The 113382-nt window shown below is 68.6% G+C and carries 106 protein-coding genes and 1 tRNA gene (1 of these 107 only partly in view); 50 read left to right on the top strand and 57 right to left on the bottom strand.

Annotation, left to right across the window (positions count from 1 at the left end; translation table 11 throughout):
- The 4 genes in view from GF068_RS00530 to GF068_RS00515 are tightly spaced (at most 58 nt apart) and all read left to right on the top strand, a layout consistent with a single transcriptional unit that may run on beyond the window.
- Nucleotides 1-217, top strand: partial view of a polysaccharide deacetylase family protein gene (locus GF068_RS00530; RefSeq protein ID WP_153817336.1) — the 3' end only. Its footprint begins 485 nt before the window's first position; 217 of the gene's 702 nt are visible here — the last part of the coding sequence; the start codon falls outside the window, past its left edge; the stop codon is at nt 215-217.
- Nucleotides 214-1371, top strand: a complete 1158-nt coding sequence (locus tag GF068_RS00525) for a glycosyltransferase family 4 protein (protein WP_153817335.1) — start codon at nt 214-216, stop codon at nt 1369-1371. Before GF068_RS00530 ends, GF068_RS00525 begins: the two co-directional genes overlap by 4 nt.
- A gap of 58 nt (nt 1372-1429) precedes the next feature.
- Nucleotides 1430-3145 carry a DUF3943 domain-containing protein gene (locus GF068_RS00520; protein WP_153817334.1) on the top strand — a complete coding sequence of 572 codons (1716 nt, stop codon included), beginning with the start codon at nt 1430-1432 and terminating at the stop codon, nt 3143-3145.
- A gap of 46 nt (nt 3146-3191) precedes the next feature.
- Nucleotides 3192-4622, top strand: coding sequence for an RCC1 domain-containing protein (locus GF068_RS00515; protein WP_153817333.1), 1431 nt, complete (start codon nt 3192-3194; stop codon nt 4620-4622).
- Between the two features lie 90 nt (nt 4623-4712).
- Here GF068_RS00515 and GF068_RS00510 read toward each other — a convergent pair whose 3' ends face one another.
- The gene (locus GF068_RS00510) at nt 4713-5111 is read right to left on the bottom strand and encodes a hypothetical protein (protein WP_153817332.1); all 399 of its coding nucleotides are present in this window, start codon (nt 5109-5111) and stop codon (nt 4713-4715) included.
- 143 nt (nt 5112-5254) lie between these two features.
- On the opposite strand from GF068_RS00510, the gene GF068_RS00505 reads away from it, so the two are divergent.
- The 3 genes from GF068_RS00505 to GF068_RS00495 all read left to right on the top strand — a co-directional run bounded on the left by GF068_RS00505 (nt 5255) and on the right by GF068_RS00495 (nt 8247).
- Nucleotides 5255-5788: a hypothetical protein gene (locus GF068_RS00505; protein WP_153817331.1), complete on the top strand. Its 534-nt coding sequence runs from the start codon at nt 5255-5257 to the stop codon at nt 5786-5788.
- Nucleotides 5789-6184: 396 nt separating this feature from the next.
- Nucleotides 6185-7483 (top strand): glycosyltransferase, encoded by a 1299-nt coding sequence (locus GF068_RS00500; RefSeq protein ID WP_153817330.1) that lies wholly within the window; start codon nt 6185-6187, stop codon nt 7481-7483.
- Between the two features lie 38 nt (nt 7484-7521).
- A complete protein-coding gene (locus GF068_RS00495; protein WP_206079370.1) occupies nt 7522-8247 on the top strand; it encodes a methyltransferase domain-containing protein in 726 nt (241 codons plus the stop codon).
- Nucleotides 8248-8256: 9 nt separating this feature from the next.
- On the opposite strand, the gene GF068_RS00490 is transcribed toward GF068_RS00495, so the two are convergent.
- Both GF068_RS00490 and GF068_RS00485 read right to left on the bottom strand, forming a co-directional pair.
- Nucleotides 8257-9015 (bottom strand): class I SAM-dependent methyltransferase, encoded by a 759-nt coding sequence (locus GF068_RS00490; protein ID WP_153817329.1) that lies wholly within the window; start codon nt 9013-9015, stop codon nt 8257-8259.
- 13 nt (nt 9016-9028) lie between these two features.
- A complete protein-coding gene (locus tag GF068_RS00485; protein ID WP_153817328.1) occupies nt 9029-9625 on the bottom strand; it encodes a hypothetical protein in 597 nt (198 codons plus the stop codon).
- A 45-nt stretch (nt 9626-9670) separates the two neighbouring features.
- Here GF068_RS00485 and GF068_RS43275 point away from each other — a divergent pair, with 45 nt between their 5' ends.
- Entirely contained in the window at nt 9671-9877 is a 207-nt protein-coding gene (locus GF068_RS43275; RefSeq protein ID WP_170319232.1) for a hypothetical protein, read from the top strand.
- A 24-nt stretch (nt 9878-9901) separates the two neighbouring features.
- Here GF068_RS43275 and GF068_RS00480 read toward each other — a convergent pair whose 3' ends face one another.
- From GF068_RS00480 to GF068_RS00450, 7 genes are all read right to left on the bottom strand, one after another.
- A complete protein-coding gene (locus tag GF068_RS00480; protein ID WP_153817327.1) occupies nt 9902-11080 on the bottom strand; it encodes a lipid-transfer protein in 1179 nt (392 codons plus the stop codon).
- A gap of 30 nt (nt 11081-11110) precedes the next feature.
- Nucleotides 11111-14158, bottom strand: coding sequence for a peroxisomal multifunctional enzyme type 2 (locus tag GF068_RS00475; protein ID WP_153817326.1), 3048 nt, complete (start codon nt 14156-14158; stop codon nt 11111-11113).
- Between the two features lie 122 nt (nt 14159-14280).
- Entirely contained in the window at nt 14281-15321 is a 1041-nt protein-coding gene (locus GF068_RS00470; RefSeq protein WP_153817325.1) for a ferritin-like domain-containing protein, read from the bottom strand.
- Between the two features lie 51 nt (nt 15322-15372).
- The gene (locus GF068_RS00465; RefSeq protein ID WP_153817324.1) at nt 15373-15792 is read right to left on the bottom strand and encodes a DUF302 domain-containing protein; all 420 of its coding nucleotides are present in this window, start codon (nt 15790-15792) and stop codon (nt 15373-15375) included.
- A gap of 60 nt (nt 15793-15852) precedes the next feature.
- A complete protein-coding gene (locus GF068_RS00460; protein WP_153817323.1) occupies nt 15853-16548 on the bottom strand; it encodes a hypothetical protein in 696 nt (231 codons plus the stop codon).
- A complete protein-coding gene (locus GF068_RS00455; RefSeq protein WP_153817322.1) occupies nt 16545-17291 on the bottom strand; it encodes a DUF5995 family protein in 747 nt (248 codons plus the stop codon). Before GF068_RS00455 ends, GF068_RS00460 begins: the two co-directional genes overlap by 4 nt.
- Nucleotides 17292-17325: 34 nt before the next feature.
- A complete protein-coding gene (locus GF068_RS00450) occupies nt 17326-19416 on the bottom strand; it encodes a potassium transporter Kup (RefSeq protein ID WP_153817321.1) in 2091 nt (696 codons plus the stop codon).
- Nucleotides 19417-19508: 92 nt separating this feature from the next.
- Here GF068_RS00450 and GF068_RS00445 point away from each other — a divergent pair, with 92 nt between their 5' ends.
- From GF068_RS00445 to GF068_RS00415, 7 genes are all read left to right on the top strand, one after another.
- The gene (locus GF068_RS00445) at nt 19509-20042 is read left to right on the top strand and encodes a hypothetical protein (protein ID WP_153817320.1); all 534 of its coding nucleotides are present in this window, start codon (nt 19509-19511) and stop codon (nt 20040-20042) included.
- Nucleotides 20043-20135: 93 nt separating this feature from the next.
- On the top strand, nt 20136-22448 hold the full coding sequence (locus GF068_RS00440) for a type VI secretion system Vgr family protein (RefSeq protein ID WP_153817319.1): 2313 nt from the start codon (nt 20136-20138) through the stop codon (nt 22446-22448).
- Between the two features lie 11 nt (nt 22449-22459).
- Entirely contained in the window at nt 22460-25111 is a 2652-nt protein-coding gene (locus tag GF068_RS00435) for a DUF2169 domain-containing protein (protein WP_153817318.1), read from the top strand.
- Entirely contained in the window at nt 25098-26147 is a 1050-nt protein-coding gene (locus tag GF068_RS00430; RefSeq protein ID WP_153817317.1) for a pentapeptide repeat-containing protein, read from the top strand. The genes GF068_RS00435 and GF068_RS00430 overlap by 14 nt, the downstream gene beginning before the upstream one ends.
- A 31-nt stretch (nt 26148-26178) precedes the next feature.
- Entirely contained in the window at nt 26179-26829 is a 651-nt protein-coding gene (locus GF068_RS00425) for a DUF3540 domain-containing protein (RefSeq protein WP_153817316.1), read from the top strand.
- Between the two features lie 11 nt (nt 26830-26840).
- Complete coding sequence (locus tag GF068_RS00420; protein ID WP_153817315.1) at nt 26841-27230, top strand: DUF4150 domain-containing protein; 390 nt, start codon at nt 26841-26843, stop codon at nt 27228-27230.
- 166 nt (nt 27231-27396) lie between these two features.
- Complete coding sequence (locus tag GF068_RS00415) at nt 27397-29472, top strand: MopE-related protein (RefSeq protein WP_153817314.1); 2076 nt, start codon at nt 27397-27399, stop codon at nt 29470-29472.
- Nucleotides 29473-29479: 7 nt separating this feature from the next.
- Here the strand turns inward: GF068_RS00415 and GF068_RS00410 are convergent, their stop codons facing one another.
- From GF068_RS00410 to GF068_RS00395, 4 genes are all read right to left on the bottom strand, one after another.
- Nucleotides 29480-30232: a hypothetical protein gene (locus tag GF068_RS00410; RefSeq protein WP_153817313.1), complete on the bottom strand. Its 753-nt coding sequence runs from the start codon at nt 30230-30232 to the stop codon at nt 29480-29482.
- A 5-nt stretch (nt 30233-30237) separates the two neighbouring features.
- A complete protein-coding gene (locus GF068_RS00405; RefSeq protein WP_153817312.1) occupies nt 30238-30444 on the bottom strand; it encodes a hypothetical protein in 207 nt (68 codons plus the stop codon).
- Nucleotides 30445-30467: 23 nt separating this feature from the next.
- A complete protein-coding gene (locus tag GF068_RS00400; protein WP_153817311.1) occupies nt 30468-31382 on the bottom strand; it encodes a diiron oxygenase in 915 nt (304 codons plus the stop codon).
- An 81-nt stretch (nt 31383-31463) separates the two neighbouring features.
- A complete protein-coding gene (locus GF068_RS00395) occupies nt 31464-32771 on the bottom strand; it encodes a cytochrome P450 (protein ID WP_170319231.1) in 1308 nt (435 codons plus the stop codon).
- A gap of 469 nt (nt 32772-33240) precedes the next feature.
- On the opposite strand from GF068_RS00395, the gene GF068_RS00390 reads away from it, so the two are divergent.
- The 6 genes from GF068_RS00390 to GF068_RS00365 all read left to right on the top strand — a co-directional run bounded on the left by GF068_RS00390 (nt 33241) and on the right by GF068_RS00365 (nt 36028).
- Nucleotides 33241-34026, top strand: coding sequence for a HipA family kinase (locus GF068_RS00390; RefSeq protein WP_153817309.1), 786 nt, complete (start codon nt 33241-33243; stop codon nt 34024-34026).
- Nucleotides 34007-34402, top strand: a complete 396-nt coding sequence (locus GF068_RS00385) for a DUF3037 domain-containing protein (RefSeq protein ID WP_338046140.1) — start codon at nt 34007-34009, stop codon at nt 34400-34402. Before GF068_RS00390 ends, GF068_RS00385 begins: the two co-directional genes overlap by 20 nt.
- 17 nt (nt 34403-34419) lie before the next feature.
- On the top strand, nt 34420-34815 hold the full coding sequence (locus tag GF068_RS00380) for a hypothetical protein (RefSeq protein WP_153817307.1): 396 nt from the start codon (nt 34420-34422) through the stop codon (nt 34813-34815).
- Nucleotides 34816-34829: 14 nt separating this feature from the next.
- A complete protein-coding gene (locus GF068_RS00375) occupies nt 34830-35189 on the top strand; it encodes a hypothetical protein (protein ID WP_153817306.1) in 360 nt (119 codons plus the stop codon).
- Between the two features lie 70 nt (nt 35190-35259).
- Nucleotides 35260-35658, top strand: coding sequence for a hypothetical protein (locus GF068_RS00370; RefSeq protein ID WP_153817305.1), 399 nt, complete (start codon nt 35260-35262; stop codon nt 35656-35658).
- A 13-nt stretch (nt 35659-35671) separates the two neighbouring features.
- Nucleotides 35672-36028 (top strand): hypothetical protein, encoded by a 357-nt coding sequence (locus GF068_RS00365; protein WP_153817304.1) that lies wholly within the window; start codon nt 35672-35674, stop codon nt 36026-36028.
- A gap of 18 nt (nt 36029-36046) precedes the next feature.
- Here the strand turns inward: GF068_RS00365 and GF068_RS00360 are convergent, their stop codons facing one another.
- Complete coding sequence (locus GF068_RS00360) at nt 36047-37579, bottom strand: sigma-54 interaction domain-containing protein (RefSeq protein WP_338046139.1); 1533 nt, start codon at nt 37577-37579, stop codon at nt 36047-36049.
- A 163-nt stretch (nt 37580-37742) separates the two neighbouring features.
- Between GF068_RS00360 and GF068_RS00355 the strand changes: the two genes are divergently transcribed.
- From GF068_RS00355 to GF068_RS00335, 5 genes are all read left to right on the top strand, one after another.
- Nucleotides 37743-38981 carry an RtcB family protein gene (locus GF068_RS00355; RefSeq protein ID WP_153817302.1) on the top strand — a complete coding sequence of 413 codons (1239 nt, stop codon included), beginning with the start codon at nt 37743-37745 and terminating at the stop codon, nt 38979-38981.
- Nucleotides 38978-39616, top strand: a complete 639-nt coding sequence (locus GF068_RS00350; RefSeq protein ID WP_338046138.1) for a peptide chain release factor-like protein — start codon at nt 38978-38980, stop codon at nt 39614-39616. Before GF068_RS00355 ends, GF068_RS00350 begins: the two co-directional genes overlap by 4 nt.
- Before the next feature lie 19 nt (nt 39617-39635).
- Nucleotides 39636-40130: a hypothetical protein gene (locus GF068_RS00345; RefSeq protein WP_153817301.1), complete on the top strand. Its 495-nt coding sequence runs from the start codon at nt 39636-39638 to the stop codon at nt 40128-40130.
- A gap of 124 nt (nt 40131-40254) precedes the next feature.
- A complete protein-coding gene (locus tag GF068_RS00340; protein ID WP_153817300.1) occupies nt 40255-41664 on the top strand; it encodes a TolB family protein in 1410 nt (469 codons plus the stop codon).
- A gap of 29 nt (nt 41665-41693) precedes the next feature.
- Nucleotides 41694-42725, top strand: a complete 1032-nt coding sequence (locus GF068_RS00335; RefSeq protein ID WP_153817299.1) for a synaptic vesicle VAT-1 family membrane protein — start codon at nt 41694-41696, stop codon at nt 42723-42725.
- Nucleotides 42726-42728: 3 nt separating this feature from the next.
- On the opposite strand, the gene GF068_RS00330 is transcribed toward GF068_RS00335, so the two are convergent.
- Nucleotides 42729-43205, bottom strand: coding sequence for a glutathione peroxidase (locus GF068_RS00330; RefSeq protein ID WP_153818291.1), 477 nt, complete (start codon nt 43203-43205; stop codon nt 42729-42731).
- 207 nt (nt 43206-43412) lie between these two features.
- Here GF068_RS00330 and GF068_RS00325 point away from each other — a divergent pair, with 207 nt between their 5' ends.
- Complete coding sequence (locus GF068_RS00325) at nt 43413-45362, top strand: AMP-dependent synthetase/ligase (protein ID WP_153817298.1); 1950 nt, start codon at nt 43413-43415, stop codon at nt 45360-45362.
- A gap of 217 nt (nt 45363-45579) precedes the next feature.
- A complete protein-coding gene (gene fabG, locus GF068_RS00320) occupies nt 45580-46317 on the top strand; it encodes a 3-oxoacyl-ACP reductase FabG (RefSeq protein WP_153817297.1) in 738 nt (245 codons plus the stop codon).
- Between the two features lie 3 nt (nt 46318-46320).
- Here fabG and GF068_RS00315 read toward each other — a convergent pair whose 3' ends face one another.
- The gene (locus GF068_RS00315; protein WP_153817296.1) at nt 46321-46830 is read right to left on the bottom strand and encodes a hypothetical protein; all 510 of its coding nucleotides are present in this window, start codon (nt 46828-46830) and stop codon (nt 46321-46323) included.
- A gap of 143 nt (nt 46831-46973) precedes the next feature.
- On the bottom strand, nt 46974-47801 hold the full coding sequence (locus GF068_RS00310; protein WP_338046137.1) for an N-acetylmuramoyl-L-alanine amidase: 828 nt from the start codon (nt 47799-47801) through the stop codon (nt 46974-46976).
- Between the two features lie 105 nt (nt 47802-47906).
- Here GF068_RS00310 and GF068_RS00305 point away from each other — a divergent pair, with 105 nt between their 5' ends.
- Nucleotides 47907-48824: an alpha/beta fold hydrolase gene (locus GF068_RS00305; RefSeq protein WP_153817294.1), complete on the top strand. Its 918-nt coding sequence runs from the start codon at nt 47907-47909 to the stop codon at nt 48822-48824.
- Nucleotides 48825-48877: 53 nt separating this feature from the next.
- Nucleotides 48878-51199 carry a glutamine--tRNA ligase/YqeY domain fusion protein gene (locus GF068_RS00300; RefSeq protein WP_338046136.1) on the top strand — a complete coding sequence of 774 codons (2322 nt, stop codon included), beginning with the start codon at nt 48878-48880 and terminating at the stop codon, nt 51197-51199.
- A gap of 21 nt (nt 51200-51220) precedes the next feature.
- Here GF068_RS00300 and GF068_RS00295 read toward each other — a convergent pair whose 3' ends face one another.
- On the bottom strand, nt 51221-52069 hold the full coding sequence (locus GF068_RS00295) for a class I SAM-dependent methyltransferase (RefSeq protein WP_153817293.1): 849 nt from the start codon (nt 52067-52069) through the stop codon (nt 51221-51223).
- A gap of 48 nt (nt 52070-52117) precedes the next feature.
- Between GF068_RS00295 and GF068_RS00290 the strand changes: the two genes are divergently transcribed.
- The 3 genes from GF068_RS00290 (at nt 52118) to GF068_RS00280 (ending at nt 54996) form a co-directional block, all read left to right on the top strand.
- A complete protein-coding gene (locus GF068_RS00290; RefSeq protein WP_170319230.1) occupies nt 52118-52897 on the top strand; it encodes a DUF3025 domain-containing protein in 780 nt (259 codons plus the stop codon).
- A gap of 301 nt (nt 52898-53198) precedes the next feature.
- On the top strand, nt 53199-53723 hold the full coding sequence (locus GF068_RS00285; RefSeq protein ID WP_170319229.1) for a nuclear transport factor 2 family protein: 525 nt from the start codon (nt 53199-53201) through the stop codon (nt 53721-53723).
- A gap of 79 nt (nt 53724-53802) precedes the next feature.
- Entirely contained in the window at nt 53803-54996 is a 1194-nt protein-coding gene (locus tag GF068_RS00280; protein ID WP_153817291.1) for an STAS domain-containing protein, read from the top strand.
- Here the strand turns inward: GF068_RS00280 and GF068_RS00275 are convergent.
- The gene (locus GF068_RS00275) at nt 54956-55825 is read right to left on the bottom strand and encodes a helix-turn-helix domain-containing protein (RefSeq protein ID WP_153817290.1); all 870 of its coding nucleotides are present in this window, start codon (nt 55823-55825) and stop codon (nt 54956-54958) included. The genes GF068_RS00280 and GF068_RS00275 overlap by 41 nt on opposite strands.
- A gap of 46 nt (nt 55826-55871) precedes the next feature.
- Between GF068_RS00275 and GF068_RS00270 the strand changes: the two genes are divergently transcribed.
- Nucleotides 55872-56690, top strand: coding sequence for an HmuY family protein (locus tag GF068_RS00270; RefSeq protein ID WP_153817289.1), 819 nt, complete (start codon nt 55872-55874; stop codon nt 56688-56690).
- Nucleotides 56687-58273 carry an MXAN_6640 family putative metalloprotease gene (locus GF068_RS44080; RefSeq protein ID WP_206079369.1) on the top strand — a complete coding sequence of 529 codons (1587 nt, stop codon included), beginning with the start codon at nt 56687-56689 and terminating at the stop codon, nt 58271-58273. The genes GF068_RS00270 and GF068_RS44080 overlap by 4 nt, the downstream gene beginning before the upstream one ends.
- Here the strand turns inward: GF068_RS44080 and GF068_RS00260 are convergent.
- On the bottom strand, nt 58222-59781 hold the full coding sequence (locus tag GF068_RS00260) for a S8 family serine peptidase (protein ID WP_153817288.1): 1560 nt from the start codon (nt 59779-59781) through the stop codon (nt 58222-58224). The two genes, GF068_RS44080 and GF068_RS00260, sit on opposite strands and share 52 nt — an antisense overlap.
- 81 nt (nt 59782-59862) lie before the next feature.
- Between GF068_RS00260 and GF068_RS00255 the strand changes: the two genes are divergently transcribed.
- Entirely contained in the window at nt 59863-61134 is a 1272-nt protein-coding gene (locus GF068_RS00255) for a tetratricopeptide repeat protein (RefSeq protein WP_153817287.1), read from the top strand.
- Between the two features lie 3 nt (nt 61135-61137).
- Here GF068_RS00255 and GF068_RS00250 read toward each other — a convergent pair whose 3' ends face one another.
- From GF068_RS00250 to GF068_RS00240, 3 genes are all read right to left on the bottom strand, one after another.
- Nucleotides 61138-62061, bottom strand: a complete 924-nt coding sequence (locus GF068_RS00250; RefSeq protein WP_153817286.1) for a hypothetical protein — start codon at nt 62059-62061, stop codon at nt 61138-61140.
- 110 nt (nt 62062-62171) lie between these two features.
- Nucleotides 62172-62648, bottom strand: a complete 477-nt coding sequence (locus GF068_RS00245) for a YchJ family protein (protein ID WP_153817285.1) — start codon at nt 62646-62648, stop codon at nt 62172-62174.
- A 39-nt stretch (nt 62649-62687) separates the two neighbouring features.
- Entirely contained in the window at nt 62688-65216 is a 2529-nt protein-coding gene (locus GF068_RS00240) for a hypothetical protein (RefSeq protein ID WP_153817284.1), read from the bottom strand.
- Between the two features lie 52 nt (nt 65217-65268).
- Here GF068_RS00240 and GF068_RS00235 point away from each other — a divergent pair, with 52 nt between their 5' ends.
- Complete coding sequence (locus tag GF068_RS00235) at nt 65269-66210, top strand: alpha/beta hydrolase (RefSeq protein ID WP_153817283.1); 942 nt, start codon at nt 65269-65271, stop codon at nt 66208-66210.
- A gap of 26 nt (nt 66211-66236) precedes the next feature.
- Here the strand turns inward: GF068_RS00235 and GF068_RS00230 are convergent, their stop codons facing one another.
- Together GF068_RS00230 and GF068_RS00225 are read right to left on the bottom strand one after the other, a co-directional pair.
- Nucleotides 66237-66743 carry a methylated-DNA--[protein]-cysteine S-methyltransferase gene (locus GF068_RS00230; protein ID WP_275939044.1) on the bottom strand — a complete coding sequence of 169 codons (507 nt, stop codon included), beginning with the start codon at nt 66741-66743 and terminating at the stop codon, nt 66237-66239.
- A complete protein-coding gene (locus GF068_RS00225) occupies nt 66740-68197 on the bottom strand; it encodes an AlkA N-terminal domain-containing protein (protein ID WP_153817282.1) in 1458 nt (485 codons plus the stop codon). Before GF068_RS00225 ends, GF068_RS00230 begins: the two co-directional genes overlap by 4 nt.
- 532 nt (nt 68198-68729) lie before the next feature.
- On the opposite strand from GF068_RS00225, the gene GF068_RS00220 reads away from it, so the two are divergent.
- A tRNA-Glu gene (locus GF068_RS00220) sits at nt 68730-68804 on the top strand.
- On the opposite strand, the gene GF068_RS00215 is transcribed toward GF068_RS00220, so the two are convergent.
- Nucleotides 68776-70440 carry a recombinase family protein gene (locus tag GF068_RS00215; protein ID WP_170319228.1) on the bottom strand — a complete coding sequence of 555 codons (1665 nt, stop codon included), beginning with the start codon at nt 70438-70440 and terminating at the stop codon, nt 68776-68778. The two genes, GF068_RS00220 and GF068_RS00215, sit on opposite strands and share 29 nt — an antisense overlap.
- 552 nt (nt 70441-70992) lie before the next feature.
- Here GF068_RS00215 and GF068_RS00210 point away from each other — a divergent pair.
- The 5 genes from GF068_RS00210 to GF068_RS00185 all read left to right on the top strand — a co-directional run bounded on the left by GF068_RS00210 (nt 70993) and on the right by GF068_RS00185 (nt 75610).
- A complete protein-coding gene (locus tag GF068_RS00210) occupies nt 70993-72054 on the top strand; it encodes a hypothetical protein (RefSeq protein WP_153817280.1) in 1062 nt (353 codons plus the stop codon).
- Between the two features lie 630 nt (nt 72055-72684).
- A complete protein-coding gene (locus GF068_RS00205; RefSeq protein ID WP_153817279.1) occupies nt 72685-73188 on the top strand; it encodes a hypothetical protein in 504 nt (167 codons plus the stop codon).
- Nucleotides 73189-73227: 39 nt separating this feature from the next.
- Nucleotides 73228-74268, top strand: a complete 1041-nt coding sequence (locus tag GF068_RS00200; protein WP_153817278.1) for a sigma-70 family RNA polymerase sigma factor — start codon at nt 73228-73230, stop codon at nt 74266-74268.
- 566 nt (nt 74269-74834) lie between these two features.
- Complete coding sequence (locus tag GF068_RS43270) at nt 74835-75263, top strand: hypothetical protein (RefSeq protein ID WP_170319227.1); 429 nt, start codon at nt 74835-74837, stop codon at nt 75261-75263.
- 26 nt (nt 75264-75289) lie between these two features.
- Complete coding sequence (locus tag GF068_RS00185; RefSeq protein WP_153817275.1) at nt 75290-75610, top strand: hypothetical protein; 321 nt, start codon at nt 75290-75292, stop codon at nt 75608-75610.
- On the opposite strand, the gene GF068_RS00180 is transcribed toward GF068_RS00185, so the two are convergent.
- From GF068_RS00180 to GF068_RS00070, 24 genes are all read right to left on the bottom strand, one after another.
- A complete protein-coding gene (locus GF068_RS00180; protein ID WP_153817274.1) occupies nt 75570-76613 on the bottom strand; it encodes a hypothetical protein in 1044 nt (347 codons plus the stop codon). The two genes, GF068_RS00185 and GF068_RS00180, sit on opposite strands and share 41 nt — an antisense overlap.
- The gene (locus tag GF068_RS00175) at nt 76603-77364 is read right to left on the bottom strand and encodes a phage tail protein (protein ID WP_153817273.1); all 762 of its coding nucleotides are present in this window, start codon (nt 77362-77364) and stop codon (nt 76603-76605) included. The genes GF068_RS00180 and GF068_RS00175 overlap by 11 nt, the downstream gene beginning before the upstream one ends.
- A gap of 14 nt (nt 77365-77378) precedes the next feature.
- Complete coding sequence (locus GF068_RS00170; RefSeq protein ID WP_153817272.1) at nt 77379-78524, bottom strand: baseplate J/gp47 family protein; 1146 nt, start codon at nt 78522-78524, stop codon at nt 77379-77381.
- Nucleotides 78524-78931 (bottom strand): hypothetical protein, encoded by a 408-nt coding sequence (locus tag GF068_RS00165; RefSeq protein ID WP_153817271.1) that lies wholly within the window; start codon nt 78929-78931, stop codon nt 78524-78526. The genes GF068_RS00170 and GF068_RS00165 overlap by 1 nt, the downstream gene beginning before the upstream one ends.
- Before the next feature lie 4 nt (nt 78932-78935).
- Nucleotides 78936-79475, bottom strand: a complete 540-nt coding sequence (locus GF068_RS00160) for a hypothetical protein (RefSeq protein WP_153817270.1) — start codon at nt 79473-79475, stop codon at nt 78936-78938.
- Entirely contained in the window at nt 79472-80143 is a 672-nt protein-coding gene (locus GF068_RS00155) for a hypothetical protein (protein ID WP_153817269.1), read from the bottom strand. The genes GF068_RS00160 and GF068_RS00155 overlap by 4 nt, the downstream gene beginning before the upstream one ends.
- A complete protein-coding gene (locus GF068_RS00150) occupies nt 80140-80727 on the bottom strand; it encodes a hypothetical protein (RefSeq protein WP_153817268.1) in 588 nt (195 codons plus the stop codon). The genes GF068_RS00155 and GF068_RS00150 overlap by 4 nt, the downstream gene beginning before the upstream one ends.
- Nucleotides 80727-82883 (bottom strand): tape measure protein, encoded by a 2157-nt coding sequence (locus GF068_RS44690; protein WP_153817267.1) that lies wholly within the window; start codon nt 82881-82883, stop codon nt 80727-80729. The genes GF068_RS00150 and GF068_RS44690 overlap by 1 nt, the downstream gene beginning before the upstream one ends.
- Before the next feature lie 616 nt (nt 82884-83499).
- The gene (locus GF068_RS00140; RefSeq protein WP_153817266.1) at nt 83500-84189 is read right to left on the bottom strand and encodes a hypothetical protein; all 690 of its coding nucleotides are present in this window, start codon (nt 84187-84189) and stop codon (nt 83500-83502) included.
- Between the two features lie 5 nt (nt 84190-84194).
- Nucleotides 84195-84641, bottom strand: coding sequence for a hypothetical protein (locus tag GF068_RS00135; protein WP_153817265.1), 447 nt, complete (start codon nt 84639-84641; stop codon nt 84195-84197).
- A 13-nt stretch (nt 84642-84654) separates the two neighbouring features.
- Nucleotides 84655-86703 (bottom strand): DUF2586 family protein, encoded by a 2049-nt coding sequence (locus GF068_RS00130; RefSeq protein ID WP_153817264.1) that lies wholly within the window; start codon nt 86701-86703, stop codon nt 84655-84657.
- Entirely contained in the window at nt 86703-87209 is a 507-nt protein-coding gene (locus tag GF068_RS00125) for a hypothetical protein (RefSeq protein ID WP_170319226.1), read from the bottom strand. The genes GF068_RS00130 and GF068_RS00125 overlap by 1 nt, the downstream gene beginning before the upstream one ends.
- The gene (locus GF068_RS00120; protein WP_153817262.1) at nt 87209-87664 is read right to left on the bottom strand and encodes a hypothetical protein; all 456 of its coding nucleotides are present in this window, start codon (nt 87662-87664) and stop codon (nt 87209-87211) included. The genes GF068_RS00125 and GF068_RS00120 overlap by 1 nt, the downstream gene beginning before the upstream one ends.
- Nucleotides 87661-88086, bottom strand: a complete 426-nt coding sequence (locus GF068_RS00115) for a phage protein Gp36 family protein (RefSeq protein ID WP_153817261.1) — start codon at nt 88084-88086, stop codon at nt 87661-87663. The genes GF068_RS00120 and GF068_RS00115 overlap by 4 nt, the downstream gene beginning before the upstream one ends.
- Entirely contained in the window at nt 88083-88406 is a 324-nt protein-coding gene (locus GF068_RS00110) for a hypothetical protein (protein ID WP_153817260.1), read from the bottom strand. The genes GF068_RS00115 and GF068_RS00110 overlap by 4 nt, the downstream gene beginning before the upstream one ends.
- A gap of 18 nt (nt 88407-88424) precedes the next feature.
- Nucleotides 88425-89372, bottom strand: coding sequence for a Mu-like prophage major head subunit gpT family protein (locus tag GF068_RS00105; protein ID WP_153817259.1), 948 nt, complete (start codon nt 89370-89372; stop codon nt 88425-88427).
- Between the two features lie 18 nt (nt 89373-89390).
- Nucleotides 89391-89804, bottom strand: coding sequence for a hypothetical protein (locus tag GF068_RS00100; protein WP_153817258.1), 414 nt, complete (start codon nt 89802-89804; stop codon nt 89391-89393).
- A 16-nt stretch (nt 89805-89820) separates the two neighbouring features.
- Nucleotides 89821-90813 (bottom strand): phage protease, encoded by a 993-nt coding sequence (locus GF068_RS00095; RefSeq protein ID WP_170319225.1) that lies wholly within the window; start codon nt 90811-90813, stop codon nt 89821-89823.
- Between the two features lie 182 nt (nt 90814-90995).
- Nucleotides 90996-93263, bottom strand: a complete 2268-nt coding sequence (locus GF068_RS46020) for a phage portal protein family protein (protein WP_153817256.1) — start codon at nt 93261-93263, stop codon at nt 90996-90998.
- A complete protein-coding gene (locus GF068_RS00085; protein WP_170319224.1) occupies nt 93260-94669 on the bottom strand; it encodes a terminase large subunit domain-containing protein in 1410 nt (469 codons plus the stop codon). Before GF068_RS00085 ends, GF068_RS46020 begins: the two co-directional genes overlap by 4 nt.
- Before the next feature lie 4 nt (nt 94670-94673).
- Entirely contained in the window at nt 94674-95198 is a 525-nt protein-coding gene (locus tag GF068_RS43265) for a hypothetical protein (protein WP_170319223.1), read from the bottom strand.
- A 3-nt stretch (nt 95199-95201) separates the two neighbouring features.
- Nucleotides 95202-95591, bottom strand: coding sequence for a hypothetical protein (locus tag GF068_RS00080; protein WP_153817254.1), 390 nt, complete (start codon nt 95589-95591; stop codon nt 95202-95204).
- Entirely contained in the window at nt 95546-95827 is a 282-nt protein-coding gene (locus tag GF068_RS00075) for an HNH endonuclease signature motif containing protein (RefSeq protein WP_153817253.1), read from the bottom strand. Before GF068_RS00075 ends, GF068_RS00080 begins: the two co-directional genes overlap by 46 nt.
- Nucleotides 95828-95850: 23 nt before the next feature.
- On the bottom strand, nt 95851-96261 hold the full coding sequence (locus GF068_RS00070; protein ID WP_153817252.1) for a hypothetical protein: 411 nt from the start codon (nt 96259-96261) through the stop codon (nt 95851-95853).
- Between the two features lie 1063 nt (nt 96262-97324).
- Between GF068_RS00070 and GF068_RS00065 the strand changes: the two genes are divergently transcribed.
- The 3 genes from GF068_RS00065 to GF068_RS00055 all read left to right on the top strand — a co-directional run bounded on the left by GF068_RS00065 (nt 97325) and on the right by GF068_RS00055 (nt 100411).
- Entirely contained in the window at nt 97325-98335 is a 1011-nt protein-coding gene (locus tag GF068_RS00065) for an AAA family ATPase (RefSeq protein ID WP_153817251.1), read from the top strand.
- Between the two features lie 189 nt (nt 98336-98524).
- Nucleotides 98525-99013: a gas vesicle accessory protein GvpU gene (gvpU, locus tag GF068_RS00060; protein WP_206079368.1), complete on the top strand. Its 489-nt coding sequence runs from the start codon at nt 98525-98527 to the stop codon at nt 99011-99013.
- Nucleotides 99014-99256: 243 nt separating this feature from the next.
- On the top strand, nt 99257-100411 hold the full coding sequence (locus tag GF068_RS00055) for a DUF4236 domain-containing protein (RefSeq protein WP_153817250.1): 1155 nt from the start codon (nt 99257-99259) through the stop codon (nt 100409-100411).
- On the opposite strand, the gene GF068_RS00050 is transcribed toward GF068_RS00055, so the two are convergent.
- The 4 genes from GF068_RS00050 to GF068_RS00035 all read right to left on the bottom strand — a co-directional run bounded on the left by GF068_RS00050 (nt 100377) and on the right by GF068_RS00035 (nt 106430).
- Nucleotides 100377-100589, bottom strand: a complete 213-nt coding sequence (locus GF068_RS00050; RefSeq protein ID WP_153817249.1) for a hypothetical protein — start codon at nt 100587-100589, stop codon at nt 100377-100379. The genes GF068_RS00055 and GF068_RS00050 overlap by 35 nt on opposite strands.
- A gap of 291 nt (nt 100590-100880) precedes the next feature.
- A complete protein-coding gene (locus tag GF068_RS00045) occupies nt 100881-103526 on the bottom strand; it encodes a phage/plasmid primase, P4 family (RefSeq protein WP_240806613.1) in 2646 nt (881 codons plus the stop codon).
- 97 nt (nt 103527-103623) lie between these two features.
- Nucleotides 103624-104463 (bottom strand): DNA-methyltransferase, encoded by an 840-nt coding sequence (locus tag GF068_RS00040; protein ID WP_153817247.1) that lies wholly within the window; start codon nt 104461-104463, stop codon nt 103624-103626.
- Between the two features lie 251 nt (nt 104464-104714).
- On the bottom strand, nt 104715-106430 hold the full coding sequence (locus GF068_RS00035) for a recombinase family protein (RefSeq protein ID WP_240806612.1): 1716 nt from the start codon (nt 106428-106430) through the stop codon (nt 104715-104717).
- Between the two features lie 657 nt (nt 106431-107087).
- On the opposite strand from GF068_RS00035, the gene GF068_RS00030 reads away from it, so the two are divergent.
- From GF068_RS00030 to GF068_RS00015, 4 genes are all read left to right on the top strand, one after another.
- Nucleotides 107088-107885 carry a DNA-methyltransferase gene (locus tag GF068_RS00030; protein ID WP_170319221.1) on the top strand — a complete coding sequence of 266 codons (798 nt, stop codon included), beginning with the start codon at nt 107088-107090 and terminating at the stop codon, nt 107883-107885.
- An 877-nt stretch (nt 107886-108762) separates the two neighbouring features.
- A complete protein-coding gene (locus tag GF068_RS00025; RefSeq protein WP_153817244.1) occupies nt 108763-109092 on the top strand; it encodes a hypothetical protein in 330 nt (109 codons plus the stop codon).
- Nucleotides 109093-109112: 20 nt separating this feature from the next.
- Nucleotides 109113-109940, top strand: coding sequence for a P-loop NTPase family protein (locus GF068_RS00020; protein WP_153817243.1), 828 nt, complete (start codon nt 109113-109115; stop codon nt 109938-109940).
- Nucleotides 109937-110155: a hypothetical protein gene (locus GF068_RS00015; protein WP_153817242.1), complete on the top strand. Its 219-nt coding sequence runs from the start codon at nt 109937-109939 to the stop codon at nt 110153-110155. The genes GF068_RS00020 and GF068_RS00015 overlap by 4 nt, the downstream gene beginning before the upstream one ends.
- Here the strand turns inward: GF068_RS00015 and GF068_RS00010 are convergent.
- Entirely contained in the window at nt 110147-110983 is an 837-nt protein-coding gene (locus GF068_RS00010) for a TIR domain-containing protein (RefSeq protein ID WP_240806611.1), read from the bottom strand. The genes GF068_RS00015 and GF068_RS00010 overlap by 9 nt on opposite strands.
- A 1167-nt stretch (nt 110984-112150) precedes the next feature.
- On the bottom strand, nt 112151-112855 hold the full coding sequence (locus tag GF068_RS00005; protein WP_153817240.1) for a DUF4145 domain-containing protein: 705 nt from the start codon (nt 112853-112855) through the stop codon (nt 112151-112153).
- Between the last annotated feature and the right edge of the window lie 527 nt (nt 112856-113382).

Below are 113382 nucleotides of genomic sequence, written 5' to 3'. Positions count from 1 at the left end.
CGACGATCGCTCCGACGCCCCCGCCATCGTCCGGCACATCGAAGACGCGCTCGAGCCCGGCGCCATCCTCCTCCTCCACGACGGCTGCGCGCCCGGCTCCGTCTACCCCGGCTCCCGCGACCCCACCGTCCGCGCCTTGCCCGGCGTGCTCGACGCCATCGAAGCCCGCGGCCTCCGCACCGTCACCCTCGCCGAGCTCCTCGCTGGATCCTCATGACCCGAAAGGTGCCTCCTCGCGTCGTCCTCGACGCCCGCGTCCTGCGCGGCGCGCCCGGCGGCGTCGCCACCGTCGTCGCCGCGCTCGTCGACCACCTCCCCGCCGTCGCGCCCGACGTCCCGTTTGTCTTCCTCCGCCACCCCGACGCCCGCGGACCGCTCTCGCGTGCCCCCAACGTCACCGAGTGGCTCGTCTCCGGCGACCCGAACCACCCCGACTCCCTCCTCCGCCTCGGCGCCTGGCTCGGCGGGCGCCTCGGCCCCGACGACCTCTTCCACGCCCCCTACCGCGTCCTGCCGCTCGGGGCGCCCGCGAAGAGCGTGCTCACCATGCACGACGTCATGCAGATCGCCTGCCCCGAGCTCGTCTTCCCGAACCCGCTGCTCCGCGTGCTCCTCGCGCCGTACTGGGGCGCGGCCATCCGCTCCTCGATCCGCCGCGCCGGCCGCATCCTCGCCGTCAGCCAGCACAGCGCCGACGACACGATCCGCGTCGACCCCACCTCCGCGCCGCGCGTCCGCGTCACGCCCCTCGGCGTCGACCCCGTCTTCACGACCTTGCCCGAAGCCGAGGCCCTCGCGCGGACGAACGATCTCGTTCCCGACGGGCGCCGGTTTTTCCTGGTCCTCGGCGGCGGTTACCCCAACAAGAACCACGCCGCCGCCGTCCGCGCCTTTGCCCGCGCCTTCACCGCGGCTGACGACCTCCACCTCGTCATCATCCAGCGCGAGCGCACCTTCCCCGAAGAGCTCGCCCGCGCCCTCCAGGCGACCGGCCTCCTCTCCCGCGTCCACGTCCAGAGCCGCGTCGGTTTGCCCGCGCTCGTCGGCCTGTACGCGCGCGCCGAGGCGCTGATCTTCCCTTCGCTTTACGAGGGGTTTGGTCTGCCCGTGCTCGAGGCCATGGCTTGTGGTTGCCCCGTCGTCTGCTCCAGCCTCACGTCCGTACCCGAGGTCGCCGGCGACGCCGCGCTGATCCGCGATCCGCGTGATACCGACGCGCTCGCCGGCGCGCTGCGCGCCGTGGCGCGTGACGAGGCCCTCCGCCGCGATCTCCGCGCCCGCGGCCTCGCCCGCGCCGCCCGCTTCCGCTGGGAGGACACGGCCCGGCGGACGATCGACGCTTATCGCGAGCTCGCGCCCTGGATCCCCTGACGAGCGGGCTCCTCCACCGGCCCGCCTCTTGCAAACCCCCTCCAGCGAGAGGGGTTCCTTGCCGACCGACGCGCCGCGGGACCAGACGAGCAAGCAAACAAGCGCCGGTCGCGCCCGCCGCCTCTTCGCGCACGGGCTTGCTTCCCTGGTGTTGCTCGGCCTCGCCCCGGCTGCGCAGGCGGCCGACCCCGAGCCTCCGCCGCCCGTCCTTTTTGATCCGATCCCGGATCCCGTGCTCGATCCCTTCGACGCTCCCTTTGGCCCCCGCGTCTTTCCGGGCCCCTCGAACTTCCCGCCGCTCGTCCTCGCCGGCGCGGGTTTTTCCTGGGACCTCGGCCCTCGTCCGTGGCGGGCGCTCCGCGAGCCTCGTTATCGTCATCGCCTCACGGCCGGCGCCACGATCCTCGCCCTGATGAGCTCCGGCTTCGTCGATTACTGGATCCACGTCGACGACAACCGCACCGACTGGGAGCTCTCCTGGTCGACGCCGAGCTTCTACCGCAAGCTCTGGACCTTCGAGGCCGTGCGGCTCGACGCGAACCATTTCGAGACGAACACCTATTCGCACCCCGCCGCCGGCACCGTCACCTACCTCGGCGCGCGTGGCAGCGGGCTCAGCGCCGGCGAGGCGTTCCTGTTCACGGCCGCGGGCTCGGTCTTGTGGGAGTTCGTCGGCGAATACCGCGAGAAGGTCAGCTTGAACGACCTCGTCTTCACGCCGCAGGGTGGCTTCGCCTTCGGCGAGGCCCTGCACCAGCTCGGCCTCTTCTTCGAGCGTGGCGAGGACAGCACCACGACGGACCTCCTCTCGCTCGCCTTCTCGCCCTTCCGCTTCCTGCACCACAAGCTCGAGGGCACCCATGTCCCGCGCGCCCCGGTCGTCGACGACCTCGGCTTCCCTGCGGACGTCTGGCATCGCTTCGACGTCTCCGTCGGCGCGGCCGCGGAGGCGTCCTCCCGCGGCCTCGGCCCCGCGGAGCGCCGCATCGGCGTCACGACCGAGATCATCAACGTCCCCACGTACGACCGGCCCGGCGAAATCACGCGCTCGCTCGACACGGGCGCGGTCACGGGCATCCGGCTCGTCGGCTCGTTCGGGCAGGGTGGCCTGGAGCAGGTCGATTTCGTGACGCGTGTCCTCCTCGGCGGCGTCTACGACCAGAACATCGTCTCGGATCGGCGCGGCGGGCGTTACGGGTATTCGTTTTTCGTGGGCCCCTCGACGGCGTTCAACTATGCCAAGCACCTCCAATCGGGCAAACGCCAGGACAAGCTCGGCATCGCGAGCCCGCTCGGCGTCCACCTGGACTTGACGCTCCACCACGGAAAGGCACGGGCCCGCGCCGGGCTCGAGCTGTATGGCGATTTCGCGGCCGTGCAGTCGATGGCGCTCGACGAGTACACGGCGAAACACGGCAAGGAGGGCATGCGGCTCGTCCTCGCCGAAAAAGGGTACTATTTCGGGCTCGGTGCCACGGCGCGGCCGACGTTGAACCTGTCCTACGGCCCCGTGGAGCTCGGCGGGCAACTGACGTACGACGTGTTCGAGTCCATCGAGGGGCTCGATCGTTTCCAGGAGCGGCTCACGAACGACATTCACCTCGCGGATCGGCGCTCGGGAAAGCGGGCGTGGTTGTCGTACAGGTTGCCCATGGCGGAGCCGCGGCTCGCGTGGATCGAGGTGGAGCACCTCGAACGGGTGGGCAACATCGGGCGGACGTCCGCGCGGCACGAGAGCACGGACGTGCGGGCGGGGATCACGTTTCGGTTTTGAAGGGATTTGTGCGACGACCCGCCGGGAACACGATATACCGGCGACCATGATGAACGGAAATCTCGCGCGGGTGATCGCGACGTCTTCACTTCTCCTCGGCCTCGCGGCGTGCGGGGCGCGGAGCACGCTCGCCGACCTCGACGGCTCCAGCGGGGCAGGAGGATCCGCGGCGGCGTCGAGCGGGAGCGTGAGCGCGTCCTCCGGCGCGGGAGGCGACGCGCCGCCGCCGGTGGGCCCCCTCGAGCCCGCCCAGCTCGCGCTGGGCCACAACCACGGCTGCGCGCTCTTCGGAAATGGAACGGTCAAATGCTGGGGCAAGAACGATCGCGGGCAGCTCGGGCTCGAGGACACGCTCGATCGCGGCGCGGCGCCGGGGACGATGGGCGCGGCGCTGCCCACGGTGGATCTGGGGCAGGGACGGACCGCAGTCGCGATCGCCGCCGGCTCCCATAGCACATGCGCGATCCTCGATACCGACGAGCTGAAATGCTGGGGGGCCAATTTCCAGGGGAAGCTCGGACAAGGCGACACCACGAACCGAGGGGACAAAAGCGGGACGATGGGGGACGCGCTCGCCGTCGTTGATCTCGGCGCGGGGGCCCGGGTGGGCGCGGTCGCCGTCGGCAATTACCACGCATGCGCGCTCTTGCAGGACGGATCGGTCCGTTGCTGGGGTGACGCGACGGCGTCGGGCGTCTCGGCGAGCCACGGCGCGGAGCCGGGCACGATGGGAGACGCCCTGCCCGCCGTGCGGCTCGGCGCCGGGAAGACGGCGCGCGAGATAGCGGCGGGCTTCAACACGTCGTGCGCGCTCCTCGACGATCAATCCACGAAATGCTGGGGGGTCAACTCCAGTGGAAATCTCGGATTGGGGGATCTGGAGCCCCGCGGCGACTCGCCGGAGACCATGGGCGACGCGTTACCCGCGATCGACTTCGGCGCGCCTCGGGTGGTCATCCAGATGGCGCCGTCGTCGTCCAGCTCCTGCGCTCTGCTCGACGATGCCTCCGTGCGGTGCTGGGGCAACGGCGTCGATCTCGGCCTCGGCGGCGAGGAGAACCGAGGCGACAAACCCGGCACGATGGGCGTGAATCTCCCCGCCGTCGACCTCGGGCCGGGGCGCGCCGCGCTCTCCTTGTCCGCGGGCGCGCGCAGGGCGTGCGCGCTCCTCGAGGACCGTCAGATCAAGTGCTGGGGATACAACCCGGAGGGGCAGCTCGGGCAAGGAGACACGAACAATCGTGGGGACGAGCCGGGTGAAATGGGAGACGCCTTGGCGACCGTCGATCTCGGGACAGGGCGCTCGGCGCTCGCCGTCGAGGCCGGCGGCTTTTTTACCTGCGCCATCCTCGACACGCGCGAGGTGAAATGCTGGGGGCTCAACACGAGCGGGGAGCTCGGGCTCGGCGACACCTCGGCGCGCGGGGCGGAGCCTGGCACGATGGGGGACAATCTCCCGGTCGTCGTGTTGTGGTGATGAGGACGCCCCCCTCTCCTGCCCCCGCGGAGCAGGGCAAGCTCGGCATCACGAGCCCGCTCGGCGTCCACATGGACCTCACGCTTCCCGTCAGCGCGCTGCGCCTGGGGGCACGTCTTCGCAATGGTAGCCGTGATCCGCCAGCTTGTGATCGACGACGCGCCCATAACCCGGCTCGCCGGGGCGCGCCCGGATGCCGACGAGCGGCTGCTCGTCGTCCCGGTTCTCGTGGACCTTCACGTCGATCTCCCCCTGCGCGAGCAGCTTGTCCCAGAGGGCCTTGAATGCGTCCGCGTCGGCCCCTTGCACTTCGAGCGCGAGCGCCGGAGCGCCGCCCTTGGGGAATCGCAGCGTCCCCAGGCGTTTGCCCCCCTTCGAGCACGCGAGCGCCTCCACGGGACGATCGTTCGTGTCTTCCGGGGAGACCGTGGCGCTCGGCGTGGAGTCGCAGGCAAGGAGGAGGAGCATCAGCGGCGCACAGAGACGCATGGAGGCAGGGTAACACGGGGCTCTTTTCGAAGGCGAGCAGGCGGCCCGCTTTTCCGGCCCCGCGTCATCGAACCGCGATACCATGGGCGCCGGCCGGCGGCCTTTTTGGTCGCCGTCACGACACGATTCCAACAGGAGCCGACATGAGAACGTCTCGCCTGGGTGCCGCCGCCTTCTCCCTGGTCTTGCTCGCGGCGGGCACCGTCCTCACGGCATGCCCCGCGAAGGAGACCCCTGCGCCTGTGCACGAGGCCAAACCGGGCCGGCTCGAGGTCAGCACCACCGGCGCGACGGGCGTTACGGCCGGGGAGCCGACCTCCACGGCGGGCTCCGCGCCTGCCCCTGCGCCAGCCGAGGGCGCAAAGGCGGTGCGAATCGAGGTGAAAAAAGGCGGCGACGTCCTCGGATTCGTGCGCGTCACCCCGGGCGCACCCGGCAAGCTCGAGCTCAGCAATGACTCCGACGCGGCCAAGGCGTTGGAGGCGCTGTGGAACAAGGAAAAGTGCAGCGAATCGGTGGCCGTCCCCGCCGAGAGGGCGACGAAGGAGGGGGGATTCGAACACGATACGAGGGTCGTTCGTTCGACGAGCCCGGAGTATGGGTCGGCCGTCCGAGGGTTTCTGCTCGGCAGGGGATATGACGTGCGAGCGCTCGAAGCGCCGGCCGTCGGGCCGTGAGCGCCGGCAGGCCCCGCGGGGGTGGACCGGACGCGATGATCCGACGCTCTCCCCCGACCTCCGCCCCGCGCGCAGCTCCCATCTCCACCCGTCAGATCTTCCAACGCGCCGATCGACGAGCGACGAGTCGTCCGTCAGCTCTGACGACGCGCCGATCGACGAGCGACGAGTCGTCCGTCAGCTCTGACGGGTGGGCGATCGACGAGCGACGAGGCGTCCGTCAGCTCTGACGGGTGGGCGATCGACGAGCGACGAGGCGTCCGTCAGCTCTGACGGGTGGGTCATCAACCGTCGATCGGCGCGTCGTCAGCTCTGACAGGTGGGCAGTGACACATTTCTCGCCACCGACCACCCTCTTGTCTTCGCCCCGGCCCCCCGGCTACCGTCCCCACCTCCTTGCACACCTTCCTCCTCATCGCCCCCTACTTCGCGCCCCAGGCGGCCGTCGGCGCCTACCGCTGGGTCAAGCTCGCCCGGCACCTCGTCCCGCTCGGCTTCCGCCCCGCCGTCCTCTGCGCGACCTTCCCCCAGGACGCCCGTGATCCCGAGCTCCTCCGCGCCCTGCCCCCCGCGGTCGTCCCCCACGACGCCTACCTCGACCCCCGCATCCTCGCCGCGCAGGGCGCCCTCACCGCCCTCTCCACGCGCCTCCGCCGCCCCGCCCCGCCTGCGCGCCCCAGCCGCCCCATCGAGGGCCTGAGCCCCTTCCGTAGCCTCGGCGATCGTTGCTTGATCCACGGCCCCCACGCCGCCCGCGAGGCCGTCCGGCTCGGCCGGCGCGAGGGCGCGCGCGCCGTCGTCGCCAGCGTCGGGCCCTTCTCCGCGCTCCCCGTCGCGCTCCACGCGGCCCGCGCCCTCGATGTGCCGCTCGTCCTCGATTTCCGCGACCCCTGGGGCCTGCACGAGACCGGCGCCGAGCCGCCCCGCGACGCCGCCGAGCGCGCCCGACACCACCTCCTCCCCGTCCTCGAGCGCCACGCCCTCACCCGCGCCGCCCACGTCGTCCTCAATACCCGCCGCGCCCTCGCCGCGTACCACGAGCGTTATCCCTTCCTCGACGGCAAATCGTCCTTCATTCGTAACCATTTCGACGCCTCCCTCTACGACCCCGCCCCCGCGTCGCCCGAGCCGCCCTCGCGCTTCACCCTCCTGCACACGGGTACCTTGCGCGCCGAGACCCGCATAGACGACATCGGCCGGGCGCTGCGCCTGCTCATCGATCGGGAACACCTCACGCCTCGGGACCTCGTCCTCCGCCAGATCGGCCGCGCCACGGACTACGAGCGCGCCGAGGTCGAGGCGCTCGGGCTCTCGGGTTTCGTCGAATTCGTCCCCCCGATCCCCCAGCGCGCCCTGCTCGGCGAGCTCCGCCGCGCGCACGTCCTGCTGTCGATGTTCGATCCACGCGTCGTCTTGCGGATCGCCGCCAAGACCTACGATTACATCGCCTCCGGCATGCCGATCGTCTCGATCACGGAGAACCCCGAGGTCGACGAGCTGCTCGCGCACAGGCCCGATAACACGCGCGTCCGCCCCGGCGACGTCGCCGCCCTCGCCGCGTCGCTCTCCTCGCACCTCGAGCGGTTCCGCGCGACGCGCGCCTTGCCCGCGCCCGCGACCGCGCCGGCCGAGTTCTCCTCCGAGACCGCCGCGTCGCGCTTCGCCGACATCCTCGGCCGCGTGATGCGTGGTTGATGCTTGTCAGCCAGGGCGCGCGCTTGTAGGAAGGATCGATGATCACCCGCCTTCAGCTCGGTACGTCGCGGTTCGAGTACTTCGAGCCGCACGTGCTCGAGCGGTTCCTCGACAAGTCGTGGATGCATTACGGCGAGGCCCCGTCCACGCGCCCCACGCCGGTCGTCGAGTATCTGCTCGAGAACACCCCGCGGCAGATCGTGCTGAGGAACTATCGCAAGCTCTGGCGCCGCGTGACGAGGCCGGGCGAGCCCGCGTCCGCGCTCTACGAGCGGACGAACTTCGTGCCCTGGAACTTCGACAAGGCGAGCCGCCTCGGATTCGAGGACGGGGCGCTCCACTTCATCTTCTCCGAGCACTTCTTCGAGCACCTCTTCTTCGACGAGGCCATGGCGCTCTTCAGCGAGTGCCACCGGGTGCTCGCGCCGGGCGGGGTGATCCGCACCGTGGTGCCCGACGCGGATCTACGAAGGGACGAGGACCCGGAGCCGCTCGGCTTCCCGAGCCGGCTCTTGCCCTGGGATCACCCGGCCAAACACAAGACGCGGTGGTCCGTGTACCTGCTCTGCGAAGCATTACGCCTCGCCGGCTTCGAGCCCGTGCCGCTCCGTTACTGGGACAGCGCCGGACGGCTCACGGAAAAGGAGCCGTCTTCGCTGCGCGACACGTACGCCGGCACGCCCGAGCCCGAGCTCTGGCGCGACCTCTCCTTCCTGCGCCGCCCGAAATCGCTCATCGTCGACGGGATCAAGCGGGCGGGTTGAGCCTCTCCCTCAGATCTTGCGCGCCTCCGCCAGCAGCGTCAGCCCGCTGTCCGGCCGCCGGGCGTGATCCTCGGCGAAATCGGCGATCACCTTGCCCACCGTCCCCAGCACCGCATACCCGAGCCCGTGGAGCGGCGCGAGGAGCGGCGGCAGATCGTCGAGCTTCCACGAGAGCCGCGCCAGCGCGAGCGTGATCGGCGTCGTCAAGATGTAATGGTACCGCTCGAGCTCGAGCCCCGCCCGCGCGAGCTTCTCGCGCAGGTGGTCCACGGTGTAAAAGTTGTTCACCGCGTACCTCTTCCGATGCGCCTCGCGCTCCTCGTGCGTGACCTCGGGGTTCGACAGGCTGTCGGCCGAGAGGAAGATCCGGCCGCCGGGCCGGAGCACGCGGTTCACGTGCTCGAGGACGCGGTCCTCGTTCTGGAAATGCTCGATCACGCAGAACGAGATCACCTTGTCGAACGTGGCGGGCTCGAAGCCGAGCTCCTCCGCGTCCATGTAATGGTAGTCCGTCCGCTCGCTCCGGTGCTTGCGTTGCGCCTTGGCCAGGCGCTTCTCGTGGATGTCCACGCCGACGACGTGCGCGCCCCGCGACGCGATGCGCGCGTCGTAATAACCGTCGCCGCAGCCGATGTCGAGGATGCGCTCCCCGGGCCGCGGGTCGAGCCATTGCAGGAGCGTCGAGCACTCCTCGATGCGGCGGAAATGCCAGTGGGCGAGCGTCTCCATCATCGAGACCGGGGTGTTCGTCGTGCCACTTGTGTTCATCTCGAAGCTCCTTTCAAAATCGTCCGCCGAGGCGCACGCCCGGGCCAAAGACCGGCGCGTGCCTGCCCATGAACAGGTTGGTCGTCCCGTACGCGCCGACGACGACGGGCCCCGCGTGAATGTCGAAGCCGAGGGAGCCGACGAGCATGCCCTCGACGGTCAGGGGATCGAAATCGAGCTGATCGTATTGCGAGCCCATGAAGGCGAGGCCGAACCCGACGCGCGCCCAGGGATCGAAGATCGAATTGGGGAGGGCGTGCGCCTCCACGAATCCGAGCGGGGCGACGTAGTTGAAGGCGCAATCGGGCGACAGCCCCACGTCCGTCTCCCAGCAATACTCGCGCGACGACGCGCCGAACGGCAGGCTCAGCGCCGCGCCGAGCCTCACGTGTGTGTTCGCCAGGTAGGAGTATTCGATGCCGTGAACGGCGCTCTCGGCCCTGATGAGGCTGAAGCGATACTCGAAGAAGCCATTGATCTGATAGGGCCGCGGCGGCGGCTCCGGTTCGGGGTCGTCCGGCGCGTACGGATCCGTGGGATCCTTCGCGCTCGCTGCATTCGTCAGGGTCCCGAGCGCGAGGATGATCACGAGCACGCGGCTCCGCTTCATGGTTGCCTCCGTGCGAGGCTTCCTGAGCAAGACGAATGCCGAGCGATGAAATTGCGCAAAAATGCGCGAATCGAGGGGCTCGTCGCCCCGGCGCGCAGGCCGGGTCCCGCTCGGGTGTCGCGGGCGCGCCACGGCGCGTCTGTCGTGGTGTCGTCGTTTCTCTACACGGGCGCTCGTGTCCGGGTGTCGTCGCTTTGCCACAACGGGCTTCGAAACGACGAAGGCCGCGCCCTCTCGAGCGCGGCCTCCTGAGCGTCCCGGCTGTGCCTCGGCGCGTCAGTCCTTGCGGTACATCGTCACGACGCACGCCCCGCCGAGGCCGAGGTTGTGCTGCAGGGCGACCTTCGCCCCCGGGACCTGGCGCGCCTCGGCCGCGCCGCGGAGCTGCCAGACGAGCTCGGTGCATTGCGCGAGGCCCGTCGCCCCGAGCGGATGACCCTTCGAGAGCAGGCCGCCCGACGGGTTCGTCACGTACTTGCCGCCGTACGTGTTGTTCCCTTCCTCGATGAACTTCTCGGCCTCGCCCTCCTTGCAGAGACCGAGCGCCTCGTACGTCACGACCTCGTTCGCCGTGAAGCAATCGTGCAGCTCCACCACCTGCACGTCCTCGGGCCCGAGCCCCGATTTCGTGTAGACCTGGTCCGCGGCGGCCTTCGCCATGTCGTAGCCGATCATCTTGATCATGCTGTCGCCGAAGCTCGACGCATAATCGGTCGTCATCGACTGCGCAGCGATGTAGACCGAGCCGGAAATCCCCTTCTTCCGGGCGAAATCGTCCGAGCAGAGGATCGCCGCCGCCGCGCCGCAGGTCGGCGGGCAGCACTGGAAACGCGTGAGCGGGTCGAAGACCTCGGGCGAGGCCATGATCTGCTCGAGGGACAGGACCTCGTTGAAGAGCGCGTACGGGTTCTTGCTCGCGTGCTTGCGCGCCTTCTCCGCGACCTTGCCGAACATCTCGCGCTTCGCCCCGTACTTCCAGCGATACTCGCGCCCCGCGCCGCCGAACATCTGCGCCGTCGGCGGCGCCTGGTTGAAGCCCTGCACGCGGTTCATCACGTCCGCGTGTTTGTCGATCGGGCTCGTCCGGTCGCTCCATTTCGAGCCGAGCGCGCCCTTCTCCATCTGCTCGAACCCGACCGCGAGCACGCACTCGGCGAGGCCGCCCTCGATGGCCTGCCGGGCGAGGTAAAGCGCCGTCGAGCCCGTCGAGCAGTTGTTGTTCACGTTGATGACGGGGATGCCCGTCAGGCCGACCTCGTAGACGGCCCGCTGCCCGCACGTGCTGTCGCCGAAGACGTACCCCGCGTACGCCTGCTCGACATCGTTGTAATCGACGCCCGCGTCCGCGAGGGCCGTGCGCGCCGCCTTCGCGGCCATCACGTTGTACTCTTCACTGGCGCCGGGCTTCTGGAACTTCACCATCCCGACGCCGATGACGTTGACTCGCCTGCCCATGTTGAGCCTCCTTCTGCGAACGCGTCGCGTTTAACCCAAGAGCCCCTTCAAGAAATGCAGCCGGTTCGAGGCGATCCGCACGTCGCCGTCGACCCGCATCCGGCCCGTCTGGAAGAGCCGCGCCTCGTGCTCCGCGCCCTTCACGAGCGCCACGAGGTCCTCCGTCGACATCGTGATGACCGTCGTCGCTTCCATCGTCCGGCCCGCCGAGACGGTCGTCTTGCCACCCACGAGGTCCACGTGCCAGTCGCTCTCCGGCCCCGTGAGGTGGAACTCGACCACCGCGTCGACCTCCTTCGCGATCTCGGGCGTCTTGTTCAGCCGCTCCTTGAGCGCCTCGAAAATGGCCGCCGCGCCCGGACCCTCCTGCTTCGCTGCCACCTGCGGAGCCGCCTCGGCCTTCACCTCGCCGCTCGCGGCCTTCGCCTTGTGCGCCGCGATGGCCGCCTTGGCCTGCTCGGGATCGATCTTCTTCATGAACGAGAGCTTCTGCGAGGCCATCACGTTGCCCGTGATCTTGAGCTTCCCGCCGAAGTAGAGCTGCTGCGGATCGGCCTGACCCGTGGCCATCGCGAGCCAATCCGCGGCCGAGATCTCCAGCACGGTATCGGCCTTGTCCGCGCCCGTGCCCTGGAAGACCGCGCCCTTGCCGTTCTTCAGATCAACCGTCCACGTCGCGTCCGGCCCCTTCAGGTCGAACTGGAAGATCGTCTTGATCTTCTCCACGAGCGCCGGGTTTTTCTCGACGTAATCGCGGATCCCGATGAACACGTCGCCGCTCGGATCCTCGGCCGCCTTCGCGGGCGCCGCCGCCGCCGCCGGGGCCGCCGCGCCGCCGCCCTGCTTCGCCTTGTGCGCCGCGATGGCCGCCTTGGCTTGCTCGGGATCGATCTTCTTCATGAACCCGAGCTTCTGCGAGGCCATCACGTTGCCCGAGATCTTGAGCTTGCCCTCGAAGTAGAGCTTCTGCGGATCGGCCTGGCCCGTGGCCATCGCGAGCCAGTCACTCGACGCGATCTCCAGCGCCGTATCGGCCTTCTCCGCGCCCTTGCCCTCGAAGACCGAGCCCTTGCCGTTTTTCAGATCGATCGTCCACGTCGCGTCCGGGCCCTTCAGATCGAACTGGAAGACCGTCTTCACCTTCTCCACGAGCGCCGGGTTCTTCTCGACGTAATCGCGGATCCCGATGAACACGTCGCCGGCCGGGTTTTCGGCCGCCTTCGCGGGCGCCGCCGCAGGAGCCGCCGCCGGGGCTTTCGCCTTCGCGACCGGGATCTCCTTCCAGAGGCCGATCGCCGCGTTTGAGATGACGACCTTGTCACGCTCCTTGACCTTGCAGCGGAACACGACGCGCTCGTCGCTCTCCTTCCACATCTCGGTCACCACGGTCTCGCCCGGGAACACGCTGTCCGCGAAGCGCACCTTGATGCTCTTGAACTTGCGCGCGTCGCCGCCCGCGAACGCGTGGATCACGTGCCGCGCGGCATAACCGAAGGTGCAGAGCCCGTGCAGGATCGGCTTCGAGAAGCCAAACGCCGTGGCGAAGCTCGGGTCGGCGTGCAGCGGGTTCCAGTCGCCGGAGAGGCGATACAAAAGCGCCTGGTTCTCGGGGATCTTCTGCTCGATCGTGGCGTCGGGCGCGCGCTCGGGCGGCACGTTCACGTCCGCCGAAGGCCCACGATCGCCGCCCCAGCCGCCCGCGCCGCGGATGAGGGCCGTGCTCTCGTTGCGGATGAGCTCCTCGCCCGACTCGTCCACGCTGCGGATCTCCGTGACGATCAGCGCGTTCTTGCCCTTGTCCCAGATCTCCTTGACCTTGGCCTTGTGCGTGAGCTTCGCCTTGGGCGGCAGCGGACGCGAAAGCTCCAGGTATTGCTCGCCATGTAGCAGCCGATCGAGCCCGTAGTTCATGCCCGGCGCGGTCTTGCCGGCCTTCGCGAGATCCATCAGCGCCGAGAGCGCCGGCACGACGCCGTACGTCGGCAGCGGGACGAAGCCCTGCCCGTGCATCTCGTAGACGTAACGCAGCTCCTTGTCGTCGAGCGGGTTCTCCGCGGCGCCCACGCCGAGCGCGTAGATCGACAGATCCCGCTCGTCGTAGCTCGAATGCACCGGCGGATACTCGTACCCGAGCGCCTGATCCACGTCGATGAACTCGTTGCCGCCCTTCGCCGGCCCTGCCTGCACGTTGGCCATGACCGGGCCCATCGACTGGTTGATCTCGGCCGGATGCGTGGTCGTGTCGAAGCCGGCGACCTTGTTCCAGTCCTTCTGGAGGTCCTCGACCTTGATCCCGCGCCCGAGCCGGACCGTCTTGCCCTCGGCCCGCTCCCAGCGCAGCTTCGCGAAGAAGCCGCCGCCCACCTCGAAGAGCCCGCCGGTCTCGCTCGAGCTCTCGTGGCAGAGGTACGCCACGAGCGGGCTCACGTACTCGGGCTTGAGCGCGTCGATGAGCTCCTTCGGCAGCACCGTCTCCGTCAGGCGCGAGCCCGCGAGCGGCGCGATCGTGTTCACGAGGACGTTTTTCTTCTTGCCCTCGAGCGCGAGCGTGTTCGAAAGCCCGACGATGCCGAGCTTGGCCATCGAATAGTTCGCCTGGCCGAAATTGCCGTAGATGCCCGCCGCCGACGACGTGAAGATGATGCGGCCGTAGCCCTGGTCGCGCATGTGCGGCCACGCCGCGTGCGTGACGCGGAAGCTGCCGAGCACGTGCACGCGGTAGATGAGCTCCCAGTCCTCCTCGGTCATCTTGTGGAACGTCACGTCCCGCAGGATGCCGGCGTTGTTCACCACGATGTCGATGCGGCCGAACGCGTCGAGCGCGCTCTGCACGATGCGGCTGCCCTGCTCGACCGAATCGTAGTTCGCGACGGCCTCGCCGCCGGCCGCCTTGATCTCGGCGACGACCTTGTCCGCCGCCTCGGAGCTCGTGCCCCCGCCGTGCCGGCCGCCGCCGAGATCGTTGACCACGACCTTGGCCCCGCGGCTCGCGAGCAGGAGCGCATGCGCACGCCCGAGCCCGTTGCCCGCACCGGTGACGATCGCCACTCTTCCATCAAAACGAAGCTCGTTCGCCATGAGCTGGATCCCTCGCGCGGTAAAGTTTCGCGTGCGAAGTATCCCACTCTGCGCGCGGCGTCAATGATTCGCGTGGAGAGGAACGTGCTGGAGGCTTTGGTGGCGGGGACGGGAGCGCTCGGTCAGAGAGCGCTGGAGGCGTCGAGCGCCTGGAAGGCAGGGACGCCCCCGGCGGCCCAGACGGAGACGATCTTGCCGGGCAGAGCCCACATCGGGCCGAGGCCGTCGTCGATGGACATCTCGCCGGCGAAGCTCTTCTCGAGCATGGAGAGCAGCCTCGTGTAGGTGACGTTCAGCGATCGTTGCGCGTCATCGAGCCCCGCGCTCCCGCTCTGCGGGTAGGTGAGGAGCGGCCCGCCGAGCTTCAGCATCGCCTGCACCGCGCGAAAACGAGCGTAATGGCTGAACCGGTCCTCGAGGTCCGCGTCGTCCGCCGGCCGCTCGTCCTTGTTGATGAAGGGCCCGCGGCTCCCCTCGCCCTGGTCGACGATGGCCCGGATCGCCTTGTCCGCCTGGGCCCGCGCCGTCTGGCTGTCGCCGCCGATCGTCGCCGAGAAGCCCGTGTAGTCGTCGGTCGGGTACTGCGGATTGGCGAATGCGCTCGCCTGCCTGTGATCCACGCTCGGGTCGTAGAGGCTCTCCCAGAGCTGATCCACGCCCTGCTCGATGGCCTTGTAGAATTGCCCGATCGAATCGTAGACCTCCTGCGGGCCGTCCGGGGGCGGATCCGATTTCGGCTCGGGGGTCTCGATGGTCGACATGAGCAGGAGCTGCGCCTCGTTCACCGGCCCGAGCTCGACCGGCACCTTCGCGCCGATCCAGGGCGGGAACCCCTTGTCGTACCGCGGCGCCCACGGGCCCGTGAACTTCGGCGAAGAGCCCTTGGCGAACAGGGCATTGTAGAGGTTGCAGGCGATCTCGAGGTGCAACATCTCCTGCACCACGACCGAATAGATGTTGTTGAACGCGAGCTGCTCGCGGCTGCGGTTCGGGTTCTTCGGGCTGCGCACGGGCGTGAGCGTCGGCGGATTCACCGCGGAGCTGCCCGGCACCTGCAGCGAATACGCTGCGGTCAGGTAGATGGGTATGGTCCAGATCTCCAGGTAGACGGCCTTCTGGAGGTGATCCCGGAGAGCGGCCTCGGTCCAGGCGTTGCTTTTCATGGCAAGGAAGCTCCTTTCGCGGCCGAGACTACGGCCACGAGGGAGCGAGCGTCAAGCCGCGTGTTTCGCCGCGCTCGTCGACAGGCAATAGAGGAAGTGCTGGAGCTTCGTCCGCGCCTCGGCCGCGACCTCCCGGAGCGCCGCGTCCTCGGCGTCGGCGAGGGTTTCGAGCGGATCCATGATGGCCACGACCGTGCGCCCGGCGCCATCGTCCTCGTACACGGCGACGTTACAAGGCAGGAGAATGCCGACGTCCGGATCGGCCGAGAGCGCCCGGTGCGCGAGGACGGGGTTGCAGGCCCCGAGGATCGTGTAACGCCGGAACGCCACGCCGAGCCGCGCCCGCAAGGTCTCGTCGACGTCGATACGCGTGAGCACGCCGAAGCCGTTGTCGCGGAGGAGCTGGGGGATCTTCCCCAGCGCCTCGTCGTACGAGAGGTCGAGCGATGCGCGGAGATTCGTCCTGGCCATGGGGGTCCTCACCCGGGAACGTGGCGCGCCGAGGTGAAGATCGAAAGGGGACGAAATCGATCAGGCCCGCCGCGCCCGCTCGATCGTCTGCCGAGCGGCCGCGACGAACCGCTCCGGAAAGACGCTCCGATCGAGGAAAAATGCCTCGAGGCTCGGCACCGCATTCGGCATCCCCGCGCGCTCGTCGGCCACCGCCGCGACGAGGAGGTGCCCCGTCCCGCGGGCGAGCCGCGTGCTCGGCAGACCCGCGGCCTCCGGGAAGGCCTCGCCGATGGGCCGCCCCGCGCTCTCCGGCAGGAGCCCCGTCCGCCGCGCCCGCAGGCCGTCCGACGCCACGAAGAGCGCCCGGTAAAACGCGCGCTTCTCCGGCACGGCGCGCGAGAGCTCGCGCCCGAGCACCCGCAGGTGTTGTTCGAGCAGGAGGCTCGGCATCCCGCGGTTCGCGAGCACCCCGGCGAGCCACTCGATCTGCCGCTTGATCGTGGCCTCTGCATGATCGGGCAGCGTCGCCAAAAACGCGCTGTCGCTCTGCGTGAACCGCGCGCCCCGCTCGCCGTACCGGAAGCCGTAATATGGCGTCAGCCGCAGCGAGATCCGCCCGGCGCGCATGGCTGCCTCGACCTCGCGCGGGTCGCTCGGCATCGGCGTCATCCCGGCCTCGGGGTTCAACGGATGCGACCAGGTGGTCTCGGCGGCCTCCCGCTTGCTCCCGCGGCCCTTGTCCGCCCCACGCGAGCCCGTTTTTTCGGTGTTCACGTCCTCGGCTCCCCCCCGAAACCCCTCGGCAAGAGCAACCCGCGGCCGGCGAACCCGGCCATACGGTCGATCGTCCCGAGGAACGTCTCGTATAGCAGATCATTGCCTCGGAGGGCCCAGAGCACCTCGGCGTTCGCCCACGCGGCGTCCCGCGCGCGCTTCACGCTCCACACGGCCATCACGTTGTCCACGCGGCCGAGCGCCTCCTCGACCTCGCGCAGCACGCCCGTCACGAGCCGCTTCGTCGCGGTCTTCTCCGCCTCCTCCAGGATCTCGTTGATGATCAAGTAATCGTCGTAAAACGCCGTCCCCCGCCGCGGCTCGATGCCCTTCTTGACGCACGTCTCGACCACGGCGATGGCGAGATCGTGGTTGATGTGCGCGTTCATGCCCGAGAGCGCGTGCTGGAGCCGCGAAATGGTCCTGTCGCTCCGCGTCTCGAAGAGCGGCTGCCACGCGCGCGGGGCCGAGCCCTCTTCGCGGATCTCGGCGACGAACGCGTCGAAGTAGAGGCCCGCGAAGACCACGTCGAGCTCCTCGAGCAGCACCGGCGCGCCGAAGCGCCCGCGGTCGATCTCGCGGCGGATGTTGTCGGTGACGAAGGTGTAGAGCTGGTTGAAGGCGTGCACGCCGTCGGCGCTCGGCAGGGCGCCGTCGATGAGGTCCATCACGGCGAGGACGTCGTGGATGGAGCGCCGCGGATGCGCCTGGATCCGCTCGGCGAGGTGCTCGTTCGGGCTCATGGGCCCCGAGCGTACCCCATCGACGGCGCGTGTATCAAAGATCGAGCTGCATCCCGAGCTCGACGACGCGCTCCGGCGGCAAGTTGAAGAAGGCCGTGGCCCCCGTCGCATTTCGCGACAGGAAGCCGAAGAGGGTCTCGGACACCTTGTCCATCTTGCCCTTGCCCGTGGCGAGGATCGTCTCGCGGCCGAGGTAATACGTGGTCTCGTCGGGCTCGATGCGCAGGCCGAGCTTGGCCTTGGCCACGGCGAGCAGCACGGGGACGTTGGTGTCCTCCATGAAGCCCGAGCGGAAGATGATGCGGTAGAAATCGTCCGCGATGAGCGAGGCCTCGACCCGCTTCTCCGGCGGCACGCGCGGGATCCGCTCGGGAATGACGGTCACGAGCAGCACGACCTTTTGCAGGGCCTTGCTGCGGCTGACGTGGTGCAAGAGGACGGGCGGCGCCTCCTCGGCGCTCGACGTGAGGAAGACGGCGGCGCCGTCCACGCGCGCGGCGGTTTTTCCGTCGCGCAGCTCCGTGAGGACCTCGGCGAGCGGCCGCGTGCGCTTCTTGAACTCCTGGCCGAGCAAGGTTCGCCCCTTCCGCCAGATGGCCATGGAGACGAAGATCGTCGCGGCGATCAGGAAGGGCACGTAGCCGCCGTCGAAGAACTTGAGCAGGTTCGCGCCGAGGAACGCGAGGTCGAACGTGAGGAAGAGCAGGAGCAGGGGCAAGGCCTTCGCGAGGGACCAGCCCCAGCGCTCGCGCACGACGACGAAGAAGACGATCGAGGTGATGGTCATCGAGCCCGTGACGGCGAGGCCGTACGCCGAGGCGAGCTTCGACGACTCGCGGAAGGCGAACACGAGCACCATACAAGCGGCGAAGAGGGCCCAGTTGACCTCGGGGATGTAGATCTGTCCTTCGGTCTCCGAGGAGGTGTGCTTGACCTGGACGCGCGGCAAGAAGCCGAGCTGGACGCCCTGGCGCGTGAGCGAATAAGCGCCGGAGATCATGGCCTGCGAGGCGATGACGGCCGCCGCGGTGGCGAGCGCGACGAGGGCGTAGGTGGCCGGCCCCTTGGGGACGAGCGAGAAGAAGGGGTTCGCCGCGGCCTCGGGGTGCTGGAGGAGGAGGGCGCCCTGGCCGAAGTAATTGAGGGCCAAGGAGGGCATGACCATCCCGTACCAGGCGAGGGCGATCGGGCGGCGGCCGAAATGCCCCATGTCGGCATAAAGGGCCTCGCCGCCGGTCACGCAGAGGACGACGGAGCCGAGGAGGACGAACGCGTGCCACTTGTTGGTCAGGAAAAACGTGACCGCGAGCCTGGGGTCGACCGCCGCGAGGACGGCGGGGTGCTGGACGATGAAATAGGCCCCGAGCCCTCCGAGCGTGAGGAACCAGAGGATCATGATGGGGCCGAAGACCTTGCCAATGCCGGCCGTGCCGCGCTTCTGGATCCAGAAGAGGCCGATCAGAATGAGGCAGGTGATCGGGAGGATGGCGGGCTTCATGGATTCGGCGCCGACGGCGAGGCCCTCCACGGCGCTGAGGACGCTGATGGCAGGGGTGATGACGCCGTCCCCATAAAGGAGGGAGGCGCCAAAGAGGACGAGGGCCGCGATCCAGCCGATACGCGTCTTGTTTTTGGGCCGCAGGCTCTCGGGCACGAGCGCCAGCAGCGCCATGGTGCCGCCCTCCCCCTCGTTGTCCGCTTTGAGGACGAACGTGAGATACTTCACGGCGACGACCATGGTGAGAGACCAGAACATGAGGGACAGGAGCCCCAGGATGTTCTCGGGCGTGGGCTTGACGCCGTGGGGCGAGGACACGCACTCCTTGACGGCGTAGAGGGGGCTCGTGCCGATGTCGCCGAAGACGACGCCGAGGGCCGCGAGGACGAGGGGCGGCAGGGCGCCGGGGGCGTGGCCGTGACCGTGGCCGTGGGGAGCGGGAGCGGGAGCGGCGGCGGCTGCCGCGTCGGCCGCGGCGTCGGCGGCGGCAGCTTCGGCGGCTGCGGCGGCCGCGGCGGCCTGGACCTGGAAGGCGCCCACGATGCTCGGCTCGTCGGCGATGGCGTGGGACGGCTGAGGAGGGCGCGGCGCGGATGGTTCAGCGCCCGGGTGCTGGTCGTCGTTCATCGCGGAGCGCGACGCTACACCGATCGGGGCGGATGCGGAAGCGGCGGCGCGCGCCTTGGCAAGCGGCCGTGGGGTGGGTGATACTGCGGCGCATGGATGGGTCTTCGAGCACGACGGCGGGCGGCGGAATCGGGTGCGGGGCAGGCGTGCTGCTCGGTCTCATTTTTCTCGGGGCTGCAATCGCGCTCTTCATCATGGGCGTCAACCGCGGCGGAAGCGCGGCGTTCCTGGGCGGCGCCGCCGCGTGCGTGATCCTCGCCATCGCCATCCCCGTCAGCGTGGCCGTGCGGCAAGGCAAGGCCGACGAGGACGCCATTGCCGCGGTCGCCGCGTCGGGCGCCCGCGTCGAGGCACAGATCGTCGACGTGCGCAACAGCACCTCGAACAGAGCCGCCCTGTACCGGATCATCGCGCAAGGCAAGAACCCCGTCACAGGCGAGCTGCAATATTTCGTCGGTCCCTCCATCCGCCGCGATCCTTCGTGGCACCTGCGCGAGCGCAAGACGGTCTTCGTCGCCGTCGATCGCAGCGACCCCAGCCGCGGCGTCATGGACTTCTCGTTCATGCCCGGGGAGAAGCCCGCGGGCTGGACCTCGTGCACGCAGGCCCTGCCGACGTTCCACTAGCAATGGGGGCGACGGGGCCCCACCTCCTGACTTACGTCTTGCCGCCGTCTCGGCGCCCGGATAGGATCGCGCCCTCGCCCATGGAGGCCTTCCTTGCGTGACTTTTTTACGTTCAGCTCGAGCGTCCTTCCCGATACCACGCGGGTCCTCGGATTCCGGGGGACCGAGGCGCTCTCTCGCCCCTACGTGTTCGAGATTTACCTCTCGATCCCCAGCGAAGAGAGCGGGGACGTCGACCTCGACGACGCCGTCGGCGCGAAGGGGACGCTGCGCGCGCAGCGCGAGGACGACGGCGAGCAGTACGTGATCCACGGCCTGCTCTCCGGCATCGAGCTGGTCCAGCAGGCGGGCAGCGCCGCCTTGTTCCGCGCGACGCTCGTGCCGCGGCTCTGGGAGCTCACGCAGACGCTCCACAGCCGCATGTTCACGAAGAAGAGCGTCCGCGAGATCATCGAGTTCATCCTCGACGACAGCGGCTTCAGCGGCGACGACTACGAGTTCAAGCTCTACGGCGATTACGAGCCGGAAGAGCACGTCTGCCAGTACCAGGAGAGCAACCTCGACTTCATCTCCCGCTGGATGGAGCGCGAGGGCCTCTACTATTACTTCGAGCAAGGCGAGGACGCCGAGAAGCTCGTCATCACCGACAACAAATCGTTCCACGAGCCGCTGCGGAAGGCCCCGGTCCCCTACCATCCCCAGGCCGGCGGCGACATGAACCAGGGCGAGGCGTTCGACAGCTTCACGCGCCGGCACCAGCACCTCCCGTCCGCGGTGAAGCTGCACGATTACGATTACACCAACCCCACGCTCGACGTCTCAGGCCATGCGTCGGTCTCCCAGTCGGGCTTCGGGGAGATCACGATGCACGGCGCGCGTTTCTTCAACCCGACGCAGGGCAAGCGGCTCGCGGGCATCCGCGCCGAGGAGCTGCTCGCGCGCAAGGTCCTGTTCCACGCGACGGGCACGGCGTATCACCTCCGGCCGGGGTACCTCTTCGAGCTCGAGGAGCACCCGCGCACGGCGTTCAACGGCGAATACCTCACCACGGAGCTCGTGCACATCTGCTGCCACGCCGTGTCCGCGCCGCAGATCAAGAAGCTCCTCGGGGCGGAGGCGAACGACGTGTACCGCGTGGAGGTCGCGGGCATCCCCGCGTCGGTCCAGTTCCGCGCCGAGCGCAGGACGCCGTGGCCTCGCATTTATGGCTACGAGAATGCGGTGATCGACGGGGACGCGGAGAGCGAATACGCGCAGATCGACGAGCACGGCCGCTACAACGTCAAGTTCATGTTCGACGAGACCAGCCTGAAGGGCAGCAATGCGTCGACGTGGGTGCGCATGGCGCAGCCGCACGGCGGCTCGATCGAGGGGTGGCATTTCCCGCTGCGCAAGGGCACGGAGGTCGTGATCAGCTTCATGGGCGGCGACCCTGACAGGCCCGTGATCATGGGCGTCGTCCCGAACGCGCACACGCCGAGCCCGGTCACGCAGGGCAACAACACGAAGAACGTGATCCAGACGGGCGGCCGCAATCGCCTGGAGCTCGAGGACAAGGCGGGCCAGCAGCGGATCACGATGTCGACGCCCACGGAGAACACGTACCTGCGCATGGGCTCGCTGAACGACGAGCACAACTTCATCGGCCGCACCGACGGCAGCGCGCTCATCTACACCGGCACGCATTTCGACATCGAGGTGGTGGACTTCAAGACGGAGAGCGTGGGCAATTACGTCGACCACGTGTACAAGGGGCCGTACACGTGCGAGGTCGAGAAGGACGTGACCCTGACGTACAAGGCGAACCGGACCGAGAAGGTCGAGTCCGGCCACGTGCAGGAGCTCTACCAGTCGCAGAACACCGAGGTCCAGGGCCTCATGCAGGTGTACGCGAAGGCGGGCCAGCAGGAGCTCTTCGACGACATGCATTATACCGTCGTCTCCGCGGGCGGCCGCACGCAGGAGGTCACGGGGCTGCTCAACGTGAAGGCGAAATCGGGCTACACGGTCGAGGTCACGGGCGACGCGAAGGAGACCGCGACGGGCGACTGGTCGATCGAGGCGAACGCGGTCGACACGAAGAGCCGCGGCGAATGGAAATGGAGCTGCCTCGGCGACAAGGTCTCGCTCACCATCGGCGCCACGTCCGAGACGCTGATCGGCCTCAAGAACGAGAACCTGATCGGCGGCAAGCTCGAGATCCTCGGCCCGTTCAAGATGGAGACGGTGCTCGGCATCAAGGTCGACTCTCACATCGGCGTCGCGATCGAGGCGAACGCGGCCATCGCCCTGAAATTCGCGCCGACGTGGTTCGAGAACCTCGCGGGGAAGATCGAGATGCTGCCGTACAAGCTCATCAATCGGGGCATCGACATCGAGGTCGGCGGCCTCAAGCTGATCGGCTAGGACGTCCTTTCGTGAACACGATCAAGCCGCAGAGGATCGGGCTCCTCACGAGGGCGTTCGAGAACGAGAACGTCTGCCATTTCTCCATCGCGCTGCTCGTCTTCTTCCCGTTCGAATCACCCCGGCGTATCCTTTCCGAGGTCGATCTCTGGAAGTTCGTCGCGGCCGAGCTCGGCAAGGACGGGATCCTCGACGAGTGCATGCCCAAGCCGAACGGCGAGATCGTCGTGAACGGGCGCTGCTTCGCGCCCGGCGGGGTCCCGCGCGCGGCGAGCTCCGTGCGCGTGAAGCTCGGCGCCGTCGACAAGACGCTCTACGTGGTCGGCGATCGGGTATGGAAGCGCGGCGTGCCCTCCGAGCCGCAGCCGTTCACGGAGATGCCCATCACCTGGGAGACGGCCTTCGGCGGCCCCGATTTTCCCGACAACCCGCTTGGCAAGGGCGCGTCGCCCGTGCGCACCGAGGCCGGCGAGGTGCACCCGATGCCAAACGTCGAGTACCCGGGCAAGCTCCTCCAATCGCCGCGGGAGAGGCCCGCGCCGGCCAGCTTCGGGCCCATCGACCTCACCTGGCCGCAGCGATTCTCCAAGGTGGGGACGTACGACGAGGCGTGGCTGAAGGAGTTGTTCCCGGGGTTCGCGGAGGACCTCGAGCCGGGCTTCTTCAGCACCGCGCCGGCCGATCAGCAAATCGAGGGGTTCTTCCGCGGCGACGAGGCGTTCGTCATCGAGAACATGCACCCCTCGAAGCCGCGCATCGAATCGGCCCTGCCGGGCGTCGCGGCCCGCTGCTTCGTCCGGCGCGAGACGCCGAGCGGCGAGGTTTTTCGCGAAATACCAATGCGCATCGACACCGTCCGCCTCTTCCCGCACGCCGAGCGCGGGGTGGTCGTGTTCCGGGGCATCACGCGGGTCCGCGAGGATGACGCCGCGGACGTCAAGCAGATCTGCTGCGCGCTCGAGGCCATGGGCGCGCCGAAGCCCGTCTCGTATTACGAGGCCGTCATCGCGAAGCGGAGCGACAAGAAGAAGGGCCACCTCTTCGCCCTGCGCGACGCTGATCTGATGCCCGAGCCCGGCCCGGACGAGGGCGCGCCGAAGGCCGAGCCGAGCGACGACGACGAGCTCACGGGGGGCGAGGGGCTCCTGCTCGCGAACCTGCGCAAGAAGGCCGAGGCGGAGCTCGAGAAGGCCAAGGAGCAGATGCGCGCGGCCGGCATCGATCCGGAGGGCAGGCTGCCCGCGATACCGCCCGCGACGCCGCCGCCGAAGCCGGAGGAGCTGCCCGAGGTGATCGAGGCGGCGATGGAGATCGCCGAGAAACAAATGGCCGCCGAAAAGGAGCGGCGGGCCGCGGCCGAGGCCGAGGCGAGGAAGGCGTGCGAGGAGGCCGGCGTCGATTACGAGGCGATGCTGAAGAAGGCGCAGGCGGACGCCGCCGGGCCGCCGAAGTTCTCGGCGAAGCGGGAGCTCGCGCGCCTCCAGGACCTCGCCCAGCTCTACCGGAACGCGGGGATGCCCGACGTGGGGCTCGAGCAGAAGATCGCCGATCCGGAGCTCGAGAAGAAGCTCCTCGCGGCAGAGGAGAACCTGCGCGACAATTACCGGAAGTTCGCCCATCACATGCCCGCGGCCGCGGCGATGCCGGGGGACGGATCCGCGGCGGCGCGGGAGGCCCTTCGCGAGGGGCGAGCGAAGGGCGAGGGCTTCGCGGGCCGCGACCTGACGGGGGCCGACCTCTCGGGCCTCGACCTCGCCGGGCTCGATTTCCGCGGCGCGATGCTCGAATGCGCCAACCTCTCGGGCTCGCGGCTCGAAGGCGCCGACCTCTCGGGGGCCGTGCTCGCCCGGGCCAACCTCACGGACGCGCGCCTCGGCGGCGCGAAGCTCGTCGGGACGAACCTTGGCGGGGCAAACCTCACGCGCGTCGAGGCGAGCGGCGTGGATTTCACGGGGGCGGTGCTCGCTTGCGCCGACCTGCGAGGCGCGCGATTGCGGGGGGCGAACCTCACGAAGGCGGACCTCTCCGAGGCGATCTACGGCGACACGGATACGCGCGAGATCCAGGCGGCGGGCACGAATTTCATCAAGTCGGACCTCCGCGGCGCCGGGTTCGCGGGCGCCGTGCTCGAGCGCTGCGTCTTCATCGAGTCGAACGTGTCGGGCGTCGATTTCAGCGGGGCGAAGCTCGTGTCGGCGGTGTTCGTCGAGGCCAAGGGCGAGGGCGCCGTGCTCCGCGGGGCGAACCTCGAGAACCTCCGGGTGGTGAAGGACTCCTCGTTCGTCGGGGCCGATTTTCGTGGCGCGTCGCTCCCGCGGGCGAATTTTCGCGGGGCGCTCCTCGAGGGCGCCGATTTCACGGAGGCGGACCTCACGGGCGCCGATTTCAGCGGGGCGGACCTCCGGGGCGGCAGGCTCGAGCGGGTCCTCGCCAAGGAGTCGATGTGGATCCGCACGGATCTCACGGGCGCGGACCTCCGCCGGGGCAATTTCATGTTCGCGGTCCTGCAGAAGGCGCGTATCGCCGGCGCCGACCTCCGCGGGGCGAACCTCTTCCGCTCCGACATGGCCAAGGTCCACCTCGACGGGGCCACGAACGTCAAGGGCGCGCACGTCGTCGAGGCGCGCGTCGTGAAGAACAGGGCGACCGATGATCCGGGATGAGCTCATTCGCCAGATCGCGGGCGGCGAGGTCGTCTCCGGCGAGGATCTCTCCGGGAGAGACCTCTCGGGGGCGAAGCTCTCCGGGGGCATCCTGGAGAACGTCTCTTTTGCCGGGGCAAACCTCGCCGGGGCGGACCTCACGGAGTCGGTCTTCACGCGGTGCCATTTCGCGGGCGCGAAATTCGACGGGGCGCGGATGCGCCACGCCGTCCTCGAGCGGAGCCTCTTCACGGAGGCGACGTTCGTGGGGGCCGACATGGGCGCGCTCCGCTTCATCCAGGCGGACCTCTCGTCGGCGGACCTGTCCGGCGCCAGCCTGAAGATGGGCGCGGTGCTGCAATCGAACCTCACGGGCGCGCGGCTCGTGAAGGCGAACCTCGAGCGGACCTCGTTCCTCGATTCTGTCGTGGCGAAGGCGAGCTTCGCGGGCGCCTCGCTCAAGCAGACGGTGCTGCTCGACGCGGACCTGACGAGCGCCGAGCTGACGGGCGCCATCTTCGAGATCGCGGTGCTGATCGGCTGCAAGCTCGCGGGCATGGATCTGCGGGGGATGAAGTTCGACCTCACCCAGCTCATGCGCGCCGACCTCTCGGGGGCGGATCTCTCGGGCGCGTCGCTCGTGCAATGCAACTTCAAGGACGCGAACCTGGAGGGCGCGAACCTGAACAAGGCCGCCGTGGGCCGCGCGTTGTTCGTGCAGGCAAAACTCGCGCGGGTCGACCTGCGCGGCGCGAAGCTCGGGCAATCGATCCTGGTGGACGCCGACCTCTCCGGCGCGGACGCGTCCGGCGCGGACATGCAGCAATGCATCCTCAAGGGCGCGAAATGCGCGGGGGCGCGCTTCGTGGGCGCGGACCTGACGTACGCCGATTTCACGCACGCCGACGCCACGGCGGCCGATTTCTCGAGGGCGACGCTCTTTCGCGCGAGGTTTCATCGCACGAAGGAGGAGGGGGCCGTGTTCACGAGCCGCGTGACGGCGCTCGGCGACGACGAGCGCCTCGCCGAGGCGGAAGATTTCACACCGACGGCATGAACCGCGCGGACGCGCGTTGCGTGAGGACGACATGGATAATCTCGCGAGGAAGCTCGAGCACAGGCAGGTGAGTCAGGACGTCGGCGAGGTCGTGCGCGTCGAGGGGGATGTCTTCGTCGTCCGGACGGACGGGGGGAATTACCGGGCGCGCCGCGCGAAGAGCTGCCTGCTCGCGCCCGAGGTGGACGACACCGTGTTGCTCGTGGTGATCGAGGGCCAGGCGGCGTACGTGCTCGCGGTGCTCGAGCGGGAGGACGGCGCCACCTCGCGTATCGTGCTCGACGGCGACGTCGAGCTGAAGGCCCCGAGCGGCCGCATTGGAATGGCGGCGCAGGAGGGGATCGGCCTCGTGTCGGGCAAGGAGGTCAGCGTGGTCTCCGGCTCGGTCGAGATCCGCAGCGTGTCCGGGAACGTGGTGCTCGAGCGGCTCTCTTTGCTCGGCACGCTCGTGTCGGCCGAGCTCGGCAAGGTGAAGCTCTTCGCGGGCGTGGTCGATTCGGCGCTCGAGCGGCTCTCGCAGAAGGTGAAGCGATCGTACCGCACGGTCGAGGAGGTCGATCAGGTCCGAGCGGAGCGGATCGATTATGCGGCGCAGAAGAACATGAGCTTGCGCGGGGACAACACGTTGATCACCGCGGAGCAGCTCGTGAAGGTCGACGGCGAGCAGATCCACCTCGGCTGAAAGGGGCGACGATGTTCGCGAATTCGCAGATGATGGGCGTCGACATGGGGTTCCCGGACGTCTGCCTGACGCCGACGCCCGCGCCGGTGCCGATTCCTTATCCGAACATCGCGGCGGGCCCGATGGGCGTGCCCGCCGCCTACAACGTGCTGTTCATGTGCACCCCTGCGCATAACATGAGCACGACCATTCCGATGACGAACGGGGACAACACCGGCGTGAACATGGGCGTCGCGTCGGGCATGGTCATGGGCCCGTCCCGCCCGGTGCTCCCGGCGCTGAAGACGCTCGTCGGCGGAATGCCCGCCACGCGGCTCACGAGCATGAACATCCAGAACTCGACGAACTGCCCCGGCGTGCGGCTCGTCCCGAGCCAGCTCAAGGTCCTCCTGCTGACCTGACAGGCGCCGGCGTCACCGAATACGCCGCGCCGTCCTCGACACGAACCCACGACCCGCGACGGAATCGACTCCAGGAAACTCCGGATTCTCCGGTCCTCCCGCGGTTGTCTGTTGCGCAGCCGACCTCTGCCATTCATACGCATCCCCAATCGCTGGGGAGGGTGCAATGGCTGGAGATCGATCGTGGACGGCCCGCAAGAGGGTCGGCGTCTTCTGGTTGTCGAGCCTCGCCGGGCTCGCCTTGCCGGCGGCGGCCTGGGCGCAGGCGTATCCTTCGAGTGACGCGGCTTGGGTCCCGCTCGTGCGCACGGATCCCGTCACCAACGTGACCTCGCCGCTCGGCGATCCCGCCGGGGACGCGCCCGGGCCGCGGGACATCGTCGGCAATGAAATGTCCCCCGTCGCCTACGTCCAGAGCGACGCCGACCATCTTTATTTTCGCCTCCGTATCAACCAGAATGCTCGCCAGAATGCGTCCTCGTTCTGGCCTTACGGCTGGGGCTGCCTCATCGACACGGACGGCGACTCGTCCGATTACGAGCTCATCGCCATCGTGGACGGCGTCTCCAACCCGGACTCGGTGAACCTCTGGCACAACACGAACCAGGTGATCCCGAACGATCCCTCGGACGACGCCGAGGTGCTCCTCCGCGCATACCTGGATCCGCTCGTCGCTGGCAAGCCCGGCCATGGGTATGCGCGCGAGGCGCCGGCGGGGGAAGATTTCCCCGCCGAGAACCCCGATCCCGATTTTTTCGTCGACTGGGCCGTCGAGCGCAGCGCGCTCGCGCTCGCCGGCGTCACACCCCTCACGCCGCTGCGTTTCGCCTGCGGCACGTCTGCGATGGGCAAGGTCCTCGGGACCGACCTCGCGGGGCCGCCTTCCCTGCCGCCCCTGTTCGGAGATCCCGTCCTTTGCGGCGACGAAGGGTGCATCGAGCAGAGTTGCCCCGGAGCCGGCGATATCTGCGAGGCGGGCGTCGGCGGCTGCGCGACGACGGGCACGATCGTGTGTGACGCGTCGGGGCAGCCCTCCTGCAATGCCGTCCCCGGCGCGTCCTCGGCCGAGGTCTGCGACGACGTCGACAACGATTGCGACGGCGCGATCGACGAGGACAACCCCGGCGCCGGGGTGGATTGCACGTCCTCCGACCCCGGGCTCTGCGCGGCCGGCCTCACGGCCTGCGTGGGGGGCGCCCTCTCGTGTATCCCCACGATCGGCAAGGGAGAGTTCCCCGAGACGTGCAACGGGATCGACGATGACTGCAATGGAATCCCCGACGACGGCCCCGCCGGCGCCGGGGAGCCTTGCGCGACGGGCCTCATGGGCGCCTGCGCGACGGGCTTCACCACGTGCGGAGGCGGCGTCACCGCCTGCGCCCCGGTCGCCGAGCCCGGCGCGGCGGTCGAGACCTGCAATGGCGTGGACGACGATTGCGACGGCGAGGCCGACGAGGGCTTCGCCCTGGGCGAGGCCTGCTCCGTGGGCGTCGGCGCGTGCCTTGCCGAGGGCGTGTTCGAATGCGACGCAGCGGGCGCCGCCTCGTGCAGCGCGACGGCCGGCGCGCCGGGCGTCGAGGCCTGCGGGGACGCCGTGGACAGCGATTGCGACGGCAACCCCGACAATGACTGCCCCGACAAGGACGACGACGGGCTCGAGGATCACGAGGAGGAGGTGATCGGCTCCGACCCGGAGGATCCGGACACCGACGACGACGGCGTGCGCGACGGACTCGAGCCTGATTACGACAAGGACACGGACGGCGACGGGACCGTGAACGTGCTCGACCCCGACAGCGACGACGACGGCCTCTTCGACGGCACGGAGCTCGGCTTCGATTGCACCGGCCCCGGCACGGACCCCGAGGCGGGCCATTGTATCGCCGACGCCGACAGCGGGACGACGACGACGAACCCGCTCGACTGGGACACCGACGACGGCAGCGTGTCCGACGGCGACGAGGACACGAACAAGGACGGCGTGGTGGACGCGGGCGAGCGGGATCCTCTCGACCCGAGCGACGACGTGATCTCGACCGCCGCGTGCTCCGTCGACGCGGATTGCCCGACCGGTCAGGTCTGCGCCGAGGGCGCGTGCAGGGATCTCGTCGCGCCGCAGGAGTCTGTCGAGCTGACGGGTGGCTGCGCCTGCACCACCGAACCCGCCGAGGGCACGACGGGGCGATGGATCGCGGCGCTCGTGATGCTCGGAGCGCTCACCTTCCGCAGGCGCCGTCGCTGAAGTCGCCCTATCCCTTCTTGGGCCGACGATAGCGGATGATCACCACGTGCTTGTGGGAATCCTCCTCCAGCCTGGAGGTGTGGATCGACACGGCCCCCTCCTTCTTCAATTTCTGGAAGTCCGCCGCGGTGATGGTCAGCGCGTGCGCGTGCCCGGCGAGGCCTTGCACGTCGTACGTCCTGTCCGCCCCCGCGTCCATGTCGGCGGCCGTGATGATGAGCTCGTGCTCGTCTTGCCCGGTGAACTCCGCCGAGCAGACGGTCACCCATTCCGGCGGATCCTCGGCCGGCGCGCACCGCACGTGCACCCGGTGGGTATGCGTCAACCCCTGGGTGCTCTTGGCCCGCAAGAGCTCCCCCCGGAGCAGGGTCTTCATGTCCTCCGCCGTGAGCGTCACCTCGTGTTTGTGCTTCGACGAGCCCGCGATTTGATACGTCCTCGCCGCCCCGGCCAGCACGTCGGCGAGCGTCACCTCGAAGACGTGCCCGTGGTTCTTCCCCACCCTGCAAAGGACCCTCGAATAGGAGGGCTCGGGCGGCTTCTCCGGCTCCGGCGGCGGCTCCGGCGCCGGCTCCGGCGGGGCCTCGGCGGTGGCGGGCGTGGTCGCGCTCGGCGGCGCGGCCGGCTCCGGGGGGGCGGCGGCGGAGGGCAAGGGCTGCGTGGTGGGCTCCACCCGAGGCTCGGGAGGAGCGCCGCCGCAGCCCGTCCACGGGAGCGCCGCGGCGGCTGCGGTGATCTGGAGGGCCTGTCGGCGACGCATCGGGCCTATCCGTCGTCCCTCGCCCCGTGCAACATCGCCTGCGTCTTGATGGCGGTGCCGAGGGCTTCGAGGAGCCCTCCTCGCGACATCAATGCTTTTCCGAGCTTCAACCTGTCACGGGGCGTCTTCACCTCCTTGATGTCGAGGGTGGGCAGGACCTCGGCCAGGAGCAAGCGTGCACGCTCTGGGCCGAGCATGTGCCGGAGCTTCATGACTGCAGGATCGTCGGCCATAATCAACTCAGGAGCTCTGCCTTTTGCTTGATTCGCGCGGCTGCGCTGGGAGAGATCAGGGTCATGAGCTCGAGGAACGTCTTGTTCAGCATCCCCGAGACGAGGAACGTATACCGGTACGACCGATGCTGCGAGGCGACGATCGCGCCCGCCTCCGCGTCCGAGAACGTCCGCTCGAGGGCCCCGGAGAGCGTCTGGACGTCGAGCTTCGCCTGCGCCGCGAGCAGCCCGTCGAACGCGTCGATGAGCTCGAGGTAATCGTCGAAGCACGTCTTGATCGCCTCTTCGTCGGCCCCCTCGAGCAGCTTGTCGAGCTCGAGCGCGTCGATGCGCGCGTGTTGCGACTCCTCCATCCAGTGGTGCCTCAGCAAACTCACGAAGAGCGGGTCGAGGTCCTGGTTGCCGCGCACGGTCTCCGTGTAATGCGCCTGCGTCATCAGCTCGAGGTGGAGCGTCACGGTCGTCACGGCCAGCGGGCTCTTGCCGAGGATGACGCCCGCCACCTCCGCCGCGGCCTCGAGCACGTGACACTTGTGGCCGAAGTCCCGCTCGAACGCCCTGCAATAGCGCCAGAAGAGCTGCTGGTGCTTCGCCTCCTCCTCGGCGAAACGTACGAGCGCGCGCACCGCGTCATGATCTCCGAAGAGCTCCGCCTGCGCGTGCTTGACCGCCATCGCCGTGATGTATTCCTCGACGAACGCGAACAGGTTGAGGTAGGCGTTGCCGGAGATATGGTTCAACGTGAGCCGCTCGCGCGGCGAGAGGCACTCGATGCGCTGGATCGCGAAGAGCCCCTCGGGCAAGAACGCACGACTGAAGTCGAGCTTCGTGTCCGAAGGCATCACGTTGTCGATCTTCCACGACACCTTCTCCGAGCCGCGAATACAAGACGCGTAATCGTACCCTAGCTGCAACATCGTCCCCGCTTCTCCCAGGTCTGCGCCGAGCCTACACGCCCTCCGGCGCGTGTTGCAACCAGATCGACACGAGCCCCGGGTTCATCCGACGATCATCTTCACGCCGTACCTCGGCCCCGCATTGGCCGCGCGCACGGCGCCGGGGTCGGGCTTCGGCGAGGCGAGCCGGAAGTGGTGTCGCCGGAGCAACGTCCCGAGCACGAGCTTCATCTCGTGGCTCGCCATGGCCGCGCCCAGGCAGCGCCGCGCGCCGCCGCCGTACGGCAAGAACTCGAACGGCGAGTACGTACGGTCGAGGAAACGCTCGGGCGAAAAGCGCATCGGATCGGGGTAGACGTCCTCACGGAAATGCGCGACGGAGATCGCCGGGACGACGCCGACACCCGCGGGGAGGTCGTATCCCAGGAGCTCGAACGGGCGCAGGAGCTTGCGGGGGGCGGGCGCGGGCGCGAGCGGGTAACGGCGGAGCGTCTCGTTGCACACGGCCTCGAGGTACGAGAGCTTCGCGAGCTCCTCGGGCGCGGGTTCGGGGCCGAGCGTCGCGAGCTCGTCGCGGAGCCGCCCGAGCGCGGCGGCGTTCTCGGGGCGGTGCAGCGCATAGAGGGCCCAGGCCATGGCGATGGCGGTGGTCTCGTGCCCGGCGACGACGAGGAGGAGGAGCTGATCGCGGATCTCCTCGTCGTCCATGGGCGAGCCGTCCTCGGCGCGGGCCGCGAGCAGGAGGCTCAGGACGTCCTCGCGGGGACGAGCGGCCCTGCCCTTCTGGATGAGGTCGTCGAGCGCGGCGTGGAGGCGGCGGCGGCGCGCCAGGAACCGGGCGTAGGGGCCGACGCCGCCGAACTCGTGGCGCAAGGCCGGGACGAGGGCGAGCAGCGGCGAGATGCCATTCGTGATCTCGAGCAGCAGCGCGCCGAGCGTTTTCATGGCGGCGCGCTCGGTGACGCCGAAGACGACCTGGAGGATGACGTCGAGGGAGAGCTCCTGCAGGAGCTCGGTCATCGTGAGGGTCTGCCCGACCTGGAAGGCCTCTGCGCGTTGCGCGGCGAGGCGGACCATCTGCTCGCCGTAGGCGCGCATGCGGGCCCCGTGGAAGGGCGGCATCATGAGTTTGCGGGCGCGTTTGTGCTCGGCGCCGCCGGCGAGGATGAGCGAGCGCGGCCCGATGAAGACGCCGAGGTCCTGGTTGAGGGGCGCGAAGGTGTCGGGATCGGCCGTGTAGATGGCCTTGATGCCGGCGGGATCACCGGTCATGACGAGCGCGGGTTTGCCGGGAAAGGTGACGGTCGCGCCGTAGGCCTTCGTGAGCGGCTGCATGCAGCCGATGGGGTCCCGGAGGTATCGGACGAGGCTCGGGAGGCTGGAGCGCGGGCCAGGCGGGAGGGTTCCCATGGGAGCCATGATGCCGAGCACAGAGCGGCACAACAACGTAAAGTTCCCCGCGGGCGGCATCGAGGAAGGTGCGGGCGGCATCGATCGACCCTGCGGGCGGCATCGAGGAAGGTGTCGACACCATCGATCGACCCTGCGCGCACCATCGATCGACCCTGCGGGCGGCATCGAGGAAGGTGTCGACACCATCGATCGACCCTGCGGGCACCATCGATCGACCCTGCGGGCGGCATCAGGGAAGGTGTCGACACCATCGATCGACCCTGCGGGCACCATCGATCGACCCTGCGGGCGGCATCAGGGAAGGTGTCGACGGCATCGAGGAAGGTGTCGACACCATCGATCGACCCTGCGGGCACCATCGATCGACCCTGCGGGCACCATCGATCGACCCTGCGGACACCATCGGGGAAGGTGTCGACACCATCGATCGACCCTGCGGACGGTATCGGGGTATACTTCGCGCCGCATGCTGAGAACCGTCAACGCTGTCCGGTACGTCACCCCGCTGCGCGAGGGTGGGTCGGTGCCGGCGCTCGTGGAGGCCGACGACGACGGGCTCTACGTGGTCAAGCTCCGCGGCGCGGCGCAGGGGGCGAAGGCGCTCATCGCCGAGCTCGTCGCGGGTGAGCTCGCCCGCGCCGCGGGCCTCGCCGTCCCCGAGATCGTGCTCATCCACCTCGACCCCGAGCTCGGCCGCGCCGAGCCGCACCGCGAGATCAGCGACCTGCTCGACGCGAGCGCCGGCCTGAACCTCGCGCTCGATTACCTGCCCGGCAGCGTCACCTTCGACCCGGTCGCGGGCCCGCTGCCCGATCCCGCGCTCGCCTCCCGCGTCGTGCTCTTCGACTCCTTCGTGACCAACGTCGATCGCACCCCGAAGAACCCGAACCTCCTCACCTGGCACCACGCGATCTGGCTCATCGATCACGGCGCGTCGCTCTACTTCCACCACGGCTGGGGCCCGGACGCCCCGCTCGCCGAGAGCGACGATCCCTTCGCGTTCGTGCGAAAACACGTGCTCTTGCCCTTCGCGACCGCGCTCTCCGAGGCCGCCGCGCACCTCCAGGCGGCGTGGTCGGAGGCGCTCGTCCGCCGCGTGGCGGGGGCGATCCCCGACGCGTTCCTCACGGACGACATGGGCTTCCCCTCCCCGGACGCCCACCGCGCGGCGTATGGCGCGTGGCTCTCGGCGCGGCTCGCCGCGCTGCCCTCGATCCTCGCGGAGGCCGAGCGTGCGCAAGCCGAGCTTTGAGTATGCCATCGTGCGCGTCGTGCCCCGCGTCGAGCGCGGCGAGCAGATCAACGCGGGCGTCATCCTTCATTGCGCCGCGCGCGACTGGCTCGGCGCGCGGATCGAGCTCGACGAGGCGCGCCTCTGCGCGATCGCGCCCGACGTCGACCTGGAGGCCGTGCGCCGGAGCCTCGCGGCCATCCCGCGTATCTGCGAGGGCGGGCCCGAGGCCGGGCCGATCGGGCTCCTCTCGCGCAAGGAGCGCTTCTCCTGGCTCGTCGCCACGCGCAGCACGATGATCCAGACCTCGGACACGCACGTGGGCCTGTGCGACGATCCGGACGTGGCGCTCGAGCGATTGCTCGACAAACTCGTGCGGCCCGTGCGTGCGCGGTGACGGACGTTTCAACAACCATGAAAGAAACCAGCTTGTTTTTTGCGGGGCTCGGCCTCGTCGTGGCCCTCGCGACGGGGTGCGGCGGGCCGGACATCGAGGCGATGTGCGAGGCGCAGGAGGCGTGCCTTGGCGGCAACGAGGCCGACCTCGAGGCCTGCATCGTGCAGCACGAAGCGTACCGCGACGCGGCGTACGGCGTCGGGTGCGGCGAGGAGTTCGACGCGCTCTTCGCGTGCACGGAGCCGCTGCTCGCGTGCTCGACGGTGACCTCGTCGAACATGTGCACGTCGGACGACGACTGCTACTTCAACGGCGTATGCAGGGATGGGGCGTGCACGACCTTCGAAGTGCCCGTCGAGCACCAGTCCGTCTGCGCGGACGAGGCGAACGAGGACCACCGTTGCATTTTATGAGGAGCCGCGGAGACATGCGTCGACTTCTGGTGAATACCCTCCTTCTCCTCTCCCTCGGGGCCGCGGCCCTTGGCTGCTCTTCCCGCGCGCAGGTGATCTGCGAGCTCGAATGCGCGTGCCAGCATTGCAGCGACCATGACGAGATTCGCGTTTGCGAATCTCACGCCGCGCGGGAGGAGGTGGCGGACGTGTACGGTTGCAGTGACGCCTGGACGGCCTTCACGGTCTGCTACGAGGAGAAGGGCACGTGCGACGAGACCAGCGACCTGTTCTCGACGCGGGAAGAGAACAACGCGGACCGGTGCGGCAAGGAGGCGCGGGGCCTCCTCGACTGCATCGAGGCGGCCTCGGCGCACGACGGCAACTGGTTCTGATGGATCCCCGGGGCTGTATCCGATGGACGCCCCATCCTCGATCCGTCTACACTCCGGCCAGGGAGTGACCATGAAACCCAAGAACTTGCTTTACGCCGGGCTCGGGCTCGTCGCCCTTGCGTTCTCGGCGGGCTGCGGGCCCGACATCGCGGGGGTCTGCGAGGCGCAGGAGGCGTGCCTGGGCGGCAACGAGGCCGACATCGACGCCTGCATCGTGGCCGCGGAGGGCCAGCGCGAGACGGCGATCGACATCGGCTGCGGCGACGAGTTCGACACGCTCGCCGCTTGCACCGAGCCCCTGCTCGAGTGCACGAGCGTGAACTCGGGGCAGATGTGCATGGACGACGGGGACTGCGGCGGCCCGGCCGTCTGCAGCAATGGTCTGTGTTCCCTGAAGGCCTACGCCATCCCCGAGGCGCAGCGGGACACCTGCGAGGCCGAGCAGGCCGCGTATTCGCGCTGCAACTGAAGGAGGTAGGACCATGATTCGAACGATCCTCTTGAATACCTTCCTCTTCCTGGGCCTGGCCGGCGCCGTGGGCTGCTCCCGGGCGCAGGTCGTCTGCGGCGTCATCTGCGAGTGCGAGCACTGCAGCGACGAGACCGAGATCCGGACGTGCAACGACCTCGCGACGCAGGAGGACGTGGCAGACGCCTACGGCTGCGGCGACGCCTGGACGACGTACACGGTCTGCGTCGAGGAGCAGGGCACGTGCGACGCGCGTGAAGCCCGCTTCTCGACCGAAGACGAGAACAACAACGATCGGTGCGGCGACGAACGAGGAGCCCTCTTCTCGTGCATCGACGCGGCCTCGGCGCGCGACGGCATCCGGTTCTGATCGAGCGGCTCTTCCCGCCTACCCTTCGTCGTCCCCGGCCATCCCGAAGGCCCGCATCTTCCGCTTCAGCGTGTTCCTGTCGATCCCGAGGGCCCGCGCGGCGCGGCTCAGGTTGCCCTCCTCCGCCACGAGCGCGCTCGCGAGGGCCGCTCGCTCGGCGGCCTCGACCACGTCCCGCAGAGGCCGCACGTCGCCGCCGCTCTCGCCCTCGGTCCCGCCTCCGCTCGTGCTGACGCTGCCGCCTCCGCTCCGGATCTCCGGGGCGAGATCCGACACGTTCACCACGTCATCGCAGAACACCACCCACCGCATCACCTCGGCGCGCAGCTCGCGCACGTTGCCCGGCCATACGTGGCTCGCGAGCGCGCGCATGGCCTCGCGCGTCACGCGGAGCCGCCGCCCGCCTTTTTTCGCGCGGATCTCCGACAGGAACGACTCCACGAGCCGCTCCACGTCCCCCGGCCGCGCCCGCAGCGGCGGCACCAAGAGCGTCGCCCCGCGCAATCGATAGTAGAGATCCTCCCGGAACGCGCCCGCCTTCACCAGCGCCCCGAGATCCCGGTGCGTCGCGGCCACGATCCGCACGTCGACGTCCACCCGAGCCTCGCCGCCCACGCGCCGCAACGTCCCCTCCTGCAGCACGCGCAGGAGCGCCGCTTGCACCCGCGGCTGCATCTCGCCGATCTCGTCGAGGAAAAGCGTGCCGCCGTGCGCCTGCTCGAACACGCCCCGCCGCCGCTTGCCCGCGCCCGTGAACGCGCCCGCCTCGTGCCCGAAGAGCTCGCTCGACAGCACGCCCTCCGCGAACACCGAGCAGTTCTCCGCCACGAAGGGCCCGTCCTTGCGCGGCGAGAGCGCGTGGATCTCCCGCGCGCAGAGCTCCTTGCCCGTGCCCGTCTCACCCAGCACGAGCACCGGCGCGTCGCTCGCCGCGACCCGCTCGATCTTCGCCCGCAGCTCCACCATCGGCGCGCTCTCGCCGAGCAACGACGACGCGCCCTTCTGCGCGGCGGCCCGCAGGCGCAAGAGCTCGTCGCGCATCGCGCGGATCTCGGGGAAGCCCTCGATGTCGAGCCGCACCTCCCGCACCGCCTTCGGGTGCGGCACGGGCACGAACGCAGGCGGGATCACCTGGAGCATCCGCGCGGGCAAGAGGCCCGCTTGCACCAGGATCACCCAGAGCGTCTGCGCCTGCGGCGTGCCCGCCGAGAGCAGGACGTCGAGCGCGAGGCCGGCGCCGACGAGCTCCGCCTTCGCGCGCTCCACGACCGGGCCGAGCAGGCGAAAGAGCTTGCCGTAGTCGGTCGGATCGTCGGCGTCGATCACGCAGAGCTCGACCTTCGGCGCGCGCGCCTCGAGGGATCGGCAGAGCGAGCGGGCGGGCGTCTCGCCCTGCGGGATCGTCAGCACCCACGCGGCCTCGTAGCGGCCCTCCGTGTGGTCGAGCAGCCGGAGCACCGGCCCCCGATCACTCGCCGGCCGCGCCACCTGATGCGAGGGCACGGGGCCCGTCACGCCCGCATCCGACCACGTGATGAGCGCCCGCTTCACCTGGTGCATCGTACACCACGGGTGATGCGGTCTGCACCATCGTTCTGATGCACGATGCACCATCCGACCGGGCCCACGGTCGAATTTCCGGGCAAATCGGGCTGGCACGGTTCGCGCAATACGGGGTGGCGAAGTCAATCAACGACGATTCGAGATACCTGCCATGGGCACTACTTTTTTCCCCGAACCTTCCCTCCCCCCGCACGCCCGCATCTTCGCCCGCCCCGACGTCTGGATGGAGGGCGACGCGATCACGCAGTTCACGCGCGTCGCCGAGCTGCCCGGCTGCGTGCGCGCCGCGGGCATGCCCGATCTCCACGCCGGGCGCGGCCCCATCGGCGCCGCGTTCGCCTTCGAGGAGCGCGTCTTGCCGTACCTCGTCGGCGGCGACGCCGGCTGCGGCGTGCTCCTCTTCGCCACGACCGCGTCCCCGCGCGCCGTGGACAAACTCGAGCGCCGCGTCCGCGCCGCGATGGACGAGGAGCCGCTCGAGGACTGCGATCCGCTCGAGGTCTTCGACGCCTGCTGGCGCGAGGGCGCGAAGGGCCTCGCCGGGGTCGCGGGCGTGCCGGACGACATCGCCGCGATGGCCGAGCGCGAGCGCGAGCTCGATCTCGGCCCGAGCGGTGATCCTTCCGCCTACCGCGATCCCTCGCACGGCCGCGCGCTCGGCAGCATCGGCAGCGGCAACCACTTCGCCGAGATCACGCGCGTCGCCGAGGTGCGCGACGAGGCCCGCGCGGACGTGATGGGCCTCGAAAAAGGCAGCCTCGTCGCGCTCGCGCACACGGGATCGCGTGGGCTCGGCGCGCAGATCGGGCGGCGCTGGGGCGACGTGGTCCTCATGGGCGAGGCGATCGACGCCTACCTCGGCGACCTCGCGGGCGCGGTGCGGTTCGCGCAGGCGAACCGCTTCCTCGTGGCTTGCCGGCTGCTCCGCGCGCTCGCGGCCCTGCGGAGGGACAAGGTGCGCGGCGCGGTCGACATCGTGCACAACACGATCCGGCGCGAGGAGATCGGCGGGCGACCCGTGTGGATCCACCGCAAGGGCGCCGCGCCCGCGAGCCGCGGCGAGGCCACGGTCGTGCTCGGCAGCCGCGGCGCGCCCTCCTGGGTGCTCGTCGGCAGCGGGCACGAGGGCGCGCTCGCGTCGGTCGCGCACGGCGCGGGCCGCCGCATGACGCGCACCGAGGCGCGGTCGAAGCTCGCCGCGCGGTACAAACGCGCCGAGCTCGGCCGCACGGCGCTCGGCGGCCGTATCGTCTGCGACGACACGGACCTGCTCTACGAGGAGCACCCCGACGCGTACAAGCCGATCGAGCCCGTGGTCGCGAGCCTCTGCGACGAGGGCCTCGCCTCGCCGATCGCCTCGCTCGTGCCGGTCGTGACGGTGAAGCAGTGAGCAAGACGCTCGTGCAGATCACGGCCGGTTACGGGCCTGTCGAGGTGCGCAGGTTCGTCGCGCTGCTCGCGGCCCGGCTGGCCGAGCTCTGCGAGGCGCGTGGCCTCGTCGTCGAGGAGACCGTGAGCCACGGCGACGAGGACGCGCCACGTTCGGTGGAGCTCGTCGTCGCCGGGGACGCGGCGCTGCTCGCGAGCGAGGTGGGCACACACGCGCTCGTCGCGCGTAGCCCCGACCGCGGGAAGGCCTCGCGCAAGCGCTGGTTCGTGTCCGTCGTGGTGCACGAGGACGAGGGCGCCTGTGTGGACGACGGGGCGACGATCGACCCGCGTGACGTGGAGATCACGACCATGCGCGCGAGCGGCCCCGGCGGGCAAAACGTGAACAAGACGGAGACGGCGGTCCGCGCGAGGCACGTGCCTTCGGGGATCGTCGTGCGCGTCACGGACGAGCGATCGCAGCGGGCGAACCTGCGACGGGCGCTCGCGCGGATCGCGGCGCTCTTGCGGAAGCGGGTGATGGCCGCGGCGGCCGCGAAGGAGGCGCAGCGCTGGTCGTCGCACGCGCGGCTCGAGCGCGGCGCGCCCGTGCGCTCGTACGTGCTCTCGCACGAGGGCGCGCTCGTGTTGCGCTGATGTTCAGGGAGGAGACGAGATGCGAAAGGACATGTTCGAGCTCATCATCGAGCGACCGCGGTACGACTGGGGCCGCGGGCGCGGCGCGGGCAAGGGGCGGTATGCGACGCGGATGAAGGCCGATCCCGAGGCCGCGCCGCTCAAGGAGGGCATGAAGTACCGCGGCCAGACGCGCGTGCTCTCCGAGAACTTCGCCCCGCTGCGGCGCTTCCTCGCGCGCCGCGTGGGCCGCCCGTGGGACGCCGTCTGGTCGGAGATCCGCGCCCACCTCTCGCCGAGCAGCGCCGTGCAGAAGCACGTCTTCGATCACGTGCTCCAGTTCGTCGAACGCAACCCCGTCATGATCGACGGCGTCCCGCACAGCCCCGAGGGCAACGGCCCGCGGCGGGATGTGTTTTACCCGCTCCGGAGCCACGGCCCCTGGCAATCCTTTTACGTTTGCCCGCGGACGGGCCTGCTCTGCTCCGTCGCCGAGGCGCACCTGCGAAGGAAGAAGCGTTCGCGCGGGGCATGACGTCGCTGTCAGGCGTCGCGGCGATGACGCCTCGACGCGGAGCGGACATCCGCGAAACGCGCCCGGATGGCATTCTTCTTGAAGACCGCGGCGGCCGCGCGACGCGCATTCAGGAGGACTTGTCATGCTTCGACTTCCCTACCTCGCCCTCGTCTCGACGCTCGCCCTCACCGGCTGTACGGGCCTCTCGTTCGGCGAGAACAACCCGGGCCAGGACACGTGGCTCGGCAACGGCGCCATCGCCGTCGACGACCGCACGGAGACGTCGTTCGTGCTCGCCAGCGAGACGGACGACACGAGCACGCCCGGCCAGATCCCCGCGAAGACCCTCTTCGCGATCGATCCCGACACGGGCCTCGTGCGAGAGGCCGCGGATCTCACGGGCCGCGACGATCCGCGGCTGCTCTTCCCGGCGTCGGGCCTGCTCGTCATGAGCGAGGAGAACAACAAGGATCGGCTCGACCTCTTCGATCACGAGACGCTCACGCTGAAGAAGAGCGTGGAGCTCGACGTCCGCTACCACGGCACTCGCATGAGCCCGAGCCGCAAGTTCATCGGCGTCGCCGACAACACCTCGCAGCAGTTCCCGATCCACGTCCTCGAGGCCGAGACGCTCGCGAAGCACGTGATCCCGCACGACGGCGAGTGGCTCGAGGCCATGTTCCTGAACGGGAGCGACACGCTCGTGGCGATCGTCTTTTACGACCAAGGCACGCCCACGCCGCGGGCGCGCCTCCTCGCGTGGTCGATGCAGGAGCTCACCATCCTCGGCTTCGAGAAGGAGCCGGGCTCGGCGTTCTGGCCGAACCGCGTGTTCGACATCGAGGTGCCGAACGTCGCGTGGGATCTCGGCGCCTCGTTCACGTGGGTCGGCACGAGCCCGGACGACAAGTACGTCGTCTTCCCCGTGCGCAAGGCCGAGGTGCAGCCGAACGACGAGATCGTCTACACGCACGAGCTGCTCGTGCTCGACACGACGACGCAGGAGATACGCGCCGTCCCCGGCGCGCGTGGGCCCGTGGGCTTCACGCCCGACGGCTCGACGATCGTGTCGTACGGCGATCAGGACATGAACGGCAACCAGGAGCTCTGGCTCGTCGACGCCGCGACGCTCGAGGTCGATCCCGAGCCCGTGACCCTCGAGGGCGGCATCTCGTACTTCGTGAGCCGCGACGGCAACTTCGTGGTCGTCGGCTCCTCGAACGGCGATCAGCGGCTCGTGCTCTACGACGTGGACCAGGACAGATCCACGCAGATGGAAGGCCCCGGCGTCGGCCTCGACGAGTTCGTCAGCCGCGTCGGCCGCAAGGAGATGTGGATCGTCGACGATCAGTCGCTCTTCCGGCTCGACCTCGCGGCGGGCGAGATCGAGGCGATCCCGACGACGTTCAGCCCCGAGCACGTGAACATCCTGCCCACGCGTGACCGCCTCGTGCTCGACGACGGGGACTCGAACGACATCGTGTTCTTCGACCCGGCCGCGCGGAGCGTGAAGACGATCGTCGCGCTGCCCGTCGGCAAGACCTCGCCCTGAGCTCGCTCGCGGGATAACCTCCGCTCGTCATGCGGAAGGTCGTGATCCACGGGCCCGGCAGCTACGATCGTCTGAAGCTCGAAGAGCATCCGGATCCCAGCCCCGGGCCCGGCGAGATCCTCGTCGACGTCGAGGCCGCGGGCGTGAACTACGCCGATTGTATCGTGCGGATGGGCCTCTACGAGTCGGCGAAGAAATACGTCGGCTGGCCCATCACGCCCGGCTTCGAGGTCGCGGGCAAGGTCGCGGCGCTCGGGCCAAACACGGAGGGCCCCGCGCCCGGCGCGCCCGTCTTCGCCGTCACCCGCTTCGGCGGCTACGGGAGCCGCGTCTGCGTCCCCGCGCATCAGGTCTTCCCGCTCCCGAAGGGTTTTTCCGTGGCCGAGGCCGCCGGCTTCCCCGCGGTGTTCCTGACCGCGTATCACGCGCTCTTCGACCTCGCGAACGTGCGGCCCGGCATGAACGTGCTCGTCCACTCGGCGGCCGGCGGCGTGGGCAGCGCGCTCGTCGAGCTCGGGAAGATCGCGGGGTGCCGCGTGATCGGCGTCGTCGGCGCGAGCCACAAGGTCGCCGTCGCGCGCAAGCTCGGGGCCGACGCGGTCATCGACAAGAGCGTCGAGCCGCTCTGGGCCGTGGCCGAGCGGCTCGCGCCCGAGGGCTACGACGTCGCGCTCGACGCGAACGGCGTGGAGACGCTCGGCCAGAGCTACCGCCACCTCGCCCCGTCGGGGAAACTCGTCGTGTACGGCTTCCACACGATGATGCCGCGCAAGGGCGGACGGCCGAACTGGATCAAGCTCGCCGTCGATTGGCTGCGCACGCCCCGGTACAACCCGCTCGACCTGACGAACGACAACAAGAGCGTGCTCGCGTTCAACCTCTCGTACCTCTTCCACCGCGAGGATCTGCTCCGCGAATACATGACGAAGCTGCTCGGGTGGATCGACGAGGGCCGGATCACGCCGCCGCCCGTGACGACGTTCCCCGCCGAGCGCGTGGCCGACGCGCACCGCGCGCTCGAAGGCGGCGGCACGGTCGGCAAGCTGGCGCTCACGTTCTGAAGGTCAACGAGCGAGCGCCTCTTCGATCGCCTGAACGAGCTTCGTGTCCTCGGGCTCGACGGACGACGGGAACCGGCCGATCACCGTCCCGTCCTTGCCGACGAGGAATTTTTCGAAGTTCCACTTCACCTCGCCCGCCGGCGCCGCCTGCGTGAGGAAGGCATACAGCGGATGTTTGCCGCTGCCCTTCACCGGGATCTTCGAGAACATGGGGAACTTCACGCCGTACTTGCTCGTGCAGAACGTGGCGATCTCCTGGTCGGTCCCCGGCTCCTGCGCGCCGTAGTCGTTCGAGGGGAAGCCGAGCACGGCGAACCCTTTGCCCTCGAAGCGCTCGTGCAGCCGCTCGAGGCCCGCGTATTGCGGCGTGTAGCCGCACTCCGAGGCCACGTTGACCACGAGCACGACCTTGCCCCGGAAATCTCCGAGCGAGCGCTCCTCGCCGAGGATCGTCTTCACCGTGAATTCATGCAGGCTCATCTTCTTCCCTTCCTGGACCGCGGCGCCCCCGGCCGGCTCCGGCGCGCCCCTGGGAGAGGCCGAAGGCAACGAGCCGCTCTCGCAACCGAGGATCCCCGCGAAGACGACCCACCCGAACCGAAGGAGCTTCATCCCGCCTGCTTAGGGGGCCCGTGGTGGGTACGCAAGAGGCATGGACGAGCGGCCGGAGGTCGAAGATGATGCCGCATGCTCCTCCGGAAGGACGGAACCACCCCGCCGCCCGATCCCGCCGTCCCGCTCGCCCAAGCGGCGCGCTCCTTGCCCGACCTCTTCCTGCGCCGCGCCGAGGCGACGCCGACCGCCATCGCGTGGAAGGCCAAGAAAAACGGCGAATGGCGATCCACGACCTGGGCCGAGTTCCGGGCCCGCGCCACGGCGCTCGCGACCTTCCTCGCCAGGCGGGGCCTCGCGCCCGGCGACAAGATCGGCATCATCGGCAGCACCCGCCCCGAGTGGTGCATCTGCGACGTCGGCGGACAGCTCGCCGCGCTGGTCACGGTCGGCGCCTACCCCACGCTCGCCCCGGGGCAACTCGCGTACGTCCTCGATCACGCGGACGTGCGTGTCGCGTTCGTCGAGGGCAAGGACGAGGTCGAGAAGATCCTCGCCGTCAAGAACGACATGCCCAAGCTCGAGCTCGTCGTCGTATGGGACACGCGGGGCCTCGAAGATACGTTGCGCGAGCACGCCTGGCTCCTCGGCTGGGACGAGGCCCTCGACGCGCCGGGTGACCCTCCCCTCGTCGCGGAGCGCGTCGCCGCCATCGTCCCCGGCGACACGGCGCTCTTCATTTACACGAGCGGCACGACCGGCCCGCCCAAGGGCGCGATGATCTCGCACGAGAACATCCTCGTGACCCTCGCCGGCGTCCATTTCAATTCGTTCGCTCGTTCGGACATGGCGCTCTCGTTTTTGCCGATGGCGCACGCGGCCGAGCGGATCCTCGCGTTCTGGGGCCGCATCGACCACGGCATCGCCACCGCGTTCGCGACGAGCGTGCCCGCGGTGCTCGAGGAGCTCAAGGAGGTGCGCCCGACGCTCTTCGGCAGCGTCCCGCGTATCTTCGAGAAGGCCTACGCCCGCATCCAGGCCGAGGTCGACAAGGCCCCGCCGGCGCGGAGGCGCGTGTTTCGGTGGGCCGAGGCCACGGGCCTCGCGGTCGTGGAGGCCTGGCAACGCGGGGAAGAGCCTTCCCTGCCGCTCCGGCTCGCGCATCGCGTGGCCGACAAGCTCGTCTTCTCCCGGGTCCGCGAGGCCTTCGGGGGGCGCGTCAAGCGCTTCGTCACGGGGGCGGCGCCGATCCCGCGCCCGATCCTCGCCTTCTTCTGGGCCGCGGGCCTGCCCATTTACGAGATGTACGGCATGACCGAGGCCACGGTCGTCACGCACGGCAATCGCCCTGGCCAGGTCCGCCTCGGCTCCGTCGGCCGCGCGCTCCCGTTCGTGGAGGATCACATCGCGGACGACGGCGAGATCCTCGTGCGGGGCCCGAACGTGTTCAAGGGGTATTACAAGAACCCCGAGGCGACGCGCGAGATGATCGACGAGGAGGGCTGGCTGCACACGGGCGACATCGGCAAGAAGGACGCGGACGGGTTCGTCTTCATCGTCGATCGCAAGAAGCACCTCATCATCACGTCGGGCGGGAAAAACATCAGCCCCGCGAACGTGGAGAACGAGATCAAGGCGCAGGGCACGCTCATCAGCCAGGTGCACGCGCACGGCGACCGGCGGGCGTATTGCACCGCGATCGTGACGATCCACCCGCTCGAGGCCGTGGAATGGGCGAAAGCAAAGAGCCTGCTCCCGGAGCCGGAGGCCGAGGCGCTGCGCCTCGCCTTGCTCGCGAGCCCGCTCTCCCGCCCGCCGGCCCTCGCCGCGGTGATGGAGAAGGCCACGGCCGATCCCGAGATCCGAGAGCGCGTGGCGTCGGCCGTGCGTCGCGCGAATACGAGGCTCGCGCGCGTGGAGGGCATCAAGCGCGTCCACCTGCTCGACCGGGATTTTTCCCTCGAGGAGGACGAGGTGACGCCGACGCTCAAGGTGAAACGAAAGAACATCGAAAAGAAGTTCGCCCCCATCTTCGACCGGCTCTACGAGGACCCGGCCTTCGGCATTCCGATCGACGAACACTGAGCGGCCCCTTCCCTCGGGGGGACACGCCCATGTTGCGCCGCAACAAAAAGTCCCTTGACGGCGCTGCCCTCGTAACCCTAAGCTCCCTCGCGACTGGCTGCTCGATCCTCGATCGACCAGCTCAGCCCAGTTTTCGCCCGGCCCGGGAGCTCTCCCGCGGCCGGGCCTTGATCTGCGCGGGCCGTTGTGCGCCGCAACATGACGGAGGACGAGAGTGATGCGAGGATTGTCCGGCAAGAGGGTGCTCATCACGGGGGCGGCGAGCGGCATCGGTCGCGCCACGGCGACGCGTTTTTACGAAGAGGGCGCGGTGCTCCTCCTGAACGACGTCGTGCCCGCCGAGCGCGCCGATCTCGCATCGGCCTTCCCCGAGCGCATGACGTACGTGCAGGCCGACGTCTCCCGCCCGGAGGGCCTCGCCGCCCTCGAGCAGGCCGTGCGTGACAAGAAGGGCCTCGACGTCCTCGTCAACAACGCCGGCATCACCCGCGACAAGAGCCTCGCCAAGCTCTCGCCCGAGGACTGGGACCAGGTCATCGCCGTCAACCTCACCGCCGTCTTCAAGCTCTGCCAGATGGCCGCCGCCTTCATGAAAGAGCAGAAGAGCGGCGTCATCCTGAACGCCGCCTCCGTCGTCGCCCATTACGGCAATTTCGGCCAGGCGAACTACGTCGCCACCAAGGCCGGCGTGATCGGCTTGACCAAGACCCTCGCCCGCGAGCTCGGCCGCTCCGGCGTCCGCGTGAACGCCGTCGCCCCGGGCTTCATCCTCACCGACATGGTCCGCAAGGTCCCCAAGGAGAACCTCGACGCCATCGCGGGACAGACGCCCCTCAAGCGCCTCGGCGACCCCGCCGAGATCGCCTCGGTGTACGCCTTCCTCGCGAGCGACGACGCGTCGTACATGACCGGCGCCGTCATCGACGTGAACGGCGGCCTCGTCCTCGGGACCTGAACCCTAGCCCGCAAAAAGCGCGGCGACTTCGTTCAAGAGCCCCGCCTCCCCCGCCGGCGGACCGCCTCCTCCGTGCACATCGGCGAACGTGCAGAGGAGGTGGCCCAGCCGCCCGCCCGTGCCCGCCGCCGTGACGCTGAGCACGACCCGGCTGAGATCGATCTCCACGCCCTGCACGTTCACCCGGAGCGGCTCGAGCTCGAGCTCCAGGATCGCGCACGCCGCGTGTGTGACCGACGCCGGCAGCATGAGCGGGAGGTTCGTCACGGTCCCCGTCAGGTTCCCCGCGAGGTCCGACAGCCTCGCCGTCATCCGCACGTTCGCGACGAGCTGCCCGCCCTGCGCGGCGAAGCTCTCCACCGTCACGGTGCCCGCGAGCTGACCGGCCACGCCCCCGAACGCGTCCCCGACCGACCCCGTGATCGGCGCGCTCAGACCAGGGCCCACGCCGCCCCGCGCGGCCCTCGCCTCTCCCCCCACGAGCACGAGCGCGCCAGCGAGCCCCGCCGCCACCACTCCGAGGGATGTTCGCCGATCCACAACGTGTCCTTTTTCAGTGGTGTGCTCGTGCACACACCCGAGCGCCGGCGAGCTCCTCAGCAACCCGCGTACCGAGCGCCCGGCGTCAGGCGTGTGTGCCGGGCGTTCCTGGAGTTTCAGGAGCCGAGGACGTCCACGAGCGCCGCCGCCACGGCCGAGGCGAACGCCGCGAGCGTCTGCGGCTCGTCCCAGAGCTTCGCCTCGCGAGGATCGAGCGCGTGGTGCGTCTCCACCAGCACCGAGGGCATCTTCGGCCGCCGGAGCACGAAGATCCGCTGCGCCGGGGCGTGCCTGTCGACGAAGACCCCCGCCTGCTCGGGATCCACCGCGTAGAGGTCCCCGTACTCCACGCCCCCGTAGGCCCAGAACCCCACGTCCCGCATCCGGCGCGCCACGGCCCGCGCCAGCGCGTGGCGCGCCTCGGCGAGCTTCGGCTCCCCCTCGTCCGACCAGAGCACCGAGAAGCCCGGCGCGGCGAGGTTCACCACGCACTCCCGGCCCGGCGCGGGGTTCCACTTCTCGCCCGTTTGACCTCGAACGTCCGAGTGCAGGCTCAGGAACACCTCGGCCCCCCACGCCTCGGCGTCCTCCACGCGGGCCTGATACGCGACGGGGCCCGCGTTTTCCCGGGCGAGGCGCACGTCGAAGGCCCCCGTCGCGCGCAGGTGCTCGCCGAGCGCGCGGGCCGCGGCCAGGGTGAAGTCCTGCTCTTCCCGGCAAAAACACGAGCTGTTGCCCGGGTTGCCGGCCGCGCCGTGGCCGGGATCCACGAACACCCGCCGCACCCCGAAGCCCGCCGGGAAACGTGGCGTCAGCGCCACGAGCGGCCCGAACGGATCGGGCAGCCGCGCGGCGCGCCCCCCGCGTCGCGAGGCGACGCCCGCGGCGGCGGCGGCGGCGCCCGCGCCTGCGAGGCCGAGGAGCAGGGATCGACGCGAGATCACGCCTCCCGTTCGTAGCCGAGCCGGCCCCTCCGCGACAACCCCTTGCTTTTCGCGGATCTGTCGGGCTATCGCTTCGAGTACCAACGAATCGACCGAGCCCTCCGCATGCCCTTCGTCTCCCCGCCCCCGCTCCCTGGCTTCCTCGCCGCCGAAATGCCCCTGCGCCGCCGCGCCTACCGGCTCGAACAGGGAGAAGACGCCGGCAAGACCGTGCATTTCGTCGACCACGGCCCGGAGCGGGCCCGCCCGGCGCTCTTCGTCCACGGCAACCCGACCTGGTCGTTCCTCTGGCGCAAGGTCATCGCCGCGCTGCCCGAGCTGCGCTGCATCGCGCCCGACCTGCTCGGCTTCGGCCTCTCCGACCGGCTCGCGCGCCTCGAGGACCACTCCGTCGATCGTCACGCCGCCGCCGTCGCCGAGCTCGTCACGGCCCTCGATCTGCGCGATCTCGTCCTCGTCGGGCAGGACTGGGGCGGCCCTGTCGGCGTGCTCGCCGCCTCGCTCGTGCCCGATCGGATCGCGGCCGTCGTCCTCGCCAACACCTCCGTCCTCGTCCCCGCGCGCCCTCGCGGCACCCTCTTCCACCGCTTCGCCCGCGTGCCCGTCCTGAGCGACGTCGTCTTCCGCGGCCTCGGCTTCCCGCAGAACCTGCTCGCCGTCGCCCAGGGCGATCGCCGCTCCATCCGCGGCGCCACCGCCCGCGCGTACACCTATCCCTTGCGCAGCCTCGCCGATCGCGTCGGCCCCCTCGCCCTCGCCCGCATGGTCCCGGACGGGCCGGATCACCCGAGCTTGCCTGCGCTCCAGCGGGCCGAGGCGTGGATCCTCGGCTTCTCCGGGCCTGTCGCGCTCGTCTGGGGCGAACGGGATCCCATCCTGGGCAAGGCCCTCGCGCGCCACCAGCGCGCGCTCCCGCGGGCGAGCGTCACGACCACCCAGGCGGGGCATTTTCTGCAGGAGGAGGTCCCCGAGGAGATCGCGGCGGCGGTCGAGGACGTCATCCATCGCCTCGCGCGGCGCTAGCCCCCTCGCGCCTCCTGGAGTAGGTTCCCGCGCTCAAAGCGTAGGAGCGTACCGTGACGACGACGAAGCGCCCGGAAGAGCGCGAAGAGAGCGCGGCCCAGAACTTCATCCGGGCCATCATCAGCGAGGACCTCGAGAAGGGCCGCCACGCGAAGGTGGTGACCCGCTTCCCGCCCGAGCCGAACGGCTACCTCCACATCGGCCACGCGAAGGCCATCTGCACGAACTTCGGCCTCGCCCGCGAGTTCGGCGGCGTCTGCCACCTCCGCATGGACGACACGAACCCCACGACGGAGGACGTCGAGTACGTCGAGAACATCCAGCGCGACGTCCGCTGGCTCGGCTTCGACTGGGGCGACAAGATGTTTTACGCCTCCGACTACTTCGAGCGCCTCCACGCGTTCGCGGTGGAGCTCATCAAGAAGGGCAAGGCGTACGTCGACAGCCTGAACGAGGCCGAGATCCGCGCCTATCGCGGCACGGTGAACGAGCCGGGCAAGCCGAGCCCGTACCGCGACCGCACGATCGAGGAGAACCTCGACCTCTTCGAGCGCATGCGCAAAGGCGAGTTCCCCGAGGGCGCGCACGTCCTGCGCATGAAGGGTGATCTCGCCTCGAGCAACATGAAGATGCGCGACTGGCCGATGTACCGCATCAAGCACGCGCACCACTACCGCACGGGCGACGCGTGGCACATCTACCCGCTCTACGACTTCGCCCACAGCCTCTCGGACGCGATCGAGGGCATCACGCACTCGATCTGCACGCTCGAGTTCGAGAACAACCGCGAGCTCTACGACTGGTTCGTCGAGAACGTCGACGTCCCCGCGCGGCCGCGGCAATACGAGTTCGCGCGGCTGAACCTGACGTTCACCGTGATGAGCAAGCGCAAGCTGCTCGAGCTCGTGAAGGGTGGCCTCGTGCGTGGCTGGGACGATCCGCGCATGCCGACGCTCGCGGGCCTTCGTCGCCGCGGCGTCACGCCCGACTCGCTCCGCGCCTTCTGCGAGGAGATCGGCGTCGCTAAGACGAACAGCACCATCGAGGTCGAGCGCCTCGAGGCCTGCATCCGCGCCGATCTCGACCGCCGCGCCGGCCGCGTGATGGCCGTGCTCCGCCCGCTCAAGGTCGTCATCGAGAACTACCCCGAGGGCAAGGTCGAGGACTTCGAGGCCCCGCTCTTCCCGGACGAGCCCGGCAAGGGTGGCACGCGGAAGATCCCGTTCTCGCGCGAGCTCTACATCGAGCGGGACGACTTCATGCAGGATCCGCCGGACAAGTGGTTCCGCCTCGCGCCGGGCCGCGAGGTGCGGCTGCGGTATGCGTACATCGTGACGTGCAAGGACGTCGTGCGGGATCCGGCGACGGGTGAAGTGACGGAGCTCCGGTGCACTTACGATCCGGAGACACGCGAGGGCGCGGCGCAGGCTGGCAAGAAGGTGAAGGGCACGCTGCACTGGGTGAGCGCGGCGCATGCGCTCCGGACCGAGGTGCGCCTGTACGATCGGCTGTTCCGCGATGAGCGGCCGGACCTCGTGGAGGAGGGCCAGGACTGGAAGGCGGGCCTCAACCCCGAGTCACTCGTGGTGATCGGTGACGCCGCCGTCGAGCCGAGCCTCGCCAAGGCCGAAGGCGGCACCCATTTCCAGTTCGAGCGGCAGGGCTTCTTTTTCGTCGACCCCATCGATTCGAAGCCCGGCGCGCCCGTCTTCAATCGCACGGTCTCGCTCAAGGACTCGTGGGCGAAGATCGCCGAGCCGAAGCAGGAGCCTCGGGCGAAGAAGGCCGAGGACAAGCCCGCCGTCAAGACGAGCCCCGAGGAGCGAATGGCAAAACTCTCGCCGGAGGCGCGTGCCATCGCCGAATCGCTCGAGACGCGCGGCCTCGGCCGCGAGGACGCCATCGTGCTCGCCGAGGACGCCGATCTCCGCGCCTTCTACGAGCAGGCCGTCGCGGCGCACCCGGGCCCCAAGACCGTGGCGAGCCTCGTCGTGAACGAGCTCGCCCGCAAGCTCGACGGCAAGAAGCCGAGCGCCCTTCCCTTCGGCGGCGCGGCCCTCGGCGAGCTCGCGTCGCTCGTCGACGACCGCACGATCACGCCCACGATCGCGAAGGAGGTCCTCTCCGAGATGCTCGCGACCGGCGAGGGCCCGCGCGCCATCGTCGAGAAGAAGGGCATGCGCCAGGTCTCGGACGCCTCCGCGCTCGAGCCCATCGTGGACAAGGTCCTCGCCGAGAGCCCGAACGAGGTGAAGCGTTACAAGGAGGGAAACGTAAAACTCCTCGGCTTCTTCGTCGGCAAGGTGATGAAGGCGTCCGGCGGCAAGGCGAACGCCGAGCGCGTGAACGAGCTTCTGCAGAAGAAGCTCGGCTGATCGAGGCGGGGCGGGCGACGGTCAGGGCTTCACGAATTTCAGCACGAACCTGTCGCTCGTCCCGCGCATCTCCCCCGCCTTCATCGGCGACGCATTCCAGTCGCGTGTATCCTTCTCGTTCCGCAGAAAGCTCGCCTCGCCTGCGAGCTTGAAGCCTGCCCGCTCCACCTCTTCGCGCAGCACCTTCTCCTCGATCCGGTGCGTCGTTTGCGCCTCCGACGTCCCGGCGCCCGCCTTCGCGCTGTGGTCGACGATCCCGTACACCCCGCCCGAGCGCAGGGCATTGAAGATGTTCTTGTTCATCTTGTCGCGGTCCGTCTTCATCCAGACCGTGTCGTGATAAAAGAGGACCATCACCACCGCGTCGAGGTCCTTCGCCTCGGGCGGCAGCGGATCGTCGAACTCGCGGTCCACGCGGACCACGTTCTTCATGACGGGCTTTTGCAGCCGCTCGGCCCAGGGTTTTTCGGCGAACCGCTCCAGGATGAACTTCGAATTGCTGCCGTACACCTTGCCGGTCTCCCCGACCGCCCGCGCCAGGAGCTCGGCCGTGTATCCGCCGCCGGCGGCGATCTCCGCGACCTTCATCCCCGGGCGGATGTCGAGGAACGCGAGCAGCTCGGCCGGCTTGCGGCCTGCGTCGAGGGCGCGATCCGCCTCGGCCCGATCGGGCGCGGCGACGACGGCGGCGAGGGCCTCGGGCACGTTCGTGTCCGCGGCCGGCTTCTCGGCCGTGCTCGGGGGCGTGACCGTCTCGGCTGCTTTGGGCGTCTCTTCGGCCTGGGCCGTCTCCGCGGGTGGCTGGGAGCCGCCGCAGGCGGCGAGCAGGGCGACGAGGGGCAGGACCAGGGGGATGGGGAGGCTACGCATGCGGCGCACGCTAGCGCGGATGCCGCGCGGCGGTCTACTCTGGGGCGCGTGAGCGCCTGGGATCCGCGGTTCTTCCGGAAGAGCCCTCTCTACTGGCCGATTCAGCGCGTCGCCGCGTGTTTCGAGGGCGCCCTCGAATGGCCGACCGTCGAGGCCGTCGACGAGGCGCTCTCCGGGGCCGCGGGTGTCCATTTTCGCCAGCAGCCGCCGAAGCCGCGTCGTGGTCGTGGGCGGCGCCGCGAGCCGGTCGACCCTTCGTCGCTCTACGATGCTCGCATCCACGTCGAGGGCTGGGTGCCGACGCGCCCCTCGAGCTGGCACGACTTCCTGAACGCGCTCGTCTGGGCCACGTTCCCCGCGAGCAAGCGCGCCCTGCACGCCCGGCAGCACCGGGCCATGGCCGCGCGGCTCGGCGATACGTCGAAGACGCTCCCCGACCGGCGCACGCGTGAGCAGGACGGGCTCGCGCTGCTCGACGAAGGCAGCTTGCTCCTGCTCGTCGACGCGGGCCGGGCTTCGAAGATCGCGACGGCGCTCGAGGCGCGGGACGTGTCCGTCGTGCGGAACGAGATCACTGGCGGCGGCGCCGTCGCCCTTGTTTTCGGCCACGCGCTTTACGAGAGCCTCCTGCCGGAGCCGCGTCTGTCGATATGGGGGATGGTGGCCCTGCTCCCGTGCCCCGGGCCTTTGCCGCTCGATGACCTTTCGCGTATTCGGCTCGCGGATACGCGGCTCGCCGAGGCCATCACGACGCCGGAGAGCTTCTCGCGGCCCGAGACCTTCCGGAGCTTGCCGCTCGAGGAGGGGGTGCTCTGCGCGTCGGGGTGATCCCCTTCCGCTCCTTGCCCGGTCGACCGGGCATCGGAGGCACCGACAATTCTGCCCGCGCGCCCTTGACCTCGTATCGAGGAGGACGGCAATTGGTGGCCTCACTGCATTTTCTGGCGTCCCTTAGAAGGCGCTTGCCCTTCAGGGCGGATCTTCCTAGTGTGGACGAATGGGGGGAGCTGTACCTTGGAAGGAGAGATGCACCATGGAGCGAAGCAGCCGATTGGGTTCCCGTAGTTCGTGGGGTCGCGTTGGTGCCGCCTTGTGCGCGGGGGCTCTCGGGGCGATCGCCATCGGTGCCGTGACGCCTGCGCAGGGTGGCCATCCCTGGGGCGGACATCCGGGCGGCGGGCCTCCGGGGCTCCAGCGCCTCCTCGACGAGGCGGAGATCGAGAAGCTGACCTACTGTTATGCCCAAGCCACGGACACCATCGGGCGTGGCGACGTGGAGGGAGGCCGGAGCCTTTACGAGCAGTGTTTCACGCCGAACGCCGTGCTCGAGGTTTATTTCCCCGACAATCCCCCCAATGGCCCCCCCGGCCTGACCTCCGGCCCCTCCGCGTGGGCCGACGTCGCGAACGACGTGTTCGTCACGGCCGGCTATCTCTCGACGCAACACCTGAACAGTAACGTCGTGATCAACGTGCAGGGGAACACGGCGACGATGTCGACCTACCTCAGCGCGACCCACGTCCTCGACCCCGCCGGCGCCGTCGACATGGCCGTCGGGACCTACGACGACATCGTCGTCCGCACGCCCCAGGGCTGGAAGATCGCCAAGCGGACCTTGCGGCTCCTCACGTTCATGCGGGTCGAGTCGCCGTGACGCCGAGCGGGGGGGACTCGGCGTTTTCTCCTTGGTTGCTCCGCGCGGATCCGGGCGTGCGCTGACGAGGTTTCCAATCATGTCCTCCGCTCACGACGAGCACAGCATTCCCTACGATCTCTTCTTCCAGACGTCCCGCGATCTGCTCTGTGTGCTCCGCGGCGACGGGCGTATGATCCGCACGAACGACGCATTCCGGAGCGTGCTCGGGTATCCCGAGTCGATCCTCGTGGGCGAGCCCTTGCTCAAGCTCTTGCACCCCGAGGACGCGGGGCCGGTGCGCGCCTTTCTGGCATCAAACGAGGGGGGAGACGCGAACGTCTCGGTCCGCGCCAGGTTCTTGCACCGGGACCTGAGCCACCGGAGCCTCGTCTTCGTGCTCCGCCGCGTGGCCGGAGATACGAAGCTCTACGGCTCCGGGATCGAGATCCACACGCAGGAGCCCGTCCCCGACTGGGAGCGGCGGCGGAACCTGTTCCACAAGATGGGCGCCACCGCCAAGGTAGGGGGCTGGGACGTCGATCTGGAGACGGGAGAGCAATACTGGACCGAGGAGACGTACCGGATCCACGAGCTCCCGCTCAGCCACGATCCGAAGGTCGACACGGGGATCGCGTCCTACGCGCCGGAGGACCAGGCGACGATCGCGGCGGCCTTCGGCGCCGCCGCCAGCGAGGGCAAGCCGTACGACCTCGAGCTCCAGCTCATCACCGCGACAGGCCGTCGGGTCTGGGTGCGCACCGCGGGCGTGCCGGTGATGGAGAACGGGAAGGTGGTCCGGGTCATGGGCGCCTTCCAGGACATCGACGAATTCAAGCGCCGCGAGCTCGATCTGGAAGAGAAGCTCGCGATCATCGAGGCGCAGCGGTCGGAGATTCAAGCGCTCTCCGTGCCGATCATCCAGGTATGGGACGACGTGCTCGCGCTGCCCGTGGTCGGCGAGGTGGACGAGGCGCGCGCGGCGGACATCACGTCGCGGCTGCTCGACGCCGTCGTCGCGACCGGGGCGCGGTTCGCGATCCTGGACCTGACCGGGGTCGAGTCCGTGGACGCGGGCACGGCGGAGCGGCTGTCGGGTATCCTCCGGGCCATCCGGCTCCTCGGCGCAGAGGGCATCGTCACGGGGATCCGGCCAGCCGTGGCGCAGATGTTCGCGACCCTCGAAGCGGGCTTCGCAGGGGCGAGGACACTCAGCAACCTGCGTGAGGCAATCAAGGTCTGCATGCGGCGCGTCACCCGGGGGGCGCTCCAGGCGTCGGCGCGCCCGAGGTGACGCGGCGGTGCGCCGCGCGGAACGCCGCCGGCGTCATGCCACGCGCGCGCCGAAACATGCGGATGAAATGGGTCGGGTCCGCATAACCGACCCGCTCGGCGATGATGTCGATCCGCTCGTCCGAGGAGACGAGCAGCCGCTCCGCCTCCGCCACGCGCCCCGCCGCGATCCACGCCCCCGCCGTCTTCCCCGTCGCGCGCCGCAGCGCCGTCGTCACGTGCGCGGGCGAGCGCCGCACGGCGGCGGCGACGTCGGCGAGCGAGATGGGCTCCATGCAATGCCGCTCGATGTAATCGAGCGCCTCCGCGACGAGCGACGGCGGGCTCGACCCCGCCGCCTGGAAAGGCTGGGCGCGGACGATCTCGGCCAGGATGAGCGCGACGAGGCTCTGGACGACGAGCTCGGCCGCGGGGCCCGGGGGGGCGCTCGACTCGCGCGCGAGCTCGCGGAAGAGGCCAACGAGGTGGTCTTGCCGGTCGCCGGGCACGTGGACGACGGCGGACGCGCCGCCCCGCACGCGTTCGAAGGGCGCGAGCAGCGGCCCGAGCGCGCGGGACGGGAGGCACGTCGCGCAGAGGCCGAGGCCCCAGAACTCCACGTCCTTGGCGCCGTGCATGCGATGGGGCTCGCCCGCGGGCACGACGAGCACGTCCCCCGGGCCGAGGGTGTGGCGCCCGCGTTGCTCGACGACGGCCGAGCCGCCCACGTAGAGCGCGAGCGCGGCGTACTCGTGGGTGGCGGGCCGCGACGGGGCTTTGGCGCAGGGCAAGGTCCGGTGGGCGACGAAGGCGGAGCCGTGGTTGGCGAGCAACGTGCCCGTGTGGTTCATGCGCGGAGCTTAGCCGAACCGGGCGGCCGTGGTAGCATCACGCTCCATGCGTTCCTTTCTCGTCCTTCCCCTCCTGGGCTCACTCCTCGCGCTCTTCCCTGCGTGTTCGTCGGATCCGGCGACCACCGGCCCTGGCGGCTCCGGCGGCTCCGGCGGCTCCGGAGGCTCCGGCGGCGCGGGTGGCGGCGGCGGCATGATGGCCGTTTGCACCGACCCGGCCGCGGTCCCTTGTGAGGATCAGGTCATCCAGGGCATGAACTTCCAGGGCGAGGCGGCCCCCGGCCTCATCACGGAGGAGGCCGACGGCGCGGGCTTCAGCGTCCACGTCGACGCGACCGCGGGTGGCTTCGGCGCGCCCATGCCCCATTCGTACGTTTATGGTCGGTTCACCGAGAACGGGCTCGAGAAGGTCGAGATCTCCGACGAGGACTCGATTGGCTCGATGGACTGGGACATCGCCTTCCGTCGCTCCACCATCCGCATCAACAGCGGCAACTCCGGCCCCTCCTGCGTCGCCGCGACGCGGATGCAGGACGGCACGAAGTACGAGGACGTGAATGCCGCGCCCGACAACCTCCCGTACCGCACCGACGAGTATTTCTCCGAGGCCTGCGAGATGATCCCGGACGGCTCGGGCCTGCCGGGCTCGCCCGCGGTCGCGGTGCATTTCTGGACGTATAGCGGGTGCGTGAAGATGAACGGCAACGTCTTCGTCGTCCGCCTCGCCGACGGGCGCCATTTGAAGCTCATCGTCGACTCGTATTACGAGCCCGCGGTCCAGGAGCAATGCAACACGACCGACTCGATCCCGATGATGGGCACGGGTTCGGGGAACGTCCGCTTCCGCTGGGCCTTCCTGCCGTGAGGGCGGCTCGCCTCCTCGCCATGGCCGCGCTCTCCGGTCTCGCCGCGTGCGGGCCGGAGGGCGCTCTGCCCGGGGCATTCGAATGGGACGGGCCGTCCCTCGCGCCGCTCGACCGGCCGGATACGCCGGGCAACGGGCTGCAGTTCAACTTCGAGCCGGGCGACGTGGTGGAGGCGTTTTCTTCACCCGGCGGGAAGTTCCTCGTGCATTTCACGCGCTCCGGCCCGAACGCCGTGCCGGCGGAGGACGCCGAGGGCTCGGGCACGCCCGATTTCGTGGAGCAGGTGGCGTCGGTCTACGACGAGGTCCTCGCCCATTACGAGGGGCTCGGGTTCCGGCCGCCGCGCAGCGACGAGGGGCTGCCGGACAACGGGGGCGACGGACGGTTCGACGTTTACCTCGTCGACTTCGCGGGGATCGGCGACGGCGTCTACCAGACCGACACCTGCGGGCCCGACAAGCCGGAGCAATGCACCGGCTACATGGTCCAGGAGAACGATTACAAGGGCTACGGCTACCCGTCCACGCTCGTGGCGAACCGCATCCTCGGCAGCCACGAGTTTTTTCATGCCGTCCAGGCCGCCTACGACAACGGCCAGGGGAGCGTCTTCAACGAGGGGACGGCGGTCTGGGCGACGGAGAGTTACGACGCGGCGCTGCCCGATTTCGAGGCCTTCATCGACGGCTACCTCGACAACACGGACCGCTCGCTCGACCTGCCCCTGCCCGGCCCCGTGGATCCCTTCAGCTACGGCAGCGCGATCTTCTTCCAGTTCCTGGAGGAGCGATACGGCGACGGCACGGTCCGCGCCCTCGTCGAGAGGACCGAGGACGGCGCGGAGGGCGTGGCCGATCCGGGCTGGTTCGACGTGCTGGATCCGACGCTCGCCGCGGCGGCGGGCGCCTCGTTCCCGGAGGCGTTCGTGGAGTTCGCCACGTGGAACCTGTTCACGGCCCAGAGCGCCGACGCGGCGCGCGGATACACGAACGGCGCGAAGTATGCGCCCGTGAAGCTGGAGGGCGTCGCAGCGCCGTATACGGACGTGCTGCGGGTGTTTTACGCGTCGACACAATATTATCGGGTCGGGACGGGCGGGCGTGGACAGATGACGGCGGCGCTCGTCACGCCGGAGGAGACCGCGGCGGAGGTCGAGGATCTCGAGCTGCTCGTCACGACCCGGACGGGGACGACGATCGGGCCGGTGACACGGGCGAGCGACGTGAGCGCCGTCGATGCCATCGATACCTCGAGCGCCGATGAGCTCGTGGTCGCCGTGGTGAATACGTCGCAATCGGGCAACTCCCGCAAGCCCACCCTTTGCATCGGGAGCCCCGAGGAGGTCGACGCCTGCAAGGCCGCCGTGCAAGAGGCCGGAAGCGGGAGCGGCGGCGGCGGCGGCAGCGGCGGCGGAAGCGGCGGAAGCGGCGGAAGCGGCGGCGGAAGCAGCGAGCCCGGCGGCTGCGGCTGCAGCCACGCGCCTGCCCCGGCGGGCCCCGGCCTCCTGGTATGCGCGGCCCTCGTGTTCTTCGGTCAACGTCGGGCGCGGCGCCGCAAGACGAGGCCGGCGAGCAATACCCCGTAAAAGAGATTCGACATTGATGGAGGCGTGCTCGCCTGGCCTGCGCGGCACGCGCAGCCGGCGTCTTCCTCGGCGGAAGGATCCGGCGGATTCGGCGCCGGTTCCAGGCCGCCGAGCGCCTCCGTCAGCGCCGCGACCGGGTCCACGATGCCGTGGCCGAACACGACGTCGTGCCCCGCCTCGTCGGGCGACGCGTAGGGCGCGGGCCTCGCGGTCGCGACGAGCAGATCGACGATCTCGGCCGAGGTCTTTTCCGGCGCGGCGCTCGCGACCAGCGCGGCCACGCCGGCGGCGACGGGGCACGCGGAGGACGTGCCTCCGAAGTTGGTCGTGTAATCGCTCGGATCGAGCCCGCCCGGCCCCACGATGTCGGTCGTCAACGTGCCGATGGGCGCGACGAGGTCGAGCGAGGCGCCGTAGTTCGTGAAAAACGTCTTGTCGTCGAACTGGTTGATCGCGCCGATCGTCAACACGCCGCGCACCGCATTGAGCTCCTCCGGGCCGAGCTCGCGGTCGTCGTTGCCGGCGGCGAAGACCACGACGGCGCCTTTGCCGCCGCGGCCGCTATCGAAGACGTGGTCGATCGCGTCGCGCAGCGTCGCCGGGACCGGGATGGGATCGACGTACCCCCAGCTATTCGAGACCACGGCGGCGCCCGTCTGCAGCGCGAAATCGAAGGCCTTGATGGGCGCCGAGAGGGGCGCGGCCTCGTCGGAAAGCATGCGGACGCAACGCAGGCGGCATTCGGGGCAGGCGCCGGCGATGCCCACGCCGTTGTTCGTGGCCGCGCCGATGATGCCCGCGCACGCGGTGCCGTGCTCGGCGCCCGAGAAGGCCGGGTCGTAACTCGCGTCGTCGTCGCCGTCGACCACGTCGAGGCCCGGATCGAGCTTGCCCTGGAGGTCGGGGTGCGTGAAATCGCAGCCGCTGTCGATGACGACGACCGTCGTGCCGGGATCACCCTGCGTGAGGCCCCAGGCCTCGGTCATGCGCATGCGGGCCTCGTCGAAATACCATTGCCCCGAAAAACGAGGGTCGTCGGGGATGAACGGCTCGCCCCGGCGCTCCATGTGGACGTAGAGGTTCGGCACGGCGTCGCGCACGCCTTCGGCGCGCGCCTCGGGGCTCGCGAGGCGGGCGGCGAGGGCGAGGCCGTCGTCGTGGCCTTCCGCGTCCTCCACGAGCCAGAGGCCGATCGAGGGCATGAGCGGCTCGACGAGGCGCAAGCCGCGGCGAGCGAGGGCCGCCTCGCCGCCCGGATCGAGGCGGACGACGGCGGTGGGGTCGATCGAGGCGCGGAAGGATCGTGCGCCGTGGCGGAGGCGGATGGGCGTGAGGGCCCTGCCGCGGGCATCGAGGGCCGGCGCGCCGAGGCGCTCGGCGGTGACGGGGCGGCCGCCGTCGAGGAAGGTGACCTCCGAGGGCGGAGGCGCGGCGCGGGCGAGCGGCGGCGCGAGGAGCGCGGCGAGCAGGGGGAGCGTCGGAAAAGCAAGCGGGATTCGGGGGGACATGCGGGCTCCGGGGCGAGAGGTCCTGCCGCAGTGTACGCCGAGCCTTGACGGGGCGCGCAGGCTGTTGTTTTTTGGCCGGCGATGCTCTCGATACGCGCCTCGATTCCCCTCGCCGCCCTCGTCTCGCTCGTGGCTTGCAAGGACGGAGGCGGGACCTCGCCGCCCGCGCCCACGGCCGCTGCCCCGGCCCCCACGGCGGCGGCGACGGCCTCCGCGGCGCCCACCGGCTCGGCCCCCGCGGCGGCGCTGCCCCGGCCGAAGCGCCCGAAGACCCGCGAGGCGCCGAGCCCCGAGAAGATGCGCGCGTACCGCAAAGCCCTCACGGAGGGGCGCATCCTCGCGGGGAAGTTGCAATGGCCCGAGGCGATCAAGGAGTTCGAAAAGGCGCTCGTGGTCGTGCCGGGGGACGCGCCCGCGCTGACGGAGCTCTGCTGGGCCGCGTTCAAGGCCGGGGAGCTCGAGCGGGCGAAGAAGTCGTGCGAGGAGGCCCTTCGTCGCACGACGAGCCCCAAGATCCAGGGAATGGCGCATTACAACCTCGGCCGCGTCGCGGAGGAGCGCAAGGATCCGAAGACCGCGCTCGACCATTATCGAAAATCCGTCGCGCTCCGGCCGAACGAGACGGTGGAGAAGCGGCTCGCGGAGCTCGCGAAAAAAGAGAAGGCGCCCGCGCCCCCGGCGCAGGAGCCCCTGCCCTGCCAGACGCCGGCGGTGAAGATCGCCGACGTCTGCACGTGCCTCACGAAGCCCGAGCCGGGCGAGGTGGTCATGGGGGGGCGGTCGTGCGAGCCGGTGAAGGAGCCGAAGTTGCCCCGACCGGAGCTCACCCTGCTCGAGGCGCAAACGGGGACATTTCGGACGGACTGGATCCTCGTCGCGAAGGGCGAGAAGGGCTTCTCGCCGATCGGGCGGATCGGATCGACGCACAACCCGGGGGCATTTGGCATTTACGAGGAGCTCTCGATCCCGACGGTGACCGAAAAGACGGCCGGGAAGACGCCGGTGCTCTGGATCGAGGCGCGGCACGATCGGCACGACTCGGACATGGGGATCGACGAATACGAGGAGGAGACGGTCCGGACCGTGACGCTCTGCGTGCCGCCGCAAGGCAAGGTGACGGAGTGGAAATGCCCGCTCACGGTGCCCGTCGAGCGCTCGTACGTGCGGGATCGCATGCAGCTCGAGGGGTTCACCCCCGACGCCGAGACACGCAAGCTCATGACGAAGGGGTTGCCCCTCAAGGAGGGCTGGTCGCTCGAGGTGAAGCTCGAGGACGGCAAGGCGGAGGTGAGCGTGGCCGGGGGCAAGCCGCCTGCCGCGGTGGCGAGGCTGGTCGGATCACACGCGTTGTAGGCGTCACTTGCGGCGTCGGGGCCGCAGCGCCACGACCGCCCCTTTGCCGTTCGTCGGCGCGTCGTCCGGCGGCAAGGCCACGACGAGCCGCTCGATCGCCGGCAGCGCCCGCGTCACCGCCCGCTCGGCGCCGAGCTCGTCGAACGGGCCCGGGTAAACGAGCAGGAGCACGTAGATCGTCGCGAACGAGCGCGCCAGATACCCGAGCCCCTCCTCCAGCACCGCCTCGTGCAGATGCTCGCCTCGATGGAGCTCGGAGAGCGTGGGGTTCTTCCGGACACGCATGATCGCCGAACGCGTGAGCTGCACGCGACGGCCGATCTCCTCGCGATCCTCGGTCGGGAGCGGCGCGAGCTCGTCCACGGGAGGCACGAGGCGCAAGCCGCGCCCCGGCGTCTCCTCCGGGCCCTTGCGTTCGGAGGGCAGCGGGAGATCCCCCGGCCGGCGCACGAGCTCGGCCCAGGAGATGCCGGCGGCCCGCGCGCGACGGAACACGTCCTTGACACGCGCCTCCGCCGCGGGGTCGTCCGTGCCCGTGGGGGCCTCGGAGGAGCCCCAGACGACGGGTGAGCGCGCGTCGATGACCAGGGCCGCGAGGGCGCCCGCCCGGCCCGAGAGCGCCGAGAGCTCGGCCCGCAAGGCCGCGGCCGGCTCGGGGCGGGCGAGCGGGACCTCGGCGGCGACCTCGCCGAAGAGGTCGGCGAAGGACTCGATGAGCGTCGCGAGCCGCGCCTCCTTGTCGGCGCGGTCCAGGATCGGCCCGGCGAAACGGAGGACGAGCTGGCGCCCGCGGCCGAGGTCCCAGCGGAGCGTGGTGCCGTCCCCGTCGGGGCCGGGATCGGCGCCGCTCGGGACGATCTGGACCGAGGTGGCGTCGAGCTCCCGCTCGAGGATGGTCGCGAGGCGCTGTCGCGTGGCAGGGGTCATCCAGGGCGCACTCTACCCGAGGGCGTCACGTCGTCCAATTTCAGCGGAGCTTCCGCAAAACCCGCGCCGTCGGGCAGCTTCAGCAGGAACGGCCGCGCGAGCCCGACCCGTCAAGGGTCCATCGCCCGGAAGGCCGCAATGGTGAGGCCGGCAGGATCGGTGACGTACGCCGCGGGCATCTGCTTGCCGCTGCGATACCGGATGCCCACGCCGTCGTGCGCGAATTCGCTGAGCTCGATAAAGGAGCGGTTTTTCCCTTTCTCGAAGACGCGCGCGTGGAAGAGCACGTGCCAGACGCCGGCCTCGTCCGGGCCGTCGCGATCGAGGACGTCGAGGCGCATGAACTTGAGCGTGGAGGTCGCGTCGCGGATCTCGCGCAGCACCTTGGCCTCGGGCCGCTTCTTGTCCTCGTGCTCGGGGTGGAGCGTGCGAAACACGTACGCCGACTCCTTGCGCGCATACGCCGAGAATCGCGAGCGCATGAGCGCCTCCGCGGTGGGCGCCTCACGCTCGCCGCGGTGGTAGGGCGCACAGCAGCGCGCGTATTGCAGACCAGAACAACAAGGACAATCTCGTGCGGGGGCCATCGCGGTGCGGGATGGTAGCAGACGCGTGAGGTCGAAGGGCTACTTCCGGCAGCGCAAGAGCACGCGCCCGTCGTCCCCTGCCCGTTCGGTCCAGGCCACGCAGACGGCGCCACCCGACGAGGCGATGACCGGATCCACCGAAGCGGCCTCGCTCCGCGAGACCGAGTCGTTTGGCGTCCCGCCCGGCTCGTCCTGGGCCCAGGCTCCCCCGACGAACCGCTTCACGAGGACCTCGCCCGAAGCACGATCGGCATACGCGACGCGAAGCCCGCCCGCCTCGTCGAAGGTGATCGCAGGGCTGCCCCCCGGCCCCGGCGCGTCTCCGGGCGCGGCGGTGGTGCCGGGTGAGGAAATGGTATTCCAGGAGGAACCATTCCACAGGGCCACGTAGGGCGCGTCGACCGAGCTCCACCGGAACGCGAGGGCGAGCGCGCCGTCGGGGCCGGCCGCGAGGTCGAAATGCTCGGGCGGGAAGCCGTTGTTCGGCATGGGGGCGCTGGTCCAGGGCGGCACCTCCACGAATCGATCGCCGTCGAGGCGCCGCGTGTACCCGACGAAACCGCTGTGAGGCTTCAGGTCGAGCATGGCGACGACGGGCCGGCCCGCGTCGTCCGTGGTCATCGCCGGCGTGATGGAGATGGGCGCGGGATCCGATGAGATCAGCCGAAAGCCTTGCCCGTACCCCTGCCCGAGGTGGCGCGAGAGGCCGAGCGCCTGGCGCGTGCGGTCGGCCCAGGCGACGACGGGCGTCCCCGCTGCGTCCACCTCGACGCCGAAGGCGAGCGCCGTCGGCGAACGAGGTCCGGCCGGCGCCGACCCTTCGCGGGGCACGTGCCAGAGCTCCCACGAGGCGCCTGCCCAGCGCGTCACCACCATCGCCCCCGCGCCGCCGGTCGAATACACCAGGAGCACCCTCCCCTCGGCGTCGATCGAGATCGCCGGACGGAGCCCGGGCCCCGGCCGCCCCGCCTCCAGCACGGGGAGCGCGGGCGCCGTCTCCCAGCGGCAACCCGTCCACCGACGCGTGATGATCGTCGGAAACGCGCCGGGCATGAGCCACGCGACGGCGACCCTGCCCCCACGCATCGCGATCACCGGCGGAATCCCCTCGGCCACCCCTCGACCGAGCCCGTCCTTGGCCGCCGGAGCCCCTCCCGGCGCGCGATACCCGCCCGCCTCCCAGACCCGCGCGGCGATCTCCGTGCCTCCGCGATACACGACCGCGGGCGGCGCCGCGCCTTCGGGCAAGGCCGCCGAGGGAAAGCTGTGGCGGCGGCCATACGTGAAGTCCGCGGCGCCCGGGCCTCCCGTGAGCTCCACGGGCGCGTCGTCGTCCCACGCCACGAACCGGAGCTCGGCTCGATCGTCGTTCGTGTCGAGCACGGCGATCCGCGGACGTTCTCCGCCGCCGAACGCGACGATCTGCCCGCGCAGCGGCCGACCCGCCGGCTGCTTCAGCACCCGCGAGCCCTTCGCGTCGCTGCGGACGACCTGCACGTGCTCGCGCAGCTTGCCGCCCTCGCGGACCCGCTCGGTCCACGCCTTCCAGCGCACGTTTTTCGGGCCGAACGTGATCCACGGCTCGCTCGTGGTGGCCGCGTCGCGATCGGGCACGCGCCTGGACTCCTGGCGGAAACCGCTGCCATTCCAGGCCATGACGGTGATCGCGTCGTCCTTGCGGAACGCGACGTAGGGCTGGCCCTTGGGATCCGCCGCCAGGGTGATGGTCTTGGCGTTGGGCGCGCAATGATCAATCGGCCCGATGTCGGGGATCGACAACGTCGTCCACGCGGAGCCGGTCCATCGGTGCACGACGGCCCGCATCGAATGGGGACCCGCCTCCGCCCAGCCGACGAGCGGCCGGCCCTCGCCGTCCACGACGAGGCGGCTCGGGGCGACGGGGACGATCATGGCGAGGCATGTGACGATCCGCGGGATCCCGCGAACGCCGAAGAACCGCGCAGGCGGCGGCGATTTCGGCGAGAGATCGACCACGTTGTTCGCTTCGACGCGGAAGACGCGCGGGCGCGTGTCTTCGAGGAAATACACGAGCACCCGCCCCGCCGAATCCCGCGTGACCATGGGCGCGGCGAATCCATCGACGGTCCGCGTCGTGATGGGCGGCAAGTCCTGGAAGCGCCCTCCTTCGAATCTGCGCAGGCGCACGCCGGGCGCCTCCGTCCAGGCGACGACGAGCCGCCCCTCGGCGTCGTAGACGGCGCTCGGAAAACCCCCCGTCGACGGAGAGACGACGCCAGGGCTCGGCGCGGGTGCGGCGGAGGACGAGGGCGCGGAGGCGCCGAGCGGGAACCAGCCGAGATCGGGCGTCGCGGTCGCGAGGGCGCCGGGGCAAGCGCGGGTCGCGGGCGGAGACGCCGACGCTGTCGGAGGCGCCGCGACAGGCAGGCTCGACGGGCGCGGCGAGGCGGTCGCGGGGTCGGAGGGTCTCGTCGGAGCAGGCCCACATCCGGCCGCGAGACCTCCGAGGGTCAGGACGAGCAAGCAAGAGCGTCGGGAGAGGGCGCGCGCCATCGAGAGCAGGAGACCGCCTGCCCGCGCCGCCGTCAAGATTGCGTTTCGTCCTTGACCGCGCCGCCGAGTTGATGCGCGATCCGGCCCCATGCTCCACCCCCAGACCCGGGCCCTGCTCGATCTCATCGAACGAAGTGGCATGCCGCCGGCGCACAAGCTCTCGCCGCCGGACGCGCGGCGCGCCTTCCGCGAGCGCCGCGCGTTCACCCAGCCGGATCCGCCCGAGGTCGCCGAGGTGCGTGATCTCCACGCGGAGACGCCGCACGGCCGGATCCCGCTCCGACTGTACCGCCCCGCGGGCGCGTCGACCGGTACAGCCTCGCCCGCGCTCGTGTATTACCACGGCGGCGGATGGACGATCGGCGACCTCGACACCCACGACACGTTCTGCCGCATGATCGCGAATGGCGCCGGCTGCGTGGTCGTGGCGGTCGATTACCGACTGGCGCCCGAGCACCGCTTCCCCGCCGCCGTCGACGATAGCCTGGCCGCGACGTACTGGGTGCGACGAAATGCCGCGGCGCTCGGGATCGACGGGGCCCGCATCGCGGTCGGGGGCGACAGCGCGGGGGGAAACCTCGCCGCCGTGGTGGCGCTGGCGGCTCGGGACGCGGGGGATCTCGCCATTGCGTATCAGCTCCTGATTTATCCGGCCACGGACATGCGGCGCGTCGCGCCGTCCCACGTGACGAACGGTGAGGGATATCTGCTCACGCGCGAATCGGTCACCTATTACCACGACCATTACATCGGAGATCCCGCGCACGACCTCGATTGGCGGGCCTCGCCGCTCCTCCACCCGAACCACGCGAACCTGCCGCCCGCGCTGGTGCTGACGGCCGGCTACGATCCGCTGCGCGACGAGGGAGCCCAATACGCCGAGCGCCTGACCGCGGCGGGCTCGAAGGCGGTCTCCGTCTGCTTCGAGCGGCAGATCCACGGTTTTGTCTTGATGGGCAAGGTCCTCGACGAGGCGAACGCGGCCGTCACGTTCTGCGCGGCGTCGCTGCGCGAGGCCTTGTTCCGCTGAGGGCGAGCGGGCGTAGGCCGAAGCGCCTAGGGAACGGAGAGAAAAGACGAGCGGCGGCGCTGCTCGTGCGAGAGGAGCCATCGCTTCGCCGCGACGCCGCCCGCATATCCGGTGAGCGCGCCGTCCCCCGCGATGACGCGGTGGCAGGGCACGATGATGCTGATCGGGTTCTTTGCGTTGGCCGCGCCCACGGCGCGCGCCGCCTGCGGCCGGCCGAGGGCCCGCGCGAGCTCCGCGTACGACCGTGTTTCCCCGAAAGGAATCGTGAGGAGCGCAGCCCAGACCTCGCGTTGAAATGGGCTCCCCCGCAGATCGAGCGGCAGCACGAAAGAATCGCGTCGTCCTTCGAAATAAGCGTCGAGCTGGCGCGTAGCCTCGCGGAGGACGGGATGCTCCCGCCCGTCGTGGGCCACGATTTCGGGCGCGCCCTTGTGCCCAGGCAGGTACACCCCCACGATCGCGTCGTCCGAAGCAACGACGTGGAGCTCGCCGAGCGGGCTCGAGGTGCGGCGTTCGTGAAGCGTTTTCATCATGAGAATGCTCCTTCCGCGAGGCCCTGCCAGAGGTGCATCACCGCATAAGCTCGCCACGGCCTGAACGCCGCCGCGCGCTCCTCGGCGGCGCGGGCCGACTTCACGCCGAGCGCCTTGAGGACGCCGAGATCCGAGGCCGGAAAGGCGTCGGGAAAACCATGGACGCGCATGCCGAGGTACTGGGCCGTCCAGGGGCCGATGCCCGGCAATGCGACGAGCGCAGCCGCGGCGGCCTCGGGATCCTCGCCCCGCTCGAGCCGGACCTCTCCCTGCGCAGAGGCACGCGCGAGCGCCTGGATCGAGCGCGCGCGCGCCGTGGGCAAACCAATCTGCGTGATGGCCTCGAGCGGCGCCTCCGCGAGCGCGGCCGCAGAGGGAAAGAGGTGCGTCACGCCGGGCGCAGGCGTGTCCACGGCCCGGCCAAAACGCTGCGCCACGCGCCCGGCGAGCGTGGTCGCCGCGCGCACGGACACCTGCTGCCCGAGGATGGCGCGCACCGCCGCCTCGAATCCGTCGAACGCGCCCGGCACGCGGAGCCCGGGGCGACGCGCGACGAGCGGCCCGAGCAGCGGATCGCGGCCGAGCGACTCACCAATGAGCCGAGGATGCGCGTCGAGGTCGAAGAGCGCCCGCAACCTGCCGAGCAGAGGCCCGATCGCGCCCGCGAGCGCGGGCGCGACCTCCACCCGGAGCGCGTTTTTTTGCGGAATATGCGTCACCCGCGCCCACCCCGTCGTTTCGCCCCACCCGATGGCGCGGGCATAAGCGTCGTTCTCGACGACCTCGACGCCGGCGATCGCGCGTTCGCCGAGGAACACGAGGAGCGCATCCCAATCGAGCGGCGGCCGATAATCGAGGCGCAGCGTGATGGCGGCGCCTGCTTCGCTCCCGGCCTCGGCGGCCCTGCGCCGGAGCGCCGACGGCGGCCTGCCGAACCGGGCCGAGAAGAGCGCATTGAATCGCCGTACGCTCCCGAATCCGCTCGCGAAGGCGATCTCGGCGAGCGGCAAGGAAGAGTCCTGCAGGAGCTGCTTGGCGAGCGCGAGGCGCCGCGATTGGGCGAGCTCGACCGGGGCCACGCCGAGCTCGGCTTCCATGGCGCGCCGGAGGTGCCTGCCGGTCACGCCGAGCGCGCGCCCGAGGTCGTCGACGGAGGCCTCGTCGAGGAAGCCGCGCTCGATAGAAGCGAGCGCGGCGCGGACCAGGCGCGGCACCGAGTCCTGCGGCGCGCCGCCCGGCGAGAGCTCTGGTCGGCAACGAAAACAAGCGCGAAACCCGTCGCGGTCCGCCTCGGCGGCGTACCGGTAAAACACGCACCGATCCTGCGCCGGCGTGCGCGCAGGACAAACGGGCCGGCAGTAGACGCCGGTCGTCCGTACGGCCACGAAAAACAGCCCATCGAAGCGCTCGTCGCGGGCGCACAGGGCTCGGTAGCAGGTCTCGGCATCCATCATCGCCTCCCCTCCTACCGCGCCCGCGCCGCGATGTCTGGCCATTTTCGGACGCGACAGCGATCTCGTGCGTCGCGCCTCCCCGGCCATTCAAATCCCCGCGATGCGCCGTATACCCGATCCATGCCGCGACGAGCGCGACGAAATACACGAGCCCGGCGACGACGACGAGCCGCGACCTCGGCGAGCGTCGACCACGAGCCGCCCAGGCAAGCCGAGCCCCGCGGATCCACCGAGCGCTCCCCCGCGCCACGGCGAGCAGAGGTGCAGATCACCCAAAGCGCGGCACTGTGGCCCGAGCGAGGACTCCCTCACGGCAGACGGCGTCCGTGACGCATGAGAGGAAGGAGGAGCGATCCGCGAGGTACGAGGCAGCCGATGCTGGCACCTCGAAACGGTCGCCGACGAGGGGGAGACCCAGGAGTGCATGATAAGTGCTGCGGGTTACGACAATCTGCACAACTGGAGAGCGAATTGCTCTTGCGCTGGAGGCCGACCGACGCTAGGGTTCGCGCCCGCTTCCCAGGAAGCACCCGTCCCCATCGTCTAGCCCGGCCCAGGACCCAGCCCTTTCAAGGCTGTTACGCGGGTTCGAATCCCGCTGGGGACGCAAACGGTACTGCACCAGAGTCTGGGGCCTCGGTCACAAACAGGGCATCGAGGGCGATCTCGCCCTCGATGTTGTACCGCTTCCCTTCTGGGGTCTCGACGGGCACGAAGCGAAAGGGCTCCGTCATCAGCCGTTCGAGGGCCGAGCGCACCTTCTCCGGGTTGCGCGAGATCAGCTCCTCGAACCCCTCGATCCGGGCGCGCGCTTCCTTCTCCATCCGCCGGACTTCCAGATCCAGCACCGACGGCGCCGTCCGGATGGCCGAGAGCCTGGTCTCGACGGCTGAAAGCCGCTTCTCTCGCTCCGCCATCATGCGGACGAGCGTGGTCGGGGCGTCCGAGGTCGCGACGATCGCCTCCCCGAGCCGCTCGATCTCCACCCGGAGCTTCCGCGCCTCCGCCTCGAGCTCGGGCGCCTCGCGTGGTGTCGTCTTCGCCCGCTCGGCGAGACGCTCGCGCAGCATCTTGAGCGCGTGGAGGATGACCTCCTCCCGGAGGACGTGCGTCTTGATCCAGCGGATGACTGCCGCGTCGATCGTCGCGATCGGCCGCCGGAGCCCGTTCCCACACACGGCCGGCCCTCGGTCTCGATGCCACGAGCAGCTATACATGAGGACCGTTTCGTAACTTACTTTGCCATGGTCTGACCGCATCGGGCCCCCGCACTCCGCGCACCTCCCGATCCCCGAGAGCAGGTAACGCGCCCGTGGCCCGCGGGCCTTCGTCCCCATCGTGCGCGCCTGCTCCTCGTTGCGGGTTTGGACAGCCAGCCAGACCTCCTCGGAGACGATCCGCAGTTCGGGCACCTCGACCGTCACCCAGGCGTCCTTCGTCCGGTCCACCCGGACCTTCGTCCCGCCCTTGTACGTCTTCTCCTTCTTCCCCCAGACGACGACGCCGCGGTATCGATCCCGCCGGACCATCGCGTAGATCGACGAGTAGGACCACGAGCCGGTCCCCCTCTTGCCAGCGCGCGGCGGACGAACATGACGAGCGTTGAGGTCCTTGGCGAGCGTCCGTAGCCCTTCGCCGCCCGCGTACCGGTCGAAGATTTCACGCACGATCGCGGCTTCCGCCTCATTGACGCGGTACTCGACGCGGACGCGCCGATCGCCGTCTTTCACCTCGACGTTATCGTATCCGTAGACGCGTCCTCCCACGTTGAGCCCTTTACGCGCCTTCGTCATCAGGTGCTCGTGCGTCCTTTGGCTGATCTTCTCCCGTTCGAGCTCGGAGGCGAAGTTCCGGACGTTGATCATGAACTTGTCAATGGCGCCCTCGATCATCACCTCCTCGTCGGTGAAGTAGTAGAAGAGCCGAACCCCGGCATCGAGGAGGTCCTGGATGAACAAGGACGTCCGGTTCGTGTCGCCGCCGAGCCGCGACTCGTCGCGCACCACGACGACATCGAACGCGCGGCGCGCAGCGGCATTCAGCATCGAGATCAGGCCGGGCCGCTTCTTGAACTCGGCGCGCCCGTGATCGGCATCGACGAAGACGTGCTCGGGAGCGAGCTCGCCGCCTTGTTCGGCGATGTAGCGCGCGCCCTCCCCTGTTTGGACCTCGATCGATGCGGCTTGGTGCTCTTCTTTGCTGCGCCGGGCGTAGAGGGCGCAACGTAGGCCGGTGAGCTTCATGATTTGTCGGGAGGGTACTTCAACAGGTCTTCCAGGACAAGCTCGGCCAGCGCAACGGCAAACTCCGCGCGCCATCGGTCCAAGGGCTTCGGTAGGGAGGGGGTTGTCGCGACACCCGTCTCCGGGGGGCCTGCCTCCCCCCGATCGCCCCTCATACCAGCCCCCTCGGGAAGGGGGCCGCCGATGCCTTTGGCGCGAGGCGCGGGACGGGCCTCGGGTTCGGGGGGTGATGGTCTTCTGGCTCGGGCTCCTCGGCGCATGGCGGATCCAGGATCGGCCGCAGGGGCGAGCCTGGTAGGAGGAAGGTACCCGCCGAAGAAGTGGATTTGCTAGGGAAAACCGGGCCAAAATAGGACAAATTCTGTCCTATCCCGTCGGCTCCGATCGGAGGTCCGACACGCCCCCGGAGCGCTCCCGCCACCGTCGCCCCGGACGAACCTCTCGACCGGCGAGACCTCCGGAAACGGCTTTCATGACCCGCAGACGGCGAGCCAGGGCAAACGGCGCTTGCATCCCCGCGAAGACCGAGCGTAGCTTCGTCCTCGTTCCGACATGCCGCGCCGCCTCGCCAGCCTCGCCGCCGTGCTCTTCGGGCTCACCCTCGCGCCGCCTGCCCTCGCGGCGAAGCCGAAGATCGCGTTCCGCCTGGAGTACGCGCCGCCGACGCCGCCCGAGGGGTGCCCCGATGCCGAGGAGCTCGCGTTCATGCTCGCGGGCGAATTCGGGTACATGGTTGTCAGGACCGACGTCTCGCCCGTGGTGAGGGTCGAGGTCCACCGCGTCGGGAGAGCGTTCGAGGCGGAGCTTTGGGGACCCGATGCCGCCGACGGCGCGGAGGCGTGGCACGGCAAGACGGACGCGCAGGGGACATGCCGCGAGCTCGCGTACGACATCGCCGCGCTCGTGAGGGCGCGCCTCGGGCCGGGCGCGTGGGGACACGAGGACCCGCCGGCCCACCTCGCCGCGCCGCCCGAGGTGGAGGTCCAGCGCCCCGAGCTTCGCCCTGTCGCTCCTCGCTTGCCCGAGTCCCTCTCCTACCTCCTTCCGCCAGCCCTCGCTTCGGTGGTGACCTCACCCGAGGCGACCGACGAGCCACCCGTACAAGTGGAGGCGTCCCTCGGGGTCGCGGCCTCGCCCTACGGCCTCCCCAGTTTCGGCCTCGGTGGGAACGGGATGCTTGCCGTTCGATGGAAGCGTTTCGCTCTCGCCGGTGACGTGCGTGGGCTCATTACGCCAGCGTCCGGCATCGGCGAGCCAGAGGCGCCTGGACGGGCCTCGCTGACGACCTTCGCGCTCCTCGGTTGCGCCACCCCCAAGATGTTCGATGTTTGCGCCGTCGTGAATGCAAGCAGACTAAACTTCGACCTCGACCCGAGCAGCCAATTACAGAGCGCCGACGCTTTCTCCATGGGCTTTGGTGGTCGTGTGGCCGCACGGTGGCAGTTCAGCTCTAGATTTGCCCTCGTTGGCTATGCAGAGACGACCGGGGAAATCAGAAATATCGTCTTCCGCGTCAGGGACCCCGAGGACCCTACAGCTCCCGTTTACTATTGGAGATCGCCCACTGTTCGCGTCGTCGCAGGAGTTGCTGTGTCGGCCGCTCTGTTCGACTGATTGAGGATGCCTATGAACCCGATGTCCAAGCAAGGGTCTTTGCGCGTTGCAGCTCTCACATTCTGTGTGTTCGCCGCATCTTGCGCCGATGGTTTGGTTGATTATACCCTCGTCGCGCCGCAGGACGCGGGCGAAGGGGGGGGCTCACCCGACGCGGGCGCAGACTCCGGCGATGAGGACGCCGACGTTCCACCTACCGACGCGAGGGACGATTGTGACTTTACATGCCTCGGGGATTGCGCGCCGTTTCGTCCCGGCGACTTCTCCCTCCCCGTACTCGCCTACGTCGGCCCCGACGACGGCACGGCGCCCGGCTGTCCCGACACCGCGCCCGTCGAGCAATTCGTTTGGCACGATGACATCCAGATTCCGCCGAAGCCGTGCGGCCCGTGCTCCTGCCGGCCATCGACCGGCGCTTGCTCCCCACCGTCGAGTATCACCGCGCACGCGGCCTCTTGCTGGCCGCCCGAGGGGACAATCGCGACGCCGACGGACCCGCCCGAGGCCTGGGACGGTTCGTGTGCTGCGGAGGGGGCGATCCCCGCGGGCCTCGCGTGCGGCCCTTCCCTGCCCTGCGTTCAATCGATCACGATCGGTCCGCTCGCGATCACGGACGAGGCTTGCGCACCCGTGGACGGTGCAGGAAGCCCGACCCAGGCGCCGACGGTTCCCACGTGGGGCACCATCGCGCGGATCTGCGAAGGCAGCGCGTTCGGCCAGTGTTTGGCGGACGAGCATTGCGTCCCCGCGCCCGTGGGTAGCTTTCAACAATGCGTCCAGCGCACGGGAATCCACGACTGTCCCGCCGAGGAATACACCGAGCGGCACATTCTCTACGAGGCGTTCGAGGACGAGCGCACGTGTTCCCCCTGCACGTGCGGCGCGCCCTCGGGAAGCTACTGCCAAGCCTCGGTTTCCTTCTACCCCGATGCAAGTTGCACCGCGCCTACATTCACAGTATCCGCGTCCTCAATAGAGCCGACGTGCTTCGACGTGAACCCCGACGGGCAGGCCATCGGCGCGAAGACCGCGACCGTTCCGGCGTACCACGCGGGGATTTGCCAGGCCCAAGGCGGCGAGCTCGACGGCGCCGTGCAGCTCCTCGGGCCGCGGACCTTGTGTTGTCGTCCTTGAAACCGGAGATCGTTTCCCTTCTGATCGAGGATCAAGACCATGGATGTACGTGACCGGGATCGGCTGGCCATTCTGACGACCCATCAAGACGCGATCGACGCGCAGCTACGAAAGAAGAACATCCCGGCGAATGACGTGCCAGACCTACGACAGGAGGTCTACCGCCGCGCGCTGAAGTACCTCTCCAAGCGAGAGATCACGGATGCCGTAAAGGGCCTCTTGCTCCGGACGGCGGACAGCGTCGCGGCCGATTACTGGAACGAGCGCGGCATCGAGCGCCGTGGTGCGCCGAAGCTCGCGGAGGACGACGTCGCGCCTTCGAACCCCGAGCACGAGTACAACGAGCGCGAGATCCGCAAGCACCTGACCGAGATCCTCGAGCACTGCGAACCCCGCGGCCGCGCCGTTATCTGGGCGCGTTTCGCCCAGAACATGACGCTCGATCAGATCGCGAAGACGATGGGGATGCCGAAGAGCACGGCACACGACCTGAGCGAACGCACGCTCGCCGAGCTCGCGGAGGAGTTCAGAAGGCGCGGGATCACGCGCCGCATGGTCCTTCCCCTCGTCGAGAGGACGGGCGAGCACGGAGGGCCAGCCTTGCCGCCCGGAGGGACCGACAAGGGCGAGGCGCCCGTCTCCTTCGCCGCGCCCGTTGCGCCCTCGGTTCGCCCCCCGGGCCGCTGGAGTAGGCCCGTCCTCTACGTGACCAGCGGCGCGGCCCTTGGCGGGCTCATCGTGTACCTCTTGATGCACTCCGCCGCGCCGCTCGCGAGGCTCTCGCCTATCATCGTCACCGTGGCCGCCGAGGGGCGACCCAGCGTCCAGGGGGGCATCCTTGGGGTGGATCGCCCGCTCGTCTGCCCAGAGGTCGTCGCCGCGCCCAGCCCCGCCTCGCCGCCGCCCCCGAGCGGACCGGGCCAGCCCGAGATCAGGGCGAAGAACCGCCACCTCGCGCGCGCCATCCTGGCGGCCGAGGAGCGGGGGGACTGCGAAACCGCGAACAAGCTCCGCCGCGAGCTCACGGGCGCCTTTGCCGCGGCCTTCGAGCTCCGCGGCGCCTGCAAGCCTACACCGTAGCACAAGCTCCCACCAATCGACAGTTTGTTCCGGAAAACGGGAGCGATCCCCTGAAGTAAGGGGGTGACAAACAGGAACGTCGGGAGACCCGACGAGCCACCCGCTTTGCTCGGACGATAGCCCTACGGCTCGCAAAGGCGCGCGCTGCAATCGCCACGCGCCCCTTTGGGGGCCGTCCGTTTGGCCAACGCCGACGTACGAGCTCGCGGCGCGGCATTCGACGGACACCCGCACGCTCCATAATGTCACCCCGCTGGGCCGCATGTCACAAGCATTGAGGCCAAGCGGACGGCCCCGTCTTTTTGCCTGGAGGTCTTATGTCCGCGCAACCGGTCGAAACAATGGTCGACGACGAGCCCACCGTGGTCTGCGCATCGAGCGCCGATCCGCCGGCCTCGGGCGTTCGCCCGAGCGCGCCCCCCGAGGATCAGCGCGAAACGTTGTACGATCCCCGTTGTGCTCCGCCGATGCCCTGGCACCGTCGAGCGCTCGATTTGGTATTTGCCATCCTGGCATTCTTCGGTCGTCCGTTTCAACGCATTCGCGAGCGCCTCGACCCGCCGCCCTTGGCCAGCTTCCTCCCGCCGCCGCCCCTCCATCGCAGAGGCGAGCTCCCGGACGAGCAGATCGGCGAGATTCTGCTCCACAACATCTTCCGACTCTCCCCGGCATATTTGCTCGCAGCCGAGCAGGTCGTCCGAGAGGCCCAGCACATCCAACGCTTTCCGAGCCAGGATCGGATCCTCGTTTTCGTGCATTTCGCGATCACGCGACTCAGCGCAGCTACTCGGGAGCCTGTGCCTGTCGTATGGGTTCGCGCGCGCCTGCCCGAGGTGCGCAGGTCCGACCTGAACCGCGCCCTCGAACGGCTCGAGGAGGAGAACCTCATCACGCTTTATGGTCTGGAGACGAGCGATCCGCGCGCGGTAGCTGGTGGCATTTCAAGCCCCGTTCGTGGGTGTCTCACGCATATCGAGCTCCGATCCCCCTTGTGACATTGCGTCGAGAGGGAGGCGACCCTATGAAAAAAACGAAAGCCCAAGCAAGCACCCCAGCGACAACCGCGACGCCTGCCGAGGAGGAACCGGAGGAGTTGATCACCGAGCTCGCCCTCGGCTCGGATGGGCGTATCTACGTGAACGCGTCGCACCTGACCGCCAAGGAGCGCGAGGGCCGCCGCATGTTCCAGGGTTACGCGATGACGCCCGAGGAGGCCCAGCGCGCCGCCGCCGCGGTGCACCAAATCGCCTTCAACGTGACCGTTTCCGCAAAGCGCAAGGCAACCCCTCGGATGAATAGCGCTACCAGGCCACCTGCGACACGCTCCCGCCCCAAGCGGTAGCCCGCCACCGCGCCCCTGTTCCATCGTCGAAATGCGTGAACTCCGCCCACGCCTGGCCGTTCGGCAGGAATCCGAGCATCGCGCTGTCCTGCCGCCGGAACGTCGCACCGAAGCCGGATGTCCAGTGGCGCAGGACCCGGATCCGTCGCGCGCCCCCCGTGGGCTCCGCGAGCGTATAGGTACGGGACGCCGTCAGCACGGGCAGGAGGAAGACATTCGCCGTGCTCGCATCGAGCACCGCGTCGGCGTTCGGCGCATTCGCGAAGATCGTATCCTGCGTCCCCGATTTGAACGTGACCGGCCCCGCGAACGTAACCGGCCCCGTGAACGTATCCCCGGCGAGCGTCGCCTTCGTCTTCCCGAGCTTGTCCACCGCCTGGATCAGTCCGACGAGGGCCGATCGGACGCTTCCCGTCGGGATCGCGCCATACTCGAAGAAACCGATCCGAGACGCGCCATCATCGATCGTCCCCGTCCCCATGGCGGTCCCGCTCGGGAGCCCGAGGATCGCCGCCGCCGTCCCGCTCGCCGAGAGCGAGGAGCTCGCGCCCAACGTCTTCGAGACGAGCACGAGCCGGGATTCATCATCGAGGCCGGCGTCCTTGTTCATGGGCGCGCCCGCCTTGATCTGCTGCACGATGTCCGCAGGCGTCATCGGCGCCGCGAATTGGACCAGCTCGGCCGGCCCCGAGTCCTCGCCGAGGAGCAACGTCTTTGCGTCGAGGAGCCCGCCCGGCCCAAGCTCGCCGGTAGGGTTCGTCTCAGCGTCATATTGCGTGAACGTGGACAGCCGCTTCGAGCCGAGGAGCGTAGCCCGCGTCCCGTTCGCCACGCTGGCGAGATCGGCGCGCGCCCGGCCGATGGCATCGAGCAGGTACGCCGTCCGATCCGCGAGGCGGACCAGGCCGAGACGGTAGAGGGATTCGTGATTGACGAGCTCCCCGTCGTTCAGCATGCGAACGAAGGCATGGAAGACGAGCGAACCCATGAAATCATAAGCCATGACCGCCTCCATCGATGTCGTAACCGCCGCCGAGCCGGAAGGGCATCGACATTGCGCCAAGCATGTTCCCCGCGCCGATCGGCCAGCATGCGAAGCCGCTCCCTTCGGAGCCGCCGAGCTTGAAACCGAGCTCGAGCCCGAGGCCGAGGATCGGAGCGTCCCGAAAGCGAAGGATCACGTGGATGGGGTAGCCGTGCGCGTCCTTCCACTTGAAGATTTGCCGCTTGATGGCCCGCACTTGTGCCACGGTCGCCGAGCTCCCGAGCATTGACCCCCCCAGAAGGAAGGGCATTCGCAGCGGCTCGATCCCGAGCGTCCCGAAATCCGGGCCGAGGACGACCCAAAACCGCGAATACCAGGACCCCTCAGCGAAGCGCCCTTGCCAGTCCTCGATCACCAGGACATCCGGGATCCCGAAGGCCCGCAGGCTTTCCTCTATCGCTCCCGCCGTTCCCGCCCGTTGGTGCGTCTCCCACGCCTTTTCCAGCCGTGCGAGATAGGCTTCGTCCGTCTCCCCCTCGAAGCGTTCGACGTCGAAGCCCTGCCCCTGCCACCGCAGCGCATCGGGCGGCCCGAGCCCCGGCCAGCGCGCTTTGATCGCCGCCCGGAGCTCGTCGAGCGTGGCGTCCTTCGTCTCGCCGAGCAGAGCGAGAAAGGCTTGCGCGTTCGGGCCGCGGAGCCATTCCGCGTCGGTCCATTGCCCTCCGTCAGGGATGTTGCCGCGCTGTAGCTCGCGAAACTCGTCGGCCATGCGTCCTCGGTTCGTTAAAGCAGCGTGAGTTGAGGGACGAAGACGATCGCGTCCGTCGCCTTTGGCAGCACGTCCCGCGCGGGCGACACGAGCCGCACGTCCACCGTTCCGCTGGCGACGTCGACGAGTTCTTCGATCAGCCGCGCGCGGTAGAGGGCCTCGCCGAGAGGGTAATCCGATTGCAGCGCGACGAGCCGCCCGATCGCTTCCGTTACCGCGTGCGGATTCGTCGGGTTTCGCAGGCCCGCGACGATCGGCACCTCGAGCAGCGTTGCCGAGAAGCACCGGAGCGGCCCCGTCCCCACGGCCTTCAGCCCCGCGAGGTAGCCCCGAACCGCCTTCACCTCGGCCGCCGACGCCGGCCCGGCTGGATTCGCGAGGTAGACGTCCACGCTCCCGGGCCCGTTCGGGTTATCGTCACGGACGCGGAACCGCGAGACGGAGAGTCCGAAGAGCTCGGCCGCCTTGCGGATGCGGTACCGGACGGCCGCGAGGTTTCCTCCTGCGCCGAGCGATCCCCACTTGTCCCGGCACTTCGCGCGGAGGCTCGGATCGCTTTCTTCGTCCGCGCCGGCCCGGGTGATCCATGTCCCCGTTGCGGGATCGGCGGGATTCGAGATGCGGACCCCTTGGAGCGGCGTATTCAGAAAGGAAATGGTCGACGGAGGAACGTTGTACCGCGCGCCGGGCGCCTCGGCGCGAAAGGTGAGCGAGAGGCTACCGCCTTTCGGCAGCGTCCCGCCGTCAACGTTCACGTACCGGAGAGGATCGGCGAGATCGGGCCCGAAGACCGCCGCGAGCTCGCCCGGTTGGATGACGTGCAGCGAGTCGTCGGCAAACTCGGTCAAGACCATCCGCCCCTCGGTCGGAATGGCCTCGCGCCGCAGCTCTTGAAACCAGCCGAGCGCCACGAGATCGAGCCACGCGCCGAACGGACCGTTTTCGTCGTCGCCGAGGTATCCGCCGCGCGTGATTGCGATCCTCGCCGCTTCCCATGCCTCGACCGTTTGCGCCTCGATTTCGAGGAGCACGCGCCCGATTCGCTTCGAGTCCCAGCCGCGCGCACGCAACCCAAGCCCGTGGGCCTTTTCGAGCAGATCCTCGAAGATGACGTCCTTTCGGCGAGCGCGAAGCAGCGCCGCGAGCGACGGCGCGCCCATCAAGCAGCCTCCCCGAGCGGGCGGAACAGCACGCGCCGCGCCTCGCCCGTCTCGACCGTGAGGAGGTAGCTACCCTCGGCGAGCTCGAGTCGCCCCACGATGAAGAGCACGCCGCCCCGCAGCTCCGCGCGCACCGAGGCCCCGACGACGCCCGGCTCTTGCAGCGCCTCACCTTCGAGGAGCTCGCCGAGCCGATAGAGGTCCGTCGGCGAGGGATCCGCGTTGATCATGCGGAGCACGTTGACGCCTTCAGCGGGCGACCAGGGAAGCGCTCCCGAGCTCATGAGCCACCGGCGCGCCACGGCGTCGAGGACGACGCGCGGACCTTCCACGACCGCCTCGAAATCGATATCGATCGACCCATCCGGACCGAACGTGCTTAGATCGTCGCCATAGTCGATCGCCATCGGTCTATCCCAGCAGCGAGGCGAGCCCGCTTGTGATGATGCCCCGGATCGGGATCTCGACCACCGAAGGCCCGGAGACCTGGACGCCGATGGTTCCGAGGACGACCGCGACCGCCGAGCCGGGCGGCTTCCATTCAATCGTGCAGAGGGCTGCCGGTTCCGTGACCGTGCGAAGGACGAGCGTCCCCGAATCCGTGGAATCGTCGACCCGTGCAACGGCCTTCGTTCCGCCGCCGAGGACGATCCGAATCATGGCCGCATCCGTCTCCCACAGGCCCGCGAAAGGCTTGGCCGGATCCCCCTCGGAAAACCCGACCTTCACGCGTGCCCCCTTCGCCACCTCGACCCGGATCCCCGGCAGACCGAGCCATATCGGGACGCCCGACAAACCAGGCATGTCCGCGGCATCGAGGCGCAGATCGAGCGTCCCGTCGGCCCCTTGCGCCACGACCGTGGCATCATGGCTCGCCAGGTATTGCAGCGGAACCGGGAGCGCTTGCGCCACGATCCGCCGGAGGATCTCCTTCTCGCGCGTCGCAGTCATGAGCCGCCCTCGTCGAAGATGACCTCGGTCCGGAAGGCCCCGGCATCGTTCACTTGGTGAACCACGCGCCCGACGCGCCGCCCCTCGAGCAGCATCCCCGGCTCGATGTCCGGAGCCTCTTGCGCGTACGTCGCCCGCGCATGCGCCCCGTCTTCCGAGACGCAGAACGGCCGGCCGGGATACGCGGCCCAAGTCTCGCCGCCGACGCGGATTGTACCGTTCCGCCGAACCCGCCACACGACGCCCGCCCGTCGACAGATCACGTTGAGCGCTTCCGCCGCCCGCGCCCGCGCCCGAACCCACCGCGCGAGCAGCGGCAGCCCGTCGAGCCCTTCGAGCTCGGCCGCCTCCTCGCCAGCCTCGCGAAGGATCGCCGAGACGACGAGCCGAGGCGGAGCCAGTTGGTATTGCCGCGGAGGGAGCTCGCGCCGCAGGCCTCCACGCCCGCCGACGATGAAGGCCCGCGCGCGCCCCTCGAAGGCCCGGCTTTCGAGCACCGTCCCCGAGAACTCGACCGGCGCGGCATCCTCCACGCCCATGGCGACCACGACCGAGCCCGCGAGAGGCTCGCCCGTGTCGACCTCGGCCTCCGCCGTCCAGGCGCCCGCGAGCGGCATCGAGAGCCGCAGCGAGATCACTTCGAGCGCGCCGATCTGAACGAGGCTCACGGCCGGTTCGCTCCCGCCACGGCTTTCGCCGCCGCCGTCGCGAAGAGCGCGCCGATGCCCTTATTGGCGATCGTGCTCCCCGGCTTGACCTCATGCCACGGCTTGTTTTCGTACGGGACAGCCGTGCTCGGAGTTTCTACCGCGTCCGGCTTCTTCGGAGCGACCTCGGCCGGAGGCGGAGGCGCCCATTCCTTGCAATGCCAGACGATTGTCCCGACCTGGAAATCGTCCCAATCCGGCCCCTCGTATGACTCGATGGAAACCGCGTTGATCTTCGCGAGCCTGCACTTCGGATGCCCGATCTTGTGCGGCCCACTCCCCGGTTGGAGCCGCTCGATCGCCGCCTCCATGTCGGGCCATAGGGCTTCGGTGAAACGAACGGTGATCGTCACCTCGGCGAGCTCGCGCGCTACGTTGGTCGTGGTCGGCTTCGACGCGCCGCCCTTTCGCTTGGTATCGAGCTTTGCCTTTGGCTGCACCTTGAGCGTTGCCGTCCCCTCGCGAGGGTTCGGCGGAAGATCGCCCGGCCCGAGGGTCACGGTGTCCCAGACGTCCGGGTTATCGCTTGGCGCGGGAATCGCCATCAGGCCCCTTCTTCCGCGATGCGTTGCAGCTCGGCCCAGAGTCCGCGGGCGACGGCTTCCCCGTCGCGCTCCGTTGCGCTGCCCTGGATGACGATCTGGATCGAGCCGGGCGCGAAGTTCATCACCACGCGCTCGCCGCCGAACTGGGCCGCTTGGCCAACCGGCCGACCGCCCGCGCTCGAGGCGCCCCCCGATCCCCCGAGCCCGGCGGCCTTGGGCGTGACAACGTTGTCGTTTGCCGCCCGCGTCGCCGCGAGGGCCATGGTCTCCGCCGCGCGGATCACGCGCCCCGCGCCTCCGGTGATGCCCAGCTCGGCCCCGCTCGCCACGTTGTGGCCGATCCCCAGGAAGACGCGCGAGGGACTCGCGACGCCGAACGTCTTCTCGGCCGTTGTGATCGCCCCACCCGCCATGGCTTTCACCGCGGTAGCGACCGCGAGCGCGCCTGAACGAATCCCACCGACCAGGCCATCGACGATCGCGGTCCCCGCCGAGCGCCCGGCTTCCGCGAGGCCCTCGCCGGAGAGCAATCCCCCGACCTGCTCAGCGAAGTGCACAACATAGCCGTACGATGCCAGGATCCCCGCGTAGACCGACCCGACGAACGACGCCCACTTCGCCGCGAGCATCCCAACGAGCCCGACCGCGACGCCAGCGACGCCAGCGATCAATCCCACGCCCTTCGCCACGCGTTCGATCCAAGGGACATCGTCAAGCCCGAGGAGCTTGGAGAGCTCACCGAAAGGCCCTGCATTCATTGCATCGAGCTTCTCGAAGATCCCGAGTACGCCCCCCAACCCCGTCCGAAACCCCGAAACAGCGGCCGAGATGATCGGTTCCGCCTGTTCCATCTTCGTCACGAGGCGATCGATGAACTTCCCTGGATCCTGATCCGCGAAGATCCCGCCGAACGTGTTATTGAGGACCTTCCCGAGGACCCCCGTGATTCGCCCCCATTGCGGTCCCGATGGATCCAGAGTGTCGAGAATGCCTCCCATGAAGCTCTTGAAGGAACGCATGCCGGGCGTGACGTCGAGGTCCATCATCAGGTTTCCAGGCATCGCGTGGAGGCGCCCGAGGATCCCGGTGATGTCTTCCAGCGACTTCGCGCGCGCCGCGAGGCCGGCCGCTCGGCCGCCCGAGAGCTCGTTGATCGCGGCGAGGATTGCCTCGATGACGTCCGCAGCCTTGAGTTGCCCGGCGCCTTGCATTCGGCGAACCTCGTCGGTGCTCTTTCCAAGCCTTTCAGCGAGCTTCCCGTACACCTTGTCCGCCGCAAGCCCCGCTTCCGTGAGCATGTTGAGCTCATCCCCTTGGAGGTAGCCTTGCGCCTGGATCTTGCCCATCGCACGAACGATGGAATCCACGTTCGCCTCGGGATTGACCGTGCCGAGATCAGCGATCGATCGAACGATCCGATCCACGAGCCCAGCATCCTTGAAATGCCCGAGCAATCCCGTAAATTGTGCCAGCGTATCCCGCCGCCCTTGGCCGATGAAGTCAGCCGTGCGGATGGCAGTCATGAGGACCTGATCCGCGTCCCCCTTGGACCTGCGCAGAATGGCGAGCGCCCGCGTGGTGTCCTCCCGAAATGCCGCCGCATCCACGGCAGCCGAACCCAGGTCGAACGCGGCTCGCGCGGCTCCCGAGGCGACGGCCGTTCCCGCTGCCGCGAGCGCCGCAATCGCGGCAGCGCGGCCTCCGCCGAACCCTCCGCCCCCTCCCCCGTCGTCATCGACGCCGACGCGGGCCCCCTCGCGCATCTTGCGCAGTTGCCTTTCCAGCATGGCCTCGCGCCGTTCCTGCGCCGGATTGAATTTCCGGACCGAGTCCAGCAGGCGCGCCTCGGTCTTGCTTATCCCGGGAGGAAGGGCTTTCGCCCGCCGCTTTTCTTCCTTCTCGGCCCGCTTCTTGGCCTTCTCCGCCTGTTTTGCTGCGGCCTCTTCCGCCTTGTTCCTGGCCTTGTTCGCCGAGGATCGAGCACGCTCCGCGGAAGCCGCGCGCTTCTTCGCCGTCGCTTCCGCGCGCTCCGCCGCTGCCCGTTGCCTCGCGGCTTTCTCCCCGAGCCGTTCCGCTTGCCGTTCCGCGGACGACTGCGCCCGCGCCGCAGCCGCAGAACGCTCCCGCGCCGCTTCCTCGGCCCGATCCGCGCTCACCCGGAGGCGCGCCGCCTTTGCCGCCGCGCGCGCTGCCTTCCGGTCTGCCTTCTCCGACGCGACCCCGGTCTCCCGCAGCCGCGCCGCCCGCGCCGCGGCTTCCTCCGCCTTCTCGGAGGCCTTCGCCGCCTCCTCGCGGAGCGCCGCGGCTTTCTTCGCCGTCGCCGCGGCCTTGTCCTCTGCCTCGCGGCGCGCGTGCGCCACTCGTTCGGCCGCCTCGCGCGCCTTCGCCTCGGTCTTCGTCGCTGCATTCCGGACCGCCGCGGCCCGCTTCGCCGCCTCCGTCGCGCGATCTTGCGCCGCGGCTGCTGTCTTCGCCGTCCGCTCGATTTTTGCGGCCGCTCCCGCGTCCACCTTCACGGCCCCGAGCTCGCCGAGCGCGCCCGCGAGGCGTTCGACGTTCTGCGCCGCCTTCGCCGCGGGCCGCGCCACGTCTTCCCGAAGGACGATTTTCTCGGAAACGGTCATAGATCAGGCCATCGAATGTTGGAGTAAAGAAACGCCGCGATCGTGAGCGCCGCCGCGCGTGCCGGTTCTGCTTCGGCATCGGAGCCGCAGAGCTCGAGGAGCCCGTCTGCGAACAGGCCCAAATCCGTCCGCGCCTGTCGCAGCAGGCTTAGATCCCCCCCACGCGAAGCTTTGCCTCCGAACCGCAGAGCTCCATCACCACCTCGCCGACGGCGCTCGCGAGCCCCGGCGCGCGCTCGAAGACCGTCGCCACCGCTTCACTCGTCGGCCATTCGATCGCGTTGAGCGCGAGGCGATAGAGCCCCTCGAAGACCTTGCCTTGCAGGCTCAGCCGCCGCGACGCCGCGTAATGCGAGGAGCTCGGACACTTCAGGAGCCACAGGGCCGTCCCCACCCGCAGCGCGACGTGTTGCGAGGCTCCTCGCGTCGTCGCCATGAGCTCCGCCAGCCTGCCCTCGGTCAATCCCGCCGCCGCGAGCTCGGCGCGCTCCTCGGCCCCGAGCTTCGACAGCGGAATCGCTTGCAGCTCGTCCTCGGGCGCACCCGCGAGCCCAGCGAGCACCGGCCACACGAGCTCAGGCAGCGCTGGCACTTCGTCGAGCGCCGCCGGCAGCGCGGCCGCCTCGGGCCAGACGACGCAATCCACGAGCAGGTTGTGGAGCGCATCGATGCGCCCCGCAGGCTTCCCGAGCCCATCGAACGCCGCCGCCCACGCCTTCCGGTCCGGCGCCTTCACCACGAGGGCGAGCCCCTCGTGTCCCTCGACCTCGATCACCCGCAGCTCCCCGCCGTGTGTCCGGCGGAGCTCTTCCCGCACCTCATCCGTCAGCTTTCGCATTTCGATCAGCTCCTCGGCTTCTTGAAAGGATCGATTCCGTTCTTGATCACCTTGAGGCAATTACCTTCGAGCTTCGTCATGGATGGATCCCCGGCTTGCGATGACGTTTCATCCCCCAGCGGCAGCCACGTCTCCACGCGATCGATGATGTCCGGCCGCCCCGGGAGTGAATAGACGATTTGCAGATCCACGGTCCGATAAATCCAGCCGTCCCCCTGCTTCCCGCGCAGCTCGTCCTCCTCGCCCCGGGAAATCTCCATCTCGCATTTCGGCTCGGCTTTTCGGCCCCCGTGCGCCTTCGGTCCGGGTTGCGTCCCGCCGACCGTGCTCGAGGACAGGCCATTGCCGTAGGTGATCGACGAGCACGTGGTGAATGTGTGCCGCTTGCCGTTGTGGAGGATCGCCGTGATCGTCAGGTCATCGTGCGCGAATTCCCCGCGCGGAGTGGTCACGGTATGGCCCATGTCAGCCGCCCTCCTCCTCGTTGTCCGTCAAGAGCCCCGGCCCGAGCTCGGCCGAGACCCCGTAGATTTGCCCCCGAGGGACCACGGTCATGCGTGCCCGGAGGAGGTTCGTCTCGAAGACGTTGTCCGTGCGGATGACGCGCGCCCGCACCGCGCTTGCATGGTCGGGCATCAGCGCACCTGACAGGGCATTCGTTACCGCTCGGTCGATCGCCCCCGCGGTATTCGTTTCGAGGGTCCCGTCCTCGTTCAGCGGCGGATCGTTGTTGATCTCGTTATCAAGGATCGGTTGCGCCGCGAGGTACGCCTCGATCATGACGCGCGCCACGTTCAGATCCCGATATCGGCTCCGTTCGTCCGCCATCGTGAGCCCGCGAGCGAAGTACACGTTTCCCCCGCTCGTATCCATGACCGTGAACCGCGCCGCGCGGAGCTTCACCGTCGCGAGCCCCTCGTCCACCGGGAGCGCGTCCACCTCCTTCAGCGGCCCGTCATCGTGGTTGCCGAGGTCCGACGAGAACCGCACCGCCGCCGCCTTGTACGCGGCCGCCCACGATTGCGAGCGCAGGAACGACCCTTGCAGCGTCCCACCGCGGAGCCACGCGCCCCGCGCGCACACGCACACGCGCCGCGAAACGAAGCCCTCGAAAGCTTCCGCGAGCGCTTCGTCCGTCTCGCCGAGCGGCGCACCGAGGATCGCGACGATCGGCCGCTTGAGCGCTTCGAGCTCAGCGATCTTCGTGTCCAGGGCCTCCGCCAGCGCCCTCGTTTCCGCAGCATCGGCGAGCTCGCCGACGACATGCAGGATCCGGAAATCGGCCTTCACGTGCACGAGCTTGTCGATCGCCTGGATCACAGACTCGATCGAGAACCCCGGCGCATGGCAGGCGAACCCGTATTCAGTGTCCTTGACGAACGCAGCCGCGGGAAACTGGATCGTCACGCCGAGGCCCGGGATCTTATGGTCCGCCTCGCGCCCCTTCGCCGTCGCCTTTGGGAGGCCGAGCAGCTCGATCGCGCTCCCGCCGAGGATCGCGAGGCTCGACCCCTCGCCGATCGTCTTGCTCGCGAGCCGCAGCTTCGAGGCCGGAGCCACGAGCGACGCCGCCACGTTATTCGCCTTCCCGAGCACCGCGACGACCGCCGCCGGATCGGCAGGCGGATCCTTGAATTCGACGGTTTGCACCTGGCCCGCGTCTTCCTGCAAATCGAGCGTCGTCCCGTCGAGGTCCCCCGCCTCGCCTTGCTTCAGCCCGACCACCAGGCCAAGCGCGACGAGCGCCGAGCCGCCGAGGAGCTCGATCGTCGCCGCCTTCCCGATGGCCTTCGAGGTCCACACGAGCCGCGCGCCCCCGTCGATCGAGAACACGCACGCGGCAAACGCGTTCGACAGTTGCGCGAGCAGCGCGGCCCCGTCCTTCGGCGCCTCGAGCAAGCAAGACACCTCGGCGCCGTGGATCTTCGCCTCGATGCCCTTCCCATCGAGCAGGCCCCCGGCCCCGTAGAGGCCCGACGCCCCGAGGTCTTTGTCACCGCGGACGACGGCCGGTTTTGCATACGCGAGCCGCGACAGGTCCCGCGTCCCCGTAACCTCGGCCGCCTTCCGCGAGGGAATCACGAGCTCGGTTCCAAACCGAGGAACCACCTGCGCGCCCGCCGACGTCCCCGAGATGGAGACGCGGAACCGCCCGACGCCTTGCGGCCCGCTCTTTGTGATGCGTACACGCACCGCCGCCGTATCGGTCGGAGCGCCCGCGAACAGCAGCGCCGGCCCCGGCCCGGATTGCATGAGCGGGTCGAGCGCGCCCGGAATGCTTGCCTCGACGGGAACCGCGAGCGTGCGCTGCCTGGAGACGCGGACCGCTTGCGCCGTGGCTTCCGTGAGCGGTCCCTCGCCGAGAGCTTTCGCGACGGGCGAAGGTACATCGAACGCATAAACGGTATTCTTCGACCCCGCCGAGCATACGCCAACCTTGGCGACCACCCGCGCGGCGGAGGCAGGCTCGCCCGCCGGCCCGAATTCGGTGAACGTGATTTCAGCGCTCGGCATCAGAACCCCTCGCGTTTCGAGCCATCGGGCGCAGCCGTCTCCCCCTCGACCGAGGCTTTCAGGATCAACGCATGCCGCAGATCGACGTCCACCACGGGGAGGCGGATCGACATCGGAACGACGACCTTGACCCCCGCCGACCCCGCGCGCCCAGCGCCCGCGATCCACTGGACGCGACCATAACCACGCGCGCGCCGGCTCACCCCGAGCTCCCGCACCGATTGCAGGAGGCGGAGGTACACGCTTTCCGCCTCGACGGGCGAGCTCCCCCAGACCGTGAACGTCGCTTCAATCACACGATCCTCGCAGACGTGTTTCCCCGCGCCGCCTTGCTGTGCAGGGGGTTCGAGGTCCTCATGTTCCGGCACCGAGACGATCAGCCGCGCGGGCGAGGCGAGCCCGCGCCCCTCATCCTTTCCGATCGCGAGATCGAGGCCCTCGACGTTCATTTTCGCGTGGAGCTCCTTGGCGAAACGCCCGAGGCTCGTTTCGTCCCAGCCGCCCATTACTCCCCCTTGACCGCGCGCCGCACCGCGGCCGAGAAAGCGACACCCGCACTCGCACGGATGCGCGCAATCCAGCCCGGAGGGGGTTGGCCATCGGGAACGAGCGCTCGCTCGGGGTTATGGATGACGCCATGCTGAAGCGTCCCCCGTTGCGCGAAATGCGCGGTCCAGTGATTCACCCGCACCTCGACCGCACACTCGAAAGGGTTCGGCGGAAGCGGACGATACTCGACGTGCGCCGCGAGCGGCTGTAGCGCGAGCGCGCCATCCGCCGCCCGCTTTGGCCAGGCGTCCCCATCGGGCGAGCGGCCGGACTCGATGCCATCCCGCACGAGCTCGACGGCCTCTTTGCCGAGGGTCTTTTGCACCTCGGTTTGATGCGAGCCGTTCGAGAGCCCTCGAAGCCCCTTGGCCATTTCGAGCAGCCCGCGCCCCGCGACCCGTGACAGCTTCATGCCCGCCGCCCTCCTCGCCATCCCCGTTCCCAGCCCCGCAGCTCCGCCGCGCGTACACGCGGCCCGAGCCGCTTGCCGTTCGCGCCCGATTGCCCAACGACGCCCGGCAGCTTCTTCCCCCCGTCGAGCCCTTCGAGCCAGTGGATTTGGTCGAGGTACCTTTGCCGCAGGTTCTTGGAATCGTCGTGCTCGGGATCGAAGCCCGAGGCGGACATGAGCATATAGGCCGCAATCGCCGCCGTAGCTTCGACGATCGCCCCCGTGAAGACGGCAAGCGGCGGGTTGAGATCCGCGAGATACGTATCCACCTTGCGCGAAGCCGCCTCGAGCCCTTCGAGTTGATCCGGAACGGGTACACGAGCCAGCGCCTCCTTGTTGACGCCGAGCGCGTACAGTTGCGCGAGCGTGGCGTACGCGTTCACGTCTCCCCCGCGGCGCCCGTGCTCGGGCCCTTCTCCTCGGCGCCCTCCTTCGACGCCTTGCCCTTCGCCTCGGTCGGCTCCTTCGACCTCGGCGCGCGCACCTGCTCGACGCCCGGCAGCTCCCGCACCGTGATCCGCTTCCCGGGATCACGCTTCAGCATTTCGATTTGCTCGCGCGTCAACGCATCATCCGGGAGCTCGGTTGCCCCGGCCTTCCAGCAGAGCCCGATCCGTACCCTCTTCCCGTCGCGCTCCTCCTCGCGCCACCCGCAACGGTAGGCGTCATATCCGGGAGGCGGAACACACGTTACGATGATCATCGTCCTTCCCTCCAGGCCCTACGGGCGACATTTCGCGATGCTCTGCCAGACGGCCGGCGCGGCATTGCCCCGGCAGTCGACCCCCGCGAGGTATTGATTATTGACGAACGCGTACTCGCTCCCGTTCATGAGCGCCTGAAACCTCGGCTTTTGCCGCTCCTGCCAGATGATCGGCCGCATCAACTGATTCTTGAGCATGGCGAGGAACCAGACCCCGGGCGCATCGCTCAGCTCATCGATCACGAGCACCTCGGCCGTCCCCTGATTGATGTTGTCTTCCTGCGCGCCGCCGCGGGCGATCGTCTCGGCTTCCACGATCCGCTTCGCCGCGCCTTCCTTCTGCGGGCTCACGATCAGCGTATCCGGTTTGATCCCGATCCGCCGGCCGTTCACGTCGACGAGCGACCGCATGTTCGCGCGGACGATCTCGTAATTCTCCGGCGTGAGCGCCATCCCCGAGGGGTGATAGTTCGCCTGGACGGGTGAATCGGGATCGTCTTGATCCACCGGATGCACCTCGGAAAAGACAGGCTGGCCATCGTAGACGACGAGCGAAACCGGCCCGACGAGGGGATCGAGGTAGCTCGTTTGCTCCCCGTAGAGGAGGATCGGCGCGATGCAGTCGTCGGGATGCTTCGCGGCCTGCTGCCCGAGCAGGCTCGCATAATCCCCATACATCCCGTATTTGTCGTCTTCGATCTTCTCCCGCTCGACGCCGAGAGTCTTCTCGAAGGGCTTGTTTTTGATCGTGAAGCTACGCGAGCGGAGGTTTTCGACTACGCGAGGGCCCACCCAATGCCGAAGGCCCGGGATCGCGGTCAACCAGGAGTAAGTCTCTTCCTCGCCCGTGCTCGGGAGCGTGCGGGCGACCTTCGAGCCCCACGGCTCCGCCATACCCATCCCGCTTTTGAAGAGGACCTGGAAGCCTTTGAACATCGCCCGCAGGCTCGAACGCGTGATGATCATCGAACGCCCTTCCTCGCGTCACCGCGGACCGATGGAGACCGCGACGCGGCCCCCGTCGAGGCCCATCATCTTTCCCGCCACCGAGCGTTTCCCGCCGCCGCTCGTCCTCGCGACGCGTCCCCCGTTCACGAGGAACACGTCCTTCAGGAAATCGGCCATGGTCACCGCGTCGGCCCCGCCCGAGTTCTGGAGCAGGAACGTCCCCGGCTCGCAGTTGATCCGCTCGGCGCCGTCCTGGCCCGCGCTGTTGTCCTTCGTCTCGCAGGCTCGCCCGACCGGCCGGAGATCCGCCGCCTCGGTCGCCTCGACCGCGTAGCCCGAGGCATCCACGCAGACGATATTGCCTTCCTCGATCACCGCGCCCGCCTTCATGCCGGGCGCGAGTCTCTCGACGCAGACGCCGATCCCGTATCGCTTCACGTCGCGGACCATGGCTCAGCACCCTCCTTCAATCGTCGGCCTCATCCATCGCGGCGGGATCGATCCGCAGCGTCTTCGCCACCTGGAGATCAAACTCCCCATTCCGACGCGTACGCGCCGCGAGCGTCGCCTGCTGATACCGCGTCGCCGGAGGCGAGGGCCTCGCCGCCGGTTTCTTCGGGGGATCGCCCTTCGGCGGATCCCCTTTCGGCTTCTCCCGCGCGGGATCCTCGCCCGAGCTCCCGACGAGCTCCCGCAACGCGTCGAGGTCCTTTCGGCCGAGCTTCACGAACGCCTCGCGCCCCGCCTCGGGTATCAGCTTCGCCGCGACGCCCCGATCCACGAGCGCGCCGATCTCGTCCTCCACGGCCGCCGCGCGCGCCGCTTGCAGCTCCTCGGCCGCCGCCGCGAGCGCCTCGCGCGCCGTCGCCTTCCCGGTGAGCGTGCGGATCTGCGCGAGGGCCTCCGCCGCGTCGCTATCCTTCAGCGCGTCGTCCCCCTCGTCGCCGCCCTCCTCGGCCATGTGATCATCAAACGCCTTGATCACGTCGTCCTCGGTCGCCGAATCGGGATCGAGCCCGAGCGCCGAGGCGATATGCGCGAGCGCGCCTTCCAACATGCCTTTTGCTCCCTGCGAAGCCGCCATCAGCGGCGGAAGCCCGTGCGAAGCGGGCAGGTTCGTCAGCGCGACGTTGATCAGCCGCGTGATCCGGTTGCTATCGAGCTCGTAATCGACCGCGGGCGAGATGTAGCGATACTTCCGCGCCCGGACCTTCTCGGCCGCTTCCTCGGTCCAGCGGACATCGACGGCCCAGAGCGCGCCCTCGCGAACCTCGGGCCGGAACCACGCCGCCGCCTCGCCCGCGCCCTTCGAGAAGCCGAAAAGGGACGCGTGGTCGTAGTCGAAGAAGAGCTCGGCGCCGTGCGCCTCGAAGTCTGCCAGGACGCGCCGCGCGGCTTCTTCGTCGAAGAGGAGGAGGCCCTTGTACGACTTGTTAACGCCCGCGCGGAAGAGCAGCACTTCGCCAGGGGGATCCCCGGATAGGTCTACGAGGCGAAGCGTGGCACGAGCCGTGCGTTTCATCGGGTGCGGGCTCCTCAAAATGAGGAGCCTCTACCCTTCGGGCGGGAATCAGCCAGATCTGGCTGATTGATGGATGATTCAGCGCGTCAATTGAAGACGAGCACGAAATCGACGCCAATTCACCCGGCGACAGGTAACCGTCCCTTCAAATGGTCTGCATTCATTCTCTCACACCATGCGCCAAAGCCTTCGTTCTCCCCACCCCATGCGAGCTCTGCCGCAGTCTCTTCGAGGGGGACATTCCGAACGAGCGTGGCGAGCTCGCGGTACAGGAGCGCGTCCTCTCGACCGGCCTTCAGGGCCGCCGCGACACGCTCCGCGCCCCAGACCTCGACGTCCCAAGCCGCCGCATCTTCCGGGATATCTTCAATATGGCTGTATCTCGACAAGAGCGCGGCCGCCGCCTCGATGCCCACCCCACCGAGCCCCGGGATCTGGTCGGCGGCATCGCCCACGAGCGCGAGCAGATCGGGGATGCTCTCCGGATCGACGCCGAACCGCTCCCGCACGCCATCCGCCGCGAGCTCCCGACCACGAGCACGATCCACGAGCACGACGCCCGCGCGTGTCAGGCATTGCGCCAAGTCTTTGTCCGGGGAGAGGAGGCGGATTGTGGCGAAGTTCTGCGCGTACTTCTGGCATGCCGTGGCAAGCGCGTCGTCGGCCTCGAACTCGTCCATCGACCAGACCACGACCCCGAGCGCGCGCGCCGCCGCTTCCGCGTCCTCGAACTGCGCGCGCAGGGCCGCCGGGACGACGGAATCGTCCTTGTATCCCTCGAACAGCTTGTTTCGGAAGCTCGTGATCGGGTTGTCGAATGCCACGGCAAGATGCGTGACCTCGCCGGCCTCGAGCAGGGCCACGAGGGACGCGACCATGCCCACGGTCGCCTTGACGTCCTTCCCATCGACGACGCGCCGCCGGCCTCGCGAGAAGTGAGCGCGGAAGAGCTCATACGTGCCGTCCACGACGTGGAGCACCTTCCCGCCGCCCGACAAGGCGCGGCGCCCGAGCTCCCGCGGCTGAGACTTGCCCGCCGGAGCCAGGGGAAGCCCCCCGTCCTTCGCCAGCGCGTCCCAATCCACGCGGCTCGCAAGCGTGCTCGCGCCGAGCGCAGCGACCGCGCCCGCGACACGTTCGAGCGTCTCGGCCCGGAGCTTCGCCGCCTCAGCCGCCGCGATGGCTTCCGCCCGTTTCGCCTCAGCGACGGCGCGCCGCGCTTCCGCTTCCGCCTTCGCCACGTCCGCGCGCCGCCGCGCCTCGAGCACCTCGGCCTCGGCTTGCGCCTCGCGTTCCTCGGGCGTCCTCGTGTCCCACTTTGGCCAGGGCGCGAGACGTTCATCCCCGAAGTTGAACAGGGCCCACGGCCGCAACACCTCGTAATGCCCCGTGGTCGCGAGCCCTTCCGTGTCCGCCCGCTTCCCCTCGTGACGAACCGCGTTATGCACCTTCCCGAGTGCATGCGAGCCGATCGGCGCCGGTTCCATGGTGAGCGTCTGCCGGAGGATCGCCATCGCCGCCGCGCTGTCGCAGTACCGGATCCCGCGCTCGAACACCTCGACCGCGCTCGCGCCGTCCGCCTGAACAAGCTCGTAATCCCAGCCCGCAGCCGCCTTGCCTTCGCTGTCGATATCCACCGGGAGCATGATCACCGGCGATTTCCCCGCGTTGACGAGCGCATCCTGGTACGCGTCGCGCTCCCGCGCGGTCTCGTCGCTCTCATCGAGGCCCGCGGGATACTTCCCGACGCGTGTAGGATGCCCGTAGACCTCGGAGTAATGGGCCCAATCCGTGAACATCTGTTGTTTCGCGAGGTAGTACATCGCGACCCGGCGGACGGCGCCGTTCATCCAGGGTGTCTGGCTCCCCGAGGCGAAGATCGCCCACTTATACGGATCCGCGCCGAGCGCGATCTGCGCGGTCGGAGTGCCGACCCTGTACGTAACCTCATGCCCATCGAACCACAGATCGCGCGGATGCCAGACCTCGAGCAGCGGCAGCCATTGCCCCCGCTCCTCGGTCCAATTCAGTTGCACGACCGCGACGCCGAGCATGATCAACCACTTCAGGACGTCACGCAGGACAGGCTCGGGACAAAAGCGCCACCAGACCTCCGCGGCCTTCTTCTGCGCGAGCTCCGCCGCCGCCGCGTCGCCCGTCTCGGTCGAGACCTCGAAGGAGAGCGGCAGCGCGAGCAGCCCGTCGATCCGTTGCTGGAGAGCGCCATCGAGCCGCTCGTCGGTCAACAGCGCTTCCGCGAGGTCCGCCGACTCGCGGAAGTCTCCCGCCTCATGCCGTTCGAGCGCTTGCCGCACGCGATCGTTATCCCAGCCCATGAGCGGCGCGAAGACATGTTGCGCGTAGCGGACGCGAGGAGCGCGAGTCATCGGGTGTACCTCGTGAGCTTCACCGGCCGTTTGTTCGCCGCGGAGAACGATCCCGCAATCCGCCCCGCGGGCGAGGCGAGCAGGTCATGCGCGGCCGCGCCGGCGTCGACCTGGTCGTCTTCGTCGTCGTCCTGCCCCGTGAACCGAAGATGCTCCGCCAGGAAGACGTTGACCCACGAATCCGGGCCCACGTCTTCCGGGAGGAGCACGCGCCCATCGTTCCAGGACGCCGCGTAGGGTTGCGCCCGCGTGAACTTGTCCGCCTTCACCCGGCGCGCCTCGACCGTGAAGCCCCGATCCGACATGAAGGGGACGATCATCTTTTCGAACACCGTGACGTAGCCCATTGCCTTGCATCCCCCGTGCGCCCGTTGCAGCCGCGCGCCCTCCGCGGCAAACTCCGGCGCAAGGACCTGCTTCCGCAGGCATTCGAGCACGTAGTAAACGCGCCGCCCGCGCTCCGGTTCGTGCGAGCGCATGACGACCGCCGACGAGTAATCCGCGTGCTTCCGCGCGGTATACGCGAAATCGACGCCGATCCCGTCGCGATACTCCCGCACCACGTCGAGGGCCGCGGAGGTATAGAGGGCCGGCTCAGCGTTGAACACGGCCCCGCCCCGAGGCCTCGGGACGCCTTGATACAGCGAGGCCCACGTATACTCTCCGACCTCGCGCCGCCGTGCTTCGAGCTCGGCCGCGGGCCATCGTTCGGGCCAGAGCGCGCGCCCGTCGTCGGAGAGCGCAGGGAGGCGGAGGTATTGCCACCCCTGGGAGATCAGCCGCCCCGAGAGGTCTTCAGGATGCCACCGCGTGGCAAGGACGATTGCGCTCCCGCCCGGCTCGACACGGTTGATCGTCGAGCCCTGCCAGAGGTCCCAGATCCGCGAGCGATAGGTCGGGCTTTCCGCCTGGATCCGGTTCTTGAAGGGGTCATCCACGAAGAGGACCCGAAAGCCCTTGCCCGTCAGCGAGCCGTTTAGCGCCGTGAACACGGCCCGCCCGCCCTCGCGCGTGCGCCACTCGCCGACGCCCTTCGCCCCGGCATCGAGCTCGACGCCGGCCGCGCGCGCCATCGCCCGAGCGTCGCGGCTCTTGCTGTTGGCTAGCTCGATCCCGTACGTCGCATAAGCGATCGGGAGGGTGGGATCCTTCCGCAGGTACCACGCAATCGCATGGAGGATCGTGTCCGTCTTCCCGTGGCGCGGCGGAGCGTGGATCACCGCGCGGACAGGCTCGCGCCGCGCGCGCTCGAGGAGCTCGATCAGCGGGCCAAGATGATCCGGGCGCGAATACCCGGGCGTTACGGCCGGTATGAACGCCGCGAGGCCTTCGGAGGGGGCCGCCGCGATCCGGCCGTGCTCCCGGTAGGAGAAATCGCCGACCCGATAGCCGAAAGCCTTCGCCATCGAGCTATTCCCCGAGGTACGGCTCCGGGTTTGCTTTGAGCTCGGCCAGGAGCTTTTCGAGCGCCGCGATCTGCTCGGGCCTCCCGATCTCCCCCGTCGCCCAATAGATTTCCAGCTCCCGACAAGCCTTCCGATCCTTCCACCCGCTCTTCGCGCCCGCGTCCCACGCGGCGCGGAGCTCCTTCGGGAGCGTCGACGGACGAGCGACGTCCACGTGGACGTTGCCATCGACCCGCGTATGCCTGCGATTCCACTTCTCGGGATACCGCGCGCGCAGGATGTCGAGCGCGAGGCGCGGATCGTCCGCGGCCCCTTGCGTCGCGATCGAGGCGAGCCGCGCTTCGCCCTTCGCTTCCGCGGCTCGGATCGCAGCGTCGAAGGCGGGATCCTGCTTTCGCCAATCCCGCAACGTGCGCGGCTTGATCCCGACGAGCGCGCAGACGGTCGGGCGATGCAGTTGTCCGAGCCGGAGAGCGTCGAGGATCTGCTTTTCAACCTCGGGGGTTCGGAGAGTCGGCCGGCCGCTCATGGTCTACTCCAGCAGGTTCCGGAAATCGTCGAATTCGTCCCGCGATCTCGCGCCGCCCTTCGAGCCCCCCTCGAAGCGTTCCGGTTCGGGAGCCGTGGCCGTACGCGAGGAAAGCCGCCCTTCGCGGATGGCAATGGCATCGAGGAGCCGATGGACATCGCGCAGGATCACGCTCGTTTCCGGGAAGACGATCCGCCGCTCCCGCTCGATGCGCACGGCCTCCTTGAGCCGCCTTTTCTCGACGCGGAGCAGCCAGCGGAGGGTCTTGACGTCCGCGTCCATCTTCGGCGCGTTGGGGTTCGGTTCGGGCCGGCCCTCGGCGGAAGCGCGCTCGGCTTCCTCCGGGGTCAACGGTTGAGCGCGATCCCGCGGCCCTTCGCTGCTTTGGTCCATGACGGCCTCCGGATCAGGGGGTGCATGAGCATGTGGCAATCGTTGCAGATCACGATCAGATTGGCGGGATCGAAGACCAGCTCCGAGGCGATCCCCGAGATAGAGCACGGGATGATATGGTGAACATGCCGCGCCGGAACGCCGCAGCACTCGCAGAACCGCCCGCGCGCGTCGAGGACCTCGCGGACGATGCGCCGGTAACGGCTTTGAGGGGTCTCGGCCCTGGGTTCTGCCATCTCGCCCTTACGCCGCGATCGTGTCATTTTTGGCCCGTTTTCGGTCGCATTGTAGACGCCGGGCCGCCGATCTCGCGTTCGACCGCCGCGAGCCGCTGCTCCAGGGCGACGCACCGTTCGCGGAGCTCCTGAACGGCCAGCGCCGCCGCGACCGGAACCGGACAGGCCAGATAAAGCCCCTCGATCCGCACCATCGCCCCCTCCCGACCCCTGCGCGAAACGAGGATCTCGACGTGGTGCTCCTTTTCGAGCGCCCGAAGCCGCCGCAGTAGCCGACGGCGCCAATCCGGATGCGTGGTCGCTTCGCCGATCATGGCCCCCGCTTCCGCAAGCTCGATGCAGCCGAGCAGGCGCGATTCCACGCGCGCCGCGCCGGGGGTACGCGCCGCGACGACATTGACCACCTCTTCCCAATTGGAATCCATCGAGGCCATAGCGGACCTCCCTTCGTCGAAGGGTCGCTCCGGTCGGGGATCAGGGGAAGCAAAAAATAAAATGTCGAGCGCGGTCCGGGCGCCTCGACCCCGGGGAAGATTTTCGACGAGGGCCAGCCGCCTCGCCGAGGGCCCTCGACCCCCTTGCGCGCGCCGAGCTCGCGCCCCTCGACCAGGCCCGGCCTCCCCGTCGCCCTCGACCTCGCCTCGATCGCCGGCCTCGACGCCGGCCCCTCGGTCAACGTGCGGCTCCGACGAACCCGCGATCGAGCTCCTCGCGTCGAGCCTCGCGCCCCTCGTCGAGGAGCTCGCCGCGGAGGGTTTCCGCCGCCTTGGTTTCCGCCACCTCGACCCCCCCGGATGCGGGGGTGGCGGAAATACGACGTCGAGCGCGGTCCGGGCGCCTCGACCCCGGGGAAGATTTTCGACGAGGGCCAGCCGCCTCGCCGAGGGCCCTCGACCCCCTTGCGCGCGCCGAGCTCGCGCCCCTCGACCAGGCCCGGCCTCCCCGTCGCCCTCGACCTCGCCTCGATCGCCGGCCTCGACGCCGGCCCCTCGGTCAACGTGCGGCTCCGACGAACCCGCGATCGAGCTCCTCGCGTCGAGCCTCGCGCCCCTCGTCGAGGAGCTCGCCGCGGAGGGTTTCCGCCGCCTTGGTTTCCGCCACCTCGACCCCCCCGGATGCGGGGGTGGCGGAAATACGACGTCGAGCGCGGTCCGGGCGCCTCGACCCCGGGGAAGATTTTCGACGAGGGCCAGCCGCCTCGCCGAGGGCCCTCGACCCCCTTGCGCGCGCCGAGCTCGCGCCCCTCGACCAGGCCCGGCCTCCCCGTCGCCCTCGACCTCGGCGGGATCGCTTACATAGGCAGGAGCCCGGCCCGCCCAACAGGATGCCGAGCCTCTTGCGACAAACGGACACCTTGCCAGCGGACACCGGATGTGCGATGCTCACCGCTGGTTTATTCGGCCAACCGCTCGATTCTTCGGACGGGAGCAATGGCGCGCTTAGCTAACGGTGAGTTGGCGGCCTCCGTATCATTTCGGTCATGCATGGGGTCTCGGCATGTTGACGCGGATTAAAGTCGAAAACTTTCGTGGAATCACCTCGGCAGATGTTCCGCTCTTCCCTGTTACGGTCCTTGTCGCTCCCAATAATGCGGGCAAGTCCACGCTTTTAGAGGCTCTCGCCATATCTATCGGCGGTGTCCAGGCGTTGCCCGAAATCGTTCGTCGCCGCGGGTGGCCCGGGCTCTCAATGCTTTCTGCAATGCTGCCGCACGAAAAAACCAAGACAGTCGTGCAGCGTCATGACGGAACCGAGGTGACCACAACGCTGAAGCGTGTATCGATAATCGAATCGACGGATACGGAGCATTTGCAGCAGACAGAGCTAAAGCGACCTCAGGCTGTATACGTCGCCGGGCACCCTCGTAGTGGTCGATTTTTTATCGATGCCCAAGGGAGAACATTCACTGTCATGCATAGTGGCGGTGACCTCCCAGGGTTTGCTCGGTTGCTTACAGATCAGCAAATATCACCAGATGAACTCGTTGACGCCGTGGGCATAATCGCGCGCCGCGGCGAGTCGACGCACGCGCGGTTGGTGCAACACCTAAAGGTTATCGATCCTGATCTTGCGGATATTCGTGCCATTCCAGTGGACAACGCCCGGTGGGAGCCGCATGCAATGTATGCAGACAGGACCATCCCGCTCGCGGTCTTTGGCGATGGCATGAAGCGGCTACTTTCCTTGGTGGCGCGACTCTCCGGTGCAGACGAGTTTCCTGCCCTCATAGAGGAGCCTGAGTGCTTCCAGCACCCGCGCGTGCTGAACAAAATCGCCGATATCATTTGGAGCGCGGCAGACGCCAACGCACAGGTAATCGTCTCGACACACTCGGTGTCGTTTTTCGAGCTCCTTCGGCAGCGGGCTCAAGAAGAGACGGACCGCCGCGACAAGTTCGGATTGATTGAGATTGAGCGTGGCGCAGACGGTAACGTCACCACAGCTGCGTTTCCGCAAGGGATCGGGCCGTTCCGATCAGAATTGCTCCGTGAAAAACTTGGTGGATAAGTGAGTGGAAGGAGTTAGCTGGCAGTGTCGTTCAGGATTTCGATCTGGCCACGGTGACTCAACGCGCGATTGGTGAAGGGTGTCGCAATGGGCGTAGAGCAGTAGCCGAACCATGTAAGTGCGCGCAATAGATTAGCGCAGCGCCGCCGGCGTAGGAAGACCTACGGAACGTGAGAATGGAAGACAGGCATGGACGAGAACATCGTTGCACTTTTTGCCGCACCCCCTGACCCACCGGCACCCGCCACGACTGCATCCGGCACGGCTCCGCAGCAGACGAAAACCGATTGGTTCCTGCAGGGTCTTGTAAAGATGATCAACGGCACAGATGCCAGTCTCGGTGTTACCCTTCAGGTGGGGGGATTACTGGTATCTGGAACTCTGGTGAGCGGACATAAGTATTTCTCGGGAGTCGGCGCGGAGCTCGCTGCTGCAACGCCCGGTAGTGATGAAACAAAAGAAAGGCTCCGTAGTACGATTAGTCGGCTGGGTGAAAATTTCACTAAACCCGCTGACGGAAACGAGCCTAAGCCACTGCCTCAATACATTCATCTGAAAGAGGCGCGATTTTTTCACGTCGGTGGAAAACCTATCCCGTCCAACAATGGCGTGTGGTGGCGGGGAAGGCTTTCGGAAGTCGGGGGCTTCTGTCTCGGCATCTTGGACATGCAAGGTTGATACTTAGTTTGTCCACAGCGGACGCTCCTCGACCTTTCCTGCGACGACATCCTTCTCAATCGGCCGAAGCAAGCGGAGCCCGCAGGATCACCTCGGCGCTAGATCCCGCTCAACCCCAAGGCCCTCGTCCGAACTCCCGCAGCTGACTGATCGGTCGGACCGAGCCCCCCTTGCACCCCGTCCCCGAACGTGCGAACCGAGGTATGGCACTCCCGAGATGCCAAACCCACCCCACGGTCCGCCATGTCCCTCCGCTTCCGCAAGAGCATCAAGATCCCCGGAGGCTTCCGCGTCAACCTCAGCAGCCGCGGCATCGGCGCATCCTGGGGCGTTCCCGGCTTCCGCGTCGGCACCGGCCCCTCCGGCCCCCGCGCCCACTTCGGCCTCCCCGGCACCGGCCTCCACTGGAGCCAGAACCTCGGCGCCGGCCAGCGCGTCGGCTCCTCGGCCGGCGCGCAGTATCAGCAGATGCTCGCGGCCCAGCACGACCCGAGCCGCGCCCTCTACCACCAGCCGATCCCCGACGAGGTCCAGCTCCACGAGCAGCACCTCCGCGCCCTGACCACGCTTCACCACGAAGGGTGGTCCCCCTGGGATTGGCGCCAGATCGCCGCCTCGCCCCCGCCCCCGCCGCCGCAGCCGTACCGGCAGAACCACCGCGAGGCCGCCGCCCTCCAGGCCCTCCAGGCGCACCGCCCCAGCGTCCTCGGGAAGCTCACCGGAGCCGATCGCCGACTCGATGAGCTCCAGCAAGCCGTCCACGTCGCCCGCGCCCAGGACGAGCAGGAGTACGCCGCCCATTACGCCGCGTACATGAACGAGCTCGACCGCTGGAAATGGTTTCAGCGCACCGCGCAAGGCGTCCTTTCCGGCGACCCGGAAGCCTGCCAGGCGGTCCTCGACCACCTCGGCCCCTTCCAAGCCTTCCAGCAGCTCGGATCCTCGCTGAACGTGTGTATCACCCGCCCGTGGTGTGTGGAGGCGTGGCTCACCGCGAACGATCAAAGCGTCCTGCCTGTTGAGGCCGTCTCCTACACGTCGACGGGTAGGATCTCCCGGAAGACGATGCCGACCCAGCGGTATTGGTCGATCTATCAGGACCACGTGTGCAGCGCCGCCCTCCGGATCGCTCGGGAGGTCTTCGCGATCCTCCGGATCCCCGTCACGCTGGTCCACGTCGCCTACCCGTGGACGAACAGCCAAACGGGCCTCCCGGATCGCTACCCCATTCTTTCGGTCGCCTTCGACATCGAGACCTTCTTCCAGCTCAGGCTCGAAGCGATCGACCCCTCCGATTCGATGGCCAATTTCGAGCACCGCATGGAGCACAAGAAGAACTCGGGCCTCGACCGGATCGAGCCCCTCACCCCCGACGACCTCGAACGAAGCGAGGCGTAGACCCCTCTTGCAGGGGAAGCAGCAGCTTCCACGACGCCGGCCCCTCCCGCTCCGCTTCCTCGAGCAGCGCGAGCTCCTCCTCGGTCGCCGGAACGAGCGGCGCGCGCCGGACCGCCTCGAGCACCGGATCCAGATCGTCCTCGGGCCCCTCGTCGCCATCATCCTCGCCGACCTTCACGCGTCACCTCCCATCGAGCCCGCGCCACGCACCACCACCGGCCGCCTGGTCACCTGGTCACGTCTGGTCACCGATCTTGAAAACTCCCGATCCTGCGCGCGCGTACACCCCCGCGCGAGAGTACAAAAAACGTGACCAGACGTGACCAGAACGGGCCCAAGTGCCCGAATCCTCGAACGAAATTCCTGGACACGTGATCCTGCCCAGCCGCGCGCCATCTGACCATGTCGTGACCAGCACCGCCCGAGGGCGCCTCCCCCGTCCGGCCGCCGATAACCTCGCGTCCCGCGATTACGCATGGCCCACGCCTTCCACGGCATCGTCCGCCGCCTGTCGCAATCGGATCCCCTCCCAAGCTCGCACCGAAGCATTGTCCACCCACCGCTTCGCCTTGTCATTGCAGCCGAGCTCCCGCAGATGACGCGTAAACGCCTTCGGCCCGAGCAAATGCCGCGCGCCGTTCGCCTTTCCCCAGCGCTCGTAAGCCTCCCGGAGGGCGGAGCGCGTCACCCAGACATCAGGCCAAAGCGCCCGATCCGTGGCGACCACGCATTCGTCGTCCAGGAAGTCCCGCAACGGGTTGTTTTCCTGCCGGTACGCCTCGGTTGCAGCCTCGACCGACGCAGGCACCGCGAGCCCGTCCTTTTGCCAGGCGAGGCAACCACGCACCGCCCAAGCGAGGATAGCCGCCCCCGATTTTCGCACGTCGGTGAGCGTCCGTTTTACGCGCCTGTCGCGCCGTTCTTTCGGGATCACCCGGTCAAACGGAATACGCAGGATCCGCCGCCACATGGCCAGATCATCGTCACTCACCCGAGGCGCGTGGTTTGCCGAGAGCCATAACTTGAAGCTCGGCTTGAACTCGAACGACTCCTGATAGAGCATTCGAGCGGTAACCGTATCGCCGCCCGTGATGCTCTTGACGAGGGCCTCCGCGAGCCGTTTGCCGTCGTCCACCTCGATCGACACGACGAACCGCGACCCCGCGAGCCTGGCGATGTCATTTCGAGGCGCGCCGACCTGCGGCCGGACGAGGAATGTCTCGAAATCGGACGTCATCCCGTAGTCCCCCAGCGCCGCCTTGACGGCCTCGAGGAACGTCGACTTGCCCGAGGCCGCGGGCCCGTGCACGAAGAAGAGCTTTTCCTCGCTCGTGTCCGCCGACATCGAGTAGCCGACGGCCCGGCAGAGGAACCCGGCGAGCTCCTGATCGCCGCCCGTCACATCGTGGAGGAAGGATTCCCAGAGCTCCGACCGCGCCGCGGGATCGTACACGACCGGAGCGAGCCGCGTGATCAGGTCCTCCCGCCGATGCGGCCGCAACTTCCCCGTCCGCAGGTCCACCACGCCATTCAGGCACGAGAGCGCCCACGGATCCGCATCGAACGCCGACGCCCGCTCGACCACGCCCGGCTCCGACGACGCGAGCGCGAGCATGTTCGAGAGGGCGCGCGCCCCCTGGGAGCGCATCGCCCACGCCTGGCGACGCTGCGCGCCATCGAGCGCGGCCCGAGCTCGCTGGATCGCCGGTTCGTCCGCGGACCCTTCCACCGCATCGAGGGCCCTCCGCGCCGCCGCGAGACGTTCCGCCCCGACCAGCGAAAGGAGCCGCGTGTAATCCTTCGCCGCCCGCTCTACAGCAGGCGTATCGCGCGACCAGCGCCGCCCGTCGTAATGGTGCCAGCCGCCGAGCTCCTCCACGTAGCGGAGGTCCGCGCCGTGGTGAGCGACGAGGCCCTCAGCATTGGCAAGCTCGGTGCATTCACCCGTCCCCGGGCGGAGCGCAGGCAGCGCGCGCGGAGCTCGAGCCGCGCCGTCTCGCCGAGGGCTCGCCGCGCCCTCGACCGGAGCGGTCCCCGCCCGAGGCGCAGGCGGGGGGCTCGGAGCTCGGCCCGCATCCGGCCGAGCGGGAGTCCGCTTGCCCTCGGTCACGAGCGCCGCCCGCTCGATGTCGTCGTCTTCCCCGAATGACTCCGCCGCCCGATCCGGCTCGCGCGACCTCGCGTTGTGCAGCGAATCGGAGGAACTCCCGCCCCGCCCGTGGCTCGACCGCGCCGGAACCGTCCGAGGCGCCGCGCGCCCATCTTCGAGCGCCCGGCGCAACGTCCGGAGGTGCTGCGCCTTGATCGCCTCGGGATCCCATCGACCGTTCAGCATCGCGCCATGGAGCGCGTCCTCGACCTCGCTCGCCGAGAGCAGCCCCCGCGCGACCAGCCCGCCGAGCGAGTACGCCTCACGATTGAGGGTGTCGTTACGGGAGCCCTTCGGCGCGCGCTCGACCGCCTCGATCGCCTGATTCAGCGCCGCCCGCGCATACCGTGCGTGATCCTCGCCGAAGGAGGGAGCCTCGGGCGCCGCGGTCGCCTCGGCGCGCGCCGGAGCAGCCGCGCGCGTGCTCGTCGATGCCATCCGCTCGAAGAGCCACCGCGGCAACTCCGCCACCGGGACACGATCCGTCCACGTGTAGACGCTCCCCGTGCGATGCACGGTCGGGCACGTCGCGATCTGCCCGCCTTCCCCGCGCACGTCGAGCCCGGGCGCGATCTTCCCCGCGTTGTTCCGGATCGCGCTCATGTCGAAGTGTTCCGGAACGACGAACAGCCGATGCTCGCCCCCGTCGACTCGCCCGGAGCGCGACGCCAACGTCCGCGGAAGCGGCCCGTGGACTGCCTCGAGCGCGGCCAAGCTCTCCCGCCCCGCAGGCCCGTCGATATCGAGCGCGACGAGCCGCGCCTCGCCGCCCATCGCCAGCCCCACCCCAGCACCGGGCCACTTCTTCCACCAGGCGAGGACATCCTCGCGCGTCGGCTGCAACTCCTGCCACGCGCGCATGCGCGGATGCTTGCCCGCGCTACCCCCGCAGCGCATGCCGCGCGAGCATTCGCAGGCGCCCGTCCTTGGATCGACGGACCAGAGGGGAATCGGCCGCCATCCCATGCTCACGTAGAGAGAAGCGGCGAGCGAGGGCGGATCGTCAGGATCCGGAAGATATTTCGGGTCGAGGTCCATGTTCGTTCTCCGAAAATCGACGAGATTACTCGCCATCGAAAAGGCCGAGTTGGTGCGCCTTCCGCACGCGCCGCGCGTCCGTGCTCTGTGACTTGATCGCCTCTCGCGCCCTCGCCGCGATCCCCCGATCAATCTCGCTCCCGAGAAACCGCATCCCGAGCCGCCGCGCGGCAACGCCCGTCGAGCCGCCCCCCGTGAAGAAATCGACGACGAGTCCCCCGGGCGGAGCGACCACCCCGAGGCACCGCTCGATCACCTCGGGAGGCTTGGCCGTTTGGTGATTCCGCGCCTCATGGTGGAGCCGCGAGCCGTTCAGAACGTCCCCCGTGCTCGCATCGTGAAAGACGCCGGTCCCTTTCACGAAGTGAAGGACGACCTCGTGTTGGCGCCGGAACCCGCTCCCGAGGGCCGGCGCTCCCTTGTCCCAGATGATCATCCCCTGCCAGCGCAGCCCGCTCGATTCGAGGGCCGGCGCGAGGAGCGGAACCATCCGCCAATCGCAGAAGACGCCGAGGCTCCCGCCCTCGAGCAGGATCCGGAACGCTTGGACCGCGACGCAGCGGAGGAGCCACACGATCCCCGCCGAGCCCATGTTGTCGTTGATGAACCAGCCGAGGCTCTTGACGGTTTGATGCCGGAGCATCCCGCGCGCTTGGCGCTTGGCCGTCTCGGTGTAGCCGCCCGAGCAGTAGGGCGGATCGGTCCACACGGCATGCGCGCACGCGTCCGGGAGCGTTTCGGCGAAGTCGAGCGCGTCAGCCGTGCTCACGTGCCACCCGGCCGAGCCTGCGATCACTTCGTCCGGCGAGCCCTCGCGCCCGTGCGCGAGCACCTCGGGATCCGCCGCCTTCGGTCGAGCGACCATGGCGAGGACCCTATCAGCCGAAAGTCGATGATTTCAACGGATTCCAGTGGACGTAACGGACATAATCCGTCCGATCATGATCGGAATGATAATGTCCGATCGCACCAATGCCGGAACGATCGACCCCGAGCGGCCGAGGTTACCCCCTTCCCGCCCGAGACCTCGGGGCCATGTCGAGTTGGATGCCGGGCGCGCGCCGCGTCACGCCGCCGCAGCGGTAGGCAAGCGCGGGCCCAAGGATGGCGAGAGGATCAGTTCCAGAGGATTTGGACCGGGAGGGGCATTTGATACCCCTGCATTCGCCGCTTTTTTGAAGTGCAGTACCGTTCGTGTCCCCCTGGGGACGCTGATTTAAGACATCCAGCCGCGAGCAAGGCCCACAGGTTCGCGGACCCCTCCACCCAGAAGCGCTTCCCCTCTGGGGTCTCGATCGGCGTGAGCTTGATCGGCCCCTCGAAGAGCATGCTGATCACCTCGCGGGCCTGCTCGGGCTTGCGGGTCAAGATCCCCTTCAGCTCATCGAGCCGCGTGCGGGCCTCCGCCTCCATCCGCCGGAGCTCGAGGTGGATCGCCTCGGGCGCTGCCTTGGCTCCGCGGAGCCGGGCCTCGAGCGCGGAGAGCTCCTCTTGACGCTCGGCGATGGCGCGGATCACGGCCTCGGGCTTCTGGTCGATCGTCGCCAGGGCCGTGATGAGACGATCGATCTCGGTCCGGAGCCGCGTGGCCTCCTTCTCCATCCGGGGCAGATCCGTCGTCGTCTTGGTCGTCCGCTCGGCGAGCCGCTCCCGGACGTTTTGGAGCACGTCCAGAAGGAGCTCCTCGGAAAGGACGGTCTCCGAGATCCACTTGGCCACGGCGTTGTTGATGCCGTCCACGGGCCGGCGCAGGGTGTTGGTACAGACAGCCTTCCCCCGATCGCGGCTGTAGGCGCAGCCGTAGACCTTCACGGTCTCGTAGCTGCGTTTGCCGTTCGTCACGGTCATCGGTCCGCCGCACTGACCGCAGCGGCCGAGGCCTGACAGGAGGTGGCGCGCGGGTCGCCCGGCGCCGCGTCGGCTCTCGCGGTGCTCCTGCGTCTGCGCCCTGGCCTGGACGGCAAACCAAAGCTCGTCGTCCACGATCCGAAGCTGGGGCGCCTCGGCGCGGATCCACTCGGAAGGATCCCGCGCGATCCGGACCTTCGTCCCGCCCTTGTAGGTCTTCTCCCTCGTGTTCCAGACGAGGATCCCGCGGTAGCGCTCGCGGCGGAGCATCGACCAGACGGCCGAGGTCGCCCACGATCCCGTCCCTCGCTTGCCAGCGCGCGGCGGCGGAACTCGGCGCGCGTTCAAGTCCTTGACGATAGAGCGTAGGCCCTCGCCGTCCGCGTACCGCTTGAAAAGCTCGCGGATAATCTGCGCCTGCTCCTCGTTGATTTTGTACTCGACGCGGACGCGCTGCTCGCCATCGAGGACCTCGGCGTTGTCGTAGCCGTACACGCGCCCCCCGACGACGAGCCCGCGCCGGGCCTTCGTCAAAAGGTGCTCGTGGGTGCGCTGGGATGTCTTCTCGCGTTCGAGCTCCGCGGCGAAGCTCCGGGCCGCGATCATGAACTTGTCGACGGCGCCGTCGAGGGTGACCTCCTCGTTCTTGTAGTAGTAGAAGAGGCGCGTTCCCGTCTCCAAAAGGTCCTGGATCACGAGGCCGGACCGGAAGGTATCCCCGCCGAGGCGGGAATCATCCCGGACGATGACGGCGTCGAACTGGCCCGCGTTCGCGGCGTTCAAGAGCGAAATCAGGCCGGGCCGCTTCTTGAACTCGGCGCGGCTCACGGCGTCGTCGATGAAGACGTGATCGGGCGCGACGGTCCCCCCGTTCGCGAGGACGTAACGCTGCGCCTCCTGCAATTGGACCTCGACGGAGGCCATCTGGTGTTCGTCGGTCGAGCGCCGGGCGTACAGCGCGATCCGCATGTTGAGCAATCGCATGGTCACGGCTTGGGAGGATAGTCCAAAAGGTCTGCCACGACAAGCGCCGCGAGTGCCCGGACGAACGCTTCGCGATCAAAGCGTTTTCCCGCGGGGGAAGGGCCCACGGTGATCCGAACCTCGTCTTGGTGCGCCGTGGGGCTCGTCTTCGTCGTGGTCCCCTTCCCTGCTCCTCGCGTGGGCTGCGCGCACGGAGTGCAGGGGTTGGGCACCTCTGCGCCCTCCTCGTGGGGCTTGCTCGGCTCGTTCTTGGGACGGGTCGCTCGACGTGCCATCGCGTGTTTCGGGTGAAGCGAGCCCCAGGGCCCGCCCCGGGGTCGATGGGAGCACTATCGGCCGGGCCGGTCGTGAAGTGCCAGCATGGAATGACGCAACCTAGGACATTATGTGTCCCATGCTGGAACCGCGTGAATCATAGGCTGGGGCGCGCATTCGTCGCAGAAGTGGCGGTAAATCGGCCTTCCACGCGGTTGTCCTGGCCGGTGATGAAAGGCACGGACGGCCATGTTTCCGGGGGCTCCGTATCGTTACAGTGTCGATGCGATCGGACGGATAATGTCCGCTGTTGCATTCGGTTTCAGTTGAGACGTTCGATCGCGGGCTGATACTGTCCTCGCCATGGTGGCTCGCTCGATGTCAGCGGCTCCCGATTCGCTCATGCTTGGGCGCGAGGGCTCGACCGACGAGGTGATCGCAGGCTCGGCCGGGTGGCACGTGAGCACGGCTGATGCGCTCGACTTCGCCGAAACGCTCCCGGACGCGTGCGCGCATGCGGTTTGGACCGATCCGCCCTACTGCTCGGGCGGGTACACGGAGTCCGCCAAGCGCCAGTCCCGCGGGATGATCCGGCATCAAAGCGTGAAGGCCATGGGCTGGTTCATCAATGACAACATGGGCTCGGCGGGGATCGTGTGGCTCCTCCGCTGCGTCGCGGTTCAAGCGTTCCGGATCCTGGTCGAGGGCGGGAGCCTCGGGGTCTTTTGCGATTGGCGGATGGTTCCGCTCCTCGCTCCGGCGCTCGAATCGAGCGGGCTGCGCTGGCAGGGGATGATCATCTGGGACAAGGGAGCTCCGGCCCTCGGGACGGGGTTCCGGCGTCAACACGAGGTCGTCCTCCATTTCGTGAAAGGAACGGGGATCTTCCACGACGCGAGCACGGGGGACGTCCTGAACGGCTCGCGGCTCCACCATGAGGCGCGGAATCACCAAACGGCCAAGCCTCCCGAGGTGATCGAGCGCTGTCTCGGGGTCGTGGCTCCGCCCGGGGGCCTCGTCGTCGATTTCTTCACGGGGGGCGGCTCGACGGGGGTTGCCGCGCGGCGGCTCGGGATGCGGTTCCTCGGGAGCGAGATCGACAAGAGGATCGCGGCGCGAGCTCGGGAGGCGATCAAGTCACAGAGCACGGACGCGCGGCACATGCGGAAGGCGCACCAACTCGGACTGTTCGGGGAATAGGATGCTGCTCGATCCCGGCGCACTCGGTGGAGGTCGGAGCCTGGGCGCGGTGGCGATCTGCGCGATCCGGGAGGCGACGCGGGCCGATCTGAAGCTCGCGGAAAAGGCGGTCCTCCTCGCGATTGCGCTCCGCATGGATCACGACGGGGTCGCGCGGACGAACCTCGGGACGATCGCCCGGGATCTCGGGACGTCGAAATCGGTTGTCGCCGAGGTCGTGGCGTTCCTCCGGACCCTCGGCGTCCTGGTGGTCGAGGGGCCGACCGCGCGGCGGCCCGTGTTGCCCTTCCGGATCGCGCTCGAGGCCCTCAGCGGGCCGCCCGGGGAGCCTCGGCGGCGGGAGCGGGCCTCGAAGCGGCTGGACCGCCCGGCGGTGCAGCCTGGACCGCCCGGCGGTTCTGAGGACGCGCGAGCCTATACCGCCCCGCAGTCCAGCCTGGACCGCCCGGCGGTTCACGATGGCGCGGAGGTTGCCGGGGGCGCGGTGGACGCCTGGACCGCCCGGCAGTCCAGCGAGAACGCGGTCCTGGACCGCCCGGCGGTTCAGGGCGGCGCCGAGGACGCGCAAGCCTGGACCGCCCGGCAGTCCAGTCTGGACCGCCCGGCGGTGCACCCTGGACCGCCGGGCGGTTCAGCGGGGCCCGGATCTCTCCCTCTCTCTCTGGATCATGATCAGAAAGATCCAGAAAGAGATCCAGAGAGAGAGGCGACGAAAGCGCGGAGCTCGAAGCGGCGGGCTCGAGGCGCGGCGCGGGGCGAGGCCGGGCCCTACCAGGTGGGGCTCGTGGGCATCGCCTCGGCGAGCGACGGGCGCGAGGCAGCGAAACGGCGAAAGCCGTCGACACCTCTGCCGGATGGCTGGGCTCCCTCACCGACGATGCGTCAATGGGCGCTGGCCCAAGCGAAAGAGGCCGGGCTCGCGTGGACCGAGGCGGACGTGGATCACGAGATCGCCACGTTTTGCAGCAAGGCGAGGGCAAAGGATCAGCGCTGGGCGGATTGGGGGGCAGCCTGGGAAAACTGGATCCGCATGGGGATCAAGTTCGCTTGGAAGCAGGCCATGACCGAGGACAGGCGGACGGCGGGGCCCGGTCCTCGTCGGGCCGTGGGATTGCAGCCGCTCGGGGATGCCTGCGAAAAGGAGGCTCCTCCCGAGCTCTTCGATTCGGACGATTCGATGGCTTCGCCCGGAGGTGGGTACTTATGAGGCGCGATGGCTTTCAATCGATGGCGGAGACCTTGACGCGTTTTGCAGGGCCGCCCGTCGGGGTGTACGCGTGCGCGAATGACTGCGGGCGGACGACGCGCCTGCCGGGCGTGTGTGCGGGGTGCGTGGAGGACGAGGTCCGGGCGAAGTATCAGCGGGAGCTGCTTCCGGCCCTGCGCTCGATCCCGCCGCGTTTCCAGTGGGCGATCCCCGGGGACGATGAGGCGGCCGAGCGGCTGAAACACGCGCGGATCAAGGAATGGCCACGGGTTCGGCGGGAGCTCACGGAGGCCGTCGAGGCGGGCCGGAATGTGGTCCTGCTCGGGCCCAAGCCCCAGGTCGGGAAGACCTCGGCGGCGTGCGTGATGCTCCGGCGCGTGATCGAGCGGGGCGCGCTCGACGCGTTGCCCGAGGACACGCGGATGGCGGCGCTCGGGAGCGGGCCCGCGGCGAGGCCGGGAGAGCGGCCGCGGTTCGCGTCGGATCGGCTCGCGGAGCAGGTGCGGATCGCGCGAGGGGCGCGGTTCGTCGCGGTGCGGGACGTGCGCGGGGAGAGTCCCGAGGCGATCGAGGCGCGGCGGGAGGCGAAGCGGGCGACGGTGCTGGTGTTCGATGACGTGGGGGACGAGCTCGATGGTGCGCCGGCCGCGTCCGGGTGGATTCCGGACAGGATCACCGGGACGCGGGACGTGATCGATTATCGGCACAAGCGGCCCGAGCTCAAGACGATCTTCACGACGTGGCTTCCCAAGCGGGAGATGGCGAGGTTTTACGGGGGCGGGACCGCGGAGCGGGTGTATGAGCACGCGGCGGTCGTGCGCGTCGGTCCGCAAGAAGGCGGCGCGTGAAGGTCGGCGAGGATGACGGGGACGAGGGGCCTGGGTGCAAGCGGGATCCGGTGCTCGAGGCGGTCGAGAGGGCCCCGCTCGTTCCGGCGACCGATGAGGAGATCGAGTTGCTCGAGGAAGGGGAAGACGGGCCGGCGACGTGGAAGCGGATCCTTAAAGCATCCGATAATAGGGCCAACGTCGAAAGCGAACGTGGGGGGCGTGGGCTAGAGTAGGCCCTCACGCTCCAAGACCAAGCGAATATCCTCGAATTTGGATGCGACATCGCCCGGCGGGAAGCGAATCTGACCGAGACCTACGATATTCGAGAATTCTTCGCATCCCTGTTCAAGCAAGACAATGGCGCGCTTAAAACCGAGTCGTCCCTGAAAGAGGCCGACTTCATGGATAACGTTGGCCCGTGCGTGCTTGGTCTGGTCTGCCCGCTCGTCTTCAGCGGTCATGATGATGAAGGCGAAGCAGGCTTCGTCCAGCATGCCTTCCAGGCGCTCTTTCGTTGAGAGCCCCGCAGTGGGGTCGCGATTGAACTCATCCCACTGAAGCTTCAGACGATCCTGCAGAAAGTCCTTTAAATCCTTCCACACACGAGAGCGTCCGTGTCCAATAAAAATCTTGCCATCCACTTTTGCCACGGTTTTCCCTTTCATTTTGCGGGTCTTTTGAAGGTACCGGACGAGGTACTGAGCCTGCTTTGCAAGCTCCCGTACCCCATTCTGACAAGAAAGTATTGACGCGACATAGAGAATGACTTTTAGATGTGGCGGGGTACGTATACCTTCCGCCGCCGCACGGCGGTCGCGAGTGCCGAACTCCTTGCCCGCGATCATCGCCTCGAACAATTCTCGTTCTGTGTAATATGGCTTCAGGGACGCAACTTCCGCGCGCACCTTCTTGATTGCATCATCATCCTTAATCGCAAGAAGCGCGTCAATCGTAGGGAGCAACTCATCGCGGCAATCGCCAAATATCTCCCTGACTGTCTCAGCGGCATCGTCGAGAACCTTGACATCAACACCGCCTGCGCGCTCTCTTATCTCGGTCATCAAGGCTTCGTAATCGTATATTACCCACGGTCCACCTCGAGTGCCCGCGGAAGATACACGCTCGCCGCCCCATTCTGTGTCAAAGTAATCTCCCGGGCCTCTGGGGCGGAGTCCCTCGGTGTATACGGTTGAATGATACCCTAGCAATCCTCCCGAGGATGCCTTAGCAATATCTTCGGCCTCCTTCCGAAGGCGAGCACAGGCCGATGCAATTGGCTCAGCGTCGAGCGTGTTCGCTGCACGCTCACAACGTCGAACTATACGCACAAGGTCGTCGAGGACATCATCATCCATTGCTACAATCCATGAACGCGAGCTAATCCACCGAGAGCAAACCCACCACGACGAACGGACATGGGACCCTCCCACATGAGCCACACACGCGCAAGCCCTGTCGCCCAGATCGTTTCACCAATCGCGACGAGGTCGGCATCGTTCGATGCCGTACTTCCGCCACCCCAGCATCCGGTAGCGGGCTCCGATCCTCGATGCGGTCGAGGGGGCTCCGTTCGATCTGGCGACCGAGGAAGAGAACGATCTGCTCGAGGACGCGGAGGACGACGATCTGGAGAAGTGGAAGCGGAGCCCCCCCGGGGAGGCGGGATCACGCCTGGTTCTGCTCGAGATCGTCGGGGTGAGGACGTCGATCGGGTCGAATCCCGAGTTTATTTGTACTCCATGAGGTGCTCGAAATCAGCCATCGAATCCGAGGGGTCGATGGCTTCGAGCCTGAGCGTAAAGAAAGTCTCGCGATCGAAGGCGACGGATAGCATCTCGTGGAGCTCGACCTCGTGGCGACTCGGGCATCGAGGTAGTGCTACGTGACATCATAGCGACACCATTGCTGTGACTAATACCTTGCGTACAAGTGACTGACGCAGGTGCCGCACACCGAACGGCCTATTGCCGCACAACGGATACGCGCCTGCAAGTCAGAAAGACCAATGAATTCGTTTTTGCTCATTTCGTTGGCGCTCATCTTTCGACACACGGACAGTGGCTTGGGGCTAATTTGACCGTTTGTCTGCTTCATGGCCTCGAACAGATGCAGCTCATCCGTATTGCGCTTCTTTTTAAGTGTATATGCGGACACTCGTCATCTCCTATCGTGGGAAGTTCTCTCCAGGGGCGAGCATTGGGCGTCGCTTACCGCGCCCCTTCAGTCGTCTACGAGTAATCTGCTAAAAATTGACCAACCCCTGAAAGCATCGAGTCGACGTCAGCACGAGTAAATTTTTCAAAGTCACCGTGTGCTGCCGCGTTCCTAACATCCGCCCAATGGCGAAGCTGTTTCGCTCTGAGTTCATTAAAAACCCCCGCCTTCTTTAGTTCGTCAATGAGGCCGTTTAGCATTTTGGGTCCGCCCGCAGGCGTAACCAAAGGAATGGGTGGACTTTGTCTACGGCAGAGGTCACGAAGCGTCTTTTCCAGAATCGCCCCTATCAGAACCGCGGCAGGGACATGGTCGTGCTTACCCGGCTGTCCCTCCTTGAGAAGAGCTTCTGCCTGCCCCAGGTAGTCAGCAGCGATTTCTGCTTCCATTCGAGCAAACATGCTATCGAGCAATCCGTTATCATAGTCATCAGACAAGCCGCAAATTATGCCAAGTAGTGCCCGTGCACCGAGATAAGTCTCGCCCTGCTCATAAATCTCCTTGACGACATTCGCCAGTCGCCCTGACCCGTGCGACAGGTATTCGATGAGAGTGACACAGCTCGTCCGAAATGCGAAATACTCGTCACCAAAAGAAGTGAGGTCGTACACATTGTGACGAACCTCCTGCTTCATCCGCTGCACAAGATCGGTGCCCTTGGCCTGTAAAGACTTAAACCGGGCGCGGATGTCCTTGTCAATTTGAGGGGTAAGCGGCATGGGATACTCGTTCTGCTGATTCGGTGGCTATGCGGAACCGCACGCTTGATACGCGCATTTTGATTACCGGCTACTGGTGCCGGCGGGTTGATTGGTTGAGGACCATCCGGACGGACCCTTACACAGTTCCACTTTCGGCGCAAGATCGCTCGCGGCGAGCTCCTCGGCGAGCGTGGCGAGGCTCGGCGCGAGGGCCTCGCCGAGGGGTTCGGCCGAGTCGCACGTTGCCGCGGGGGTCCTGGTCGAGGCGGGCGATCCCGCCGAGGTCGAGGGCGACGGGGAGGCCGGGGCCGGGTCGAGGGCCTCGAGCTCGGCGAGCTCGGCGCGCGCAAGGGGTCGAGGGCCCCTCGGCGAGGCGGCCGGCCCTCGGCGGAAATCTTCCCCGGGGTCGAGGCGCCCGGACCGCGCTCGACGTCGTATTTCCGCCACCCCCGCATCCGGGGGGGTCGAGGTGGCGGAAACCAAGGCGGCGGAAACCCTCCGCGGCGAGGTCCTCGACGAGGGGCGCGAGGCTCGACGCGAGGAGC

The sequence above is a fragment of the Polyangium spumosum genome (assembly GCF_009649845.1).
Taxonomy (GTDB): domain Bacteria; phylum Myxococcota_A; class Polyangia; order Polyangiales; family Polyangiaceae; genus Polyangium; species Polyangium spumosum.
Note: the sequence above shows the minus strand (reverse complement) of the source record. Positions and strands in the feature narration are given on the sequence as shown.

Coding starts and splice junctions, on each gene's coding strand:
- GF068_RS00525 (WP_153817335.1), top strand. CDS start 214: ATGACCCGAAAGGTGCCTCCTCGCGTCGTCCTCGACGCCCGCGTCCTG.
- GF068_RS00515 (WP_153817333.1), top strand. CDS start 3,192: ATGATGAACGGAAATCTCGCGCGGGTGATCGCGACGTCTTCACTTCTC.
- GF068_RS00510 (WP_153817332.1), bottom strand. CDS start 5,111: ATGCGTCTCTGTGCGCCGCTGATGCTCCTCCTCCTTGCCTGCGACTCC.
- GF068_RS00505 (WP_153817331.1), top strand. CDS start 5,255: ATGAGAACGTCTCGCCTGGGTGCCGCCGCCTTCTCCCTGGTCTTGCTC.
- GF068_RS00495 (WP_206079370.1), top strand. CDS start 7,522: ATGATCACCCGCCTTCAGCTCGGTACGTCGCGGTTCGAGTACTTCGAG.
- GF068_RS00490 (WP_153817329.1), bottom strand. CDS start 9,015: ATGAACACAAGTGGCACGACGAACACCCCGGTCTCGATGATGGAGACG.
- GF068_RS00485 (WP_153817328.1), bottom strand. CDS start 9,625: ATGAAGCGGAGCCGCGTGCTCGTGATCATCCTCGCGCTCGGGACCCTG.
- GF068_RS43275 (WP_170319232.1), top strand. CDS start 9,671: ATGAAATTGCGCAAAAATGCGCGAATCGAGGGGCTCGTCGCCCCGGCG.
- GF068_RS00480 (WP_153817327.1), bottom strand. CDS start 11,080: ATGGGCAGGCGAGTCAACGTCATCGGCGTCGGGATGGTGAAGTTCCAG.
- GF068_RS00475 (WP_153817326.1), bottom strand. CDS start 14,158: ATGGCGAACGAGCTTCGTTTTGATGGAAGAGTGGCGATCGTCACCGGT.
- GF068_RS00470 (WP_153817325.1), bottom strand. CDS start 15,321: ATGAAAAGCAACGCCTGGACCGAGGCCGCTCTCCGGGATCACCTCCAG.
- GF068_RS00465 (WP_153817324.1), bottom strand. CDS start 15,792: ATGGCCAGGACGAATCTCCGCGCATCGCTCGACCTCTCGTACGACGAG.
- GF068_RS00455 (WP_153817322.1), bottom strand. CDS start 17,291: ATGAGCCCGAACGAGCACCTCGCCGAGCGGATCCAGGCGCATCCGCGG.
- GF068_RS00450 (WP_153817321.1), bottom strand. CDS start 19,416: ATGAACGACGACCAGCACCCGGGCGCTGAACCATCCGCGCCGCGCCCT.
- GF068_RS00445 (WP_153817320.1), top strand. CDS start 19,509: ATGGATGGGTCTTCGAGCACGACGGCGGGCGGCGGAATCGGGTGCGGG.
- GF068_RS00430 (WP_153817317.1), top strand. CDS start 25,098: ATGATCCGGGATGAGCTCATTCGCCAGATCGCGGGCGGCGAGGTCGTC.
- GF068_RS00425 (WP_153817316.1), top strand. CDS start 26,179: ATGGATAATCTCGCGAGGAAGCTCGAGCACAGGCAGGTGAGTCAGGAC.
- GF068_RS00420 (WP_153817315.1), top strand. CDS start 26,841: ATGTTCGCGAATTCGCAGATGATGGGCGTCGACATGGGGTTCCCGGAC.
- GF068_RS00415 (WP_153817314.1), top strand. CDS start 27,397: ATGGCTGGAGATCGATCGTGGACGGCCCGCAAGAGGGTCGGCGTCTTC.
- GF068_RS00410 (WP_153817313.1), bottom strand. CDS start 30,232: ATGCGTCGCCGACAGGCCCTCCAGATCACCGCAGCCGCCGCGGCGCTC.
- GF068_RS00405 (WP_153817312.1), bottom strand. CDS start 30,444: ATGAAGCTCCGGCACATGCTCGGCCCAGAGCGTGCACGCTTGCTCCTG.
- GF068_RS00400 (WP_153817311.1), bottom strand. CDS start 31,382: ATGTTGCAGCTAGGGTACGATTACGCGTCTTGTATTCGCGGCTCGGAG.
- GF068_RS00395 (WP_170319231.1), bottom strand. CDS start 32,771: ATGGGAACCCTCCCGCCTGGCCCGCGCTCCAGCCTCCCGAGCCTCGTC.
- GF068_RS00390 (WP_153817309.1), top strand. CDS start 33,241: ATGCTGAGAACCGTCAACGCTGTCCGGTACGTCACCCCGCTGCGCGAG.
- GF068_RS00380 (WP_153817307.1), top strand. CDS start 34,420: ATGAAAGAAACCAGCTTGTTTTTTGCGGGGCTCGGCCTCGTCGTGGCC.
- GF068_RS00375 (WP_153817306.1), top strand. CDS start 34,830: ATGCGTCGACTTCTGGTGAATACCCTCCTTCTCCTCTCCCTCGGGGCC.
- GF068_RS00370 (WP_153817305.1), top strand. CDS start 35,260: ATGAAACCCAAGAACTTGCTTTACGCCGGGCTCGGGCTCGTCGCCCTT.
- GF068_RS00365 (WP_153817304.1), top strand. CDS start 35,672: ATGATTCGAACGATCCTCTTGAATACCTTCCTCTTCCTGGGCCTGGCC.
- GF068_RS00355 (WP_153817302.1), top strand. CDS start 37,743: ATGGGCACTACTTTTTTCCCCGAACCTTCCCTCCCCCCGCACGCCCGC.
- GF068_RS00345 (WP_153817301.1), top strand. CDS start 39,636: ATGCGAAAGGACATGTTCGAGCTCATCATCGAGCGACCGCGGTACGAC.
- GF068_RS00340 (WP_153817300.1), top strand. CDS start 40,255: ATGCTTCGACTTCCCTACCTCGCCCTCGTCTCGACGCTCGCCCTCACC.
- GF068_RS00335 (WP_153817299.1), top strand. CDS start 41,694: ATGCGGAAGGTCGTGATCCACGGGCCCGGCAGCTACGATCGTCTGAAG.
- GF068_RS00330 (WP_153818291.1), bottom strand. CDS start 43,205: ATGAGCCTGCATGAATTCACGGTGAAGACGATCCTCGGCGAGGAGCGC.
- GF068_RS00325 (WP_153817298.1), top strand. CDS start 43,413: ATGCTCCTCCGGAAGGACGGAACCACCCCGCCGCCCGATCCCGCCGTC.
- fabG (WP_153817297.1), top strand. CDS start 45,580: ATGCGAGGATTGTCCGGCAAGAGGGTGCTCATCACGGGGGCGGCGAGC.
- GF068_RS00305 (WP_153817294.1), top strand. CDS start 47,907: ATGCCCTTCGTCTCCCCGCCCCCGCTCCCTGGCTTCCTCGCCGCCGAA.
- GF068_RS00295 (WP_153817293.1), bottom strand. CDS start 52,069: ATGCGTAGCCTCCCCATCCCCCTGGTCCTGCCCCTCGTCGCCCTGCTC.
- GF068_RS00280 (WP_153817291.1), top strand. CDS start 53,803: ATGTCCTCCGCTCACGACGAGCACAGCATTCCCTACGATCTCTTCTTC.
- GF068_RS00275 (WP_153817290.1), bottom strand. CDS start 55,825: ATGAACCACACGGGCACGTTGCTCGCCAACCACGGCTCCGCCTTCGTC.
- GF068_RS00270 (WP_153817289.1), top strand. CDS start 55,872: ATGCGTTCCTTTCTCGTCCTTCCCCTCCTGGGCTCACTCCTCGCGCTC.
- GF068_RS00260 (WP_153817288.1), bottom strand. CDS start 59,781: ATGTCCCCCCGAATCCCGCTTGCTTTTCCGACGCTCCCCCTGCTCGCC.
- GF068_RS00255 (WP_153817287.1), top strand. CDS start 59,863: ATGCTCTCGATACGCGCCTCGATTCCCCTCGCCGCCCTCGTCTCGCTC.
- GF068_RS00250 (WP_153817286.1), bottom strand. CDS start 62,061: ATGACCCCTGCCACGCGACAGCGCCTCGCGACCATCCTCGAGCGGGAG.
- GF068_RS00245 (WP_153817285.1), bottom strand. CDS start 62,648: ATGGCCCCCGCACGAGATTGTCCTTGTTGTTCTGGTCTGCAATACGCG.
- GF068_RS00235 (WP_153817283.1), top strand. CDS start 65,269: ATGCTCCACCCCCAGACCCGGGCCCTGCTCGATCTCATCGAACGAAGT.
- GF068_RS00230 (WP_275939044.1), bottom strand. CDS start 66,743: ATGATGAAAACGCTTCACGAACGCCGCACCTCGAGCCCGCTCGGCGAG.
- GF068_RS00225 (WP_153817282.1), bottom strand. CDS start 68,197: ATGATGGATGCCGAGACCTGCTACCGAGCCCTGTGCGCCCGCGACGAG.
- GF068_RS00215 (WP_170319228.1), bottom strand. CDS start 70,440: ATGAAGCTCACCGGCCTACGTTGCGCCCTCTACGCCCGGCGCAGCAAA.
- GF068_RS00210 (WP_153817280.1), top strand. CDS start 70,993: ATGCCGCGCCGCCTCGCCAGCCTCGCCGCCGTGCTCTTCGGGCTCACC.
- GF068_RS00200 (WP_153817278.1), top strand. CDS start 73,228: ATGGATGTACGTGACCGGGATCGGCTGGCCATTCTGACGACCCATCAA.
- GF068_RS00185 (WP_153817275.1), top strand. CDS start 75,290: ATGAAAAAAACGAAAGCCCAAGCAAGCACCCCAGCGACAACCGCGACG.
- GF068_RS00180 (WP_153817274.1), bottom strand. CDS start 76,613: ATGGCTTATGATTTCATGGGTTCGCTCGTCTTCCATGCCTTCGTTCGC.
- GF068_RS00175 (WP_153817273.1), bottom strand. CDS start 77,364: ATGGCCGACGAGTTTCGCGAGCTACAGCGCGGCAACATCCCTGACGGA.
- GF068_RS00170 (WP_153817272.1), bottom strand. CDS start 78,524: ATGGGCGCGCCGTCGCTCGCGGCGCTGCTTCGCGCTCGCCGAAAGGAC.
- GF068_RS00165 (WP_153817271.1), bottom strand. CDS start 78,931: ATGGCGATCGACTATGGCGACGATCTAAGCACGTTCGGTCCGGATGGG.
- GF068_RS00160 (WP_153817270.1), bottom strand. CDS start 79,475: ATGACTGCGACGCGCGAGAAGGAGATCCTCCGGCGGATCGTGGCGCAA.
- GF068_RS00150 (WP_153817268.1), bottom strand. CDS start 80,727: ATGGCGATTCCCGCGCCAAGCGATAACCCGGACGTCTGGGACACCGTG.
- GF068_RS00140 (WP_153817266.1), bottom strand. CDS start 84,189: ATGCGAAAGCTGACGGATGAGGTGCGGGAAGAGCTCCGCCGGACACAC.
- GF068_RS00130 (WP_153817264.1), bottom strand. CDS start 86,703: ATGCCGAGCGCTGAAATCACGTTCACCGAATTCGGGCCGGCGGGCGAG.
- GF068_RS00125 (WP_170319226.1), bottom strand. CDS start 87,209: ATGGGCGGCTGGGACGAAACGAGCCTCGGGCGTTTCGCCAAGGAGCTC.
- GF068_RS00120 (WP_153817262.1), bottom strand. CDS start 87,664: ATGAAGCTGTCACGGGTCGCGGGGCGCGGGCTGCTCGAAATGGCCAAG.
- GF068_RS00110 (WP_153817260.1), bottom strand. CDS start 88,406: ATGATCATCGTAACGTGTGTTCCGCCTCCCGGATATGACGCCTACCGT.
- GF068_RS00105 (WP_153817259.1), bottom strand. CDS start 89,372: ATGATCATCACGCGTTCGAGCCTGCGGGCGATGTTCAAAGGCTTCCAG.
- GF068_RS00100 (WP_153817258.1), bottom strand. CDS start 89,804: ATGGTCCGCGACGTGAAGCGATACGGGATCGGCGTCTGCGTCGAGAGA.
- GF068_RS46020 (WP_153817256.1), bottom strand. CDS start 93,263: ATGACTCGCGCTCCTCGCGTCCGCTACGCGCAACATGTCTTCGCGCCG.
- GF068_RS00085 (WP_170319224.1), bottom strand. CDS start 94,669: ATGGCGAAGGCTTTCGGCTATCGGGTCGGCGATTTCTCCTACCGGGAG.
- GF068_RS43265 (WP_170319223.1), bottom strand. CDS start 95,198: ATGAGCGGCCGGCCGACTCTCCGAACCCCCGAGGTTGAAAAGCAGATC.
- GF068_RS00080 (WP_153817254.1), bottom strand. CDS start 95,591: ATGGACCAAAGCAGCGAAGGGCCGCGGGATCGCGCTCAACCGTTGACC.
- GF068_RS00075 (WP_153817253.1), bottom strand. CDS start 95,827: ATGGCAGAACCCAGGGCCGAGACCCCTCAAAGCCGTTACCGGCGCATC.
- GF068_RS00070 (WP_153817252.1), bottom strand. CDS start 96,261: ATGGCCTCGATGGATTCCAATTGGGAAGAGGTGGTCAATGTCGTCGCG.
- GF068_RS00065 (WP_153817251.1), top strand. CDS start 97,325: ATGTTGACGCGGATTAAAGTCGAAAACTTTCGTGGAATCACCTCGGCA.
- gvpU (WP_206079368.1), top strand. CDS start 98,525: ATGGACGAGAACATCGTTGCACTTTTTGCCGCACCCCCTGACCCACCG.
- GF068_RS00055 (WP_153817250.1), top strand. CDS start 99,257: ATGTCCCTCCGCTTCCGCAAGAGCATCAAGATCCCCGGAGGCTTCCGC.
- GF068_RS00045 (WP_240806613.1), bottom strand. CDS start 103,526: ATGGGATGGCGGCCGATTCCCCTCTGGTCCGTCGATCCAAGGACGGGC.
- GF068_RS00040 (WP_153817247.1), bottom strand. CDS start 104,463: ATGGTCGCTCGACCGAAGGCGGCGGATCCCGAGGTGCTCGCGCACGGG.
- GF068_RS00035 (WP_240806612.1), bottom strand. CDS start 106,430: ATGCGATTGCTCAACATGCGGATCGCGCTGTACGCCCGGCGCTCGACC.
- GF068_RS00030 (WP_170319221.1), top strand. CDS start 107,088: ATGCTTGGGCGCGAGGGCTCGACCGACGAGGTGATCGCAGGCTCGGCC.
- GF068_RS00025 (WP_153817244.1), top strand. CDS start 108,763: ATGCGTCAATGGGCGCTGGCCCAAGCGAAAGAGGCCGGGCTCGCGTGG.
- GF068_RS00020 (WP_153817243.1), top strand. CDS start 109,113: ATGGCGGAGACCTTGACGCGTTTTGCAGGGCCGCCCGTCGGGGTGTAC.
- GF068_RS00010 (WP_240806611.1), bottom strand. CDS start 110,983: ATGACCGAGATAAGAGAGCGCGCAGGCGGTGTTGATGTCAAGGTTCTC.
- GF068_RS00005 (WP_153817240.1), bottom strand. CDS start 112,855: ATGCCGCTTACCCCTCAAATTGACAAGGACATCCGCGCCCGGTTTAAG.